The sequence below is a fragment of the Nocardia neocaledoniensis genome, from assembly GCF_029868625.1.
GTDB classification, from domain to species: Bacteria; Actinomycetota; Actinomycetes; order Mycobacteriales; family Mycobacteriaceae; genus Nocardia; species Nocardia neocaledoniensis_A.
The window spans coordinates 1-105,085 of the sequence record NZ_JARWOJ010000377.1 but is presented as its reverse complement, the minus strand read 5'-3'; the positions used below and the strand labels follow the sequence as shown (position 1 = coordinate 105,085).

Sequence of the window (105,085 nt, the reverse complement as noted above, 5' to 3'; positions counted from 1 at the left end):
CCCCCCGGGTGGGGGGGGGGCCCCGCGCCCCGGGGGGTGCCCCCGCCTGGGGGGGGGGGGCCCGGCCCGGCGGGGGGCCCGGCCCGGGCGGGGGGGCCGGCCGCCCCGCGGACGCGGCGCTGGATATCGCCTTCGCCACGGTGCCGCACACGGATTCGCCCGCACGTGTCGCGCGTCCGGCGCGGACCGATCGTGGTCCGCGGGGGACCGGGCCGAGGGGTGCGGCGCCGCGGTACGACCGGGTCTCCGGTGTGTGGCCCGCCCGCGGCGCGCATCCGGTGCGCCGGGTCGAACACGCGCAGATCGGATTCGCGACGCTGGCGGTGGTCGCGTTGGCGACCGCGCTGGTGGTGATGGCGTTCCTCGGTCTCGCGCACCTGCGTGCGGGGAGTTTCGGCGATCGGGTCGAGCCGGTGGGCCCCATGACCTCGCAGTCGGTGGACGCTCCGTCGACAGAACTGTCCGAGACAGTACGCTAGTCTCAAAATCCCTGTACAAGAGTGGTTTTCGTGATGATCTCGGTGGGTGTTCGACGATCGAACTGATCGAAAAGCGCCCGCAGAACTAGAACACGTTGCTACGGTGACGGGCATTCCGAGCCGGGGCAGTAGAGGGCCGCGGCCGAACTGGATGCGAGGTCACGGTGCGCCGCTGCTCGATCGCCCTGTTGCTCAGCCTGATCCTCGGCGCGCTGCTCGCGCCCGCCGCCCGCGCGGTGCCCGCGTACGCGGACTACCTCGACCTCCCGGCGGTCAACGCAGACGGTGAGTTCGGTGGCGGTCTGCACCCGGCGCTGCCGCTGAGCGCCCCGCCGCTGCGCGCGGCGCTGGAGCAGGCCAGGGCCGACGGGATCGCGCCGACCCGCTACGGCACACTGCTGCATCAGTATTGGCTCGTCGTCGCCACCGACAACGCGGGCATCGACCTGGCGGCCTGGGAGCCCTATCGCGGCGTCGCCGCCAACTCGGCGACCTTCCCGCAGGTGTATGTGAACTACTTCCGCATCGCCGCCGCGCGCCCCGACTTCTACTGGGCCGGGCTCGCCGGACTGGCCGGCGGCTCCTTCGCCTCGGGCTTCTTCGATCTCGGCGACATCGGCGGCGTGCTGTCGGTCGGCGGCATCCACGAGCTCGGGAGCGCGGTCGCCGACCTGCTGCGCGTCACCCCGCCCGAACTCGTCGCCGCGCTCCCGGCCGACATCGGTCGGCTGGCCACCCTCGGGCCACGGCTGAGTGCCGCCGACCTGGCCTGGTATCAGACGAGGCTGATGATCATGCAGAAGCACATCTTCATCGACCTGGTGCCGATGCACGAGGCCTACCTGGCCGACGGCATGGCCGGGATCGACGAGATGCTCGCGGCCGGGGTGATCGGTGACGGCATCCGGGCCGCCTGGGCGGGGATCGACAGCGGTACCGACGCGGGCCGCGCCGACGCGCTGGTCCGGATGGCCGACCGCGAACAGAACGAGATCATCGCCGACCAGTGGGACGTGACCGCCGCCGGGCGCGACGGCATGGGCCGGGTCATGACGTATGTGACCACGATCGGTGGCAAGGCCGCGGTTCCCGGCACCCGCGCCCCCGGTCAGTACGATCCGGTGACGGTGCGCGCCGGTGGTCTCGGCCTGCGCGTGCCGCTGCCCGGCTTCAACTGGGCCGACCGCGACACCCGCTGGGCCTACATCGTCGACGACCTGCTGCCCCGGCATCTCGAGCTCTGCCTCGACCGGGCGCGGGCACTGTCGGTGTTCCACGAACCGTTCCAGGCCAAGCTCGCCCGGGGGCGGATGTTCGCGCGGCTGCCGGAGTTGATCACCGATCTCACCACGCAGTGGCAGGTGGTGCAGCAATGACAGGTATTCTGTCAAGTGCCATGGAGTAGCGTCGCATCGACGAAGGAACCCTCGGATGCATTGCCCGTATTGCCGACACCCTGACTCGCGAGTGGTCGACTCGCGGGAAGTCGAGGAGGGCACGGCGATCCGCCGTCGGCGGTCGTGTCCGTCCTGCGGTCGCCGGTTCACCACCGTCGAGACCGCGATCCTGTCGGTGGTCAAGCGCAGCGGCGTCACCGAGCCGTTCAGCCGGGAGAAGGTGATCGTCGGTGTGCGGCGCGCCTGCCAGGGCCGCGAGGTCGACGACGACGCCCTGAACCTGCTCGCGCAGCAGGTCGAGGACGCGGTTCGCGCCAAGGGTTCCCCCGAGGTGCCCAGCCACGAGGTGGGCCTGGCCATCCTGGGCCCGCTGCGCGATCTCGACGAGGTGGCCTATCTGCGCTTCGCCTCGGTGTACCGATCCTTCACCAGCGCAGCCGATTTCGAACGCGAGATCACCGAGATGCGCAAGGCGCGGGCCGCGGCCGTCGCGGACTGACCTGGCGGCGCTCAGCGGCGGATCGCGCCGATCGCCTTCTCGATCCGCTTGGTGGAGACCGGGTACGGCGTGCCCAGCTTCTGCGCGAACAGGCTCACCCGCAATTCCTCGATCATCCACCAGATCTCGGTGACGTCGCGCGCGTGGCGGCGGCCCTCGGGCAGGCCGCGGACGAGCTTGTCGTAGGCGGCGAGCATACGGTCCACCTCGACCATGCCCTGCCGATCGCGGACCGCCGAACCGGGCAGGGATTCGAGGCGTTGCGCGGCGGCGAGCAGATAGCGGGGGAGCTCGCGCAGCCGGGCCCGGCCCCATTCGGCGACGAATCCGGGAAACAGCAGGTCGTCGAGCTGCTGACGGACGTCGTCGGCGATATCGGACTCGACGGTGTCGGCCAGGGCGGCGCGGGCCCGGTGCGCGGCCGCCAGCACCGGCACGACTGCCCGGATCAGGCCGGTGACGGCGCCCGTGAGTTGCGGCCGGACGGTGGCGACGAGCCGGTCGAACTCCTCGGGCGTGCGGACCGGGCCGCCCGCGGCGGCGATGAGCTCGTCGGCGGCCGCGACCCGGCAGTCCTCGACGAGCTTGTCCAGCGACCCGTCGGGATTCTGGCTCAGCGACAGCCGGTCGGCCGCGGGCAGCCCGGCGGTGACGGTTTTGGTGGAGGTCGGTACGGCGGTCAGCAGCAGGGTGCGTACCCCGGCGCGCATGGCGGCGGCCTGTTCGGCGGGCGAGCTGAGTACCCGCACGGCCACGCCCTCGCCCTCGGGCACCAGCGCCGGATAGCCGGTCACCGTCTGCCCGGCGACCTCACGACGCACCGTGGGGGCAACCGACCCCAGTGACTCCGAGGTCCACACGGTGGCGGGGGCGCGCTCCGCACCCGCGGTGGCCCGGGCGACAGAGGCTGAAACCTGGTCGGCCAGCCGCGTTTTGAGCTGCGCGAGATTCTTGCTCTTGGCGAGCACCGCGCCGCGCCGGTCGACGGCGGCGAAGGTCATGCGCAGATGGTCGGGCAGCGCCGTGGGGGCGAGATCCTCGGCGGTGATGGTGACCGCGCCCAGGCGCGAGAGCTCCCTGGCCAGGCCGGTGCGCAGCGGCTCGGCGCGCGGCGTCAGCTCGCGCAGGGCGGCCGCGGCGAAGTCGGGGGCGGGAACGACGCTGCGGCGCAGGGGCTTCGGCAGGGTCTTGATGAACGCGGCGGCCAGCTCCTCGCGCATGCCGGGCACCAGCCAGTCGAAACCGACGGCGCGCACGTGCGCGAGCTGTTCGACCGGAATCCGCACGGTCACACCGTCGTCGTCCTGGCCGGGTTCGAATTGGTAGGTCAGCGGAAAGCTGAGTTCGCCCTGGCGCCAGGCGTCGGGGAAATCGGTGGGATCCAGGGCCGCCGCACCGGCGTTGACCACGGTGTCGGTCGAGAAATCCAGCAGGGTGGCGTCGTCGCGTTCGGCCTTGCGCCACCAGCTGTCGAAATGCCGGACCGAGACGATGTCGGCGGGGAGGCGCCGATCGTAGAACTCGAACAGCACCTCGTCGTCGACGAGGATGTCGCGGCGCCGGGCCCGGTGCTCGAGATCGGCGACATCGTCGATCAGGGCGCGGTTGCGGGCGAAGAAGCCGTGCCGGGTCTGCCATTCGCCCTGGACCAGCGCGTGCCGGATGAACAACTCCCGGGACAGTTCGGGGTCGATGCGCCCGAAGTCGACCGGGCGGCCGGTCACCAGCGGCACACCGTAGAGCGTGGCCCGTTCGTAGGCGCGCGCCGCGCCCCGCTTGGCCGACCAATGCGGTTCGGAGTAGGTGCGTTTCACCAGATCTCCCGCGAGCCGCTCGGCCCACTCCGGCTCGACCTTCGCGGTGATGCGGCCCCACAGCCGGGAGGTCTCCACCAGTTCGGCGGCCATCACCCAGCGCGGGGGCTTCTTGGCCAGCGACGACCCGGGAAAGATCATGAATTTGGCATTGCGCGCGCCGAGGAACTCCCGCGACTCGGCCTCCCGCACGCCGATGTGCGACAGCATTCCGGCCAGCAGCGCCTGATGGATCTGCGCGCTCGGCCACGGCATCGCCGCCTCGGCGGTCTCGGCGGGCTGCCCGGCCCGGGTGCCGCTGTCCCGCCCGCGACGGGGCGGGTCCTCGCGCGGGAGGCCGCGACCCCGGCTGCCGCCGGTCCGGTCCTCGCGCCGGGATCGGTCGGCGTCCGCACGACCCGCGCTCCCCGCCGCGCCCTCCCGCCGGCCGCCGTGCGCACCGGATCGGCCATGACCGCCGGAACCTGCGGAACCCGGCGCGCCGGAGGTCCCGCCCGCGCGCGTCTCGTCCGCCACCTCGGTTGAGTCGGTCTGCGTCGAATCCGCCCGCACGCGTTGCGGTTTCGCATTGCCGCGACCGCGCCGGGACCGGCTCGGCCGCTGGTCGCCCTCGCTGTCGGCCCGGAGATCACCGGACTCGTTCCAGCCGAGGCCGCGGGTGATGGTGCGCAGCTGGCCGTGCAGGTCCTGCCACTCCCTGATGCGCAGGTAGTGCAGGAACTCCTCCCGGCACATCCGCCGGAACTGGTTGGACGACAGGGACTTGCGCTGTTCGGTCAGGTAGTCCCACAGGCGCAGGTAGGCCAGGAAATCCGAGCCGTCGACGGTGAACCGTGCGTGCTGGGCGTCGGCCGCCTGCTGGTGCTCGACGGGGCGTTCGCGCACGTCCTGGATCGACAGGGCCGCGACGATCACCAGTACCTCGTCCAGGCAGCCGTCACGCTGCGCCTCGACGAGCATGCGCGCCATACGGGGGTCCACCGGCAGCTGCGACATCTCCCGGCCGATGGCGGTGAGGGTGAGGTGCCCTCGCGAGTCCGCTTCGGCATCCACGGTTTTCGCACTGCCGTGGGCGAGGGCGCCGAGTTCCTCCAGCAGCGCGATACCGTCGCGGATGGCGCGCCGATCGGGAGCCTCGACGAACGGGAAGCTCTCGATGTCGCCCAGGCCGAGCGCGGTCATCTGCAGGATCACCGCGGCCAGGTTGGTACGCAGGATCTCGGGTTCGGTGAAGGCGGGCCTGGACTCGAAATCGTCCTCGGAGTACAGGCGGATGCAGATGCCGTCGGCCACGCGGCCGCAGCGGCCGGAGCGCTGTCGTGCCGAGGCCTGCGAGACCGGTTCGATCGGCAGCCGCTGCACCTTGGTGCGCATCGAATAGCGGGAGATCCTGGCGGTGCCGGGATCGATGACGTACCGGATCCCCGGCACGGTCAGCGAGGTCTCGGCGACGTTGGTGGCCAGCACCACCCGGCGCCCGGTGTGCGGCGCGAACACCTTGTGCTGCTCGGCGGCCGACAGCCGGGCGTAGAGCGGCACGATCTCGGTGCGCGCGAGTTTCAGGTCGCGCAGGGCGTCGGCGGTGTCGCGGATCTCGCGTTCGCCCGACAGGAACACCAGCACGTCGCCGTCGCCCTCGGCGAACAGCTCGGTGACCGCGTCGGCGATGGCGTCGGTGGGGTCGCGGTCGACGACGCGGGTCGCGTCCTCGTCGTCCTCGTCGGCGCCCGGCAGCTCCAACGACAGTGGGCGATACCGCAATTCGACCGGATACGACCGGCCCGACACCTCCACGATCGGGGCCGGAGTGCCCTGCGCGTCGGCGAAGTGGCGGGCGAACAGTTCGGGATCGATGGTGGCCGAGGTGATGATCACCTTGAGATCGGGGCGCCGGGGCAGCAGCTGTTTGAGGTAGCCCAGCAGGAAGTCGATGTTGAGGCTGCGCTCGTGGGCCTCGTCGATGATGATCGTGTCGTAGCGGCGCAGCAGCCGGTCGCGCTGGATCTCGGCGAGCAGGATGCCGTCGGTCATCAGCTTGACCAGGGTGCGGTCGGAGGCCTGATCGGTGAAGCGGACGGTATAGCCGACCACATCGCCCAATTCGGTGCCGAGTTCCTCGGCGATGCGCTCGGCGACGGTGCGCGCCGCCAGCCTGCGCGGCTGGGTGTGCCCGATGGTGCCGCGGATCCCGCGCCCGAGCTCCAGGCAGATCTTGGGGATCTGGGTGGTCTTGCCCGAGCCGGTCTCGCCGGCGACGATCACCACCTGATGCGCGGCGATGGCGGCCGCGATGTCGTCGCGGCGCGCGGAGACCGGCAACTGCTCCGGATAGCGGATGGCCGGAACCGCCGCGCGGCGATTCGCCACGCGGGTCTCGGCGGCGGCGATCTCGGCGTCCAGCGCGGGCAGGTCGTCGGGGCGCGCCCGGTCGAGCTTGCGCCGGAGCCGGTGTTCGTCGCGCAGCGAGACCTCCGCCAGGCGGGTGCGCAGCGCGCGGGTTCCGGTGCTAGCTGTCCTGGTCATTGCGTGTACCAGCGTAGCGAAGCCCGCCACCGGTTTTCCGTCGGCGCCGTCGCCGGGCCGGGCGGTGGAGACCGACGACACACCGGAGTGCGCGCCGCACACCTCGGGCGGGTCGGCGATCGGGACGCGACGCGAGGCCCGGATCGGCGTTTTCCGGGCATCGACGTGCGATGATCCGGCGATGAGCACAGTGACGGGGACGGCGTGGTGGATCAGGGTCCTGCGGGTCGGGTTCGGCGTGCTCGGCGCGGTGGCCCTGCTGTGGATTCCCGTGCGCAACATCGGCTCGGACACCTTCTCGCTGGCGAACTACCTGAGCTACTTCACCGTGGAGTCGAACGTCCTCGGCGTGATCGCGCTGCTGGTCGGCGGGCTGTTCGCCCCGCAGAGCCGCGGCTGGCAGCTGTTCCGGGGCGCGGCGACGCTGTACATGCTCATCACGATGGTGGTCTACGCGGTGCTGCTCGCGCATCTGGACGTGATGCTCAACGACAAGTGGATCAACGACACCATGCACCGCTACATCCCGCTGGTGCTGGTGCTGGACTGGGTGCTGGTCGCGATGCCCGAGCGGTTGCGGCCCAGTCCCGCGCTGATCGGGCAGTGGCTGCTGTTCCCGCTGGTCTACGGCGTCTACAGCCTGATCCGCGGACCCATCGTCGACTGGTATCCGTACCCGTTCCTGGATCCGCGCGAACAGGGTTATCTCTCGATGGCGATCGGGCTGGTGGTGTTGACCCTGGTGTTCGCGGTGCTGGCGGTAGCCATGGCGTCGCTGGCCGATCTGCCCGCGTGGTGGCGGGAACGCCGGTCCGCGGACTGAGACAGCGGCGGGTCCGGCGAGCGCGACCGGAGCGGTTCGGGTAAGTGTGGAGCCATGAATGCGCTCTGGCATGGATTCGCCGATATGGGTGCCGTCAACCGTGACGGCGCGTTCGTCGTCGCCCGTGGTGACGGTGCCTACGTCTACGACACCGCGGGCACGCGGTACCTCGACGCCACCGCCGGGCTCTGGTTCGCCAACGTCGGCCACGGCCGCGCGGAGATCGCCGACGCGGTCGCCGCGCAGTTGCGGACCATCGCCCACTACTCCAACTTCGGCGACCTCACCGAGCCGGCGACCCAGGAACTCGCCGAGAAGCTGTCGACGATCGCGCCGGTGCCGGGCAGCAAGATCTTCTTCACCTCCGGCGGCTCGGACTCGGTGGAGACCGCCGCCAAGCTGGCCCGCCGGTACTGGCACGAGCTGGGCCGCCCCACCAAGAAGATTCTCGTCGGCCGTCGCCTGGCCTATCACGGCATGCACTACGCCGGCACCTCGATCGGCGGGCTGGCCGGTAACCGGGAGGGTTACGGCGAGCTCGTCGCCGACACCCGCACGGTCGAATGGGACGACGCGAAATCGCTGCTCACCCTGATCGAGGAGATCGGCGCCGAGCAGATCGCGGCGTTCTTCTGCGAGCCGATCATCGGCGCGGGTGGGGTGTACCTGCCGCCGGAGGGTTACCTGGCCGAGGTCAGGCAGATCTGCCGGGACAACGACATCCTGTTCGTCGCCGACGAGGTCGTCACCGGGTTCGGCCGGATCGGCGGATCCTGGTTCGCTTCCACCCGGTTCGGCCTCGAACCCGACCTCGTCACCACCGCCAAGGGTCTGACCTCGGGTTACGTCCCGATGGGCGCGGTGTTCATCGCGCCGCACCTGGCCGAACCGTTCTTCGCGGGCGGGGTCTGGTGGCGGCACGGCTACACCTACGGCGGGCACGCGGGCGCGGCCGCGGCGGCACTGGCCAATCTCGCCATCGTGGAGCGCGAGGGCCTGCTGGAAGAGGCTGCGCGCCTGGAGAACACGCTGCACGTGGCGCTGGCTCCGCTGGCCGAGCACCCGCGGGTGGCCGAGGTCCGCAGCGGGCTCGGCGCGGTCGCCGCGGTGCAGCTGGCCGACCCGGCCGAGGGGCCTGCACTGGTGAAAACCCTCCGTGAGCACGGCATCTCGGGCCGCGCGGCCGGACAGGGCGCCATGCAGATCTCGCCGTCGTTCGTGATGACCGACGCGCAGGTCGCCGACCTGGTCGAGGGCTTCACCCGGGCGCTGGGCTGAACGGAGCCGGGGTCAGCCGCTGGGCAGGCCCCGGTCCAGGTGGGCGGCGCGCGCGTTGAGATAACGCTGTTCGGGCACGCTCGCGGTGAGTTGTGCCGCGCGCCGGTAGCTCTCGACGGCCCGCGCCTCGGCGGGGACCGCGGCGATCGCGGCCTGCGGCTGGTACCGGCCGACAGATCCGCGCGGCAGCACCCGCTCCAGGATCGTCACGCCCTCGGCGATCGCCGCCCGGTCCCAGCGGGCGCGATCCTGCTCGGCCAGGGGAACGAGTTCGCCGTCGCGCAGCCGCGTGGCCGACCTGGGCGTGGGTGAGCAGCATCAGCGCCAGCGCGCCCGCCACCTCGTCGTGTTCTGGAATCGCGGCGTGCAGATTCCTGGTCAGCCGGATCGCCTCGGCCGAGAGCTCCCGATCCACCAGCTCGTCACCCGCCGCGCGGGTGTGAGGCCACGGTGATCAGCCGGCACCGGGAATCGGCCGGAGTTCCGTCGCGGTCCCACTGCGCCAGCGCGGCGGCCGCGGCCTCCTGCGCGGCGTCCTCGCAGTCGCCGAGATCGCCGTGCCTGCGCGGCAGGGCGGCCAGGATGTAGTGGGCCTCGCGCCGCCACACGTCCGCGACCACCCGCGCCGTCACTGGTCGTCGTCGCCCGGCCACATCGTCGGGCGCAACTCCACCGTCTCGCCCGGACCGGCGAAGCGCGCCACGATCTCCTCGGCTCTGGCCCGGTTCTCCACGTCGATCAGGAAGAACCCGGCCAGGTGCTCCTCGGCCTCCGAGTACGGTCCGTCGCTGACCAGCGGCCCACCGTCGGCCTACCGGTAGAGCCGCGCCGACTCCGGCGCCGCCAGCGCCTTGCCGCCCACCAGTTCGCCCCGCTCCCGCAGTCCACCGAGCAGCTTCTCGAAGTCGGCGTCGACCCGGTCCCGTTCGGCCCGCGACATCGCCTGGTATTCGGGCAGGTAGTCGGAGCCGTGGCGGCCGTGTCGACATCGCCGGACGACTCAGGCCGGATCGAGTTCGCGGGTGAAGAACCGGCTGTACGGATCGAGGACGTAGTCCGCGAACGGACCGCACTCGGTGAACCCGTGCCGCAGATACAGCCGCCGTGCGGGCGCGAAGAAGTCCTCGGACCCGGTCTCGAGGCTCAGCCTGGTGTAGCCACGCTCGCGCGCCTCGGTGACGATCGCGGCCAGGACCGTGGCCGCGACCCCGCGCCCGGTGCAGCCCTCGGCGGTGCGCATGGATTTGACCTCGCCGTGGCGGGCGTCGAGTTCCTTCAGCGCCCCGCACCCGGCCAGGTCGTCGTCCAGCCAGGCGCTCCACACGGTGACCGCCGGATCGCGCAGGGCGGTCAGGTCGAGGGCGTGCATGCTGCACGCGGGGGAGTTCGCCGCCATCTCGGTGTGATGGCCGGTCAGCAGTTCGCGAATCGCGGCACCGGTGAGATCGTCGACGGTGACGCGCACCGCGGCGCGGGTGGGGGAATCGGGCATCGTTCCATGATCCGTCACGGTGGCCGCGACCGCGCGGCCGGGGGAATCACGCCCGCGGACGCGGTCGCGATGCGAGCATGGAGGGGCGTGGGTGGGCGAGTCGAAGGTGGTGGGGTGTGGCCGAATTCGTGCAGCAGTACGCACTCGTGCGCTGGCCGGTCGTCGCGGCGTTCCTGCTCGCGCTCGGCATCGTGGCCGTCCGGCTCGCGCGCGGGCACACCCACCACCGCGCCGACGCCGCGGCCGACAGCGCGCACCTGCTCATGTGCCTGGTGATGCTGGCGATGCTGGTCTTCCCGGCCGCCACGCATCCACACGCCGTGCGCGGCCTGCTGACCGCGCTCACCGTGGCGTTCGCGGTGCTGCTGGCCGAACGTGTCCTCGGCCTGCGCGCGGGGACCGTCACCGGAGACGGCGTCACCGCCCTCGGCTATCACACGCTGGCCGCGGCCGCGATGCTCTACGCGATGGCCGGGCACGACTCCGGTCACGCGGCCGGCGCGCCGAGCTGGCCCGCCGCCACGCTCGCCCTGCTGTTCACCCTGGACGCCCTGCTCGCCCTCGGCACCGCGCGGCACGGCGGACGCTGGCACCGCTTCGCGCACCCCGCGGGCGCCCACCCGCTGACCTCGGCGCTGGTGCCGCACGTGGTCATGGATATCGGCACCGCGTTCATGCTGATCGCCGCGATCGGCCGGTGAATACCGATCCACAACCGCCCGTGCTGCGAATTGCCGTTGTGCGGACAGGAATTCGACGATGAACCGGCACCGCCGTCCCGACCCGGTCTCGGGTGTCGGGCCGCCCGCCGCCGAGTCGACCTGCGGCGCCGAGGATCGCGACGCGGTGCGCGAGCTCTACCGCGCCACCGGCGCGGCCGCCTTCGGGCTGGCGCTGCGCGTACTGCATCGCCGCGGCTCCGCCGAAGACGTTGTCCGCGAGGCCTATCGGTGTCTGCGCGCGGCGCCGTGGCGCGGCGCGTCCAAGGACGACGCACCGGCACCGCCGTCCACCACGACCGGATCGGCGCCCGATCTCGGAACGCCGTGGGGTCGTTCGGCATTCGTGGCCGGTCTCGCGACGACCGCGCATCTGGGCGCGCAGGGCCGAGCGCCCGCCGACCCGCCGCGGGCAGGCACCGTGGTCGACAGCGAGCACTGCTGGCTGTTCGCGCAGGTCCACCGGCTCGCGGTGCGGCGACTGCGACTGGACCGGCACGACACCGACGACCTGCCCTGGCTCGCGGCCTCGGCGCGGCTGGGATTCGCCGATCCGCTCGACAGTCACTGCGAGGTGTTCGTGCTCGCCTACTACGGGGGACGCACCTACCGGGCGATCGGCCGCGAACTGGGTCTGCGGGTTCCGGTGGTCACCCGGCTGCTGGCCGACGGTATCGAACGCCTGGCCGAACAGCGCGCCACCGAGCTCGCGGTACCGCAACAGGCCGCCCCGCCCGGCTCGCTGCTCGCACTCGCCGACGCCTACGCCCTGGACGCGGTCGCCGAACTCGAACACCACCACATCGAGAACAAGCTCGCCGCGATTCCGCCGCACCGCCTCGACCGGTTCGCCGCCAGGGTCAACGGCGTGCACGAGGTCCTCGCCCGGCTGGCCGTCGACGACCAGCGGACGCCGCCACGGCACCTGGAGGCGCGGATACTCGCCGATCTCGGGACCGCCGAACCGGCCCGGCGTGGCCACTGGCCGAACCGGCCACCGTGGCTGCGCAGGCTCGGCGGCACGGGAGAGTGACCGTCAGAGCACCACGGTGTGATCCTCGGCGACCCGGCCACCGAGACGCACCCAGCCATCGGAATCCCACTCGGTGTAGAGCTGCGAGCCCTGGCCCTGGGTCACCACCAGCCCGCGGCGCAACAGCCCGGTGAGCGCGACCGCCGCCGCGCCGGTCGCCTCGTCCTCGGCGATACCCATGGCGGGGGCTAACATTCGCGACCGCAGGGCGCCGCGGGTCTCGTCGGTCCAGGTCCAGAAGTAGTGCTGCCCCTCGCTGACGTCGTCGGGGCGCAGCAGGGCCAGTTCCTCGGCCGTCTCCAGCTGATGGAAGGCGAAGTCCGGAGCCCACTCCGCGCGGGCGGTGATCCAGGTGATGCCGTCGGTCTGGTCGACCGCGACCGGTCCCGCGGGCACCTGCAACGTGTGCACCGGCGTGCGCTGTGCCGCGAGCCACCAGGCGGTGCCGACGCTCGGATGTCCGGCGAACGGCAGTTCCACGGCGGGGGTGTAGATGCGGACCCGGGCCACCCCGTCGACGGGGTCTTCGACGACGGTCGTCTCGCTGAACCCCAACCGCGCGGCCAGCTCCTGCTTGTCGAGCGCGACGACGTCACCCGCGCGGGCGATGCCGAGCGCGTTGCCGAGCTGACCGGCGGCATCGGTGAACACGCGAACGACCTCGACCTGCACGTCCGGGGCTTCTGGCGCATCGTGTGCGTTCATGATCACGAGCGTACCGGCCGGGTGAGTGCCCAGGCCGCAGCGTTTTCGCGCGGGTCGTGACCATGGGAAACGACCTCGGCCCCGACCGGTGGAACCGATCGGGGCCGAGCGAGCGGGGTGGATCAGACGGCGGCCGCGGCCAGGGCCTCGGTCGACTGCACCGCCTGGCCGACACCGGCCACGATCGCCGCGGCGCGCAGCGACTCGAAGATCACCTCGCGCGACACACCGGCCTCGCGCAGCGTCTTCTCGTGCGCCTCGAGGCAGTGGGCACAGCCGTTGATCGAGGACACCGCGAACGACCACAACTCGAAGTCGGCCTTGTCGACACCGGGGTTGCCGATGATGTTCATCCGCAGCCCGGCGCGCAGGTCGTCGTAGCGACCGTCCAGGAACGCCTTGCCCCGGTAGAACACATTGTTCATGCCCATGATCGAGGCCGCGCCCAGCGCCGCGTCGTACGCCTCGGCGGACAGCGTGTCGGCCGCCTCCTCGGCGATCTCGCGCAGCGTGGTGGCCGAGCGGGTGGCCGCGGCCGACGCGAGCAGGGTGCCCCACAGCTGCTGCTCGGTGAGCACCGTGGTGCGCGCGAGCGAGGACAGGTTGAGCTTGAGGTCCTTGGCGTACTCGGGCAGCGAGTTCTTCAGGTTCTCGATGCTCATGTGGGGACTACCTCCGTGATCTGAGATGTGATGGGGGAGAAGGGAACCTGATCAGACGCTGGCGGAGAGCAGTTCGCCGGCGTTGATGGTCGGGTCGCCCTTCTTCCAGTTGCAGGCGCACAGCTCGTCGGACTGCAGGGCGTCGAGCACGCGCAGCACCTCGTCGACGTTGCGGCCGACCGAACCCGCGGTCACCGAGACGAACTGCACCTCGTTGTTCGGGTCGACGATGAAGGTGGCGCGGTCGGCGACGCCGTCGGCGTTGAGAACGCCGGTGGCGGTGGCCAGTTCACGCTTGAGGTCCGACAGCATCGGGAAGGGCAGGGTCTTGAGATCCTCGTGCTGGGCCCGCCACTGGAAGTGCACGAACTCGTTGTCCACCGAGGCGCCGAGGACCTGGGTGTCGCGGTCGGCGAACTCGTCGTTCAGCTTGCCGAACGCCGCGATCTCGGTGGGGCAGACGAAGGTGAAGTCCTTGGGCCAGAAGAACACCACGCGCCACTTGCCCGCGTAGTCGTCGCTGGTGATCTGGGTGAAGTAATCGTCGGGCTGCTGCGCGTCGACCTTCGACAGGTCACCTCCGATGACGGCCTTGAGGTTGTATGCCGGGAACTGGTCGCCGATGGTCAGCAGAGCCATTACGCGTCTCCTCATTCGTGGTGTTGGCGCTCATCGTGTGAGCTCGTGGTGATCTTGCCGAAAGCGTACTGAAAGGTAAAGCCGATTGCTCGTCGTACACTGATAGGCGTGACTGATCAGACTTATCAGCCAACCCTCTCGCAGCTGCGTGCGTTCGTCGCCGTCGCCGAATACCGGCATTTCGGCACCGCCGCAGCGCGTTTGACTGTGAGCCAACCCACGTTATCGCAGGCCCTGGCATCACTGGAAAACGGACTCGGGCTGCAGCTGATCGAGCGCAGCACGCGGCGGGTGCTCGTCACCGCGGCGGGGATGCGGCTGCTGCCGCAGGCGATGGCGACCCTGGAAGCGGCCGACCGATTCGTCGCCTCGGCCACCGGTGACGGGCTCGGCGGCGTGCTGCGCCTCGGCATCATCCCGACCGTCGCGCCGTACGTGTTACCCGAGCTGTTGCCCGAGCTGCGCCGCAAACTGCCGAACCTGATGCCCCAGGTCGTCGAGGACCAGACCGCCCGGCTGCTCGACGGGCTGCGCACCGGCGTGCTCGACGTCGCCCTGCTCGCGCTGCCCACCGACGCACCCGGTCTGGTCGAGATCCCGCTCTACTCCGAGGAATTCGTGCTCGTCACCCCGCGCGGGCACGAATTGTCCGGCCGCACCGACCTGTCCGTCCCGGCCCTGGCCGACCTGCCCCTGCTGCTGCTCGACGAGGGCCACTGCCTGCGCGATCAGACGCTGGAGGTGTGCCGCGCCGCCGAGGTGCATCCCGGCGCGGTCGGCGACACCAGAGCAGCCTCGCTGACGACGGTGGTGCAGTGCGTCGCGGGTGGCCTCGGTGTCACCCTGGTGCCAGAGATGGCCGTGGCCGCCGAGACCGCGCGCGGCACCCTCGACACCGCGCGCTTCGCCGCACCCGCGCCGGGCCGCACGATCGGGCTGGCTTACCGCGCGTCCTCGGCGCGCGCCGAGGATTACGAATATCTGGCCGCGGTCATTCGCTCGAAACGGCCGTTCTAGATTTCATCTGTTCGCATGACGCCATTCCTGGCCCCGGGGTGCTTGGGTGAATACGGTGCGGATTCCGTCATGGGGTCGGCACGTCGAAAAAGTACAGTCTGTTAGGAATGGCCATGTACAAGTTTCGTTCAACCATCGCGGTGCTCGCCTGTGCGCCGTTGATCGCTCTCGGTGCCGGCGTAGCCGGCGCAGCACCCGCGGCGGATCCTGCCCCCGTCCCCGTCGCACCGGTGCCCGTGCAGGTCGAGCCCGCCGTGTTGTCGCCGTTCATCACCATCCCCGGCGCGCTGCTGACCTGTGTCCCGCTGCTGGTGACACTGCCCATCCTCTACCCGGTGTGCGTGGTCTGACACGCCGATGACAGAGACAAGGAGTAATCGAGGCACTCCCGCACTCCCGTGCGAGAGTGCCCCGAGGGCATGGGCTCGCGGGTGGCTCCTCGCGGCCGCGCTGATGCTGATATGGGCGACCGGCGGGACCGCGCACGCGGCCGCACCGGTGACGCTCGGTGGTGGTTCGGGCATCGTCTTCGACGGTGGCGCGACATGCACACTCACCACGATCGGCTACGACGGCGCAGGTCAGCTCGTCGGCTTCACCGCGGCGCACTGCGCGGAGGCGGGTACCGGAGTCGCGGCGGAGGCCGATCAGGAGGCCGGCAACGTCGGCACGGTCGCCTTCGTCAACAGCGATCTCGACTACGCCGTCATCGGGTTCGACGCGGGCCTGGTGAATCCCGTGAACCGGGTGGGTTCGACTTCGATCACCGGGATCGGACTGCCCGCGCAGTTCCCGGTCGTCGCCTGCAAGGAGGGGCGGACGACGGGACAGACGTGCGGCCTGGTCTACGGCGACGTCTTCGGCGGCGCCACCTGGACGCTGACGCAGATCTGCGTCGCGGTCGGTGACTCCGGCGGACCGGTCGTCGTCGGCTCGACGTTGGTCGCGATCGTCAACGGCTACCTCGCGGTGCCGTGCCTCGGCCCACACGTGGGTGCCAATTTCACCAGAATTATGGATGACGTGAATGCGCGCGGCGGGCCGGGGGTGGGTTTCCATCCCATTTGATCCGCCGATTTCAGGGCGCGGAAACAGCGGTGGTCAACAACAAACGGACCAATTCTGCCTGCCGATGCGTTTTCGTTTTCGCGAAGATATGTTGCAGATGCGTGCGGGCCGTGAATACCGAGACCGAGAGCTGATCGGCGACGGCCGGTAATCCGTCGCCGCGCAGCACGCCGAGCGCGACGAGCGTCTCCGCCTCGGTCAGGCCGTACAGGTCGTGCAACGCTTCCGGCTGCGGCTCCGGATCGTGCTCGGGGTCGACGATCAGCAGCAGCGCCGCGCGATGCCACGGGCTGTCGCCGGACAGCCCGTCCAGCGGCGATACCCGCACGGCCAGCGGCCGCCGACCGGACGGGCGCGCGAGCGCGACATTGCCGCCGTCCTCCTCCGCCGCGGCCTGTTCGATCAATCGGCGCAAGCGCTTGTGCACCGCGGCCGGGGTGGCCTGCAGGCGGCCCGCCGCGTCGACGGTCAGTCCGTTGCCGCTGTGGAGGAGTCGTTCGGCCAGGGAGTTGGCGAAGACCAGGGCCGCGTCGGCGGTGACGATCAGGACACCGTAGTGCGCCTTCTCCAGCGTCGCGAGGGCGAAGGCGCGCTCGCGGGACAACTCGACCAGCCGCGACTGGGTACGCAGCGCGCCGCGCAGGTGGGGGACCAGCGCGCGCAACAGCGTCAGCCCCGCGGGATGACCGGCGATGGCGGCGTGATCGGGCATGGTGAGGCAGATCCACGAGGACGGCTGTTCGTCGCCGAGCCGCGCCAGGAAACTGTTCGCCGGGCCGTTCGCCGCGGCGCCGAGCAAAACGTCGCTGGTGGTGGCAGTGCCAGGGGGGAGCCGGTGCAGATGCTCGGCGACCAGGTCCAGTGGCGCGGGCAGGTCGGCACCGCCGTTGCCCGCGGTCCTGACCGCCCAGCGCCGGGTATCGGGGTCGGCGATGACGAGGATGCCGTGCGCCGCGCCGAAGGTGTCGGTGATCTCCCGGATCACCGCGTCCCAGCGATCCGGGTCGCTGCCCGCGCCGTAGATCGCGGCGATCAAGTTCGAAAAACGTTGTAGCGCAATCGACATGATGGCCCTTCCGGCCACGGGTACTCGGCCCGTCGCCCGTGTGTGGCGACGGCCGGACGTGCGGAACCCAACACAGAATCCTAGTCGATCTTCCGGTACGGCGGAATGGCCGAGGGCTGCTCCGGCTGCGCCGGCGAGCGCCCCACCTGCTACTTTTGAACGTCGTTCAAGTGAGTGTGTAGAGGATGTCCGCCGTGTCCGAAGTCGAGAAGTCCCCGAAGCCCGCGGCCGGTTTCGCCGCGCGTGAGCTGGCGCAGGTCGCGGTGTTCGCGGCGCTGATCGCCGCACTGGGGCTGCCGGGCGCCATCACGGTCGGCTTCAGTGGCGTGCCCATCACCCTGCAGACCCTCGGCGTGATCCTCACCGGCGCGATCCTCGGCCCGCGTAAGGGTGCCGCCGCCGTCGCCGTCTTCATCGCGCTGACCATGATCGGCCTGCCCCTGCTCTCGGGTGGCCGTACCGGGCTGACCGCGCTGGCCTCGCCGACCGCGGGCTATCTGATCGGCTGGATCCCCGCGACGCTGGTCATCGGGTGGCTGACCACGCTGATCCTGCCGAAGTACCCGCTCGTCCCCGGCCTGCTGATCAACGCGCTCGGCGGGATCGTGGTCATCTATCTGTTCGGTACCGCCGGCCTGCTGGTGCGCACCGACCTGGGCGTGTGGGCGGCGATCTCGTCGAACTTCGCGTTCGTGCCCGGCGATCTCGCCAAGGTCGTCATCGCGACGGTCGTGGCCAAGGGGGTCCATCGCGCCTATCCCGGGCTGATCGCGCGGTGAGTGAGATCGTGCTCAGGGGCGTCGGTCATCGCTTCGGTGAGCGGGTCGTGCTGCGCGCGATCGATCTGCGGATCACCGAACGCCGCGTCGGCCTGATCGGCGCCAACGGGTCGGGGAAGTCGACGCTGGCGCGCATGCTCAACGGTCTGCTGAAGCCCACCGAGGGCACCGTCACCGTCGATGGTGTCGACGCCGCGCGCAAGGGCGCGCAGGTGCGCCGCAAGGTCGGCTTCGTCTTCACCGATCCCGACACCCAGATCGTGATGCCGACCGTCGCCGAGGACCTCGCGTTCTCGCTGCGTCGCAGCGGCTTGGACCGGGCCGCCGTCGCGGACCGGGTGGCGCGGATGCTGGCGCGGTTCGGGCTGACCGCGCACGCGGATCACCCGGCGCACCTGCTCTCGGGCGGGCAGAAGCAGCTGCTCGCGATCGGTTCCGCGCTGATCCGCGAGCCCGAGGTGATCGTGGCCGACGAGCCGACCACCCTGCTCGATCTGCGCAATGCCCGGCTGGTGTCGGAGGCTCTGAATTCACTGGACCAGCAGGTCATCGTGGTGACCCATCAGCTGGCGCTGCTCGACGGCTTCGATCGGGTCGTAGTGCTGGACGACGGTGCCGTCGCCTTCGACGGCACCCCGGCGGACGCGGTCGGCGCCTATCGGGCCCTGGTCGAATGATCGGGCTCTACCATCCCGGCGACTCGCTGCTGCACCGCGCGCCGGCCGGGGCGAAGCTGGCGCTGCTGGTCGTCTTGATCGTCGCGATGACGGTGTGGGTGCGCGGGCTGGTCGGCATCGCCTGCGTCGTGGTGGTCGTCGCGGGACTGTTCGCGCTGGCGCGAATTCCCTGGCGCGTGGCCGCGGCCCAGGTGCGTCCGGTGCTGTGGATGACGGCGATCATCGGTGTCTTCCAGCTGCTGACCACCACGCCGGTGCGGGCCGTGGTCGTGTGTGGCGTGCTGCTCGTCTCGGTCGCACTGGCCGCGCTGGTCACGGTGACGACCCGGGTCACCGATCTCCTCGACGCCCTGCTGCGCGCGCTGGCCCCGCTGCGCCACGTCGGGGTGAATCCGGAACGCGTCGGTCTGCTGCTGGCGCTGGCCATCCGGTGCGTGCCCCTGCTCGCCCAGATCGTGCACGACGTGGCGGAGGCGCGCCGGGCACGCGGGGTCTCGTGGTCGGCGACGGCCCTGGTCACGCCGGTGTTGGTGCGCGCCTTGCGGACCGCCGACGCGATGGGCGAGGCGCTGGCCGCGCGCGGTGTCGACGACGACTGACCCTTCGCCCTTGCCATTCCTAGACGACCGGTCGTATAGTTTCTCGCATGGCACGACCACGGCGTAGCGACGACACGCGAGCGCTGCTCATCGAGGAGGGCGCGGCCGGGCTGCTGGCCAACGGCTATCACGGCACCGGCATCAAGCAGGTCCTCGACAGGGTCGGGGTGCCCAAGGGCTCGTTCTACAACTACTTCGACAGCAAGGAGGGCTTCGCGCGCGCCGTGATCGAGCATCACTCGCTGTGCGTGCAGCGCTCGCTCGCCGAGGCGTTCACCGGAGCGCCGGACGCGCTCACCGGCCTGCGCCGCTTCTTCGCCGCGCTGACCGAGGATTTCGTCGCCGCCGAGTACACCGGCGGCTGCCTGATCGGCAATCTCGGCGGTGAACTGGAAGGCAGTGATCTGCTGCGGACCGCGCTGTCGAGCGCGTGGGCCCAGTGGCGTGACGGCGTCGCCGCGGCGCTGCGGACCGCGCAGGTCGAGGGCACCGTCCGTGCCGACATCGACCCGGTCGAGCTGGCCGACCTGCTGCTCGAATCCTGGGAGGGTGCGGTCATCCGGATGAAGATCGACCGCACCGTCGAGCCGCTGGAGAAGTGTCTGCGCCGCCTGCTCGACGACTATTTCCGTCCCTGACCGACCGCTCCCGCGTTCGGCACCTCCGTACTTTCGGTCGCCCATTCCAAGACGACCGGTCGTATTCATGCGAAAGGATCAGACGAATGTCCACTCCGAAGACGGTCATCGTGACCGGGGCATCCAGTGGGATCGGTCGTGATGTCGCCCGCGCCTTCGTCGCCCGCGGCGACGCGGTCGTGCTCGGCGGGCGGGACGCGGCCAAGCTCGCCGAGGTCGCCGCCGACCTGGCGGCCCCCGACCGGGTGGCCACGGTGGTCGGCGACATCGGTTCGCCCGCAACGGGTTCGGCGTACGTGGCGACCGCGCTCGACCGGTTCGGCCGGGTCGACGCGCTGATCAACAGCGCCGGCGTGTTCGGTGCGACCCCGTTCGTCGACGTCACCGAGGCCGAGCTCGACCGCTATCTGGGCGGCAACCTCAAGGGCACCTACTTCACCACCCAGGCGGTGGTGCGCCACCTGCTGGCCCAGGGCGAGGGCGGCAGCGTCGTCAACATCGGCACCGTCCTCATCGACCACGCGATGACCGGGCTGCCCGCCTCGGCCGCACTGATCAGCAAGGGCGGCGTGCACGCGCTGACCACCAGCCTGGCCGCCGAACTCGCGCCCGCGCGGATCCGGGTGAACGCGGTCGCCCCCGGCATCATCCGCACCCCGCTGTTCGGGGACGGCGACGAGCGCGCCGCCGCGAGCGCCGCGCTGCTCGGCCGGATCGGCGAGGTCGCCGACACCACCGCGGCCGTGCTGTATCTGACCGACGCCGAGTTCGTCACCGGCCACATCCTCCCCGTCGACGGCGGGTTCATCTCAGGTAGAGCGGCGTAGAAAGGACAACCACCATGCCGTATGTGAATATCAAGGTCACCGACGAAGGGGTCACCCCGGAGCAGAAGGGGCAGCTGATCAAGGGCGTCACCGATCTGCTGTTCGACGTGCTCGGCAAGGCCCCCGACAGCACCTACGTGGTGATCGACGAGGTGCCGCTGACGGATTGGGGCGTCGGCGGGATGAACGTCGCCGAGTACCGGGCACGGCGCAAGGCCGAGTGAGCGGGCCGAGCCGGGCGTGGGCACGGCCCGCGCCCGGCCCGGCACGGCGTCACGCCGGGCCGTCGAACGGCACGGAGGCGTCGAGGGCGAACCAGCCCATCGGGAGGCGCTTGCCCCCGGCGAGGAAGTAGCTCGGTCCCAGCCACAGATCCGGTTCGATCTCGCGCAGTTCGTCGTAGACACGACGAGCCGGTCGACGGGAACCGACACGCGGGTCGTTGTAGTCGAAGAGCACGGCGGGCCTGCCGTCGCGCACCGAATCACCCACCCTCGCCACGAAATTCAGAGCTCGTAACCCGCCGAGTAGCCGGAAGACGTTGTGGCCGACGGCTGTCCCGCGGTCCACGTGACGAAAGGACTTGGCGATCCAGAAGTACGCGGGTCGCGCCATCACGGGGGCGAGTACCCGCTCGGCTCCGCCGGGGAACGAGCGCATCGTCACATCACCGTCGAGCCGGGCGAAGTCGTCGGCAGTCGGCGCGGGCGCCTCGGCGAACCTCCGCCCGAATCCGGCCGTGCCCGCCGCGGACAACGCGTCCAGCCGGGGGCGGTGATCGACGGGACGGGCGATGGGCATCAGGCCGTTCGCGGACAGCGGTGTCGGCGTCATGGGCGGACTCGATTCTGTGGGAACTCGGTCCTCGCATGGTGCCAAGAGACGGCGCGCCCCGCTGCCTGTTTCGACGAGTCCGGAGACGACGGGGGGGGGGGGGCGGGGGGGTGGGTGGGGGTGGGGTTGTTTTTATTAAGGGGTGAGTGGGGGGGGGGGGGGGGCCGCCCCCCGCCCGCGCCCCCCCCCCCCCCCCCCCCCCCGCCGGTGTTGTGTCCGCTTACCCGCGCAGGGAGTAGGGCTCGATCGCGCCGCGCTCGAGCGCGCGGGCGTCGATGGTCTCGGCCCGGTAGGGGAGCAGTGCCAGGCGGTCGGTCATGCCGCGCACCGGGTTCTCGATCTTCTCGTTCAGGCCGAACAGGAAGGTCCACTCGTGCTCGTCGCTGCCGTAGGGCACCACGGTGGCGAACTGCTCCTTGAACCGGCCCCACGAACGCTTGAGCGTCTCGTTGCGCCACATCGTCGCGCAGCCGGCCTGAGCGGTCAGCACGCCGCCGGGCGCGAGCAGTGCCTTACATCGCGACAGGAACTCCGCCTCGTAGAGGCGGTTGTGCTGGGCGTCCTCGACGCGCTCGTCGGGCAGATCGATGACGATCACGTCGTAGCGGGTGCCCGCCTCCTGCGCCTTGGCCAGGAAGTCCCAGCCGTCGGCGTAGTGCACATGGATCGGCCCCTGGCCGGCGACGGCCGCGGCCAGCTCCTCGCTGGTGTAGCCGTAGGGCAGGTGCCGCGCGCACAGCTCGACCTCGCGCTGGTCGATGTCGACGTGGTCGACCAGGGTCGCCCCCGCCGCCACCGACATCTGCGAGGCCACACCCTCGCCGGAACCGATGATCAGCACCCGGTCCAGCTTCTCGGCCAGCACGAACGCCGGGACCATCATGGCCTCGTGGTAGGTGAGCTGGGAGAACTCGGTGGACTGGCGGTCGTCGTCGGAGAACAGGGAGATGCCCTGGTCGGTCCGCGCGATCACCATGTGCTGGAAGGGGGTGTGGGTGTCGACGATCACCTCGTGCAGATCCCAGATCCGGGTCAGGCCGTCGCCCACCGGTTCGTAGATCTTCTCGGCGCCGTGGCCGCGCTGGACGACCTGCATCCGAACATCCTTGGGAGACAACTTGTCTCGCAGGAGTTCCACCGCCTTCGTCGCGCCGGCGCCGATGGTGCCGCAGGTGAAGACGTCGACGAAGATGTCGCCGGACTCCGGATAGGTGTGAATCGAGGCGTGGGACTCCGACAACAGCGCGAGGACGGTCACCCCCTGCGGTTCGAACTTCTTGTGAACGACATCGCAGATGGTGACGCCCGCCGCGATCAGAGACTCACGCAACGCCGATTCGAGTCGTTCGAGATCGTCACACAGGTCTGTGTCGACACCACCGAACTCGGCCAGCACATGCCAGCCGGTGAATTCCGCCGTCATGGGCAAACTCACTCTCGCTCAGCGCCCGAGACATGAACGGTCAAGGGCGGAAAACCATTGAAGGACACCGACGAATAACTCGCGGTATAGGCGCCGGTGTCGAGGATCTGGATCTGATCACCGGCTCGCAACGTGGTCGGCAGAAGGACCTTCGTGCGTTGATACAGTACATCGTCGCCGTCACAGGTCGGACCCGCGACCACCGCCTCGGCCACCGGATCGCCGTCGCGATCGGTGACGAAACGGTAGGCGATGTACTCGTTCTCGGTCTCGGCCATACCGTTGTAGCGGCCGATGTCGAGATACACCCAGCGCCGGCCGTCGGGCGCGACACGCACCCCGACGACCTCGGCGTGAATCGTGCCCGCGTTGCCCACCAGCGCCCGGCCGGGCTCGACGACCAGGCCGGTGGACTCGGGCAGGAACTCCGCGGCGGCCGCGGTCATCGCGGCGGCGATCGCGTCGAGCTCGGGCGCCGCGTCGACGTAGGAGATCGGCAGACCGCCGCCCACGTTGACCGCCGCGACATGAATGTCCTTGTCCGCCAAGGCCGTCACGATCTCCCCCGCCTGCCGGATACCGATCCGCCATGCGGTGGGATCCAGCTGCTGGGAGCCGACGTGGAAGTACGGGCCGCCCACGGCCAGACCCAGATCGCGAGCGCGCACCAGCAGCCGCAGTGCCTCGTCCGGCGCGCAGCCGAACTTGGTGCCGAACGGGGTCCGTGACTCCGGCGCCGAGGACAGGAACCGGCACTCGACCTCGGCGCCGGGCGCGTGCTCGGCGATGCGCAGCAGATCGTCCTCGGAGTCGAAGGCGTAGCGGCGCACACCGAGGCCGAAGGCGCGCGCGATGTGGGCGCTCTTCTTGATCGGATTGCCGTAGCAGAGCTTCGCCGGGTCGACGCCGAGGCGCAGTGCCTGGTCGATCTCGCCGATGCTGGCCACGTCGAATTCCGCGCCCTCGGCGTCGAGCAGGGTGAGCAACTCGTCGACCGGTGCCGCCTTCACCGCGTACCTGATCCGGGTGCCCTGGCTGCGTCGTGCCGACACGGCGGCGGCGAGGGCTCGGTAGTTGGCACGTACCCGCTCGGGGTAGATGACAAGGTACGGGGATTCGGGCATAGTTGAACTTTCGGTCGGCGGCCGGGAGAGACTATCAGCGGCGCCTACCCAACAACGAATCCGTCAAACATTCGTCATAGTCACCCCGCCGTGACTGTGACCTCGTCGAACACCACCTCGCCCGCGGCATCGGACTCCTCGAGATCCACGATCGCCGTCAGCGCCCAGCCGTGGTCGCCCGCCGGGTCGTCGAGTACCTGCCGGACGTGCCAGAACCCCGGCCGCCTCTCGACCTGGAACAGCTGGGGACCGCGTGCGTCGGGGCCGGTGCCGATCGCGGTGTACTCCGCGAAGTAGGGCGCGAGATCCTCGGCCCAGTCGGGGCCGGTGCCGAGCTCGTCCAGCTCGTGCCAGCGCTGCCGGGCCGCCAGTTCGACCCGGCGGAACATGGCGTTGCGCACCATCACCTTGAAGGCGCGCTCGTTGGCCGAGATGGGGCGCACCGACTCCGCGCCGAAAGCGACCTGCTCGGCGTCGTTCTCCGCGCCGGGATTGGTCAGCTGCTCCCATTCGTCGAGCAGGCTCGAGTCCACCTGGCGGATCAGCTCGCCCAGCCACTCGGTGAGATCGTCGAGTTCCTCGGTGCGCGCCGCGTCGGGCACCGTGCGGCGCAGCGCCCGGTAGGCGTCGGCCAGGTACCGCAGCACCACGCCCTCCGAGCGGGCCAGCTCGTAGAAGGAGATCAGCTCGGCGAAGGTCATGGCGCGCTCGATCATGTCGCGCACCACCGACTTCGGCGACGGGGCGAACTCCGAGACCCACGGATGCCCGGCCCGGTAGGTCTCGAAGGCGGGTTCGATCAGTTCGGCCAGCGGCTTGGGCCAGGTGACCTCTTCCAGGAGCTCCATCCGCTCCTCGTATTCGATGCCGTCGGCCTTCATCTCGGCGACGGCGGCGCCGCGCGCCTTGTGCTGCTGGGCCATCAGCAGCTGGCGCGGATCCTCGAGCGTGGCCTCGATCAGTGAGACCACATCGAGTGTGTAAGTGGGGCTTTCGCGGTCGAGCAGGTCGAACGCGGCCAGCGCGAACGGGGACAGCGGCTGATCGAGCGCGAAATCGCGTTGCAGGTCGACGGTCAGCCGGGCCATCCGGCCCTTGGCGTCGGGTTCGGAGAGCTGTTGCACCACACCGGCATCGCGCAGCGCGCGGTAGAGCCGGATCGCGCGCAGGATGTGCTTGCGCTGGGCGGCGCGCGGCTCGTGATTGTCCTCGAGTAGGTGCCGCATCGCGTGGAAACAGTTGCCGGGACGCGCGATCACGTTGAGCAGCATCGCGTTGGTCACCGAGAACCGGGAGACCATCGGCTCGGGCCGGGCCGCCACGAGCCGGCCGAAGGTCTCCTCGCTCCAGGACACGAAGCCCTCGGGTGGCTTGCGGCGCTGCACCTTTCGCTGCTTCTTCGGATCGTCGCCCGCCTTCGCGAGCAGACGCGCGTTCTCCACCTCGTGTTCGGGGGCCTGGACCACGACGGTGCCCATGGTGTCGAATCCGGCGCGTCCGGCCCGGCCGGCGATCTGATGGAACTCGCGCGCCTTGAGCCTGCGGGTGCGCACCCCGTCGTACTTGGTGAGCCCGGTCAGCAGCACCGTGCGGATCGGCACGTTGATGCCGACGCCGAGGGTGTCGGTGCCGCACACGACCTTCAGCAGCCCGTCCTGGGCGAGCTTCTCCACGAGCCTGCGGTACTTGGGCAGCATGCCCGCGTGGTGCACGCCGATGCCGTGCCGGATCAGCCGGGAGAGCGTCTTGCCGAAGCCGGAGGCGAACCGGAACTCGCCGATCGCGGCGGCGATCGCGTCCTTCTCGGCGCGGCTGGCGAAGTTCACGCTGGTCAGTGCCTGCGCGCGTTCGAGCGCGGCGGCCTGGGTGAAGTGCACGACATAGACCGGCGCCTGGTGCGTGGTCACCAGTTCCTCGATGGTCTCGGTGATCGGGGTGCGCACGTACGAGAACGTCAGCGGGACGGGGCGCTCGCTGCCGGCGACGACCGCGGTGGGGCGGCCGGTGCGGCGCTCCAGGTCGGTGGCGAAGAAATCGACCTCGCCCAGCGTCGCCGACATCAGCAGGAACTGCGCGCGGGGCAGTTCGATGATCGGGACCTGCCAGGCCCATCCGCGATCGGGATCGGCGTAGAAATGGAACTCGTCCATCACCACCTGACCGACCTCGGCGTCCGCGCCCTCGCGCAGCGCCAGGTTCGCCAGGATCTCCGCGGTGGCGCAGATGATCGGGGCGTCGGCGTTGACCGCCGCGTCACCGGTGACCATCCCGACGTTCTCGGCACCGAACACCTCGCACAGTGCGAAGAACTTCTCGCTCACCAGCGCCTTGATCGGCGCGGTGTAGTAGCTGCGCTGCCCGTTGGTCATCGCGAACAGATGCGCGCCGACCGCGACGAGCGACTTGCCCGACCCGGTCGGCGTGGCCAGGATGACGTTGGACCCCGAGGCCAACTCCATCAGCGCCTCGTCCTGCGCCGGATACAGGGGAGTGCCCTGCTCGGCGGCCCACGCCGCGAACGACTCGTAGAGCGCGTCGGCGTCGGTCCCTGGTATCTCGAGCAGGTCGGTCAGATCCACTCCGACCACCCTAGTGGGTCGGTGGTTCAGTCCTCGCCGTCGGCGGAGGTGTCGCCGTAGCCGCCCTGTTCGGCCAGGAACCGCTCGAATTCCGCGCCGAGCTCCTCACCGCTGGGCAGCTCACCGTCGCCGGCGAGCAGGCTGGACTGGCGCTCCTGGGCGGTGACGAAGCTGTCGTACTGGCGTTCCAGCGCCGTGACGACCGTTTCCACCTCCTCGTTGCCCGCGATGTGCTCGGCCACCTGCTCGCGCACCCGCGCCGCCGCCTCACCCAGCGCCGCGAGCGGTAGCTCGAGGCCGGTGTTGTCGGCGACGTTCTCCAGCAGTGTCTGGGCCGCTTCGGGGTAGTCGGTCTGGGCCAGGTAGTGCGGCACGTGCACGGAGAACCCGAGCGACTCGTGCCCGTGCTGGGCCATCCGGAACTCGAGCAGGGAGGACGCGCTGCCCGGCACCTGCAATTCGCCCGGCCAGCGCTGGTGCTCGCCGATCAGCGATCGATCCGAGGAGTGCGCGGTGACACCGAGCGGGCGCGTGTGCGGGATGGCCATCGGAATCGCCGAGAGCCCGATCGTGCGGCGCACGCCGAGTTGCTCGGCCAGCAGCCGTACCGCGGTGGTGAACTTCTCCCAGCGCAGATCCGGTTCCAGGCCTGCCAGCAGCAGGAACGGGGTGCCCGCCGTGTCGCGCAGGGCCCACAGGTTCAGCTCGGGCTCGGCGTAGTCCGAGAAGTGATCGGTCTTGAACGTCATCAGCGGGCGGCGCGAGCGGTAGTCGAGCAGCTCGTCGACGTCGAAGGACGCGACGAGTTCGGATTCCAGGCTCTCGCGCAGGTGTGTGGTGGCCAGGCGCACGGCGTGCCCGGCGTCGGTGAAGCCCTCGAGCCCGTGCACCAGCACGGGACCTTCGCCGTCGTCCGCCGACAGCTGCGGTGCCGGGAACTCCAGCTCGTACATGTGCGACTGATCGTCCATCGCGTACTCCTTCCTGCGCGGTCCACCAACGCTCGCGGCGGGGGCAGCGGCCTTCATTGTCCCCCACGCGAGCAGACGCCACGCACACGGCCGGAGGACGGCTCGTCCTGTTGCACAACAGCTCCGCCTGCCTCGGCATTCCCGCTCGGCGTGGCGATCCCGCCCGCCCCCGCTCCGGTGCGGCACAGTGGGTGGGGTGAACGTGGCGGAATCGGCATCGGCGGGGGCGACGACCCGGGCGCTCGTCGGCGTGGTGGCGGTGTCGGTCATGGCGCTGACCGGCTGTGGGGAGCGGATCAGCGGCACACCCGTCGCGCAGAGCGCGGCCGCCGTGCGGCACGTCGACGGCGCGTTGGCCGATCTGCTGCCCACCCCGCAGCGGTTCCCGGCCCGGTACCCCGCCGTGGTGCTGCCCCCGCAGGCGGCGGCCGCCGCGGCGGGCGACCTGGACGGGGTGGGGGCGGGCGCCACCGTCGACCCGCCGCGCTGCACGCCGCCCGACGCCGATGCCGAGGGCGAACCGGCCTCGGTCGCCGTCGGCAACGACGACACGCACCGTGCCACGCTCACCGTCGAACTCGCCAGAACCACCGAGCAGCTCGCCCGGCTCCGCGACCGCCTCGCCGGCTGCGAGCGGATCCGGGTCGACCGCGCCGGTGCCTCCGCGACGGTCACCACCGCCGTCGAGTCCGCGGTCCCCGCCGGCGCCGACGACGCGATAGCGTTGCGGCGCACCGTGCTTCCCGACATCGGCGGTGCCGGGCTGACCCAGACGATGCAGACCTCGGTCGGCCAGATCGGGGACGTGCGGATCACGGTGACGTCGATGACCTTCGGTGCGGGCGAGCCCGACCGGGCCGCGGTCGACGAACTGTTCGCGACGGCGGTGCGCGGGGTTCGTGGCGGCTGAGGCGCCTACCACGCGGCGGTGACATCTCGGTCGCGGCCGCCGCGGCGCGACCGGGATCGCTCCACAGGTCACGCGCTGTCAACAGGGCGGCGAAAAGCCCAGGTCGCCGCGTCGGCGCGGGAGTCGCCGGCGGGCACGGTGGAGCCATGACGCCTTCGACGAACTCGCCCCGCCGCACCCACCGCACCGGACTGTTCCCCCGCGCGCTCGCCTGCGCCGAATCCACCCCCTCCTACCCGGCCGAGCGGCCGCGCAGGCCCCTGCGGGTGGACGATCCCGGCGAGCTCATCGCCGCCCTGCCCGCGATGCTGGGGTTCGTTCCCGAACGCTCGCTGGTGGTCGCCGTGCTGCACGAGCCGGGCCGCACCGGCGCGGCCGCGATCGAGGCGGTCGTGCGATTCGATCTGGACGGCGTCACCGAGCCGCGACGTGTCGAGCAGTTCACCGCGTGTGTCGGATCGATCTGTGTGCGTGAACAGGCGAACACGGTGCTCGCGATGTTCATCGACGAGCGCGCCGAGTCGGGGGCGATCCAGGCCGTGCGCGCCGCGACCCTGCTCGAGGCGTTCGGTGACGCGGGGATCGCGGTGCGCGGGGCATGGTCGGTGCCGGGGATCGTGGCCGGCGCGCGTTTCCACAGCCTGTTCGACCGGAGGGCGGGCGGTGTGGTGGGCGATCCGGCGGCCTCACCGGTCGCGTTGTCCCACGTGCTCGACGGCAGGCAGATCCGCCGGTCCCGCGGTGAGCTGACCGCGCTCGTCGTGCCCGACCCGGCGCTGTGCGCGCGGCTACGCCCCTGGCTTGGTCCGGCGGTGACACGGTATCGGCGCGGGCTGGCGGCCGCCGAACGGGCCGGACGCGGCCCGGTGTTCCAGCGGCGTGCGCTGGAATGGGTGCTGTGGCAGATCGCCGACACCGAATCCGGCGTGCCGCGCGCCGACCGCGAACTCGCGCGGCTGGCCGCGACCCTGCGCGACCGCCCGATCCGCGACGCCATGTACGGCCTGGCGCTGGGCGATCACGCCGAGGCCGCCGAACAGCTGTGGGCCCAGCTCGCCAGGGGGACGCAGGGCAGCGACCGTGCCGAGGCAGCGGCGCTGCTGGGGTTCAGCGCCTACGTGCGCGGTGACGGGCCGTTCGCCGGCATCGCGCTCGCGGCGGGGATCGAGGCCGACGCCGAGCATGCGATGGCGGTGCTGCTCGAGACCTCGCTCCAGAGCGGCCTGCGCCCGGAACGACTGCACACCCTGGCGATCTGCGGGCGGCAGGTGGCGGCCGATCTCGGCGTCGACCTGGGCCCGATCGACCTGTGACACAGCCGATCCGGGCCGCGGGTCAGCGGGCGCTGTGCGCCTTGTCGCCCAGGGAACGCAGGAAATCCCAGGCGTCGGTGACGATCTCGTCGAGGTCGTTGTGTTCGGGACGCCATCCCAGTTCGCCGACCGCGCGTTCGCTCGAGGCGATGAGCACAGCCGGATCGCCCGCGCGGCGGGGGGCGTCGATCGCTTCGATCGGCAGCCCGGTGACGCGCTCGCAGGCCGAGATGACCTCGCGCACCGAGAAACCCGTGCCCGACCCCAGATTCAGGATCCGGTGACTGCCCGGCTCCGCCGACGACAGCGCGAGCAGGTGGGCCTGCGCCAGATCGCGGATGTGGATGTAGTCGCGCACACACGTACCGTCCGGCGTCGGCCAGTCGGTGCCGTACACGGAGATGGCCTTGCGGTGGCCCAGCGCCACCTGCAACACGAGGGGGATCAGATGCGTTTCCACCACGCGGTTCTCGCCGAGACCGGCGTAGGCGCCCGCCACATTGAAATAGCGCAGGCTGGTCGCGGCCAGGCCGTGCGCCGCCGCGTAAGAGGTGATCGCGTGGTCGATGGCCAGCTTGCTCGCGCCGTAGGGATTGGTGGGGCGGGTGGGGGAGTCCTCGGTGATCGGCACCTGCTCGGGTTCGCCGTAGACGGCCGCGGTGGAGGAGAACACCAGCCGCGGAGTCCCGGTCTCCCGGATCGCCTCGAGCAGGGTGAGCGTCTTCACCACGTTGCCGTGCCAGTACTTCTCCGGCTGCTCGACCGACTCGCCGACCAGCGACTGCGCCGCGAAATGAAGGACACCGTCGAAGGATTCGGCCCGCAGCAGGGCCGGCGCCGCCTCGGCGATGTCGCCGTCGACGAAGCGCGCGCCCGCCGGAACGCCGTCGGCGTTACCGGTGGAGAGGTCGTCGACGACGACCACCTCGTGACCCTGTTCGAGCAGGACGGCGGCGCACACGCCACCCACGTACCCGGCGCCGCCGGTGACCAGAAGCTTCACGAATCAGACCAGCCTCACCTGGACGGCATGCGCCATCTCCTCGGACAGTTCGAAACCGCCTGCGTGCCCCGGCACCGTGATCAGCACGGCACCAGGCTTGGTCTCCACGCTGACGCGCGCGTCGGGCACCACACCGGCCTCACGCAGCCGGCCGATGACCTCCGGATCGGTCTGGATGTGCTCGGCCAGCCGGCGCACGACCACCGCGTGCAGCGTGCCGTTGGGCAGATCGGAGAGCCGGACGAGCTTCTCCTCGGCGGCGGGGATCTCGCCGAGACCGAGTTCGTCCAGACCGGGAATGGGATTGCCGTAGGGCGAGGTGGTGGGGTGGTTGAGCACCTCGATCAGGCGCCGCTCCACCTCCTCGCTCATCACGTGCTCCCAGCGACACGCCTCGGCGTGCACGTTCTGCCAGTCGAGGCCGATGATGTCGACCAGCAGGCGCTCGGCGAGCCGGTGCTTGCGCATGACCGCGACCGCCATGGCGCGGCCCTTGTCGGTCAGCTCGAGGTGCCGATCGCCCGCGACGAGGAGCAAGCCGTCGCGTTCCATCCGGGCGACCGTCTGGCTCACGGTCGGACCACTCTGCTCGAGCCGCTCGGCGATGCGCGCCCGCAGCGGCACCACGCCCTCTTCCTCGAGGTCGTAGATGGTACGGAGATACATCTCCGTGGTGTCGACCAGATCCTTCACCTGTCACCCCTTCGTCGGCATGATTCTACCCACGCGCGAACGCCGGCCCGCCCGTCGGACCAGCGGCCCTATTTCTACTGCATGTCAACGCCACACGGGGTCCGCTGCTTCCGGCTAGCGTGGCGATCATGGTCACGCCGCGCAGCAACGAGCCGGGCACCGTCGTGTGGACCGAGCGATTCCTCGGCTACACCTGGACTCCGGAGCACCCGATGAAACCGGCGCGCTTGAAGTTCACCATGTCGCTGGCCGAAAGTCTGGGCGTGCTCGACGGTGTCGAGCCGCTCTCGCCCGACAGCGCCACCGAGACCGACCTGCTGCGGGTGCACAGCGGGTCCTACATCGAGGCGGTGCGCCGTGCGGGCGACGGCCCACCGATGCCGGAGGACACCGGGTACGGCCTGGGTACGGCCGACAATCCGGTCTTCCCGCACATGCACGAGGCGGCCTCGGTCATCGTGGGGGGAACGCTGGCCGCCGCGCGCGAGATCGCCGCGGGCCGGACCAGGCGCGCGGTGAGCATCGGTGGAGGGATGCACCACGCCATGCCGGATTCGGCGGCGGGGTTCTGCGTCTACAACGATGCCGCGATCGCGATCTCCTGGCTGCTCGACCACGGCTTCGACCGCATCGCCTACCTCGACGTCGACGTCCACCACGGCGACGGCGTGCAGCGCGCCTTCTACGCCGATCCGCGGGTGCTCACCATCTCTCTGCACCAACATCCGGCGACCCTGTGGCCCAACACCGGCTGGCCGACCGAGACCGGGCACGGCGCGGCCGAGGGCACCTCGATCAACCTGCCGCTGCTCCCGGGGACTCGGGACGCGCAGTGGCTGCGGGCTTTTCACGCGGTGGTGCCGGGCGCGGTGGCGGCGTTCCGGCCGCAGATCATCGTCAGCCAGTGCGGGGTGGACACCCATCGCGAGGATCCGCTGGCCGATCTGGAACTCACCGTCGACGGTCAGCGCGCCGCCTTCCTGGCCATGCGCGACCTCGCCGACCGCCACGCCGAGGGCCGGTGGCTGGCCGTCGGGGGCGGCGGGTACGGCGTGGTGCGGGTGGTACCCCGCGCGTGGACCCACCTGCTCGCGGCCGCCCTCGACCGGCCGTTGCCGCCCGAGACCCCGATACCCGCCGACTGGATCGACCAGGTGCGCGCCGCGTCGCCGCGGGTGCAGCCGCCGACCACCATGAGCGACGGGGGTGACACCGCCTACCGGCCGTGGGACGGTCCCGGCGGCACCCCGGACCTCGGAGACGCCGGGCAGATCCGCGCCCAGCGGGCGGTCGACACCGCCATCACGGCCACCCGGCGGGCGAGTTTCGGCCTGCTCGGACTCGACCCGGAGGACCCTCGTGACTGAGCCGCTGCTGCCCGACACCCCCGACACCCCGGCGAATCCGCCCGCGCCGCCGCAGCATTGGAACGCCGATGTGCTCGCCGCCGACGGCGGTGTGGTCCGGGTGCGCCCGATCATGCCCACCGACGCCGCCGCACTGGCCACCTTCCACACCGGCCTCTCCGATCGCACGCGCTATCTGCGCTATTTCGGTCCGTACCCGCGGATCTCGGCCAAGGACATGTACCGCACGACCCATGTCGACTACCACGACCGGGTCGGGCTGGTCGCGCTGCTCGGTGACGCGATCATCGGCGTGGCCCGCTACGAGTTGCTCGATCGGCAGGGCCCGCGCGCGGCCGAGGTCGCTTTCGTCGTCGCCGATGAGCACCAGGGGCGCGGGTTGGGCTCGGTGCTGCTCGAACACCTGGCCGGGGCCGCGGCCGAGAACGAGGTGGTGGCGTTCGTCGCCGAGGTGCTGGCCGAGAACGAGGCGATGGTGACGGTGTTCCGGGAAGCGGGCTACCAGCTCCAGCGCAGCCGCGACGGCGCCGAGGTACACCTGGAGTTCGCCATCGACCCCACCGAAGCGCTGCGCACCGTGCGGGATTCGCGGGAAGCGGCCTCGGAGGCGCGCAGTGTCGGCAATCTGCTCGCGCCCGGCTCGGTGGCGGTGATCGGCGCGTCACCCGAGCGGACCAGGGTCGGTGGCGCCGTGCTGGCGAACCTGCTCGCCGGCGGCTTCAGCGGACCGGTCTTTCCGGTCAACCCGCATCGGCGCTCGGTGCGCGGGGTGCGCGCCTACGCGACCGTGCGCGAGATCCCCGACGAGGTGGATCTGGCGGTCGTGGCCGTGCCGCCCGCGGCGATCGGCTCGGTGCTCGACGACTGTATGGCCAAGGGCGTCAAAGGCCTGGTGGTGCTGACAGCGGGCTTCGGCGAGACCGGGCAGGAAGGTCTGGCCGCCGAGCACGACCTCGTCGTCGCCGCGCGGGGACACGGCATGCGCGTGGTCGGGCCGAGCGCGCTCGGCATCGCCAACACCGACCCGGCCGTCGGCCTGAACGCGACGCTCGCGCCCGTGCTGCCCGAGCGCGGCCGGATCGGCTTCTTCTGCCAGTCCGGGCCGCTCGGCGCGGCGATCCTCGGCGAAGCCGCGGCCCGCAACCTCGGCCTGTCGACCTTCGTCTCGGCGGGCAACCGCGCCGACGTCTCGGGCAACGATCTGCTGCAGTTCTGGGACACCGCCGCCGACACCGAGGTGATCCTGCTCTACCTGGAGAGCTTCGGTAATCCGCGCAAGTTCTCCCGGTTGGCGCGGCGGGTGGCGCGCGGCAAGCCGATCGTGGCGGTGAGCAGCGGCAGGCTCGCCGCGGGGACCGACATGGACCGCACCGTGGTGCGGGACCTGTTCACCCAGGCCGGGGTGATCCAGGTCGACTCCATCTCCGAGCTGTTCGACTGCGCCGCGCTGCTGGCCTGTCAGCCGCTGCCGCGTGGTCCCCGGGTGGCGGTGGTCGGCAACAGTGCCGCGCTGAATTGGCTCGCCATCGACGCCGCGCAGAGCGAGGGCCTGCTGGTGCACCGGCCCGTGACCGCCGTCGACCGTGGGCCCGGCGCCCGCCCCACCGAGCGCGGCCCGCTCAGCGCCACGGTGGGCGGGCCGGTGGATCTGGGACCGGAGGCCACCCCGGCCGACTACCGCGAGGCCGTACTGGCCGCGTTGCGCAGCGAGGAGGTCGACGCGGTGATCGTCGTCGTCGCGCCGCCGGTGCCGGTCCCGATGGGTGGTTTCGCCGACGCGCTGCGGGCGGCCTCGGCGGCCGCGCCCGATCGCGACAAGCCGGTGCTCACCACGTTCGTCGCCGAATCGGGCATCCCGAAGCTGCTGGCGGTGCGTACCACCGGCGGCGCGCCGGCGCGGGGGTCGATTCCGTCCTATCCGGATCCCGAACGCGCGGCCAGGGCGCTGGCGCGCGTCGAGCGATACGCGCGCTGGCGGGACCGACCGGTCTCGCCGGTGGTCCGCCCGCCCGGGATCGACACCGCGGCCGCCGCGACGCTGGTGCAGGGCTGGCTCGCCGAGTCGGGTGGCCGCTGGCTCACCGATGAGGAGGCGGTGCGGTTGCTCGGGTGCTACGGCATCGAGGTGGTCGAGTTCCGCGCCGTGCGCGACGCGGATCAGGCCGTGGCGGCCGCGGCCGAACTCGGCTATCCGGTCGCGGCGAAGGCGACGGGGGAACTGTGGCGGCGCCGCCCCGATCTGATCGGGGTGCGGCTGGACCTGTGGGGGCCCGACGCGGTCCGCCAGGCCTACACCGATCTGGTGGCGATCTGCGGTGATCCGCTGCTGCACGTGCAGAAGATGGCGACCAAGGGTGTCGGCTGTGTGCTGCGGGTGACCGACGATCCCTCGTTCGGCTCGGTGATCGAGTTCGGCCTGTCCGGCCTGATCATCGACCTGCTCGGCGACCGCGCCTACCGGGCGCTGCCGCTGACCGAGGCGGAGGCGACCGCCCTGATCGACGCACCACGCGCCGCGCCGCTGCTCTCGGGCGGACCGGCGGGCCCGGCCGTCGACAAGGCGGCGCTGGCCGAACTGGCCCAACGCATTTCGGCGCTGTTCGACGATCTGCCGGAGATGCGGGAACTGTCGTGTGATCCGGTGCTCGCGGCGCCGTCGTCCGCGGAGATCATCTACGCCCGCGTCCGGATCGGCCCGGAACCGAGCCGGTTCGACACCGGCCCCCGCCGGCTGGCGTGATCACGCCGGACCGGTCGAACGAACAACGCCGACCGGCTCGCGACCCCGGAGGGGAGGGGGCGCGGTCACCGGTCGGCGTCTCGGCAGACGACCCCCGTACAAGGGCCGTCGGGTCTGTGGGTCAGCTGGCGTAGGCGCGCAGCCGGTCGGCGCGCTCACCCTTGCGCAGCTTGGACATGACCTCGCGCTCGATCTGGCGGACCCGCTCGCGGGACAGGCCGAACAGCTTGCCGATCTGGTCGAGGGTGCGCGGCTGGCCGTCGTCGAGGCCGAAGCGCAGGCGGATGACCTGCTGCTCGCGCTCGTCGAGGGTGGCCAGCACGCTGCGCACGTCGTGGTGCAGCAGTCCGGCGATCACGGCGCTTTCGGCGGAGGTGGCCTCGGAGTCCTCGATGAAGTCGCCCAGCGGCGCTTCCTCGTCGTTGCCGACGGGCATGTCCAGGCTCACCGGGTCGCGGCTGTGATCGAGCAGATCGGCGATCTTCTCGACCGGAATGCCCGACTCGGCGGCCAGTTCGGCGTCGGTGGCCTCGCGGCCGAGCTGCTGGTGCAGTTCACGCTTGATCCGGGCGAGCTTGTTGACCTGCTCGACCAGGTGCACGGGCAGCCGGATGGTGCGGCTCTGATCGGCCATCCCGCGGGTGATGGCCTGGCGGATCCACCAGGTGGCGTAGGTGGAGAACTTGAAGCCCTTGGCGTAGTCGAACTTCTCCATCGCGCGGATGAGTCCGAGGTTGCCCTCCTGGATCAGATCGAGCAACGGCATGCCGCGGCCGGTGTAGCGCTTGGCCAGCGACACGACCAGGCGCAGGTTGGCCTCGAGTAGATGCGAGCGGGCGGACTGCCCCTCGCGGACCAGAATCGCCAGGTCACGCTTGCGGGTCGCGGATAACCGCTTGCCGGTTTCGAGCAGGTGCTGGGCATACAGGCCCGCCTCGATACGCTTGGCCAGTTCGACCTCGTCGGCCGCCGTGAGCAGTGCCGTGCGGCCGATTCCGTTCAGGTACACGCGTACCAGGTCGGCGGCCGGGCTCTGGGCGTCGATATCGGACTCGCTGGGGCGCACACGAGTAGTGGCGGGGCTTGTCATGACTTGCCTCCTGTCGGTGGTGTCTCACTCCGATCAACGGACCCGACTTAGAGAAAGTTCCCGATCCGGTCGGCGATAAACCGCTCTGAGCTGCGGGTTCCCACCTCGACGGCTGAGAAGTTCCTGAGAAGCTCGCGGTATCGGAACCGGCCACCACCGACGTCGCGGCTCAGACGGGTCGCACCAGTCCGTGGCGGACCAACCCGGCCACCACGCGCAGCGCCTCGGCGGCGAACTCGGGGGTGACCTGCTCCGCACCGTCGGCGAGGGCCAGCAGTTCGAGCAGTTCGTACAACGGCAGACCATCCGGTCGCATTCCCGCGACCAGGGCGGCGGTGGCGTCGTCGACCTCGTGCTGCCAGCGGGGTCCGTCGCCGCGATGCAGCCGCGTCACCTGTTCGTCCCAGCCGTTCTCGCCGGGCAGGTAGACCCGCTCCAGCGCCGTGGCCGGGCTCGGTGCGAACCGGGAACTCCAGGCGAGGTTCTCGTCGGCGGCGACGGCGCGCAGCCAGGCCGAGCGCGCGAAGTAGGGCGCCACCTCGCCGCCGAGCGGGTCGTCGAAGCCGTGCGTGAGGTCCTCGGCCATCAGCTCGGTGGGGCCGTCGATGGCGTGCAGGTAGACGAAGCCGAAGCCGATGCCCTCGACGTCGGCGGCGTCGAAGGCCGCCAGCCACTGGTCGGCGCGTTCCTGGGCCGCCGGGTCGCGCGGGTCCAGGCCCGCGTCGCGCAGCCAGGTGCCGACGTAGAGGGCGGGATCGGCGACATCGCGCTGCACCACCCAGGCGTCGACGCCGTGGGTGGGCAGCCAGGAGGAGACCCGCTGCCGCCAGTCCTGCCCGTCGACGTGCACCCACGCCGCGAGCATGGCGGCGGTGCCACCTGGCGCGAGCAGGTCCGTGGCCTGTCCGATGACCAGTTCGCTGGCGCCGTCGAGCGCGAGCCCGGAGTCGCGATAGGTGTGCTCGATCCGGGCCGGGCCGACCACGAACGGCGGATTGGCCACGATCTGGTCGAACCGGCGTCCCGCCACCGGTTCGAACCAGGAGCCCTCGAGCAGTTCGATGTCGAGTTCGTTGAGCGCGGCGGTGGCCTCGGCCAGCCACAGTGCCCGCGCGTTGACGTCGGTCGCGGTGACGCGTCCCGCGTAGCCCGCCGCGTGCACGGCCTGCACGCCGCAGCCGGTGCCGAGGTCGAGCACCGTGCCGACGGGTTCGGTCGGGGTGGCCCGCAGCAGGGACAGGGACGCGTGCCCGACGCCGAGCACGTGGTCCTCGGTGAGGGTGCGCCTGCGCATCGAGTCGTCGAGATCGGACAGGATCCAGCGGGTGCCCGTCCCGGTGTCGAGCGGGCGCAGATCCAGTGCGGCCCTGACCTCGTCGCCGTCGCGCACCAGCAGGCCCGCCGCGAGCGCGTCGTCGATCCGCACCGGCGCCAGCGCCGCCGCCACCGCGCGCTCGGGCAGTGCGTCGCCGAGCAGCAGCAGCCGGACCAGGGTGCCCAGCTCGCCCGCCGCGCGTGCCGCTCTGCGCACCGGCACCGGCTCCGACCGGCCCAGCGCGGCGTGCGCGTCGGCGCCGAGCGCGTCCAGCAGGGTGTCGGCGTCGTAGCCGACCCGGGTCAGCGCGGTGCGCAGATCGGGGCACAGTGCGGTGAGCAGGGAACCGGTGGCGGTGGGCTTCGTAGGCACCCGATCACTCTGCCAGGGCGGGTCCGGCCCGGAACGACCAGCTCGGGGCTGTGTGTCGCGGGCCCGTGGGTGCCGGCACGCAGGGAGTGGACGACCAGCGGTGTGTGCCGCCGCGGCCAGGTGGGCGACGGGTCGGCACGACCGGGCGTGTGCGGCGACACGGCCGGGGTGCGTCGCCGACACGATCCAGCCGCGTGACAGGCGGCCAGGGAGTCAGGGCTTCGGAGCGAGGAGCCCGGTGTGGGGATCGCGGGCGGTGACGCAGTAGAGGCTGTCGCCGGGGTCGCGCAGGACGATCCAGTGCTGTTCGGTGGTGACGCGGGTGGCGCCGAGGGATTCGTGCCAGGCGGCGGTGGCGGCGATGTCGGTGGAGGCCAGGTCGACGTGCGCGCTCGCGGGACGGGGCTCGTCGAGCCGTTGCAGCAGGAACTGGAGGGGTTCGCCGTCGCCGCGCAGGCGGGCGAACTCGGGGCGCCGGGTCTGCAGCGTCGTCCAGCCGGTGACGGCCCGCCAGAACGCCGTGTCGACACCCAGGTCCGCGGCGGACAGGTCGAGGCAGATCTGGTCCAGGCGGGTGCGGGTCCCGTCGGGCGCGGTGTGCACGGTGACCGGATCGCCGCTGTCGCGCCGGTACGGAGTGAAGCAGAAGGTCTGTCCGGCGGGCGTTTCCAGCACCGTGTAGTCCGGCGCCGTGGTACGGACACGGGCGCCGAGCGCGGTGGCGCCGATGACGGCGGCGGAGATGTCGTCGACATCGAGGTCGAGGTGGATGCCGCCGTGGTCCCCGACGGCCTGCATCTTCACCCAGGCCGGGCCGGAAGCGGGCTGCAGCGTGACGAATTCGCCGTGCTCGCCGCGCGGCGGCGACACCGTCGAGCCGGTCACGGTCGCCCAGAATCGCACGCTGTCGTCGAACAGGTCGGCGGGCCGATCCAGGAAAGCCCACATCCAGCGAATCATCTTGCCTCCCATCGGCGGGACGAGTCGGTTCTCGCCACGCGGCGCCGTCCTCGATCGAAGTGCGCACGCGCACAGCGTTTTCCGCGCTGCCCGGCGCCCGTCGGCGTCGTGCGCGAGGGCGCGCCCCAACGAACGCTAGGTCACGGTGCCCCGTGCTGTCGACCCGTTTCCGTGCCGACGCCGGTGGTGGTGCCGAGGTCGATCAGCGTCTCGATGCGCCGATCCGCCCGCTGGTCGCACCGCGTCGCGGCACCGAACGGTTCCGTTCGACGGGTCCACCGCCCCGCTCGTGCGCGCCGGGCGGACCGCCGGGGACACATCCGGCGTGACATCCGCGCAGATTGGCAGGATATCGATGAAAGATGGCATCACGGCCACTCGATCACCCGGTGGTGGATCCGGGACGCTACTCCGATGACCGACTTGCGCGCCCCTTCGAGCCTGCCCGGTGACGAGCCGGTCGATCCCGGGACCACGATTCCGGAGCCCACGGACGAGCCCGCGACCCCGGACCGGACCCGCCTGCACCCCGCCTGGATCGTCGCGGGCGTCGGCTTCGTCGCCCTGCTCGGTGCCGCGGCGTTCCGCTCGGTCCCCAGCGTGCTGATCGACCCGTTGCACGCGGAGTTCGGCTGGTCCCACGCCACCATCTCGACGGCCGTCTCGCTGAACATGCTCCTGTACGGCCTGATCTCGCCGTTCGCGGCGGCCCTGATGGATCGCTTCGGCATCCGCCGGGTGGTCTGCGCCGCGCTGGTGCTGATCGCCGCCGGCAGCGGGCTCACCGTGTTCATGACCCAGGCCTGGCAGCTGGTGGCGACCTGGGGGCTGCTGGTCGGGGTGGGCGTCGGGTCGATGTCGATGCCGTTCGTCGCCACCATCACCGGCCGCTGGTTCGTGCGCAGCCGCGGCCTGGTCACCGGCGTGCTCACCGCGGCGGGCGCGACCGGGCAGCTGATCTTCCTGCCGCTGGTGTCGATGCTGGCGCACGAGCACGGCTGGCGGGTGCCGTCGCTGATCGTGTCCGGTGTCGCGCTGGCGGTGGTGCCGCTGGTGTGGCTGTTCGTGCGCGACTACCCCAGCGACGCGGGTGTCGGTGCCTACGGCGCACCGCCCGGGTCCGAAGCGGGCCTGCGCGTGCCGAGCACCGGTGGCGCGGGCCGGGCGCTGCGGGTGCTGGCCGACGCGGCGCGCAGGCCGGGATTCTGGCTGCTGGCGGGCGGTTTCGCGGTGTGCGGCGCGTCGACCAACGGGCTGGTCGGCACCCATTTCGTAAGCGCGGCCCACGATCACGGCATGCCGCCGACCACCGCGGCGGGACTGCTGGCCCTGATCGGGGTCTTCGACGTGGCGGGCACGATCGCCTCCGGCTGGCTCTCGGACCGGGTCGATCCGCGTTACCTGCTGCTCGGCTACTACTCGCTGCGTGGACTGTCGCTGCTGATCCTGCCGTCGCTGCTCGCCCCGCACGCCGAGCCGAGCATGTGGGTGTTCATCGTCTTCTACGGGCTGGACTGGATCGCGACGGTGCCGCCCACGGTGCTGCTGTGCCGGGAACTGTTCGGCGCCGACGGCCCGATCGCGTTCGGCTGGGTCTTCGCGGCCCACCAGGTCGGCGCGGCGATCGCGGCCACCGGGGCGGGGCTCATCCGCGATCTGCAGGGCTCCTACGACCTGGCCTGGTACGTGGCGGGCGGGCTGTGCGGGATCGCGGCGGTGATGTCGGTGCTGGTGCGCAGGCCGGCCCGGTCAGCCGTCGATGGCCTTGTGCGGACGTGAGTCGAGGGCGGCCTGGTTGCGGCGCCCGTCCCAGCGGCTCGGTTCGTCCTTGGTGCGCGGGGGCCGGTCGTTGGCGATGAGCACCGCGATCCACGGCAGCGGCACCGAGGCCACGATGATCAGGATCGACAGCAGGGGATTCTCGAACATGCTGTAGGCGACCGCGGCCAGGATCAGGCAGGGGATGCGGAAGGCCATGATGAACGTGTAGCGGCGCACCCTGGCGCGGTGCTGCTCGTCGAGCGAGGGCGCGGCCTCGGTGATCAGCACGGGATGTTTGGCGTCGGCGCCGGGGAAATAGCCGCGCGAGGTGGGCGCGGCGGGCATCGTCACCTCCGGGTCCGGTGTCGGCTCGTCGGCGCCGGAGGGCTCGCCGTAGGACTGCATACCTCCGAGTCTTCCACTCGCCGTCGTCGAGCGCACACGCGGCTGGTCAGCGCCGCACCCGCCGGATGCGGCATCATGGATGGCGTGAGTACAGACACTCTGGTACGCCCGGACACCACGACCGACGAGACGACCGGCGACGACGTCCCCAAGTTCTTCCACTACGTGAAGAAGGACCGGATCGCCGAGAGTGCCGTGATGGGCACGATGGTCGTCGCGCTGTGCGGTGAGGTCTTCCCGGTGACGCGCTCGCCCAAGCCCGGCTCGCCCGTGTGCCCGGACTGCAAGAAGATCTACGACGGTTTGCGCAAGGGCGACTGAGCCGCCTCGGTGACCGGCGCCGCCCCGGCGGCGTCGGCGGTCCCCGCACGCTCCTCGTCGTCACCGCGGACCTGGCTGCTCAGCCACTCCTTCACCTGCTCCATCCGCGTCGCCCGCGCGGGCCAGAACTCCTGCACCGCGGCGTTGAACTCCGCGCCGAGAATCAGCGCGAAGCCGAGGAAATAGGTGAACAGCAGAAACGCGATCGGGGTGGCGAGCGCGCCGTAGCTGACGCCGGTCGCGGTGATCCAGGACAGGTACCGCCGCAGCAGGTCGCTGGCGCCCATGAAGAACACCCCGGCGACCAGCGCGCCGCCGAACAGCCGGTGCCACGGCAGCGACTTGTGCAGCGCCAGCTTGTACAGCGTGGTGAGGCCGACGATCAGCAGCAGGCCGACGATCGGGTAGTAGAAGGTGTCGATCAGGCGCAGCCCGGGCTCGCGCCAGGCGTCGGGGAGCACCCGCCCGATCCGGGTGGGACCCAGCGCGATCACCGGCAGGATCAGCACCGCCGCCACCAGGAACTGCACGTACAGCAGCAGCGCGAAGATCCGCTGCCAGACCGGGTGCCGGGCATCCTGCTGGTCGTGGGCCTCGGTGATCGCGTCGACGAAGGTCGCCATCGCCGAGGAACCCGCCCACAGCGACAGCACGAAACCGACCGACACCACCGCGCCGCGCCCGCGGCCGAGCACGTCGTCCACGGTCGGTTCGATCAGGTCGGTGACCACCGACGGACTGAAGAAATCGCGGCTGAAGGCGATGATCTTCGCCTCCACGATCTGTACGGTGTCCGGCCCGAACAGCCCGCCCACATAGCCGAGGCTGCCGAGCAGCCCGAGCAGCAGCGGCGCCAGCGACAGGGTCTGCCAGAATGCGGCCGCCGCCGACTTGGCGAAGATCGAGTCGTTCCAGGCCTTGACCGACACCCGGACCACGAGCCGCCACGCCGTCACCAGCCAGCGCACCCACCAGCGGTGTTCGCGGGGGCGTTGCCCGGCGACTCCGGAATCGTCGAGGGGCAGCGCCGTCGCACCGCCGGACTCGTGCGTCCGCGGTGGGTGCGCCGCATCGGCTGCCCGGACCTGGTCGTTGCTCATGTCGTGTCCAGCATCCCGCACGAATCCCGACGATGGGGGACGGGCCGGGCATCGTGTCGGCGGGTAACAGGTAAATGGCCGGTGACCTCGGACGCGGTTGTGATGCCGGTCGCGCACCCCGCGTCGGTTTGGCGACACGCCGTACCGGGCGGCTAGGGTCGTGTGCGTGACTGGGTCGGGTGGCGCCGCTGCGGCGAAGGATGCGGGTACACCGGGCGATTCGGCGGCGGGGGGTGTGTCGGGGGGAACCCTGCGCGCCTGGCAGCGCCGAGCCCTGACGAAATACCTGGCCACCAAGCCACGCGACTTCCTCGCCGTCGCGACGCCGGGTGCCGGCAAGACCACCTTCGCGCTGCGCGTTGCCGCGGAGTTGCTGGCCGACCGCACGGTCGATCAGATCACCGTGGTCGCGCCCACCGAGCACCTGAAGCACCAGTGGGCCGCCTCGGCCGCCCGCTCGGGCATCCAGCTCGATTCCCGTTTCTCCAATTCCACCGGTGGCACCTCGGGCGACTATCACGGCGTGGTGGTGACCTACGCGCAGGTCGCGGCCCACCCCACCCGGCATCGCGTGCGCACCGAGAATCGCCGCACCCTGGTGATCCTCGACGAGATCCACCACGCCGGTGACGCGAAGAGCTGGGGTGAGGCCACCGAGGAGGCCTTCGGTGACGCCACCCGCCGCCTCGCCCTCACCGGAACCCCGTTCCGCAGCGATGATTCGAAGATCCCGTTCGTCACCTACGAACCCGACGAAGCGGGCTTCCCGCGTTCGCGCGCCGATCACTCCTACGGCTATGCCGACGCCCTCGCCGACGGCGTCGTGCGCCCGGTGGTCTTCCTGGCCTACTCCGGTGACGCGCACTGGCGCGACAGCGCGGGCGAGGAACACACCGCCAGGCTCGGCGAACCACTCAACGCCGAACAGACCGCCCGCGCCTGGCGCACCGCGCTCGATCCGGCGGGTGACTGGATCTCCGCCGTGCTGCGCGCCGCCGACGTCCGGCTGCGGCAGCTGCGCGCCTCCGGCATTCCCGACGCGGGCGGCCTGGTGATCGCCACCGACCAGGAACGCGCCCGCGACTACGCCGAACTGCTGGAACACATCTCGGGGGAGAAGCCCGCCGTGGTGCTCTCCGACGATCCGCAGTCCTCGAGCCGGATCGGCGAGTTCGCCGAGGGCACCCAGCCGTGGATGGTCGCGGTGCGCATGGTGTCCGAGGGCGTGGACGTGCCGCGGCTCGCGGTCGGCGTCTACGCGACGAGTGCGTCGACGCCGCTGTACTTCGCCCAGGCCATCGGCCGTTTCGTGCGTGCGCGCAGGCCGGAGGAGACCGCGAGTGTGTTCCTGCCCTCGGTGCCGGTGCTGCTCGATCTGGCCGCTCAGCTGGAATTGCAGCGCGATCACGTCATCGGCAAGCCGCACCGCGAGAAGAACGCGCTCGACGACGAACTGCTGATCGACGCGAACAAGACCAAGGACGAGCCGGGTGAGGAGGAGAAGTCCTTCGTCGCGCTGGCCGCTGACGCCGAGCTCGACCAGGTGATCTATGACGGCTCCTCCTTCGGCACCGCCACATTCGCCGGGAGCGACGAGGAGGCCGACTACCTGGGCATCCCGGGTCTGCTCGACGCCGACCAGATGCGGGCGTTGCTGCGGGAACGCCAGACCCGTCAACTCGCCGACCGCAGCGCGCAGGAGACCGCGCCGGCTCCCGCCGCAGTCGCCGAACGTATCGCCACCTCGGACAAGCTCGGTGAGCTGCGCCGCGAACTCAACAGCCTGGTCGCCATGCACCACCACCGCACGGGCAAGCCGCACGGCGTGATCCACGGCGAGCTGCGCAGGGAATGCGGTGGCCCGCCCACCGCGCTGGCGACCGCCGACCAGCTGAGCGAGCGCATCGCGGCCCTGCGCCGCCAGTAGGGCGGGCTGTCCGGACAGCCGTCCGCGACGATCCTCGCCGCGCCCGTCCGATGGACGCGACCGGTTCGTCGTCAGTCGTGGGAGATGCGCGCGCTCGTGCCTGTCACCGACGGCGCGAGAATCTCCAGCGCGCTGTCGACGGCGGCGCGGAGTTCGGCGTGGCCGACGCCGTCCCTGGCCTGGATCGACAGGCCGAACAGGACGGTGCTGAACAGCGCGGCCAGCGCTGCCGTATCGGTGCCGGGTTTCAGGTCGCCCTCGCGCACGCCCCGGTCGAGCCGGGCCCGGATGTCGGCGGTGGTGTGGCGGCGGGCCTCCACGAGGAAGTCGCGGACCGAGGCCGTGCGGGTCGTGTAGGTCGCGCCCGCCAGCACGACCATGCAGCCGTGCGGGAGGTCGGGGTCGGTGTAGACGCCGATGTTGTCGCGCAGCATCGCCTCGATCGCGGCGTAGGCCGTGGGTTCCTCGCGTAGCGCCCGCGCCGTGTGGGAGCCCTCGGTGCGGCCGTAGAGCTCGATGGCGGCCCGGAACAGGGCCTCCTTGTCGCCGAACGCGGCGTAGAGGCTAGGGGTGTTGATGCCCATGGCGGTGGTGAGATCACTCATCGACGCGCCGTCGTAGCCGCGTTCCCAGAACACCTCCATCGCCCGCCGCAGGGCGAGGTCACGGTCGAAGCCGCGGGGGCGGCCGCGCTCTGCCATGGGGACCCTTTCTGTACCGATCGATGAATATACCCCGGTGAGATATTTCTGTATCGATCGGTAAGAAACTATTGACGCCGGGGCGGGCGGTGCGCTTGGCTCTTTGTATATCGATCACTACAGAATTGGAGCGAGCACTGATGACGAGCAACACCGTGGCCCTGGTAACCGGTGGCAGCAGGGGGATCGGCGCCGCCATCGTCCGCAAGCTGGCCGCCGCGGGCACCGACGTGGCGTTCACCTACCAGCGTGACGAGGTCGCGGCGAAGGCGGTGGCCGCCGAGGTCGAGGCGCTGGGCAGACGCGCGCTGCCGCTGCGGGCCGACAGTGCCGACGCAGGCGAGGTGGTCGCCGCCGTCGAGCGGACGGCGCGCGACCTCGGCCGCCTCGACGTGCTGGTGAACAACGCCGGCATCTTCCCGGCCAAGCCGTACGAGGAGTTCGGCGTCGAGGAGATCGACCGCGCGCTGAACATCCATGCCCGTGCCCCGTTCGTCGCGGGGCAGGCCGCGCTGGCGCATCTGGGCGAGGGCGGGCGGATCATCTCGATCGGCTCGAACCTGACCGACCGGGCGCTGTTCGGCGGGATCGCGCTGTACAACCTCAGCAAGTCGGCGCTCAACGGGTACACCAAGGCGCTGGCCAGGGAACTCGGGCCGCGCGGGATCACCGTCAACCTCGTGCAGCCCGGACCCACCGACACCGACATGAACCCCGCCGTCGGCGACCACGCGCCCACCCAGCGGGAATTCAACGCGCTCGGGCGATTCGGCGCGCCCGAGGACGTGGCCGATCTGGTCGCGTTCCTGGCCGGGCCGTCGGGGCGCAGTGTCACCGGCGCGATCATCACCGTCGACGGTGGTACGAACGCCTGAGCGCGAACGGCTCCCTCGGCAGCCGGCGGCCTCGGTCATCCGGGGACGGGTGCTGCCGAGGGCGCGGGTCGCTGGTCGACCGCGGCCTGCCGGTCAGGGCGTTCGCGCGAAGAACTGGCTCGGGTCCAGGCTGTTGATGCTGGTCCACCGCGGCACCTGCGTGGACACACTGTCCTCGGTGGTCGCGTCGAAGAAACCCTGCAATTCCAGTGCGAGCCGCGGATTCTCGTCGACCTGCCGGGCGATCGTGTACAGCACCGCGAGCACGTGCACGCAGCGCTCGGTCCGCGCCGAACAGGAGCAGTCGGTGCTCACCAGCGTCGGCGCGGGCGAGTGCCCGGCGTCGATCAGGGTGCGGTGCATCTCGTCCGTGAGCACCGACGGGTCGGGGATCGCCGCGGCGATCGCGGTGACCGCCGCCCGGCTCAGCGGCGCCACCTCGACGTGGGCGACCGAGGCCTGCCCGCCGCGGTGCAGGTGCGCGCGGACCGTGCGCGTCCCGATCTCGGTGCGCACGCCACCGTTGCGGGCGATGCTGCGGGCGCGGGGGAGCAGCGGTTCGGGGCGGGTCTGGCGCAGCGGTTCGGCCAGGCGCACCCAGTCCTTGCCCCAGGGCGTGTATCCGAATTCGTTGTCCGGCATCAGTTCTCTCGCTTCCGTCGCAGGATGTCGACGAGCGCGTCGTCGTCGAGCCTGGCCAGTTCGGCGATGCCCGCCGCGTCGGACAGATCGGTCAGCGCCGACTTGCGGGTGTGCATCGCCGCGATGTGTTCCTCGACGGTGGTCGCGCTGGTGAGCGTGGTGACGGTGACGGTGCGGGTCTGCCCGATCCGGTGCGCCCGATCGGAGGCCTGCGCCTCGACCGCGGGGTTCCACCAGCGGTCGAAGTGGATCACATCGGCGGCACGGGTAAGGGTGAGACCGGTGCCGGCGGCGCGCAGGCTCAGCACGAGAACCGGTGGGCCATCGGGTGCTTGGAACGCGCTGACGATGCCGGCGCGCTGATCGGCGTCGAGCCCGCCGTGGAAGAACGGCGCCTCGACCCCGAACTGTTCGGCGAGGTGGCGCACCAGCAGCTCACCGGTCTGCCGGTACTGGGTGAAGATCAGCGTCGGGTCGCCGGTCTCGAGATTGGTGCCGACGATGTCGGCACACAGGTCGAGTTTGCCGGAGCGGCCCGCGAGTTCACCCAGCTCACCGGAGACCAGCCCGGGGTGGTTGCACACCTGTTTGAGGTGGGTGAGCGCCGCGAGCACCCGGCCTTGCCGTTGCAGGCCGGAACCGAAGCCCTCGTCGAGCGCCTCGGCCAGCACCGCGTCGTACACGCGTTCCTGCTCGGCGGTCAGATCGCAGAGCAGATCGCTGTGGATCTTGGCGGGCAGCGCCGCCGCCACGTGGATCTTCTTGCGGCCGAGCACCGCCGGCTCCACCGCGTCGCGCAGCCGGGCGGCCGCGTCGGCCGATCCCTCCTCGATCGGTTTGACGAACCGCCGCCGGAACTGGGTGCGATGCGCGAACAGGCGCGGCACCGTGAGATTCAGCAGCGCGAACAGTTCGTCGAGATGGTTCTCCACCGGCGTGCCGGTGAGTGCCACCTTGGCCGCGGTGGGGAGGGCACGCGCGGCCTTCGACACCTGGGTGCGCGGGTTCTTCAGCGCTTGCGCTTCGTCGAACACCACGGTCGCCCATTGCTGTTCGATCAGAGCCGCGCCGTGGAGCCGCAGCGTCGGATATCCGGTCACGACAACTGTCCCCGCCGTGGCCGGCACCTCGCCGCCCCGCCAGGACACCGCGGTCAGGCCGGGGGCGAAGCGCGTGATCTCGTGCACCCAGTTGCCCACCAGCGACGTCGGGCACACCACCAGTTGCGCCCCGTCCGCCGCGCGCCCGGTGAGGAACCCGATGGTCTGCACGGTCTTGCCGAGTCCCATCTCGTCGGCCAGGACCGCGCCGCCGTACGCGTCGACCGTCTCGCGCAGCCAGCTGACGCCGCGCACCTGATAGGGCCGCAGCGTGGCATCGAGAACGTCGGCCAGCTCGGCGGCGACGGCCTCGGTCTCGCTCAGGACGCGCACGGCCCGCTCGGCCGAGACGATCGCGCTGCCGACGGCATCGGGCACGGCGTGCGCCGCGATCGGCAGCACCGTCGGGTCGGCAGCGGCCGACGCCGCGGCGGCCGCACGATCGATCCTGTTGGTGTCCGGCGCGGCGGCGCCGCGGTGGTCCGTGCGAGTCGCGGACGCGTCGGCCGATCGCCGCGCGGACTCGCCGCGAGGTTGCCCATGGGACCGGTCCGCGGCCGCGAGCAGGGCGCGCCAGGCGCGCGCCGAGGGCGCGAGGTCGGTGTCGGGCACCATGGCCAGCTCGGCCAGCTCGGCGGGGGTCGCCACCGTGGCCGGGATCTCGATCGGTTCGATCGCGCCGCGCTCGCCGACCGGCAGGGCCAGGGTCAGCAGTTCGGGGTCGCCGACGTCGTCGGGCGCGGGGCCTGCGCCGTGTCCGGTCCAGGTCCACAGCGCGAACAGGTGACGGTCGGGGAGGTAGGTGGCCTGAGTGGCGGGCAGGGCGTTCTCCTCTGAACGGGCAACACGAACAACCGAACAACGTACACTGTACTGAGTTTGTTCCCGAGCGCCAGAAAGGACGGAGCCGGTGCCCACCCACGGCGAGGAGAGCCCCACCGCCCAGGCCACCCGGATCGTCGAGCTGCTGTGGCGGCACGCACTACCCGCCAAGCCCGGCACGCGTGGCCCGAAACCCGCGCTCTCGGTCGACACCGTTGTCGCCGCGGGCATCGCCCTCGCCGACCGAGACGGCATCGAGAAGTTGACCATCCGCGCGGTCGCCGCCGAACTCGGCCTGCGCGCGATGAGCCTCTACACGTATGTGCCCAGCAAGGAGGCACTGATCGTGCTCATGGTCGACGCCGTCGCCGCCGACGACCCGCCGATCCCGGCTACCCTGCCGGTCCGGGATCGGATGATCGCGATCGCCACGCGGGTCCGCGCCGAGCTGCTCGCGCATCCGTGGTTGCTCGAGGTCTCGCCGTGGCGGCAGGTGCTCGGCCCGGCCAGGATGCGCCGCTTCGAGAACCAGCTGCGCGCCATCGAGGACACCGGGCTGTCCGACCTCGCCATGGACCGGGCCATCGCCGTGCTCACCGACTTCGCCACCGGCAACGCGCGTCTGGCCGTGGCGGCGGTCGGCGCGGCCACCCAGCTCAGCGATGCCGACTGGTGGCAGGTCCACGGACCGCTGCTGGCGCGGGTGATGCCCGCCGAGGACTTTCCGCTGGCCGGGCGGGTCGGTACCGCCGCCGGTGAGCACTATCAGGCACCGGCCGATCCCGACGGCGCCTTCGCCTACGGTGTGGCCACCCTCGTCGACGGCATCCTGGCCGACGCCCGCTGACCCCGGACACGCGAACAGCGGGCGCCGGAATCCGGTCGCCCGCTGTCGGGATGTTCTGTTGTCAGATGTTGTTGTTTCGGACGCGAGGAGTGGTCAGAGAGCGGGCGCTGATTCCGTGTCGATCACGGCTTCGAGCTCGCGCAAACGGTCCATGTGTTCATTCGCGTGGTGCTGGCAGAAGAGCAACTCGCCACCCGCGGGAAGAACGGCACGCACTCGGGCAGCCGCCCCGCAACGATCGCAACGATCGACCGCGGTCAGTGGGGTGCTGGTCAGGGTTCCTGGCATGACTCCTCCGTCCCGGCTCCCGGCGCTGCGTGGCCGTTCGCCTAGGTGTGGGCCCCGTGGTCACTCCACGTGGCTCGCGTCCGCTACTTCCCAGCAGTGGTACGACTACTTTGTCAGACGATCGGGGTTCAGGCTTTGTTCCCGGAAGTGAATCTTTGTGTTTTCGATAACACGACCTGCGGTTTCGCGGAAAGCGAACAGTCGCTGGTCACCGTCTCGAGCACTCGCCGATCACCCGTGGCGCCGTCTGTCCCACCTCCTAGTCGCTCCTGTCACTCATGGGAGTGATCGCTCGCTGCGGTGTTGCTCGTTACGCGCGATCTTGTGACAGGGTCTTCGTCGTCCGAACCTGTTGTCTACCGGGAGATTACCCGTGATATCCGACACCCACACGCTTGTTCATCTGTGTTCTTCCCAAGAATGGGAGCAGGCCCGCGCGGCCGGGGAACGCAGGCCGCCGTCGCTGACCGAGAGCGGTTTCGTCCACCTGTCGACTCCGGCCCAGGTCCACCTGCCTGCCAACCGGCTCTACGCCGGCCGTACCGACATGATGGTGCTGTGGCTCGACCCCGCCCGGTTCACCGGCGAGGTGAAATGGGAGCCGGGCGTGCCGAGCGATCCCGCGTCGATGCTGTTCCCGCATCTGTACGGTCCGCTCCCGGTCGCCGCGGTGCTCACGGCCGTGCCGTACCCGCCGGGACCCGACGGTGAGTTCACCACGCCTCGGCGTGGCGACGTGGCGTAGACCACAATCGGGCGACCCGGCGGGACTACCCTGGGCAGGGTGAACGTCGACGTCACAGCGCTACCGGGGATCGGAGTGCGCAAGGATTTCGAAGTCAGGTCGGGCCGCCGCGTCGGCGTGGTGGCCCACCGCGACGGCGATATCGACCTGATCGTGTCCAAATCCGACGACCCGGACGCGATCGCCGCCCAGATCCCGCTCTCGACCGACGAGGCGTCGGTGCTGGCGAACCTGCTCGGCGCGCCGCAACTGGTCGCCAAGCTCAACGACGACCATCGCGATCTGCCCGGGATCACCACCCGCCAGCTCGCCGTCCTCGACGATTCCCCCTACGCGGGCCGCACCCTGGGCGAGACCGCCATGCGCACCCGCACCAAGACCTCGATCGTCGCGGTGATGCGCGCCGGTCAGCTGCACCCGTCGCCCGGCCCGGACTTCACCTTCACCGAGGGTGATCTGCTCGTGGTCGTCGGCACCCCGGACGGCCTGGACGCGGCCGCGAAGATCCTCACGCACGGCTGACCGCCGTGACCTCGCAGGCGCTCGCTCTGCTCGAACTCGGCGTGATCTTGTTCGCGCTCGGGATCTGCGCGCGAGTGGCCGGCCGGTTCGGGATGTCGCCGATCCCGCTGTACCTGCTGGGCGGACTGGCGTTCGGGCGCGGCGGGTTCTTCGAACTCGAGGTGGCCACCGAGTTCGGGCACCTGGCCGGGGAGATCGGGGTCGTCCTGCTGCTGTTGCTGCTCGGACTCGAGTACACCGCGCCCGAGCTGATGACCGGCCTGCGGCGGTCGTGGGCGGCGGGCGTGCTCGACCTGGTCGCCAACGCGCTGCCCGGCGCCGCGGTGGCCCTGATCCTCGGCTGGGGTGCGGTCGGGGCCGTGGTGCTCGGCGGCGTCACCTACATCTCGTCGTCGGGGATCGTCGCGAAGGTGCTCGACGACCTGGGCCGCCTCGGTAACCGCGAGACCCCCGTGGTGCTGTCGATCCTGGTGTTCGAGGATCTGGCGATGGCGGTGTACCTGCCGATCCTGACGATGATGCTGGCCGGGCTGAGCCTGCTCAGCGGCCTGGTGTCGCTGGCGATCGCGCTGGCCACGATCTCGGCGGTGCTGATCGTGGCCTTGCGCTTCGGCAGGTTCGTCTCCGCGGTGGTCGACAGTGCCGACCGCGAGGTGTTCCTGCTGCAGTTGCTCGGCGCGGCTCTGCTGGTGGCCGGGGTCGCCTCGGCACTCAACGTCTCGGCCGCGGTCGGCGCGTTCCTGCTCGGGATCGCGATCTCCGGGTCCACCGCGCACGAGGCGGCCCGGCTGCTGGAACCGCTGCGCGATCTGTTCGCCGCGATCTTCTTCGTCGCCTTCGGCCTGTCCATCGATCCGGCCGCCGTGCCGCCGGTGTTCGGCTGGGCGGTGGCGCTGGCCGTGGTCACCACCGGCACCAAGATCGCCGTCGGCTGGTGGGCGGCGAGCAGGCAGGGGATCCGGCGGATGGGGCGGGCCAGGGCGGGCGCCGCGCTGGTGGCGCGTGGCGAATTCTCCATCGTCATCGCCGGTCTCGCGGTCGCCTACGGCAAGGCCGACGCGCGGCTGGCCGCCCTCGCCTCGGCCTATGTCCTGCTGATGGCGATTCTCGGGCCCATCGCGGCCAGGATCGTCGAGCCCGTCGTCGAGTTCGGCAGGGGCCGAACGGGTCTGGCGGCGAACTGATCAGTCGACGATGCGGCGCGGCCAGGCGCCGACACCCTCGTAGGCCAGCTGCTCGGTGCGGTACTCGACCCGCTCGCCCGGGAGCGGAACGGGCATCGGCGCTCCGTGCGCCGGTTGCTGAGCGGGCATCGGCGCAGGCATCGTCGGGGCCACCATCGGCGCGGCGGCCGGGGGCGCCGGCTGGGGCGACCGGGTGCGCGGCTTCGGCTGATGCCGGGAGGTGAGCCACATCCGCGGCAGCGCCTCCTCGTTCTCGATCTCGGTGAGGCTCACGCTGATCAGCACCAGCATGGTGACGATGCTGCTCACCCCGATCAGCGGCGCCAGCAGATCCATCGCGCCCGATCCCGAGGGCGGCGCGGCATGGTGGTTGGCGTGGGCGTGCATGGCGGCCATGCCGGTGTAGTGCATGCCGGTGACGGCGACACCCATGATGATCGCCGCGCCCACGGTCGCCAGAAAACCCTTGACGCGCAGGGTGAACCAGAGTGCCACGATCGAGGCCACGACCGCGATCACCATCGACAGCGTGACCAGGCCGGCGTCGTAGGTCACCGTCGCCGTCGACTTCATCGCGTACATGCCGGAGTAGTGCATGGTGCCGACGCCGAGGCCGGTGATCGTGCCGCCGCCCAGCAGCGAACGCAGCGTGGGCTGTGGCTTGTTGACCATGAACAGCCCGATCCCGACGACCACCATCGCGGTGATCGCGCTGAAGAGCGTGAGCGGGATGTCATAGCGGATCTCGCTGCCGCGGATGGTGAATCCGAGCATCGCGATGAAATGCATGACCCAGATGCCGGTTCCGCCGATCGCGATCGCGGCGCCGATCAGCCAGCCGACGCGGCCCTCGACCGCGTTGCGGCCGCGAGCGGCGCACTGCAGACCCAGCAGGCAGCCCGTGACGGACATGAAATAGGCGAGAACAGGGGTGATCCAGCCGTAGCTGAAGTGATAGATGTCGAGCACGCCGCGAAACCCTCAATGCCGAATACCGCAGCCGGGCGGCGGTAGAACGAAAAGCTTGGTGCCCGACGATACGGGCCGGATCGTGAATTCGGAGTGTTCGCAGTGCGATTCGCCGGTGTGGGTTTGATCACGAAACGGTTACCGCGTCCGGTTTATTGGGAATACCAACCGCTCGGCATTCTCATTCGGAAACAAAAAGAGGCCCGGTCCCATCCGAGGATGGAACCGGGCCTCGCGCGCTGGGCGCTAGTCGAGGTAGTCGCGCAGGACCTGCGAGCGGCTCGGGTGGCGCAGCTTGCTCATCGTCTTCGACTCGATCTGCCGGATGCGCTCACGCGTGACGCCGTAGACCTGGCCGATCTCGTCGAGGGTGCGCGGCTGACCGTCGGTCAGGCCGAAGCGCAGCCGGACCACGCCCGCCTCGCGCTCGGACAGGGTCTCCAGCACCGACTGCAGCTGATCCTGCAGCAGGGTGAAGCTCACCGCGTCGACCGCGACGACGGCCTCGGAGTCCTCGATGAAGTCACCGAGCTGGCTGTCGCCCTCGTCGCCGATGGTCTGGTCCAGCGAGATCGGCTCACGCGCGTACTGCTGGATCTCGAGGACCTTCTCCGGCGTGATGTCCATTTCCTTGGCCAGCTCCTCCGGCGTGGGCTCACGGCCCAGGTCCTGGAGCAGCTCGCGCTGGATGCGGCCGAGCTTGTTGATGACCTCGACCATGTGCACCGGGATGCGGATGGTGCGGGCCTGATCGGCCATGGCGCGGGTGATGGCCTGCCGGATCCACCACGTCGCGTAGGTCGAGAACTTGTAGCCCTTGGTGTAGTCGAACTTCTCGACCGCGCGGATCAGACCCAGGTTGCCCTCCTGGATCAGGTCCAGGAACGCCATGCCGCGGCCGGTGTAGCGCTTGGCCAGCGAGACGACAAGGCGCAGGTTGGCCTCGAGCAGATGGTTCTTGGCCCGGTTGCCGTCGCGCACGATCCAGTTGAAGTCGCGGCGGGTGGTGACCGAGAGCTTCTCGCCCGCCTCGGCGAACTCGCGCATCTTCTCCGCGGCGAACAGGCCGGCCTCGATCCGCTTGGCGAGTTCGACCTCCTCTTCCGCGTTGAGCAGCGCGACCTTGCCGATCTGCTTGAGGTAGGCGCGCACCGAGTCGGCGGAGGCGGTGAGCTCGGCGTCCTTGCGGGCCTGCCGCAGCGCCTCGGACTCCTCCTCGTCCCACACGAAATCGCCGGAGGCCTTGTCCTTCTCGGACGGTTCCTCGGTCTCGGCTTCCTCGGCGGTGTCCTCGGCGACCTCTTCGACGAGCGCGTCGCCGTCGGTGAGTTCGTCCTCGGAGACCTCGAGATCGCCGAGATCGTCGAGTTCGATCGACTCGTCGTCGAGCTGCTCGGCGCCACCCTCGGCCGCGGTCGCCTTCTTGGCGGCGGTCTTCTTGGCCGGAGCTTTCTTGGCGGCAGCCTTCTTCGCCGGAGCCTTCTTGGCAGCGGCCTTCTTCGCCGGGGCCTTCTTGGCGGCGGCCTTCTTGGCCGGAGCCTTCTTGGCCGGGGTGGTGGCGTCGGCGTCGGCGTCGGCCGAGTCGGCGGTCTGACGGGTATTCGTGGCTACCACGTACGCCCTTTCGTGACGGTCTCGTGCGGCGTCACGCCAGAGTGATTTTCCGGCGGAGCGGTCGGTCGGGTTGCACCGGCGGTGCGTCGGTCGGCGGGCGACCGGCTGCGGCCGGAAGGTTTCACCGGCTCACCGCCGGACGTGTTCCATTGTAACGATCCAACCAGGGTACTCATGGCACGATGCCACCGAGGCGTTGCGTCGCCCCGCGCGCCGGGCTACGGTGCGATGCCACCGTCGATGGCCATCGCCGCGCCGACGATACCCGCGGTGTTCTTCAGAACGGCCGGAATCACCGGAGTTCGGTTGGTGAGCAACGGAATCCACTGCTCGTGGTCCCGGCTGATACCGCCGCCCGCGACGATCACCTTCGGCCAGAACAGGTCCTCGAGGTGGCGCAGGACCGTGCTCACGCGCTGCGCCCACTGCGGGTAGCTCAGCTGTTCGCGGTCCTTCACCGAGGCGGCGGCCAGGTGCTCGGCCTCGGCGCCGTCGACCACCAGATGCCCCAGCTCGGAGTTCGGCACCAGGGTGCCGTTGTAGAGCAGCGCCGAGCCGATACCGGTGCCGAAGGTGAGCAGCAGGGTGAGGCCGTCGAGGTCGCGGGCGGCGCCGTAGGTGTCCTCGGCAAGGCCCGCGGCGTCGGCGTCGTTGAGCACCGTCACCTCGCGCCCGCCCAGCGCCTTGGCGAACAGGGCCCGCGCGTCGGTGCCGATCCAGCCCGGATCGATGTTGGCGGCGGTCCTGGCGTGGCCGTCGAGGACCACGCAGGGCATGGTCAGGCCGACCGGGCCGTCCCAGCCCGCCTGCGCGACCAGTTCGGCGACCGCGCCCGCGACGGCGTCCGGGGTCGACGGCTGCGGTGTGGCGATCTTGATCCGGTCGTGGGTCAGCAGGCCGGTGGCCAGATCCACCTGCGCGCCTTTGACGCCGCTACCGCCGATATCGATGCCGAAGGCGTGCCCTCGAGCAGACATGGTTCAACCCCTCGCTGGTCCGGTCGATGTGCCTGACAAAGAGTAGCGGGTGTCACGTTCCGGGCGAGCCGACCCGGCATGTGATGGCATGGAGTAGTGCCCGAACACACGAGCTCCGAGACCATCGCCCCCACCGTCGCCGCCGATCACGACGAATTGCGTTCGCTCGCCGTGGAACTCGCCGAAGCCGCGGCCGCGCACGTGCGTGCCCGCAGACCGGAGGTGTTCGCCGCGGACGGTCCCGCCGCGGGCGCCGTCGCGACCAAGGGGCACGTCACCGATCCGGTCACCGTCGTCGACACCGAGTCCGAACAGCTCATCCGCGCGCTGCTCGCCGAGCGCAGGCCCGCCGACCCGATCCTCGGAGAGGAGGGCGGTGGTGATGTCGGCGCGAGCGCGGCGGGGGCCGTCACGTGGGTCGTCGACCCGATCGACGGCACCGTCAACTTCCTCTACGGGCTGCCCGGCTACGCCGTGTCGGTGGCCGCGGTGCGCGACGGCAGGCCGGTGGCGGGCGCGGTCGTCGACGTGGCCGCCGCGACGACCTACAGCGCCGCGCTCGGCGGCGGCGCCCACGCCGTGCGCGCCGACGGCACCCGCACCAGGCTGCGCTGCGCGCGCGAGGATTCGCTCGCGGTGGCGCTGATCGCGACCGGGTTCGCCTACGGCCCCGCGCGCCGCGCGAAGCAGGCCGAACTGCTCGCGGCGATCCTGCCGGAGATCCGCGACATCCGTCGGCTCGGCGCGGCCGCGATGGACCTGTGCCACGTCGCGGCGGGCGAACTCGACGGCTATTACGAACACGGCCTCAATGCCTGGGACTGGGCGGCGGGCGCGCTGATCGCCGCCGAGGCGGGCGCGGTGGTGCGGGTCCCCGACGTCACCGTGGGTGGTGCCGCCGGGGAGCTGACGGTCGTGGCGGCGCCCGGTGTGGCCGCCGACCTGTCCGGGCTGCTGACGCGGGTCGGCGCGACCGCCGCGCTGCCCGACTGAGCCGGCGGGCCGTCAGCACTGGACGGTGCGGGCGGCCTCGAGCAGGTCGGGATCGATCGAGGACGAGCTCGCCCCCGGCGCGAGATTCTTCAGGGCCCGCAGCACGGCCTCCGCGTCGGCGCCGGGGCGCAGCGACTCGCCGAAGCCGAGGCCGAGGACCAGGTCGACGCTGTCGTCGGTGCGCGGATCTTCGATCAGCTCGGCGCACGGCGCGGCCAGCTGCACCGAGGCCGCGGCCGGCCTGCCGTTCACGCCGAAGCGGATCTGGCCGGTGCAGTTGAGGTCACCGTTGACGTAGACCGGATCGTTACCGACTTGTGTCCCCGGCGCGCTCGCGAAGCCGAGGTCGCCCAGCGCGGTGGCGATGTTGCCCGCCTGCCCGCTCTTGCCGTTGGCGTTGAACACGCGCACCTTGGACTCCGACAGGGCCGCCGGGTCGACGTCGTCGAGGCGGCTCGGACCCACCCGGGTGCCCAGCGGCGCGGGCTGGGCCGCGTTGGTGGCCGTCGGGGTGCTCGGCGCGTTGCAGGCCATCGGCTCGTTGCTGTCGTCATGCGTGCGAAACGCCGTGATCCAGACGAACAGGCTCACCAGAGCCAGCACGAGGACGAGCGCGAGCCAGAGCTCGGGCCGCCGCCGCGGATAGGGGTTGCCGTCGCGATCGGTCGCGCTGCCTTCGGTGATCAGTGAAACCACGCGCTCACTCTACGAGTTCGGCGGCCACGCGCCCGCGCCGGAGGTCTCGGCGAGTTTCCCGCCAGGTGAAGATTCGTCGTCGGTTTCGACTCGGCCGGGATTTGATTGCGACATTTGTCCGTAGGTCCGCTATTGTCTGGCCGCCCAGATCGAATAAACACCGGTGAAACGGTGCACGGTCGCGGGAACAACCAGGGCATGTCCTGCGTTAACCGAACGCTGTCGGAGTAGATCTTCGCCGATCGACCCTGATAGGCGAGTCGGTGTACGTGTGAGGTGCACCACCGGCGGGGCGGGACGAAGGCCGAATCCCTACGGGGATCTCGGTCGGCGAACCGATCCGGGATATACGGAGTAAGGACTGAGGGGAAGACGACATGGCAACCGACTATGACGCACCGCGGCGCACCGAATCCGACGAAGTGTCGGAGGATTCGCTCGAGGAGCTGAAGGCCCGCCGCAACGAGGCGCAGTCCGCCGTCGTGGACATCGACGAGTCCGATACGGCGGAATCGTTCGAGCTTCCCGGCGCGGACCTGTCCGAGGAAGTACTCAGCGTTCGGGTGATCCCGAAGCAGGCGGACGAGTTCACCTGTTCGAGCTGCTTCCTCGTGCACCATCGCAGCCGCCTGGCCAGCGAGAAGGGCGGCCAGCTGATCTGCATGGACTGCGCGGCATAACGAGAAGAGACGAGGGTCAGCCCGCGCTCGGGAGTCCGAGCGCGGCCAGGACCCGTTCGGGCCTGCGCGTACTGATCAACCAGTACGGCGTCGGGTCGTCCGGGTCGTCGAGCACCAGCAGCGCCATCGGCCCGATCCAGGCGCGATGCTGGACATACGCGGCGGGGTCGAGCTGACGCCCCAGCGCCGCGCTCTTGGCCGTCGGTGCGACGGCGGCCGCGCGCGCGACGAAGCTCACCGGCAGGTGGGCGCGGTCGACGCGCAGTTCCGCGGCACCGTCGGGCGTGACGGTGACCTCCAGCCGATGCCTGCTCATCCACAGCAGGATCCAGACCGGTACCGGCGCCAGCAGCACATAGGGCAGCCACGCGCGCAGGCCGGGCGCGCCCATGTGGATCTCGGCGGCCAGCAGGCCCGCGATGGCGAAGCCGATCGGCCACCACCACAGCGGCACCCACAGCCGCTCGCGGTAGGGCGAGGGGGCGTGTGTCACCGGCTCGTGGTGGTCGGTGTCGGTGGTGTCGGTGGTCGTCGAACGGGGCTGGTCGGGCACGTGTCCAGAGTAGGCCACCGAGCCGGGGCGGTGACCGCAAGGTCGGCCCCTCGAGCGCGTAGGCTCGACCGATGTGAACGCACTTGCACCGATTCCGCTGCGGCGGCTCGATCCCGGCATCCCTGTGCCGACGCGCGCCCATGAAGGCGACGCGGGCGTCGATCTCTGTACCACCGAGGACGTGATCATCGAACCGGGCGAGCGGGTGCTGGTCGGCACCGGGATCGCGATCGCGCTGCCCGTGGGGACCGTCGGATTGATCCATCCCCGGTCCGGGCTGGCCGCGAAGGCCGGTCTGTCGGTGGTGAACACCCCGGGCACGGTCGACGCGGGCTATCGCGGCGAGATCAAGGTGTGCCTGATCAACCACGACCCGCGCACGGCGATCGAACTGCGCCGTGGCGACCGGATCGCCCAGCTGCTGGTGCAGCGGGTGGAGCTGGTCGACTTCGCCGAGGTCGACGATCTCGACGACACCGCGCGCGGAACCGGTGGCTACGGGTCGAGCGGCGGGCACGCGAGCCTGGCCGGCGAGGAGGCGTAATGGGTCTGTTCGGCAAGAAGAAGCGGCGTCACGACGAGGAGGTCGTCGACTACGACGAGCCCCGCTACGACGACGCCGAGGGCTACGACGAGCTCGACGGCTACGACGAGGACGAGTACGACACCGACGAGTTCCCGCGCCCCGACTTCGCTCGCCTCGACTTCGACGACGCGCCCACCGACGAGCGGATCTACGGCAACTTCGATCATCAGCCCGACGCCGCCGCCGGTCCCTACGACATCAGCGAGGTCTCCGACGAGGTCATCGCGCAGCGGCTCGACCTCGGCTCCGTGGTCATCCCGCTGCCGCCGGGCGGTCAGCTCCAGGTGGAGATGAGCCCGGACGGCACCCCGCAGGCGGTGCACCTGGCCACCGAGCACGGCAGGCTCACCGTCTCCGCCTACGCCGCGCCGAAGTCGGCCGGGCAGTGGCGCACCGTGGCCGCCGATCTGGCCGAGTCGCTGCGCGCCGACGGCGCGAGCGTCGCGGTGGAGAAGGGGCCGTGGGGTCGCGAGGTCAAGGCCATCACCGAGGGTGCCGATCTGCGTTTCATCGGTGTCGACGGTCCGCGTTGGATGATCCGGCTCGTCGCGGCGGGCCCCTCGGGCGCCGTCGACGATCGGAGCCCGCTGATCACCGCGGCCCGCGCGGTCCTCGCCGACGCCGTGGTGCGCCGGGGCTCCGAGCCGCTGCCGGTGCGTGACCCGCTGCCGGTGGTGTTGCCCCAGGAACTGGCCGAGCAGCTCGCGGCCGCCCACCAGCAGCAGGTCCAGGCGCAGCAGCAGGCCATCGCCGCGCAGGCCGCGGCCGCGCAGGCGGCGCCCACCTCGGCGCTGCCGCCGAAACTGCCCGACGAGCCGCGTCGCGGCGCCGACGGCTCGGCCATGCAGCAGCTCGGCCTGAACTAGGGCCGCACGCGGCCGGTTCCGTCTACCAGGCGGCGCCGGCCGCGGCGAGTTCGGCGAACCCGGCCCGGCCCAGCACCGCCGGATCCGCGCCGAGTTCGGCCAGGGTCACCTTGTGCAAGCGCGCCTGCGGCAGCGTGGCCGCCCACTGCTCGGCCACCGCGATCGGGTGCACCGGGTCGTCACTCGCGCCGACGACCGCCACCGGCACCTCGACGCGCGCCAGCAGGTCGGTCGTCGGCCAGGCGTAGGCCGCCGCCTCCTCGAGCGCGTCGGGCAGGTGTGGCCACTGCCCGCGCCAGGACTGGGTGAGCGCGTCGGCCAGCCAGGGCGGGCTCGAGGCGCGCATGCGGGCGATCACCGCCTCCAGGCCGTCGGCGCGCAATTGCCCGGCGGTAACCGAGGCGCTCGACGCCGCTGGGCAGTCGGCGGTTTCGGCGCCGGTCCACGCGGGTAATGCTGTGATGACACCGACCACCGCGGTGCGGCTCTCGGCAGCCCAGTCGAGCGCGATCGCGGCACCGAGTGAAATGCCTGCGGCCAGGACCGGACCGCGTGCCGCCGCGGCGTCCAAAGCCGCGGTACAGCTCGCGATCACGGCCCGCGGATCCGGCTCGACGGCCTGGAACGACAGACCGGCGGCGGCCGCCGCGGGACCGAAAGCCCGTGCGGCGAAATCGGCATCGGAGCCGGTTCCGGGCAGGGCGACCACGGTGACCTGGGGTGGGGTGCACATCACGGACCGAGCGTAGCGGCCGAGGTGTTTGCCCAACTACAGTGGCGGTGTACGGCCAACTAGCGGGAGAAGCGTGCCATGTCGTCATCCACGGGCGGACGCAAGTCGGGATCGGGTCCGGACTCGGGATATTTTCGTCGACTCGGTCGCCGTCTGACCGCCGACATCGATCAGCTCGACGCCGAGGAACTGGCGGAGACCGCCGACGCCTCCGGCGCCCGGCGCGCCGCCGACTGTTGTCGCGGCGAGGAGGCCACCATCCTCGGCAGGCTCCGCAGTGTCGAGGCCTGTCCGAAGGCGGCCGGTGCCACGGTGCAGGCCGAGTTCTTCGACGGCACCGACGCCATCACGCTCGTCTGGATCGGGCGCAGGCGCATCCCCGGGATCGAACCGGGCCGGCGCATCATGGTCCGCGGACGCGTGGGTGACCGCGACGGCCGCAAGGTGATCTTCAACCCCTACTACGAATTGCGCGGGAACAGCTGACGTATGCCCACCAGCGACGAGTACCACCCCGCCGCGGACTCCGAACCCACGGTGGTGCTCCCCGTGGCGACCGGCATCCCGGCCGACCCGGTAGATCCCGCCGTCGACGGTGAGGTGGCCCGCACCGAGCAGACCCTGCTCGAGCAGATGGGCGGCTTCAGCGGCCTGATCTACTCCACCCTGCCCGTGCTGGTGTTCGTGCCCGTGAACACCGTCGCGGGGCTCACGGCGGCCATCTGGGCCGCTTTGGGGGTGGCCGCGGGCGTGCTCGTGTGGCGGCTGTACCGCCGCAGCCCCGTGCAGCCCGCGATCTCCGGCTTCCTCGGGGTCGGCGTCTGCGCGTTCATCGCCTACCGGATGGGGGAGGCCAAGGGGTTCTTCCTGTTCGGCATCTACACCAGCCTCGTGTACGCGGGCGTGTTCGCGTTGTCGATCCTGTTCCGGTGGCCGCTGGTGGGGGTGATCTGGGGCGCGCTCAACGGGCACGGTACGGGCTGGCGGGCCGACAAGCGCATCCGCAAGCTCTACGACCTGGCCACCATCGTGTGGGTGGTCGTGTTCGGCGCGCGCTACCTGGTCCAGTCCCAGCTCTACGACACCGACCACACCACCTGGCTGGCGGTGGCCAGGATCGGCATGGGCTGGCCGCTGACGGCGGTCGCCCTGGTGATCACCGTCTGGGCGGTGCGCCGCGCCGGTCACCTGCCCGTCGAGAAGAGTGATTCCGCCGCTGCCCGAACGGATTCGGCGCGCGCCTGAAGGGTGCGCGCGGGGGCGCCGGAGGTGGGGAAGTACCCACCCTGGGGTGTCTGGTAGCCAGGTCCGGATCGTCGCACGATCAATGCGTAGGAGAAATCGCAGTGATCGTGAGAGGACCGGCGACCATGATGGCTACCGAGCATCGCCCCCGCGGCGCATCGAAGAACACGACCGCCGCCGTGCTGTCGGAGAGCAAGCGCATCGGGGCCGAACTCGACGCCCTCATCGCGCCCGCCGCGGCCGGTGATCGCGAGGCCATCGCCGAGATCGTGCGCCTGGTGCACCCGCTGGTACGGCGGTACTGCTCGTCCAGGATGGGCGCCACCGGCCATCTGACCGTCACCGCCGACGATGTCACCCAGGAAGTGCTGATGGCCACGGTCAGCGCGATCCCGCGCTACCGCGACCAGGGGAAGTCGTTCCTGGCGTTCGTCTACGGCATCGCCGCCAACAAGGTCTCCGACGCGTTCCGCCGCGCCAAGCACACCGCCTACCCGGTGGCCGACGTGCCCGAGACCGCCTCCGGCGCCGCGGGACCGGAGGACTGGGCGCTGGCCATGGAACGGCGCGCGGCCACCCACGAGCTGATGTCCGGGCTGGCCCCGAACCATCGCGAAGTGCTGGTCATGCGGATCGTGCTCGGCTGGAGCGCGGCGCAGACCGCCGAGGCCATCGGCACCAGCCCCGGCGTCGTGCGGGTGATGCAGCACCGTGCGCTGAACAAGTTGCGCGCACAGCTGAAGGCCGCCTGAGCTACGGCTTGATCCCGTGCGTGGCCAGGGTCAGGCGCAGGTCTTCCTCGGCCTCCACCGAGGTGACGAACAGCAGCTCGTCCTCGCCCTCGAACGGGTCGTCGGGCTGCGGCACGATCACCCGGCCGCCGCGCAGGATCGTCACCAGGGCGGTATCGCGCGGCATCGACAGTGTGCGCACGGGTTTGCCCGCGAGCTGGGTGTCGGCGGGCAGGGTGATCTCCACCAGATTGGCCTGGCCCTGCCGCAGCGTCATCAGCCGCACCAGATCGCCCACCGACACGGCTTCCTCGACCAGGGAGGCCAGCAGCCGCGGCGTCGAGACCGCCACGTCGACGCCCCAGGACTCGTCGAAGAGCCATTCGTTGCGCGGATCGTTGACGCGCGCGACCACCCGGCGCACACCGAACTCGGTCTTGGCGAGCAGGCTGTGCACCAGATTGGCCTTGTCGTCGCCGGTGGCCGCGATGACCACCTCGTAGGTCTCGAGTTCGGCGTTCTCCAGCAGCGACAGCTCGCAGGCGTCGGCGTGCACCCAGACCGCGTCCGGGATGGCCGCGGGATCGATGTGATCGAGCTGACGCTCGAGCAGCATCACCCGATGCCCGCCCCGCAGCAGTTCCCTGGCGATCGAGCGCCCGACGGCGCCCGCTCCGGCGATGGCAACCTTCATCTCGATCAGTCCTCGCTAGCCGGGGGCTTGGCGGCCAGCGCGACCGTCTCACCGACACTGCCCGATGTCGCCGCGACGTACACCACGTCCTCGGCCTGCACGATGGTCTTGGCCTCGGGCAGCAGGCCCCGGCCGAAGCGCAGCACGAACGCCACCCGCACCCCGAGTTCGCGCTCCAGGTCCCGGACCGTGCGCCCGGACCAGTCCTCGTGCAGGGTGAGCTGGGTGATCGCCACCGCGCCCGTCGGATCGCGCCAGGTGGTGGTCGAGTTGTCGCCGATGAGGCTGCGCAGGAACCGGTCGGTGGTCCACGGCACGGTCGCGATGGTCGGGATGCCGAGCCGCTCGTACACCTCGGCGCGTTTGGCGTCGTAGATCCGGGCCACCACGCGCTCGACGCCGAACATCTCCCTGGCCACCCTGGCCGAGATGATGTTGGAGTTGTCCCCGGAGGACACCGCGGCGAAGGCGTCGGCGCGCTCGATTCCGGCGCGGGTCAACACATCCCGGTCGAATCCGACGCCGACCACTTCCTGCCCGGTGAAACCCTCACCCAACCGGCGGAACGCGCTGGGATCGCGGTCGATCACCGTGACCTCGTGGCCGACCCGGACCAGGGCGCGCGCCAGCGACGAGCCCACTCGTCCGCACCCCATGATCACTACGTACACCGTGCACCCTCGTTCCTGGCCGTGGCATCCCGGCATGGACCGTACCCGCCGGATGTCCCCTCGGCCATTTTCCCCTCGCCGGGGCCGCACAAACAATCACGACACCCGCGCCGGTGCGTCGAACGTGGGCGCGAACCGGCCGATGAACTGCTCTATGCTCAGCCCGGTGTCCAAGTTGACGACGGCAGCCAAGCGATTGCTGCTCGGCAGGCCGTTCCGCAGCGATTCGCTGGGTCATACCCTGCTGCCCAAGCGGATCGCGCTGCCGGTGTTCGCCTCCGACGCGATGTCCTCCGTGGCGTACGCGCCCGAGGAGATCTTCCTGGTTCTCTCCGCGGCGGGCATCTCCGCCTACCTGTACGCCCCGTGGGTCGGGCTGGCCGTGGCGTTCGTGATGGCGGTCGTGGTCGCCAGCTACCGGCAGAACGTGCACGCCTATCCGTCCGGCGGCGGTGACTACGAGGTCGCGACGAAGAACCTCGGTCCCAACGCGGGACTGACGGTGGGCAGCGCGCTCCTGGTCGACTACGTGCTCACGGTGGCGGTGTCGATCTCCTCGGCGGCCTCCAACATCGGCTCGGCGATCCCGTTCGTCGCCACCCACAAGGTGCTGTTCGCGGTGGTGGCCATCGCGGTGCTCACCGCCATCAACCTGCGCGGTGTGCGCGAGTCGGGGAAGGCCTTCGCCATTCCGACCTACGCCTTCATCTTCGGCATGGTCGTGATGCTCGGCTGGGGCCTGTTCCGCACGTATGTGCTCGGGGACGACATCCAGGCGGTCTCGGCCGGATTCGGGCTGGAGGCCGAGGACGAGCACCTCTACGGGCTGGCCTTCGCCTTCCTCATCGCCAGGGCCTTCTCCTCCGGCTGCGCGGCGCTGACCGGTGTCGAGGCGATCAGCAACGGGGTGCCCGCCTTCCGTAAACCGAAGTCCCGCAATGCCGCGACCACGCTGTTGCTGCTGGGCAGCATCGCGATCGTGCTGCTCATGGGCATCATCATCCTCGCGCAGAAGATCGGCGTGGTCTACGCCCACGACCCGTCGAATCTGGTCGGCGCGCCCGCGGACTATCACCAGAAGACGCTGATCGCGCAGATCGCCGAGACCGTCTTCCACGGTTTCCCGATCGGCTTCTTCTTCATCACCATCGTCACCGCGCTGATCCTGGTGCTGGCCGCCAACACCGCCTTCAACGGGTTCCCCGTCCTCGGCTCGATCCTCGCGCAGGATCGGTATCTGCCGCGTCAGCTGCACACCCGCGGCGACCGGCTGGCCTTCTCCAACGGCATCCTGTTCCTGTCCGGCGCGGCCATCGCGTTCGTGGTGCTGTTCGGCGCCGAGGTGACCAAGCTCATCCAGCTCTACATCGTCGGCGTGTTCGTCTCGTTCGTGCTGAGCCAGACCGGCATGCTGCGGCACTGGACGCGCCTGCTGCGCACCGAGACCGATCCGGCGCAGCGGTCGAAGATGAAGCGCTCGCGGGTGATCAACGCGATCGGTCTCACCGCCACCGGCGCCGTGCTCGTCATCGTGCTGGTCACCAAGTTCTTCGCGGGCGCCTACATCGCGATCATCACGATGGTGGCGATCTTCATCGTGATGAAGCTCATCCGCAGGCACTACGACTCGGTCTCGCGCGAGCTGGAGGAATCCGAGTGGGATGGTGTGCTGCCCAGCAGAACCCACTCCATCGTGCTGGTCTCCAAACTGCACCTGCCGACCCGCCGCGCCCTGGCCTACGCCCGCGCGACCCGGCCGGACACCCTCGAGGCGATCACCGTCAACGTCGACGACGCCGACACCCGCAAGCTGGTGCGCGAGTGGGAGAACAGCGAGATCAACGTGCCGCTGAAGGTGGTCGAGTCGCCGTACCGCGAGATCACCAAGCCGGTGCTCGAATACGTCAAGCGGGTGCGCAAGGACGCCCCGCGCGACGTCGTCACCGTGTTCATCCCCGAATACGTGGTCGGCCACTGGTGGGAGCAGGTCCTGCACAACCAGTCGGCGCTGCGGCTCAAGGGCAGGCTGCTGTTCGAGCCGGGTGTGATGGTGACCAGTGTGCCGTGGCAGCTGAGTTCTTCGACGCGGGCCAAGCAGGTGGCCGACGTGAACGCGCCCGGCTCGGTGCGGCGCGGGTTCGACCAACCGGGACGTCGGCGATGAGCGATTGGCGCGGACAGGAATTCGAGATCCGGCTCGGGCCGCCAGGGCACGGGGGCTTCTGTGTCGGCCGCCACGAGGGCCGGGTCGTGTTCGTGCGGCACGGACTGCCCGGCGAGCTGGTGCGCGCCCGGGTCACCGAGGACCGTGGCGGCTCGTTCTGCCGGGCCGACGCCGTCGAGGTCATCGAGGCGTCCGCGGATCGGGTGCCCGCGACCTGCCCGGTCTCCGGGCCGGGCGGTGCGGGCTGCTGTGACTTCGCCTTCGCCACGCCCGCCGCGCAGCGCGCCTTGAAGGCGACCGTGGTGGCCGAGCAGCTGCGCAGGCTGGCCGGGGTGGAGCGTGAGGTGTCGGTGGAACCGATCGGCGACGCCGCCGAGACCGGCGGCTGGCGCACGCGGGTGCGGCTGGTCGTCGACGGTGACGGACGCGCCGGGGTGCACCGGTTCCGCAGCACCGCCGTGATCCCTGACCTGCGCTGCCCGCAGCCCGTGGCCGGCGCGCTCGACGGTGTCGCCGATCGGCGCTGGACGCCCGGTTCCGACCTGGTCGTCGCGGTCGACGGTGACGGTGTTCGCCACATCGTGGAGCTGGCCGCCGTACCGGATACCGCGCAGGCCGGCGGCAGGCCGGGAACCCCGCGCGGCGCAGGCCGTGGCCGTGGCCATCGCCCGGCGGGGCGGCGCGGTCCGGTCGGCGACGACCGCGGCGCCGTCCGCGATCGGGCGGCCGCGCGCAAGTCGGCCACCAACGCGCCCCGTGAGGAATGGGTGCTCGCCGGTTCGGGGCGGGCGGTGGAGTACGTCGCCGGGCGCCGCTGGGAACTGGCCGCGACCGGCTTCTGGCAGGCGCATCGCGGTGCGGCGCAACGCTATTCGGACCTCGTCGCCGAGTGGTCCGGGCTGACGCCCGGTGGTCGCGGCTGGGATCTCTACAGCGGTGTCGGCGTGTTCGCCGCGCGCCTGGCCGAGCAGACCGGCCAGACCGGCGCGGTGGCGGCGGTCGAATCGGCTCGCTCGGCGGTCGCCGACGGCACGACCGCCCTGCGTGACCTGCCCTGGCTGGACCTGAGCGCCGACCGTGTCGAACGCTGGGTCCGCAAGGCCTCGGGCACCCCGGATGTCGTCGTCCTCGACCCGCCGCGCGCCGGCGCGGGCAAGGAGGTCGTCGCCGCCGTCACCGACGCCGACCCGCGTCGCATCGTCCACATCGGCTGCGACCCGGCCTCCTTCGCCCGCGACCTCGGCCTCTACCTCGACGCCGGCTACCACCTCGCCGACCTGCGCGCCTTCGACGCCTTCCCGGCCACCCATCACGTCGAATGCGTGGCCCTGCTCGACCGCTGAATCACTCCAGTGCCCAGGTGACCCGCACGATCGCGCCGATCTCGGTCTCGCCGGGCACGACGGGTACCGGCGAACTGGCCTTGGCCATGAGCATCGGGGCGCCCATCTCCGCGCTGATGTCGTAGCCGCGCGGCAGCGGCGTGGCGGTGTCCTCGGTGATCTGCACGACCGCGCCGAGGGCGACGCCCGCGCGGGTGGCGTACTGCTCGGCCTTGGCCTTCGCGTCGTCGAAAGCCGCGTCCCTGGCCTGCGTCAGCAGGGGTTCGGGATCGGCGATGCCGCGCGTCAGGCCGCCGAGGCGCACGTCGTCGCCGCCCGCGGCGACCGCGGCGGCGACCGTGTCGGCGGGGTCGGTGCCGGTGTCGTCGCGCAGCGACACGCTCAGCCCCGAGGAGGCGAGATAGCCGGTGATCTCGCTGCGGCCGTTGTCGGTGTACACGGTCTCGGTGCGCACGCTCAGCCCGCTGGTCGCCATGTCGGCGTCGCTCACCCCGGCGGCGCGCAGGGCGGTGACCACGGCGGCGACCCGATCACCGGCGCGTCCGTAGGCGGCGGCGACGGTGTCGGCGCGTGATTCCACCGACAGCGTGACCCGGATCAGGTCCGGGACGGCACGGACCGTGCCGTGCCCGATCATCGTGGTGCTCGCCTGCCAGGATTTCTTGCCCACCGCGGTACTCCTGTCGGTCGAAGGATGCTGTGCTGCCCAACGTCTCGGGGCGGCCCGAGGTTCCCACCCTCAGTAGTTGCCCGCGCTCCCGGAGATGGTGCGCACGGCCGCGTCCATCTGCGCGTAGGCCCCGGCGGCGAGTCGTTGCAGCAGCGCCAGTTTGAGCTGCGGGTGTCCCTGGGTGAGTTGGTCGAACACGTCCGGGCGCATCACCGCCACCCGCACCGGCGTCTCGGCGACGATCTCGTTGACGAACGGTTCGCCCAGCAGCATCGGGATCTCCCCGAAGGTCATCCCGGCCGACAGCGTCACCAGCCGGTGCACGCGCCCGTCGGTACCGGGGAAGGTGACCCGGACGCGGCCGTCGAGGATCAGGAACAGGCCGCAGCGCGGGTCGCCCCGGTCGGCGATCACCTCGCCCCGCGCGAACGTGCGGGTCTGGAAGTCGGGCGCCAGCCGGTCGCGATCGGCGGGGTCCAGCCCGTGCAGCAGCGGATGCTCGGCCAGGTCGATCGAGGTGCGCACGGTCGTCCCCGCCGGGCGATGCCGGGCCAGCACGATGTCCTCGCACCATTCGGTGGCGGTGTCACGGTCGATGAACACCCGCCCGCGCGGATCGTCGGGATCCAGGCTCGACACCTCGTGCCCGAGCTTGGCCTCGGGGTCGACCAGCGCCACCCGGCTTCCGCGCCGCACCAGTTCGGCCTGCAATGCGTCGAGCATCTCGCGGGCCACCGCGCTGACCTCGCCGACGCGGCGCAGATCGATCACCAGCGCGTCGAGCGCACCGACATTGCCCTCGATGGCGCGCACCGCCCGTTCGGCACCCGCGAACAGCAGGTCGCCGTGCAGTTCGTAGACCCGGGCCCGCTCGCCGTGCGTCGCCAGCACCTCGGCGTCGGCGGGGGACCGTCGCAGCCGCGACGGCACCTGCGCCACCGTGTACTCGGCACGGATGGCGGTGCGCGCCGACCGGGTCACGTGACAGAAATGCAGTTCCAGCCGGCGCGACAGTTCGCGGCAGGCCGCGACCCCGCGCACGCTGTTGCCGTGACTGTCCAGCCGCGGCGAGTACACCGAGATGCCCAGCTGGCCGGGCAGCACCGCGATGATCCCGCCGCCGACCCCGCTCTTGGCGGGCAGCCCGACCGTGGTCACCCAGTCACCGGCGGCGTTGTACATGCCGCAGGTCGTCATCACGCTGAGCACCCGCTCGGTGAGCGCGGCGGACAGGGCCCGCTCCCTGGTCCTCGGGTTCACCCCGTTGTCGGCCAGTGTCGCCGCCATCACGGCCAGGTCGGCGCAGGTGACCTCGATCGAGCACTGCCGGAAGTACCGGTCGACGGCGTCGTCGGGGTCCGCGTCGATGATCCCGACCGACCGCAGCATGTACCCGATGGCGCGGTTGCGGAACCCGGTGCGCGCCTCCGAGGTGTACACGGCCTCGTCCATCGTCAGCTCCCGGCCCGCGAAGCGGGAGTAGCAGCGGCGGACGCGTTCGAACTTGTCGGCGGCGTCGCGCCCGGCGATCAGCGAGGCCGCGGTGATCGCGCCGGAGTTGATCATCGGATTGCTGGGGCGCTGGGTGTCGGGCTCGAGGCTGATCTCGTTGAAGGGCTCGCCGGAGGGCTCGACGTCGATGTGCGCGGCCACGCCGTCGAGGCCGCGGTCGGCCAGCGCCAGCGCGTAGGTGAACGGCTTGGAGATGGACTGGATGGTGAATCCGGTCGTGGTGTCACCGACCTCGTAGACCAGGCCGTCCGCGGTGGCCAGGCACAGGCCGAACGAGTCGGGCGGCACCGCGGCGAGTTCGGGGATGTAGTCGGCGGGCGCGCCGGTGGTGTCCGCGCGCAGGGCCGCGTACACCTCGTCGAGCATGCTCGCCACGACACCGGGATCGACAGCATCGGGTTCGGCCACAGCGTCACTGTAGGGCGCGCGGTCGGCCCCTCGGCCGGGACGCGCGGGGAGATAGTCCTCACAGGGGTGGCGGCGCGACGCTGCGCCCGGATCGCCCAGTTCAGCGGGCATGCGCCGGGGTGCGCGCGCCGAGCGTGGCACACCGGTGCGCGGGGCGCTGGAGGGGCCGCGAGCCGGAGCCGCTCGCCCGGCCAAATACACTGGGCGGATCACACTGTAGTCCGGAGGGAGCGAGTTCAGGTGGGAGTGCTGTCGCGGGTGGATTCACCCGAAGATCTGCGCCGGCTGAGCGTGCCGCAACTGCGCGACCTGGCGGATGAGATCCGCGAGTTCCTGGTGCGCAAGGTCGCCGCCACCGGTGGTCATCTCGGCCCGAACCTGGGCGTGGTCGAACTGACCATCGCCCTGCACCGGATCTTCGATTCCCCGGCCGATCCGCTGATCTTCGACACCGGCCACCAGGCCTACGTGCACAAGATCCTCACCGGCCGCAAGGACCGGTTCGACTCGCTGCGCATGCGCGACGGCCTGTCGGGCTACCCGAGTCGCGCCGAGAGCGAACACGACTGGGTGGAGTCCTCGCACGCCTCGGCGGCGCTGTCCTACGCCGACGGCCTCGCCAAGGCGTTCGCGCTCACCGAGCAGGACCGCACCGTCGTCGCGGTCGTCGGCGACGGCGCGCTCACCGGCGGCATGTGCTGGGAGGCACTGAACAACATCGCGGGCGCGCCCGATCGTCCGGTGGTGGTCGTGGTCAACGACAACGGACGCTCCTACGCGCCGACCATCGGCGGGCTGGCCGACCGGCTCACCGCGCTGCGCACCCAGCCCGCCTACGAGCACGCGCTCGACGCGGGCAAGCGCATTCTCAAGAGCATTCCCGCCGTGGGGGATTCGGCCTACTCGATGGTGCACGCGCTCAAGGCGGGCATCAAGGACGCGGTGAGCCCGCAGGAACTGTTCGGCGATCTGGGCATGAAGTACGTCGGCCCGGTCGACGGCCACGACCTGGTCGCGCTCGAAGCGGCGATGCGGCGCGCCAAGGACTTCGGTGGTCCGGTGGTGGTGCACGTGGTGACCCGCAAGGGCAACGGCTACGAGCACGCCGAGAACCACGTCGCCGATCAGATGCACGCCTGCGATCCGATCGACCCGCTCACCGGCCGCCCGCTGGCGGGCAAGAAGGCCAAAGGCTGGACGGCGGTGTTCGCCGAGGAACTCGTCGAGCACGCGGCCCGGCGCGAGGACATCGTCGCCATCACCGCCGCCATGCCCGGTCCCACGGGGCTGGCCGCGTTCGGCGAGCGGTTCCCGGAGCGCATGTTCGATGTCGGCATCGCCGAACAGCACGCGATGGCCTCGGCCGCCGGACTGGCACTGGGCGGCCTGCACCCGGTGGTGGCGATCTACTCCACCTTCCTCAACCGCGCCTTCGATCAGCTGCTGATGGATGTGGCGCTGCTGAAGCAGCCGGTCACCGTCGTGCTCGACCGCGCGGGCATCACCGGTCCCGACGGCGCCAGCCACAACGGCATGTGGGACCTGTCGCTGCTCGGCATCATCCCCGGCATCCGCGTCGCCGCCCCGCGCGACGGCGCCACCCTGCGGGAGGAACTGGGCGAGGCGCTGGCCGTCACCGACGGTCCGACCGTGCTGCGCTTCCCGAAAGGCAGTGTCGCCGAGGACATCACGGCCGTCGAGCGGCTAGACGGCGTCGACGTGCTGCGCCTGGCGGTGCCCGGCGCGGGCTCGGCCCAGTCCCAGCACGGTGACGTGCTGATCGTGGCGGTGGGCTCGTTCGCCGAGACGTCGATGCGGGTCGCCGAACTGCTCGCGCCGCAAGGGATCTCGGTCACCGTGATCGATCCGCGGTGGGTCATCCCGGTGTCGGACACGCTGGTCAAGCTGGCCGAGAACTACCGGCTCGTGGTCACCGTCGAGGACGGTGGCCTGCACGGCGGCATCGGCGCGACGCTCTCGGCCCGCCTGCGCGAGGCCGGACTCGATGTGCCGACCCGCGATCTCGGTGTGCCCCAGCAGTTCCTGGACCACGCCTCGCGCGGTGAGATTCTCGAGGACCTCGGTCTCACGCCCGACGCCATCGCCCAGCGCATCGGCGGCTGGCTCCAGTCGCGCTGACGCCCCGACGGCTCGCCTGGTGACCGCACCGGGCGAGCCGTTCGCGCACCGCTACGGACGGCGGGCCACGACGGCGAAGTTGAGCGGGATCCGCGGTTTCCCCGCGGCCAGGGTCCAACCCTGCTCGCAGGCGACGAGGTCGGGAAACGCGGGCCAATCCATGTACGGCAGCTCGTGGAGCGCCTCGACGACGAGCCCGGCCGACAACAGCGCGCCGACGATCTCACCCAGGTCGTGCCGCCATTCGTGATTGGTCGTGTGCGCGATCGTCCCCTCGGAGTCCTCGGTGTAGGTCGCGCTGTCGGAATAGGTGCGCACCCCGCCGCCCGCGAGGTAGTCGTCGCTGATCTCCCACGGCTCGAAATCCATCGCGCCCAGGATCGGATGGTCGTCGCGGAGCACGAACAGGCCGCCGGGCGCGAGCAGGTCGCGGATCGAGCGCGCCCACGCGGTGAGTTCCGGCAGCCAGACGATCGTTCCCGCACTCGTCACGATGGTGTCGAAGCGGCGGTCGATCAGTGTCGAGGCGAAGCGCGCGTCGCCCTCGACCCAGGTGATGTCGCGGCCGTCGGCCGCGGCGATGCGCGTGGCGTGCCGCAACGAGTTCGGGGAGAGGTCGAGCCCGTGCACCTCGACGGCGCCGAGCCGCGCCCAGGACACCGTGTCGGTCCCGATGTGGCATTGCAGATGCAGCAGCGATCGGCCCACGATCCCGGTCTCGGGCAGGTGGGGCGCCAGCACCGCGAGGTCGTTGCGGACGACGGTCGAGACCGCGGCCGGGTCGGCCAGGAAGGCGTCGACGTCGTACATCCGCGAGCGCGCGTGCACCTCGGCGCGGTCGTCCCAGTTCGCACGGTTGGCGGCGATCTCGGCTTCGAGCACGGCGGTCCTCTCGACGGTGACGGGGCGTGCCGACGCTACCGTCGAGGAGGTGCCGTGGTCGACCGATTTTCGGGTCAGGCTCCCGGCCTGCGGAAGGCCGGCCACCGGGCCGGCCCGATCAGGGCGTGCCGCGGGCCGGCGAGTACTCCTGTTCGGGACGGCCGGTCGCGCCGTAGCGCAAGCGCATTCGCAGGTCGCCCGTGGTGCAGAGGGCGGCGAGATAGCGCTGGGCGGTCGCGCGGGAGATCCCGATGGCGGCGGCGATCTCGCCCGCCGACAGCGGCGCGGACGCCGCGTGGACCGCGCGGAGTACCAGCTCGCGGGTGGGGGAGGAGGACGCGGTGGTCGTCCGTTCGGCGGCGGGCGTGCTCGGCCGCAACGCCTCCCAGGCGGCGTCGACATCGCGGGCGCCGATCTCCGGCGCGGACAGGATGCGGCGGTAGCGCGCGTACCCGGCCAGCCGGGCGGCCAGCACGGTGTGATCGAACGGCTTCACCAGGTAGGCCAGGGCCCCCGCGGCCGCGGCGGCGCGAACCGTCGCCGACTCGGTGGCGGCGGTCAACATCATGGCGTCGCAGCGCAATTCGCGGACCAGCTCGATCCCCGACCCGTCCGGCAGGTACACATCAACCAGCGCCAGCTCGAATTCGTCCGCGGCGAGGGCCTGCCGCGCACCGGCGACCGTGTTCACCACGGCCCCGACCGTGAACCCCGGGAGCGCGCCGACGATACCGGCGTGCAGGTTCGCCACCCGGAAGTCGTCGTCGACGACGAGCACGCGGAACTCGCTCACGCGCAATCTCCTTCGCTCAGCACACCCGGGAGGCGCGCGATGAATTCCGCCCCGGTCAGTTCCCGGCCCGGCGCCCCGGCCGAGGCCAACCACACGTCCCCGCCGAGCGCCCGCGCGACCTGCCGCGCCAACGCGAGCCCGACCCCGCGCCCACCCGGCACCCCCACCCCCGGCTTGGTCGACACGCCCTCGGTGAACAAGGTCGCGGTCAGATCCGGCGACACCCCGGCCCCGTCGTCCGCCACGGTGATGTGCAAGGTCGAATCCTCCTGCACCAGTTCTACTTCCACGACTCCGCGCGCGGTGTGCTCCGCGCCGACACCGTGCCGGCCATCAGCGGACCCGACGTCGCCGCCGGATGCCGCAGGCAGACCAGCGGCCGAAGCTGCGCCGCTCGCGGAGGATCCCGCCGGGAGTTCGGGCGCTGCCGAGGGTGTGCTGTTTGCCGGTGATGTCGTCGGGAGTTCGGGGACGGCTGAGAGTGTCCCGCTCGCCAGGGATGTCGTCGCGGCGGTGCCGGCTGCCGGGCGCGGATCGCGCGCCGCGTCGATCGCGTTGTCGAGCAGGTTGCCCAGCACGGTCGTGACGTCCACCGGGGCGAGCAGATTCGCGTCGACCCAGGTGTTCGGGCCGAGTCGCAGCGCGACGCCGCGCTCCCTGGCGTGGGCGGCCTTCGCGGCGAGGAAGGCCTGCAGGTACGGGTCGCGGACGGCATCGATGCCCGGCATGGCGGCGCCGAGGGGGCCGGAGCCGAGCAGTTCGTCGACGTAGCGCGCGGCCTCGTCGGGCCGGTCGCCGTGCAGCAGGCCGCTGAGCAGGTGCAGCCGGTTGGCGAACTCGTGGCGCTGGGCGCGCAGCACGGTGCTCATCGAACGGACCGCGTCGAGCTGGCGGGTCAGCGATTCCACGTCGGTGCGGTCGCGCACGTCGAGCACCGCGCCCAGCGCGCGCCCGTCCCGGCTGACGGTGCGCGCGGTGACCACCACGATCCGGTCACCGACCGCCGCCTGCACCGGCTGACCGTCGGCGGCGCGGAACACCTCGAGCACGCGCGGGGTCAAGCCGATCGCCTCGACGGGCACCCCCGACTCGCCGCCGATGCCGAGCAGGGCCCTGGCCTCGTCGTTGATCACCGTCGTCCGCCGGCGCGCGTCCACCGCGACCACGCCGATCCCGATGCCGTGCAGCACCACATCCTGCTCGCGGACCAGTTCGGCCAGTTCCGCCGGTTGCAGACCGAGGGTGAGTTCGTGCCAGCGCCTGGCCAGCAGCACCGAGCCCGCGATCCCGGCGAGCAGCGCGCCGAGCACCAGCAGCCCGGCCCGGCTCAGGTCCCGGGTCAACTGCTCGCCCACGGCCTCGGTCGAGATGCCGACGCTCACCTCCCCGACGACGCGATCCGAACCCGGTTCGCGCACGGGCACTTTCGCGCGCACCGAATCCCCGAGTGTGCCCTGCTCTCTGATCACCACCTCGGCCCCGCCCAGCGCCTGGGACGGATCGGTGCTGACCTTCTCGCCCAGCCGGGCCGGATCGGGGTGGGCCAGCCGCAACCCCGCGTCGTCGGTGATCACCACGAACAACGCGGCGGTGCGCTGCCGCGCCGCCTCCGCGGTCCGCTCGAGCTCGCCCGCCGCGAGTTCGGTACGCAGGGCGGGTCCGCCCGCGAGCGGCAGCGCCGCGTACCGGGTGACCTCCGCGCGCACCACCGGGTCGCTGGCGACGGTCCGCGCGATCGCCAGCGCCCGCTGCCCGTACTCGGCCGTGAGCCGCTGATCGCTGAGGTAGGCGAACACCCCGAAGGCGAGCCCCAGGATCAGCGCGACCAGCGCGACCTGCAGCAACACGATCTGCGTCCGCAGCCGGACGCCCCGGGGGAACAGCCTCACCGGCTCAGTGTAGGCACCCGTCGTGGCGCTGAGCACAATGCGCACAACCCGCGAATCGCCGCTTGCGCTGGTTGTGCGCACAAGCGCGCGGCCTGTGATCCAGCCCACTTATCTTTCGGTAGCGGCCGCACATCACACCTCGAGCGGCGACGGACACAGGAGCAACAATGAGCAATCCACTCATCGAACTCCGGGGCGCGACCAAACGCTTCCCCGGGACCGACGGTGGCATCCACACCGCGGTGAAGGACATCGACTTCACCGTGGCCGCGGGCGAATTCGTCGCCGTGGTCGGCCCGACCGGATGCGGCAAGTCCACCACCCTGTCGCTGGTGTCGGGGCTGGAACCCACCTCGGCGGGCCGGACCCTGGTGCGCGGCAAGGATGTCGACGGCATCCCCGACGGCATCGGCTACATGTTCCAGCAGGACGCGGTGCTGCCCTGGCGCAGCGTCCTCGACAATGTCGCGCTCGGGCCCCGCTTCCGGGGCGAGTCGAAGGCCGCCGCCAAGGCGAAGGCCGCCGAATGGGTGCGCATCGTCGGCCTCGCCGGATTCGAGGACTACTACCCGCATCAGCTGTCCGGCGGCATGCGCAAGCGCGTCGCGCTGGCTCAGACGCTGGTGAACGAGCCCGAGATCCTGCTCATGGATGAGCCGTTCAGCGCGCTCGACGTGCAGACCCGCCAGCTCATGCAGGACGAACTGCTGCGGGTGTGGGCGGGCACCGACGCGGCGGTGATCTTCGTGACCCACGATCTGGAGGAGGCGATCGCCCTCGCCGACCGCGTCGTGGTGATGACCGCGGGCCCCGCGACGGTGTGCGGCGACTTCCGCGTCACCCTCGAACGGCCGCGCGATGTCGAAGAGGTGCGCCTCACCGAGGAATTCCGCGACCTCTACCGGGAAATCTGGGAAACGCTGCGCGATCAGGTCGAGGCGGCTCGCACGAAGGGAGCGACCCGTGTCGCTTGAGACGATGGACAAGATCGCCGTCACCGCGCCGGAGGTCGAAGCGGAGTCCGAGGATCAGATCCTGGCCAGGGTCAAAGCGAAGCAGCGCAGGTCCAAGCTGCGGGTGTGGGGGCTGCGGGCCGCCCTGGTGGCGCTGTGGCTCGGCTCGTGGGAGCTGGTCGCCAGCGTGTGGATCGACCCCTTCTTCTACTCCAAGCCTTCGCTCATCTTCGACCGGCTGGTCGAATGGTTCACCGAGGGCACCCAATTCGGGTCGATTTGGCTGCAGATCTTCACCACGGTGCAGGAGGCCGTGCTCGGCTTCGTGATCGGCACCGTCGCCGGCATCGTGCTCGGCACGCTGCTGGGCCGCAGCCGCTACTGGGCCGATGTGCTCGCCCCGTTCATCAAGGCGCTCAACGCGGTTCCGCGCATCGTGCTCGCCTCGCTGTTCATCATCTGGTTCGGCCTCGGGCTGTCGTCCAAGGTCGCGACCGTGGTGGTGCTGGTGTTCTTCGCGGTGTTCTTCAACGCATTCACCGGTGCCAGGGAAGTCGACGGCAATGTCATCAACAATGCCCGCATCCTCGGCGCGAGCAGGCGGCAGATCCTCGGCTCGATCGTCTTGCCCAGTGCCACCACCTGGATCCTGTCGAGCCTGCACACCGCGTTCGGGTTCGCGCTGATCGGCGCGGTCGTCGGTGAATACGCCGGGGCCAGCAAGGGTTTGGGTCTGCTGATCTCCAACGCGCAGGGCACCTTCGACGCGGCGGGCATCTACGCGGGCATGATCATCATCACCGTGGTCGCGTTGATGGCCGAATGGCTGATCGGCTTCGCCGAGAACCGCCTGCTGAAATGGCGTCCCTCGCAGGCACAGTCGGGACACGGGGTGTAGACGATGAGATACCGCAAGCCCTTCGCCGTGGCCCTGCTCGCCATCAGCTCGCTGCTGCTGGCCACCGGCTGTCGCGACTCGCGCTCGATCCCGATGGCCGACGGCAGGCCGCAGATCACCATCATGGTCGGCGGCTTGGAGAAGGTGATCTACCTGCCCGCCATGCTCGCCCAGCAACTCGGCGCCTTCGAGGCCAACGACATCGACGTGAAGCTGCTCGGTGAACAGTCCGGCGCCAGCGCCGAGACCGCGCTGCTCACCGGAGATGTGCAGGCGGTGGTCGGCTTCTACGATCACACCATCGACCTGCAGGCCAAGGATCAGTGCCTCCAGACGGTCGTCCAGTTCGCCGACGTGCCGGGGGAGGTCGAGCTGGTCTCGACGGCCGACGCCGCCGATATCCGCTCACCCGCCGACTTCCGCGGCCGCAAACTGGGCGTCACCTCGCTCGGCTCGTCGACCGACTTCCTCACCCAGGCGCTGGCCGGGCAGGCGGGTCTGAGCACCTCGGACTACACCCGCGTCAAGGTCGGCGCCGGTCAGACCTTCATCGCGGGCATGAACCACGACGGGATCGACGCGGGCATGACGACCGATCCCACGGTGGCGAAGATGGTCGAGTCCGGTGACGCGCGCATCCTCACCGACATGCGCAACGAGGAAGGGACGCGGGCCGCGCTCGGCGGCCTGTATCCCGCCTCCTCGCTGTACATGAAGTGCGACACCGTCGCGGCGCATCCGGAGATCGTGCGGAAACTGGCCGCCGCCTTCGTCCAGACCCTGCGCTGGATCGACACGCACAGCCCCGAGGAGATCGCCGCGACGATGCCCTCGCAGTACGCGGGCAGCGATCCGGCGCTCTACGTGCGGTCGATCCGCGACTCGATCGGGATGTTCAACGGAGACGGGCTGATGAAACCCGAAGGTGCCCAGAACGTCCTGCGCATCCTCGGCCAGTACTCCCGCAACGTGGCACCGGTGCGCGAGCGCATCGATCTCGCGGCCACCTACACCAACCGGTTCGTGGAACAGGCACACCAGGCTCCCGCCCCATAGTTCCGCCCCGCGCCCCGCGCCTCGACCCTGCCCCGGCCTCCCGGCGGCGGGGTCGAGCCGTGCGGTCAGCTGTTGGCGGGCGTGAGCGCTTTGGTCAGCGCGGGCACCGCGAGACGGCGCTGCCAGGATCGCGCACCACCGGCGCGCAGGAACGCCTCGATGGTGGCCGAGAGCTGGTCGGGCTCGCCGACGTCGGCGTAGTCCGGCAGCCCGTCCCAGCACAGGCGGCGGACGAGATCGGGGGAGAGCAGGTTCTCCACCGGGATGGCGTACTCGGTGGACAGTTCCCCCATGGCCGCGCGGGCGGTCGACAGCCGCGCCGCGGCCGCCGGATCGCGGCGTTCCCAGCGGTTGGCCGGGGGTGGGCCGTCGAAGGGCAGCGTGAGCGGCGGGAGTTCCTTGTCCGGCAGGGTGCGGCCCCGCTCGACCGCGGCGAGCCAGTCGCGTGAGTAGCGGCGCTGGCGTGGCCCGCCGAAGACCGGCAGGGTGCGCAGCTGGGCGATGCTGCGGGGCTCGCCGGTCGCCGCGGCGACGATGGCGGAGTCGGGCAGGATGCGCGCGGGCGCCACATCGCGGGCGCGGGCGAGCTCGTCGCGGGCCGTCCACAGCTCCCGCACGATGGCCAGCTGACGCGGGCGGCGCAGGGTGTGGATGCCGGAGGTGCGCCGCCACCGGTCGGCCTTCGGCGTGGGCGGGTCCATGGTGCGGACGTGCTCGAATTCCTCGGCGGCCCAGTCGATCTTGCCCTGCTCGGTGAGGTCGGCGGCGACGGTGTCGCGCAGCTCGAGCAGCAGTTCCACATCGAGCGCGGCGTAGTTGAGCCACTCGTCGGGCAGCGGGCGGGTCGACCAGTCGGCGGCGCCGTGGCCCTTGCGCAGCGAGCGCCCGAGCAGGTTCTCCACCATGGCGGCCAACCCGACGCGCTCGTAGCCGGCCAGGCGGCCGCCGAGTTCGGTGTCGAACAGGCGGGCCGGGCGCAGGCCGAGCTCGGCCAGCCCGGGCAGGTCCTGATCGGCGGAGTGCAGGACCCACTCCAGGTCGTTGATCACCTCGGCCAGCGGGGTGAGCGCGTCGGTGACCGGGATAGGGTCGATGAGGAAGGACCCGGCGCCCGCGCGCCGCAGCTGGATCAGGTAGGCGCGGGCCGAGTAGCGGAAGCCGGACGCGCGTTCGGCATCGACGGCCAGCGGGCCGGTGCCCGCGGCGATCGCGGTGGCGGCCGCGGCGACCTCGTCGGCGGTCGCCAGCACAGGTGGAACCCCCTCGGCGGGGGCGAGCAGGGGCTCTGCTGCGGTTGGTTCCTCGGCGACCGGCATAACCGTGAACTCTACGTGGCGGTCAGGGGCGATCGGTGCGGGTATACGACTCCGGTCGCAAATGAGTGATCCCGGCGGGCGGCAATCCGGCGGCGAAGGCCAGCACCTCACAGAACGCTTCCACATGGCGGCGCATCTCGGTGTTCATGGCCGTCCACGACGCGCGCAGCTCCAGCTGATGGGCGCGCGGCGGGCCCGCGATGTCGCCGTAGCGGACCGAACTGGTGGCGGTGACCGTGCCGCCGAGCGCGGTGAACGGTTCGCCGCGCGATTCCAGCGAGTCGACCAGCCAACTCCACGCCACCTCGGGCAGCAGCGGGTCGGCGGCGAGCGCGGCGTCGATGTCGGCCTGGATGTAGGCCACGAGCCGGAACACGCCGTGCCAGGCCTCGTCGCCGTCGGGGTCGTGCAACAGGATCAGCCTGCCGAAGGCGTCGCCTTCGGAGTCGATCGGTACCACGGCGCTGTCGGGGTGCGTGACCTCCGCTCCGAGCGCATAGGAGAACGGCGCCAACCGTTGCGGGGGACGGATAGGCGCCAGCTCGATTCGAGGGTGCACTGTTGCGGTGCCCATCGCATCGACCGCCGCCCGGAAAGAAGCAGGCTCGCGGGGCGTTCCCCCGGTCGGTGCGGCGCCGTCGCGGATGTCGAGCGGTGTCACGAGGAGCAACGGTAGACCGTCGCCCTGCGGCGCGGGCGGAGGCGCGCCGCCAACCGCGTTTGCGTGCGGGCTGCGTTGCGCAGAGCGCATTCTCGGCGTCGACGCGATGCACCCTGTGCGATGGCAGGAGACGTCTCGGACATCCGGGACTATTCGGGAGGCGTCGACGCCCGTGGGTGTGGTGGTCGCGTGTTCCGGCGGGTGGCGAGGTGCGTGCCGGAGGTCGTGTCGGTGTCCGCTTAGGATGAACGATGATGAGCACATACACCCGCCGCCGGTTGACCGATGCCCCCTTCCTGGCCGCCGCCACCGGCGCGACGCCGAGCAGGCGACCGGTCTGGTTCATGCGTCAGGCCGGGCGCTCGCTGCCGGAATACCGGGAGCTGCGCAAGGGCATCGGCATGCTCGAATCGTGCTTCGACCCGGAGCTGGTGTGTGAGATCACCATGCAGCCGATCCGCCGCCACGGCGTCGACGCGGCGATCCTGTTCTCCGACATCGTCGTTCCGCTCAAGGCGGCGGGGATCGACCTCGACATCGTGCCCGGTGTCGGTCCCGTGGTCGCCTCGCCGGTACGGACCGAAGCCGACGTGCGCGCCCTGCCACGGTTGCGGCCGGAGGAGGTCGGCGCGGTCACCGAGGGCGTGCGTCTGCTCACCGCCGCGCTCGGCGACACCCCGCTCATCGGTTTCGCCGGCGCCCCCTTCACCCTGGCCTCCTATCTCGTGGAGGGCGGGCCGAGCAAGCATCACGAGCGCACCAAGGCGATGATGCACGCCGACCCGAAGACCTGGCACGCCCTGCTCGGCGCGCTCACCGACATCACCATCGCCTTCCTCCAGGCCCAGCTGGCCGCCGGGGTCGACGCGGTGCAGCTGTTCGACTCGTGGGCGGGGGCGCTGTCGCTGGCCGACTACCGCGAATACGTGCTGCCGCATTCGGAGCGCGTCTTCGCCGAGGTGGCCGCGGCCGGTGTGCCGCGCATCCACTTCGGCGTCGGCACCGGCGAGTTGCTCGGCGCGATGGGGGAGGCGGGCGCCGACGTGGTCGGCGTGGACTGGCGGGTGCCGCTCACCGAGGCGGTGCGCCGGGTCGGCGCGGGAAAGGGTTTGCAGGGCAACCTCGATCCCGCGATCCTGTTCGCCGGATTCGACGCGGTCGAGGCGGAGACGCGCCGCATCGTGCGCGAAGCCGACGAGGCGATCACCCTCGGCGCGAGCGGCCACATCTTCAACCTCGGTCACGGCGTGCTGCCCGACACCGATCCGGGCGTCCTGACCGCCCTCGTCGACCTGGTGCATTCGCTGTAGTTCGACACGCCCGCCCGCGACGGGCTCACGCACTGCGGCGCGTTCGATGCGGCCGGGACACTGTCGTGGCCGCGATGCCGGAGGTTGATCGACGCACACCGAGGTGGCGCGCCGCACGCCGCGGACGGGTCGCGCGGTGGGGCGCCTGCGGTGGCCTGCGCCGCCGGCCGGGGGACGGCAGCTGTTCCCCGAACGACGCGTATGGCGCGAGTGGTGATCCGGGCGACATCCCCCAGGTGCGCGCTTCGGCCCCGAGCTCTGCGCGACTACGGTCGAGGCATGCGGATCGCGGTCATCGGTGGTGGTATCAGCGGGCTCGTCGCGGCGTATCGGGTGCGGCAGCGTCTCGGCGCCGAGGTCGACATCGTGGTGCTGGAGCAGGGCGCGCGCGTCGGCGGGGTGCTGCACACGGGTGAATTGGCCGGGGAGCCGGTGGATCTCGGGGCCGAGGCCTTCGTCGGGCGCAGGCCCGAGGTGATCGAGCTGATGGCCGAACTCGGCCTGGCCGATCAGCTGGTGCGGCCCGCGGGCAAGCGGCCACTGGTCTGGGCCCAGGGTGCGGCGCACCCGCTGCCGGGGCGCACCCTGATGGGTATCCCGTCCGATGCCGAATCGCTGCGCGGGCTCGTCGACGAGGCGACCCTCGCGCAGGTCGCCGCCGAACCGGAACGGCCGCTGCGCTGGGAACCGGGCGCCGACGTCGACGTGCAGAGCCTGGTCGCCGACCGCTTCGGGCAACAGGTCGTCGAGCGCAGTGTCGACCCGCTGCTGGGCGGGGTGTACGCCGGGACCAGCGCGTCGATCGGCGTCAGGGCCGCGTTGCCCACCCTCGCCGCGGCCCTGGATCGCGGCGCGGCGAGCCTCACCGAGGCCGTGCGCGCGGCCATGCCCGCGCCGAGCACCGAGCCGGTCTTCGGCGGCCTGCGCGACGGCTACGGCGCCCTGCTCGCCGCCCTGACCGTGGCGGCCGCGCCCCGCGTGATCACCACACTGGCAGGTACCCGGGTCGCGCGCGCACCGCGCGGCTGGGTGGTCGATCCGCTCGGGCTCGTCGACGCCGTCGTCGTCGCCACCCCCGCGCCGGTGACCGCCCGCCTCCTGCACCACGTGGCCCCGTCCGCCGCCGAAGCCGCCGCGGGCATCGCCCTGTCGTCCTCGGCGCTCGTCGCCATGGCGCTGCCGTGCGACACCGCGCTGCCCGACAACTCCGGCATCCTCGTCGCCACCGGAGAACCCTTGCGCGCCAAGGCTTTCACGCTCTCCAGCCGCAAGTGGCCACACCTCGCCGCCCGCGACGTGGCGCTGGTGCGCGCCTCCTTCGGCCGCTTCGGTGACGACTCGCCACTGACCTGGTCAGACGACGACCTCATCGCTGCCGCCGTCGCCGACCTGTCCACGGTGACCGGCGTCCCGATCAACCCTGTCCAGTCGACCGTCCAGCGCTGGCCGGGTGGCCTGCCCCAATACGCCCCCGGCCACGCCGACCGCGTCGCGACCATCGAGTCGGCCGTCGAGGCACTGGACGGCCTCGCCGTGGCGGGCGCCTACCTGCACGGTGTCGGCGTCCCCGCCTGCGTCGCCACCGGCACCGCGGCGGCCGAGCGCGTCGCCACCGCGCTGAGCGCCCGCGTCGACTGATCACCGAGAGCAGCCTGCGCCGCGCCAGGGCGCCGCGCGCGGCCGGAGCCTCCGGGTCTGCGCAGTGGAAATCTTCTGTCCTCGGGCCGACCCGCCCGGTTGCGGAAGGTTCGCGGTGACCGAAAACATGCACGCGCGGACGTAATTGATCGCACCGTGCCACGGCATCGGAAACCCGCGTTCGCGCCGATAGTGTCGACGTCATGCAGCTCTCGCCCTCGACCGACATCGCGTTGCGGGCCGTCATGCGGCTGGCCGCCGGTGACGACACGGGCGGCCGGATCACGACCGGGATCATCGCCCGTCAGGTCGGCGCCTCGCCACGGCACACGTCCAAAGCCATCGCCCGCCTGGTGGCGATGGGGCTGGTCGAGGCCCAGCGTGGCCGGATGGGTGGCCTGACGCTCACCGCGGCGGGCCGTGAGATCGGCCTCGGCACGCTGGTGCGCGACCTCGAGGGCGACCGCGAGATCGTCGAGTGCACCGGCGAACACCCGTGCCCCCTCATCGCGGCGTGCCGGTTGCGCAAGCTTCTCGCCGAGGCGAAGGCGGCGTTCTACGCCGAACTCGATCGCTACGTCGTCGCCGACCTGGTCGCCGGTCCCGCCGGGCGTTTGCTGCAGCTGCTCGCGCACCCGCGCGCGGGCACCGGGAATCCCCAGGAGTGAATGATGACCACACCCGTTCGTCGCGGCGCCCCCGAACTCACCCCGGCCGAGGCCGAGACCGTACGCGCGACCCTCCCGCTGATCGGCGCGAACATCGACCGGATCACCAGCACGTTCTACGCGACGCTCTTCGACAACCACCCGGCGCTGCGCCGTGACCTGTTCAACCGCGGCAACCAGGCCCAGGGGAGCCAGCAGCGCGCGCTCGCGGCGTCGATCGCCACCTTCGCCGGCTACCTGGTCGACCCGGCGCTGCCACATCCCACCGAGCTGCTGGCGCGCATCGGCCACAAGCACGCCTCCCTCGGCATCACCCCCGACCAGTACCAGGTGGTGCACGACAACCTGTTCGCCGCGATCGTGGCGGTGCTCGGCGCCGACGTGGTCACCGCGCCGGTCGCCGCGGCCTGGGACACGGTGTACTGGATGATGGCCGACGCGCTCATCGACCTGGAGAAACAGCTCTACGTCGGCGCGGGCGTCGAACCCGGCGACGTCTTCCGGCGGGTCACCGTGACCGAGCGCGCCGACGATGCCGCGGGCACGGCCGTCTTCACGGTCGCCGCGCCGGACGGGGACGCTGCGCTGCCGGATTTCCTGCCGGGGCAATACATCTCGGTCGGTGTACGGCTGCCCGACGGCGCACGCCAGCTGCGGCAGTACAGCCTCGTCAACGCGCCGGGCGGGGGAGTGCTCGAATTCGCCGTCAAGCGCGTGCGGCCCGCGGCGGGCTGCCCGGCCGGTGAGGTGTCCAACCACCTGCACGACACCGTCCACGCCGGCGACGACCTCGAGATCACCCTGCCCTTCGGCGATCTCACCGTCGACACCGACGCCGCCACCCCGCTCGTGCTCATCTCGGCGGGCATCGGCAGCACCCCGATGGTCGGCGTCCTGGAACATCTCGCGGCCCGGAATCCGGACCGCCCGGTACAGGTCCTGCACGCCGATCAGGCGCCGCGCACACATCCGCTGCGTGAGCGCACGCGGGCACTGATCGGCCGGCTGGGCGCCGCGAGCCTCGACCTCTGGTACGCCGAACCCACGCCGGGCGCGCACCTGGGTCGGCTGGATCCGACCCAGGTCACGCTCGCGCCCGGCGCCGAGTTCTATCTCTGCGGCGCAACGGGTTTCCTCGACGCTGTGCGTGCCCAGCTGACCGCCGTGGGTATCCCGGCGCGACGTATTCACCTCGAACAGTTCACGCCCACCGACTGGCAGGCACTGAGCTGCCCGGTGTGAGCCCGGCGTGTCCGGAGGTCGTGGTGATAGCGATCGGGCATGATCGCTCGCTGTGACCTCCGCCGACGCGCCCTCGGACCGCATCCTCTACCTCGACCCCGACCTCGGTCCGGTCGAATTCCATGCCGATCGGGTCAGCGCTGTCGTCTCGATCTTCGGCACCGACGAACACCGGCCGTGGCGCACGGACCGGCCCACCACGAGCTGACCGGCACGACAGTGGCACGATAGGAACCATGGCGCGACTCGACTATCAGGCCCTCAACTCCACCATCCGCTACCTGATGTTCTCGGTGTTCCAGGTGCAGCCGGGCGTGCTCGGCGACGACCGGGCAGCGGCGATCAAGGAGGCGCAGGCCTTCTTCGACGGTCTCGCCGACAAGGGCATCGTGCTGCGCGGCATCTACGACGTGGCCGGGCTGCGCGCCGACGCCGACTTCATGCTGTGGACCCACGCCGAGCGCGTCGAGGACCTGCAGGCCGCCTACGCCGACTTCCGCCGCACCACCGAGCTCGGCCGGGCCAGCGCGCCGGTGTGGAGCAATGTCGCGGTGCACCGCCCCGCCGAGTTCAACAAGAGCCACATCCCGGCGTTCCTCGCCGGGGAGGACCCGGGCGACTACATCTGCGTGTACCCGTTCGTGCGCTCCTACGAGTGGTACCTGCTGCCCGACGAGGAGCGTCGCAAGATGCTGGCCGACCACGGCAAGGCCGCGCGCGGCTACCCGGACGTGCGCGCCAACACCGTCAGCTCGATGGCGCTGGGCGACTACGAGTGGATCCTCGCCTTCGAGGCGCCCGAACTGCACCGCATCGTCGACCTCATGCGTGACCTGCGCGCCACCGAGGCCCGGCTGCACGTGCGCGAGGAGATCCCGTTCTTCACCGGCCCGCGGGTGGAGATCGAGAAACTGATCACCGCACTGCCGTGAGAACACGAAGGCCCGGTCACCGACCGGGCCCTTCGCTCATTCCGCGGTCGGTTGCAGGCGCAGCGCGATCGAGTTGATGCAGTACCGCTGGTCGGTGGGGGTGGGGTAGCCCTCGCCCTCGAAGACGTGGCCGAGGTGGCTGTGGCAGTTGGCGCAGAGCACCTCCACCCGGCGCATGCCGAGGGAGTCGTCGGCGCGCAGGATCACCGCGTCGGAATCGGCGGGGTCGAAGAACGACGGCCACCCGCAGTGCGAGTCGAATTTCTCGGTGCTGCGGAACAATTCGGCGTCGCAGGCGCGGCAGGTGTACACGCCTTCGGTCTTGGTGTCGGTGTACTCGCCGACGAACGGCCGCTCGGTGGCGGCCTCGCGGAGTACGGCGTATTCCTGCGGATCCAGTTTCGCCCGCCACTGCTGCGGCGTCAGCTGGATGCGCGGCGTGGGCAACGAAGTATCGGAACTCATCACTCCACGCTAATGGTTTCGGCCGGTGCGCGCCGCGAGCGTCGCGTCACGGCACCGGCCGTCGCCTATTTCAGCGCGGGTTCGCGGTCGCCGGCGGGCTCCTCCGGCGTCACCGGGTCCTCGTCGGAGTCCGGCGCGGGCGCGGTCCCGGCGACCGGCTTCGGCTCGTCGGCGCCGTCGCGGGAGTCGGGCGCGGAGGCCATCCACGCCGGGTCGATCCCGAACCGCAGCCTGCCCTCGCGGCGCGCGGCCAGGTATCGGTCACCCAGCACGCAGAACACGACGACCAGCAGCAGGCCCCAGCCGAAGGTCACCCGCAGGTACTCGAGTGAACGGCCGATGCTCTGCCAGCGATCCGAGAGCCACTTGTCGTAGGTCATGAACCCGAAGATCGCCAGCCAGGCGGGCCAGTTGCGCAGCACCGAATTGCGCAGCACCACCGACATCAGGAACGGGAACAGCATCATCGAGTAGTACATCTGCCCCAGCGAGAGCAGCAGGAACGACGCCGTGAGCAGCACACCGGAGGACGTGGTGACGAAAAACAGCTCGTCGTCGCGGTAGTAGCGCCACAGCAGCCACAGCGTCACCAGCACGAGCACGGCCATCACGGCCTGGACCACCAGGATCAGCCAGTGCGGCAGGCCGTAGTAGGCGCCGTTGCCGCCGATGGAGCTGTTGAAGTAGTCGCGCGTCTCGGCCAGGTAGGGCACGACCCGGGTGAAGAACTTCTCCGGATCCGCCGACAGCGGCCAGGCGATCGCGGTGAGCGTCAGCGGCACACCGAACGCGGTGATGAAGACCTTCCACTGGCCGCGCGCCGCGGCCACGAGCAGCAGCGGCGCCAGCGTCGGTTTCACCGCGATGCTCAGCCCGAGGGCGACACCGGCCCACAGATCCCGCCGCCGCAGCAGCAGGTGGATGAACGCCATCTCCGCCAGCAGCAGGCAACCGTTGACATTGGTGAACACCAGCGTGTTGGTCACCGTCTCGGAGGCGAACATCGCCAGCAGCAGGGCGGGCGCGGCGATCGACCCGAGCCCGAATTTGAACAGGCGAAGCAGCAGGTACCAGGCGATGAGGATCGCGACGGCGTTGAGGCCGATGAACAGCCAGCGCGACAGTTCGTACTCGATGACCGCGACCGGCGCGATCAGCAGCGTTCCGCTCGGGTAGTAGAGGTAGTGCGGGTCGACCGACGAGAAATCGGCCGTGTACAGCGGCCTGCCGTTCAGGAACTCGAACGAGGCGTTGTAGACCGGTCGGTAGTCGTCGGTGACGAAGCCGTTGATCGCCTTGATGAACACGCGGTTCAGCACCGTCATGACCGCGAACGGCCAGAGCGCGAACTTGATCACCTCGGCGGAGGTGCGAGCGGTACGGGGCTCGAGCTGTCGGAACAACACTGGGGCACGGTACACCGGATCGGGTAGCGATGGTGTCGCCGGACCCGTCCGACGCGCCGGAACGCGGGCTCCCCGCGCGCCCGATCAGGCCGGGCAGGCGCCGCCGTCGGCGGGCAATTTCGCCTCGGCCAGGTAGTCGGTGACGGCCTTCTGCGCGCACCCGGAGTGCGCGATCACCGGATGGCCCCAGCCCTGCCAGGTCATCGTGGCGTGCCGGGCTCCCGCCGAGCCGAGCGCGCCGGTCACCGACCCGGCGGCACTGCCGACGACCGGATCGGCCGCGCCGGCGAACACCAGGACCGGCAGGTCGAGTTCGGACGGCAGCGGCGGCGCGGTCGACACCGGCCAGGCCGAGCAGACCATCAGGTCGATGGCGGCGGTCCGGCCGAAAACCGGATATTTGCCGGCCCACGTCTCGGCGAGCTCGCGAGCCTTGTCCGGGGTGGGCGGCTGCTGGCTGTCGGTGCACCGGTTCACGAACTCGCCGTCGGAGGCGATCGCCGCGGATTCGCGGGCGACCAGCGCGGCCAGCGGCGCGCGGTCGCCGCGGTCGGCGGCGGCGAGGACGTCGGCCAGCGCGGTCACCCGGGTGGCCTGGTCGCCGCGCGGGCTGGACAGGAAGCCGGTGAGGGCCGTCGAGAGGTCGGCGGCGGAGATGTCGCCCAGCTCGCCCGCGCCCGCCTTGGTCATCAGGCCGGTCACCGTCGCGCGCGGATCCGTGCCGAGCGCGCAGTTGGCGGCCCGGCAGCGCTGCGCGAAGGCGGTCAGGGCGGCCTCGGCGCCGGTGACGGCGGCCTCGGCCATCGTCGTCGCGTCCGCGCCGACCGGTTCGGGGGAGTCGAGCACCAGCCGGGCGACGTGGTCGCCGTAGCGGCGGGCGTAGCTCAGCGCCACCTTGCCGCCGTTGCCGGTGCCGACCAGGTTGATCTTGTCGACCTGCCACTGCTTGCGCAGCTGCTCGATGTCGTCGGCGGCGTGGGGTGCGTCGAAGGTGCCCTCGTAGGGCTGCAGGAAGTCGCGGCAGGCGATGGTGGCGTCCTGGCTGTAGCCGGCGACCGCGCCGACCTGGTCCTTGCTGCCGACGCCGAACTGGCCGAGATCGGTCATCACGGCCCGCAGCTGGGCGGGAATGCAGTCGATCGGCTGGGAGGCGCCGATCCCGCGCCGGTCGACGGCCACGATCGGCTGCGCCGCCAGCAGCGCGGTGTTGGGACCGACGGCGAGCCCGGCCAGGGTGGCGGTCGAGGACCGGTCGGCACCGGAGGTGAGCACCAGCGGCGCGGCGTCGGCGGGGGTCTGCGGCAGGCGAGCACGCAGCGCGCCGGCCCGGAAGGTGCCGAGGACGGTGCCCGCCGTGTCGATCGGAGTCGCGAAGTCGGCGCATTCGAGCACCAGGCCCGCCGGGCCGGGGCCCAGGTCCAGCGAACCCAGGGTGGACGCGGTGCAGTCCTTCCAGGCCAGCTCGGTCTTCGGCACCTCGGCCTTGGCGAGTTCGGGTGCCGCGGGCGCCTCGGTCTGCGCGCCACCGGCGCCGGGACGCTCGACGGCGACGACGGGCCGATCCGACGGTCCCGCCCCACAACCCGCGAGCATGATCGACAGTGTCGCGGCCGTCACCGCGGCCCGAGTCCAGCGCATGGGTTACACACTGCCAGGTTCGGCGCCAGGTTTCATCGACGGGCCCATCGGGCCAGGACCGTCCCGTCCTCGGCCAGCACCAGCTGCTTGCGGCTCATCGGGGTGTCGAAACCGCTCGCCGACAGTGAGATTCGCCCACCCGCGCCGCCGACCAGCCGGGGGGAGGTTGTCAGGCACAACTCGTCGACCAGGTCCGCCTCGGCCAGCTGCCCGAACAGATGCGGGCCGCCCTCGCACAGCACCCGCTGCAGGCCACGCTCGGCGAGCACGCGCGGGATCGCGGCCGGCATGATCGCGGCCTCCCCGGCGACCACCACCTCGGCCCCGGCCCGCGCCAGCGCGGCGACCGACTCGGCGTCGGCGTGGGCGGTGGTGATGATCAGCGGCGCCACCTCGGCATCGGTGAACAGCTTCGCCGCCGGATCGAGCCGGGCCGAGGCGGTGACCACCGCGATCGGCGGCGGCGTGCCCTCGGCCGAGCCGCCGATGCCGTGCTGGAAGTGCGCGCGGCGCCGCGCCGGATCAGGGTGCGCGCCACCGTAGTTCTCCGCGCGCACCGTGCCCGCGCCGACGACGATGACCTCCGCCAGCTCGCGCAGCAGCGTGAACACCCGGTGATCGGCGTCGGTGCCGAGCCCGGCCGACACCCCGTCCACCGTGAACGCCCCGTCGACACTGTTCACGAAGTTGGCCCGCACCCAGGGCCGATCCAGCTGCCGCGGATAGGCGTAGCACCTGGCCAGTGCGTCGTCGTCGAGGTCTGCGAGCTGGGTCACATTGTGGATACGCTGCATAGGGACTGATGCAACCACGTCCGTACGATTCGTTCATGCAAGAACGCCTCGTCGATCGCCATCCGGAGGTCCCGGCCGACCAGCTCGTCGCGCAGATGGTGCCACCGCCCATGTTCGACGAGGTCAGCTTCGCCTCCTACATTCCCGACCCGAAGGAACCGAGTCAGGCGGCGGCGGTCCGCAAGGCCGAGGAATTCGCCGGTCAGGTCGCCAAGATCCACAAGGCCGGATCGAAGAAGAGCCTGTTCGGCAAGAAGAAGGCCGTCACCGGCGCCGGGCTCTACCTCGACGGCGGCTTCGGTGTGGGCAAGACCCATCTGCTGGCCTCGATCTTCCACAGCGCGCCCGCGCCCAAGTCGTTCGGCACCTTCGGCGAGCTGACCAACCTGGTCGGCGCGCTGGGCTTCGTCAACGCCGTGGAGCGTCTCTCCGACAACAGCCTGCTGTGCATCGACGAGTTCGAGCTCGACGATCCGGGCGACACCACGATGGTCTCGCGGCTGCTCACCGAGCTCTCCGCCGCGGGCGTCTCCATCGCCGCCACCTCGAACACCCTGCCCAGCCAGCTCGGCGAGGGCCGCTTCGCCGCCCAGGACTTCCTGCGCGAGATCAAGAAGCTGGGCTCGATCTTCGAGCCGGTGCGCGTCGACGGTCCCGACTACCGCCACCGCGACCTGCCGCCCGCCCCGGAGCCGACCTCGCCCGAGGTGCTGGCCGAACGAGCCGCCGCCACACCGGGTTCCACCCTCGACGACTACGACGCGTTGCTGAAGCACCTGAGCACGCTGCATCCGTCGAAGTACGGCGCGCTCATCCACGGGGTGAGCTCGGTGTTCATCTCCGGTGTGCATCCGGTGACCGATCAGGCTGTCGCGCTGCGCATCGTGGTGCTGGCCGACCGGCTCTACGACGCCAGCATCCCGGTGACGGTCTCCGGCGCCAAGCTCGACGAGATCTTCTCCCAGGAGATGCTCGACGGCGGCTACCGCAAGAAGTACCTGCGCGCCATCTCGCGTCTGCTGGCGCTGTCGCGGTTCGAGGCCGCCGCCGCCTGAGCGGTGCGTACGGGGTACTTTCTGAGCTGACCGTGTTCCGGTGCCGTCGAAGGAGTTCCCCGTGACCCGCAGCCGTCGTACCGCGCGGGCGGGCCTGGCCGCCGCGACCGCAGTGTCGGTATTGCTCGGTCCGGTCGTCGGTCAGGCCGTCGCCGCGCCGTCGAGCACCGAGACAGCGACCGCCGACCGGCTGCTCGGCCTGTCGGGTGTGCAGAACGCTCGCGACGCGGGCGGCTACCCCACCACCGACGGCCACCGGGTCCGCACCGGTCTGGTGTTCCGCACCGGCGCGCTCGACAAGGCCACCCCCGAGGACCTGGCCCGCCTCAGCGCGCTCGGCGTGCGCGTCGTCGACGATCTGCGCACCGGGTACGAACGCGCCCTCGCCGCCGACAAGCTGCCCGCGGGCGCGGTCGGCCACTCCTACGACGTGATCGGCCAGGCGCCGCCGCTGATCCTGGCCGGCGCCCTGGTCGGCGGGGAGGGCATGTACCGCGCCTTCATCACCGCGCCCGGCGCGAACGAGGCCTTCGCCGCGGTGCTGCGCGACATCATCGCCGCCGACGGCGCCGGTGTGCTGTTCCACTGCAGCGCGGGCAAGGACCGCACCGGCTGGGCCTCGGCGGTGCTGCTCACCCTGCTCGGCGTCGACCGGGCCACGGTCACCGCCGACTACCTGGCGTCCAACACCTACCGAAACGCCGCGCCCGACGATCCGCTCAACGGCGTGCAGCAGAGCTGGCTCGACGGCGCCTTCGACCAGGTGAACCAGTCCTACGGCAGCTTCGACGATTACGTGCGCGACGGCCTCGGCCTGACCGACGACGAGGTCGCCGCGCTGCGCTCGGCACTGCTCAGCTGAGCGCGCGCTCGAATACGAAGTCGCTGTGCACCTGGTTGCCGACGGTGAACGTCTTGGTGCCCACCCGCGCGAAACCGTGCTTGCCGTAGAACTTCTGGGCGCGCTCGTTGCTCTGGTTCACCCCGAGCCAGACCGCCACCGCGCCCGCCTCCCGCGCGGTGGCGACCGCGGCCTCCATCAGCGCGGCGGCCACACCGCTGCCGTGATGGCCGGGCAGCACGTACATCTTGCTCAGCTCCACCACCGCGCCCGGGCGCACCTGCGCCGCGACCTCGGGGTCCTCGGGCCTGCCCGCGATGAGCATGGCGTAGCCGACGATCTCGTCGCCCTCGACAGCCTTGAGCACGGTGCGTCGCGGATCGGACAGGTACTCGCCGAAGCGTTCCCCGGACAGCATCTGCTCGAGGAAGATCTCGATGTCGCCCTGGGTGGCCTCGGGCGGGCAGGCCAGCGGGAAGGTCGCGGCGGCGACATCGCTGAGCTCCTCGGCATCCCAGAGCCCGGCCCGATCGACGACGACGGAACTGTTGGTCATAGTTCCAGTACAGCACGGGTCGCGCCCGCGGCGGTGGCACCGTGACCGCCGTCCCGAGTACTCTCCTCGCCATGACGAGCGGTAGCCGCATCGGGATCGTCGGTGCGGGAGTTGCGGGTTTGGCCTGCGCGAAAGTGTTGAGTCGGGCGGGGTTCCCGGTCGAGGTGTTCGACCGTGCCCCTGACGTCGGGGGTGTGTGGAGCGCCACCCGTCGGTATCCCGGCCTGCGCGCGCAGAACAGCAAGTTCACGTACCACTTCAGCGATCACCCCATGCCGGAGGACTATCCGCGGTGGCCCGACGGCCAGCAGATGCAGGCCTACCTCGCCGGCTACGTCCAGCACTTCGGCCTCGCCGGGCAGCTGCGTCTCGGCACGGAGGTGGTCGCGGCCGATCCGGTCGACAGCGGCTGGCTGCTCGAGGTCCGCGACGCCGACGGCGTGCACCGGGCCTCCTGCGATCACCTGATCGTGGCCAACGGCGTCTTCAGCGATCCGGTGCTGCCCGACCTGCCCGGCGCCGACGCGTTCCGGGCCGCGGGCGGGCGCATTTGCCACGTCTCGGATTTCCACGACGCCGAATGGGCGCGGGATCGGTCGGTGGTCGTCATCGGCTACGGCAAGTCGGCCACCGATGTGGCCGAGGCCGTCAGCCACCTCGCCGACGAGACCAGCGTCATCGCCCGCAGGCTCACCTGGAAGATGCCGCGCAAGCTGGGCGGCGGCCTCGACTACGAACGGCTGCTGCTCACCCGTTTCGGCGAGGCGCACTTCGCCTCCAGGGAACCCCGTCGCGCCGAACGCCTGCTCGACTCCCTGAGCCTGCGCGAGGCGAACATGGACCTGCTGCAGGAGCGGGTGACTCGCAGACTGAAGCTGCGCGAACTCGGACTGCTGCCCGAGGGCCGGTTCGAGCAGATCGCCACCAGCAGTGCCGCGCTGGCGACCGAGGGTTTCGCCGAGCAGGTCGAAGCGGGCCGGATCGCGGTGCATCGCGACGCCGAGGTCACCGATCTCATCGGCGGTCAGCACGGTCCCGCGGTGCGCCTGTCCGACGGCACCCTGAAACTGGCCGAGATCGTCATCTGCGCCACCGGATACCGGCAGGAGGTGCCGTTCCTCACCCCGTACGTGCGGCGCGCGCTCACCGACGACGTGGGCGCCTTCCGGCTCTACCGCAACATCCTGCCCGTCGACGTCCCGAACCTGACCTTCGCGGGCTACAACAGCTCGCAGGTGAGCGCCCTGGGCGCCGAGGTCGGGGCGCACTGGATCGCCGGGCTGCTCACCGGGAAGTTCGTGCCGCCCATGGCCGAACAGATGAACTCCGAGATCGACGAGCGGCTGGCCTGGTCGCACGAGCGCACCGAGGGCAGGCACGCCCAGGGCGCCTCGGTGAGCCCGTTCTCGCTGGCCAATATCGACGAGATGCTCGACGATCTGCGCACTCCGCTGCCGCTGAGCAGTCGGCTGGCGCAGTGGGTGCGCCCGGTCCGGCCCGCGACCTATCGCCGGGTCCTGCGCGAGCGCCCGGTCGCGGTGCCCGCGGCCCCCGCACCGGCGCCGATAGCCGAGCGGTAGCCGACACGCCGGATCGCCGCCGCCGCGACACTTGGTGGCGATCGCCGTGTTGGTGATAATCCTCGCGTGGACGCGCTGGATCTGAACCTGCTGCTCGCTCTCGACGCACTGCTCGACACCAACAGCGTGACCGAGGCGGCCCGGCGTCTGCACACCTCGACCTCGGCGATGAGCCGCACCCTCACCCGGTTGCGCGCGGTCCTCGGCGATCCGCTGCTGGTGCGGTCGGGGCGTCAGCTGGTGCCGACACCGCGGGCGCTGGAGCTGCGCCAGGATGTGGCGGGCCTGGTCGAGCGGGCGCGGTTGCTGTTGACCGCCCGCGACGGCGAGGAGCCCGGCCGCACCAGGGATTTCGTGGTCCGCGTCGCCGATCCGGTGGCCGTGCGGCTGGCCGGTCCGCTGCTGGCGGCGGTCCGCGCCGAACTGCCGGGGGTGACGGTGCGCCTGCTCGCCGCCGATCCCGCCGACGCCGCCGTCGCCCTACGGGACGGGCGGGTCGACGTCGAGGTCGGCATGATCGGCCGGACCGATCCCGAGACCGTCGTCAAACGCCTGTTCGCGGACCGCTGGGTGGGCATCGCCGCCGCCGGCCATCCGTTCGGCGCCGAGCGCCCCACGGTCGCCGCCTACGCCTCGGCGCCGCACCTCGAAGTGTCACCCACCGGCCGCACGCACAGCCCCATCGACGACCGGCTGGCCCTGCACGGCCGCACCCGCCGCGTGGTCGCCACCGTCCCGGATCTGTCCACCGCGCTCCTCACGGTCGGCGCGACCGAACTCGTCTGTCCCGCACCGGAACTGCTCTCCCGTCCCGCCCGCGCGAGCCTGGGCCTGTCCATGTTCGAGATCCCCCTCCCGCTCCCCGCCCCGGTGATCGCCATGGCCTGGCACCCGCGCAACACCGCCGACGCGGGCCATCGCGCGCTGCGCGACCTCATCGGTGCCGTCCTGCGCGAGTCGACGGCGCCGGAGTTGGTCGCGGTGGAGGCGGTGTGAGCCGCCGGTCAGTTGAACGACGAGCTTCACCATGTCAGAACGAACAGCACGATGCGGGCCACGAGGAGGAGTGTCGTCACCAGCGCGGCGCCCGCGACGAACTGCGCGGCGTACGCCCACCGACGGCCTCGCGTGGCGTCGAGGCGAGTCGTTGCCACGGTGCCGAGCAGCAGCGCGGTCCCGCCCGGAATCGCGGGCAGGAGGGTATAGATCAGCGGCCCGGTGAGGGTGGTTTCGAGCGGATCCCACGGGCAGGGGACCCGGCCGGTGACAAAAGCCGTCGTCACAGCGACAGCCGCGAGCCCGAACGCGACGTAGGCCACCCATGCGGACCGCGGTGACGCGCGCGGTGCCCGACGGGACGGCGGCGCAGCGCTGTTCATCCCTTGCTCGTGCTCGTGATCGTGGTCGCCGTCGACAGGAGTAGTTCCAGCGCGTACCGCACGGATTGCTCGAGGACTTCGGCCGGGTCGCCGTCGAACTGCCGGTGGCTCGTTCGCATGCCCGCCCGTGAACACACACAGAACCACACCGAGCCCTCGGGTTCACCGTCCTGTGGGCCCGGGCCGCCGACGCCGGTGGTGGCCACGGCGAGGTCGGCGTCCAGCAGGGTTCGCACGCCCTCGGCCATGGCCTTCGCCGCGACCTCCGAGACCACCGGAACATCGGGGACGTCGAGGACGCGTCGCTTGACCTCGGTGGAGTAGGCGATGACGGCGCCGCGGAACCACACGGCGGAATCGGGTGCGGCGCCCAGGGCCGCGGCCACGTTGCCCGCTGTCAGCGATTCGGCGACGGCCACCGTCAGATCGTGGCGTTCGGCCAGCTCGGCGAGCTGCTCGGCGATCGCGTTCATGGTCTCCTTCGGCGGTCGGGGACCCGTTTGGAACGGGAACACGCGGGTATGTTCGCCGTGGATCCAATCACAGACTGCCACCGGGGACGGGATGTCCGGCCTCCCGACCGGCGGGCGGGCGGTTGCCGGGTCCAGTGCGCCGGTGGCGCTGCGTGTCGACGACGGACCGGCAACCGCCATCCATACCTCGGATCCCCCGCGTGCCCGTCCGGTCAGCCGGGTTCCGTGGTCGGTGGACCGAAGACGTCGCGCCGCCCCGGCGGCAGCCCCGCTGAGCGCTTCAACTCGTCGAGCATCGCCTGCAACTTGTCGACGTGCGCCTTCTCGATATCGAAGGCCCGGTACGTCCCGGTCACCGTGATTCCCGCCGCGTCGGTCGCCGTCGGCGGTGCCGGGTCGGCCGGGACGCGATCGAACGGGCTCGTCTGCGCGGCGCCACCACTCGGGATCGGCGCTCCGAAGTCGGCGGGTCCAGGCCGAGCCGCCGAACCCGGGTCGTTCGTGAACATGTCAGCGGGCCCGCGGCCGTTGCCCGACGGCGTGTACCCGGTGTATTCGTCCGCCGCGGCGGGGTACGCGGATCGCGTCTCGGTCGATGCGGGGTATTCCGGGGTGACCGACCGCGCGGCGCTGCCCGCCGCGGTGGTGAGCCCACCCGACGCCCGTCCCACGTCGGCGGAGCCAGTGGGCTGGTCCACCGCCACTTCGCCCGAAGGGATCCGGTCCGGCGTCGTGTGGTCGGCCGAGAGCGGGATACCCGTCGGCGACATCTCGCCGACCGACCCGCGCTGCGCGGGCATGCCGCCGGTGTGCCCGGCGGCATCGGAACTCGCTGTCATCGCCGTGTGCCCGGTACCGACCTGTCCGGTACCTCCGGTGCCCGGCGCGGCGTCGTGGCCGCGATCGACCGAGGAGGGGGTCGTCAACTCAGTGGAGCGGGCTGTCCCGGAGGTCGACGTGCTCACGGGGGTCGCGCTGGTGGCGGGAACCGGCTCGGGTGCGTGCGAGGCCGGTCCGGGGTTCGCGGTGCGATCGGTCTCCGCCGCGGGGGAACCGGTCGTGGACGGCGTCAGCTCCACGGTGGCCGAGAAGCCGGACAGCGCGGTGTTCGTGGTGCTGTTCTGGCCGTTGACGAACGCATCCGCCGCAGGGTGACGGTCCGCGGCACGGGTGTAGGACTGCGCGTCGGGGTTCGCGAGGTCAGGGAACCCCGGCACTCGCTCCGGCGAACCGCCGACCGGAATCGTGATTTTCGTGGGAGCGGTGGCTGAGTGCGTGGCGGTGGTCGACTGTGGGGCGGAGGTCGAGTGCGTGGTGGTGGCCGACTGTGGGGCGGTGGCCGAGTGTGGGGCGGTAGCGGAGTGCGTGGCGGTGGCCGAGTGTGGGGCGGTGGCGGAGTGCGTGGCGGTGGTCGAGTGTGGGGCGGTGGTCGACTGTGGGGCGGCGGCCGAGTGCGCGGCGGAGGACGTGTGCGCGGCAGGAGCTGTGGTCTCGGCGGCGGGAGCGGGGCGGGTCTTCGGAGCGGAGAGTCGCGCAGGTGGTGCCGCGGGTGTGCCGGGGGAGGAGGCCTGGGGTAGCTGGTCGCGTGGGTCACCGCCGGTGAAACCGTTGCGGTCGTGGCCGTTTCGGACCGAGGGTGTGGAGGTCAGGGTGTCGTCGTCGGCGAAGGTCCAGTGGATGCCATTGGCGGTGCCGCCCGACCCGAGCTCTGTCGTCCGCGGATCGGATCCGTGGGCATACCCATTCGTTCCCCCCGTCGCGACCGGTGTGGCATCGCCGACTTCCTGCGCCGGGGCCGCCGCCGACAGCGTCGCCCGCGGCGATGTACCGGCCGCCTGCGCGGACGCGCTCGTCTGCTGGGCGGAGGTTCCCGCAGTGAGCCCGTCAGCCCTGGGATCGATCGACCGGCGGTCGGCGTCACCCGGCCCGTCACCGACCCGCACCGATCCGGTCGAGCCCACCTCGGCCGCGGCGTCCGTGCCGATCCCGCCGACCTCGCGCGGGGCGTCCGTATCCACCCTGCCCACCGGCCGAGCACGCTCGACCGCGACCTCCTCCGACCGATGGCCACCGGCGCGGCCGTTCGACGAGGACTCCGCTACACCGGGTGTCCCGAGTGCAGTCCCGCCCGCGATCCCGCGACCGGCCCCGCCGTCGGACGACAACTCCGGCACCGTCGCCTCGGCGGCCTCCCGCTCGGCGGCACGGCTTTCCTGACGGCGACCGGCGCTCACCTGTCCGTCGCCAACGCCGCGAGTGCCGTGGGTGGCCGCGGTGTCGCGCGGTTCCGCGACGTCGGGCGCGAGGACGGAGTCCCCGGGAATCCCGCTCTCGACCACGGCGCCGTTCGCTCTCGCGCCGTTCAGCGCCCGGGTGGAGTCGATCGCCACGCTTCCCCCCGGGAAGGCACCGTTCCGGCGTTCTTGCGGCGCGCCGTGCGCTCCGGCGCCGTTGCGCCGCGCGGCGCCGTTGCGTCGCTCGGCGGAGGCGGCATCGCGGGCCGCGCCCATGTCATGGGCGAGGGTCGTCGACACCCCGCTGTGATCGGCGCGCGATTCGCTGTCGGGCGCCGAGAACGGCGACCAGGAACCAGCTTCCGCGCCCGAGGACTCCCCGGTGGCCCGCGGAATCGGGGCGACGGTGAGCGGCCAGGTCGGGTCACCGAGGTGGTCGGTGCGCGAGAGGCGCCGTTCCAGCGGTGGCCGCACACCCTCGTCGGTGTTCTCCGCCTCGGCGGCCGCGCGTTCGGCGGCCTCCCTGACCTCGCGGCGGCTCGGGGTGCTGCGCCCCGTGCGGGGCGGCGTGTCACCGCCGTCGAGGGCGTCGAGCCGGGAGCTCAACCGCGAAATGTCCTGTGACGCATGGAATGCCCAGGATTCGAGCCGGTGGATCCTGGTCTTCTCGGGAAGATCGTCGTCGGCGGGAAAGGTCGGCACCTCGTGCTGCACCCGGGCGGCGACGATATCGAGTTTGTCACTGACCTCACGCAGTGCCGCGGCGATACTCGCCAGCATCGACCCGATGGACTCGTCGTGCTCAGCGTGGTTCATGCACACCCTACTTCCCGTGCTCGGCGAGCGTGCCCGCCCCGGCCGCAGCGATCATATCCACCGTCGGCCCGCTCCGTCCGGGCGCGATGGCCGCCGGACGGTTTCGGCGACGCGCCGAACCGATTCGTAATCCGGACGAAAAGGACCAGCAACAGGCCGGGTATGTGTATCGAAATGATCAAGATCTCGGCGTCGTTCTGCGACGTTGGCACAATGAAATGGCTTGATATACAAGCGGAGTCGCGTGTGTGATCTCGATCACCGATCGGTGACGCACCCGAGCGCGGGTCAAGGGGGCTGGCGGCCTGTCGGCTGCTGCGGGAACCTGGACACACGACATGGGTGCTGGCCCACGTCGGGGTCCCGGGTGAGGGAGTGATGGTGTGAGGACGAAGCGGCGGAGCGAGACCAAGGTCGCGTGTGGACGACGGGCGCTGCTGGACGAACTCGGCATCTCCGAGGGCACCCGCCGCGCGGCCCCGGAGCGGACCGGATACGGCTGCGGGTGTCCCGAATGTGTGGCCAGACAGTGGAACACGCAGCGCCTCGAGCACTGGATCTGTGGCCGTCTCACGGCGGCGGGCGCCGACGAGGCGCAGGTGGACGCCCGGATCGACGACATCCCCGTCGATGTCTACTGGCGTCGCGGCGATCGCCGCTGTGTGGTGGAGGTGCGCACCGGCCCGCTCGACATCACCGCCGCCCGCGCCCACCGGGAGCGGCTGCGTGCCGCCGGTATCGACGACGTGCTGTGGGTCTGCCCGCGCGGCTACTGGGTGCCGCTGGTGCCCGCGGTCGGTATCGCCGACTTCGCGCCGGCGTCCGCCGACTACCGCATCGACCAGGGCATGCTGACGGCGGGGGAGTCGGGGTTCGCGACGGCGTCGCGGGCGAGCTGGGAACTGCGCGATGTCCTCGCGGGCTGGGTGAACGGTGAGATCCACTGGGGACACGTGGATCTGATGACAGGAGGGTGGGCCGAGGTGGGCACCTGGGAACGGCATACCGGGGCGCAGGCCGCCCTGATCGAACAGCAGCGTAAGCAGTTGCGCGACCAGCGGGTCGAGCTCGCGGTGTCGCGGCAGACCGTGCGGGACAAGCAGAAGCTGGTCTCCCGCCTGCATCACCGGATCGATCGGGCGGGCGTGAACGCCGACGCCGAGGCCATCACGCTGGCCGGGGTGCGCAGCGAGCTGGTCGCCCAGCAGCGGATCGCGGCCGGCCTGCGGGCGACGATCGCGCGGATGGATCGCACGATCAACCAGTGGCAGTGGCTCACCTGCTGCGCGATGCTGCTGTGCGTGACGCTGATGGCGGGCGCGATGGTGATGCGCTGAGCCGCATCGGCGTTCGCTCCCATCGCCAGTCGTGCCGCAGCACCAGCCCGGCCAGGTCGAGCAGCTCGAGGCCCGTCTCGGCGCGGACCGCGTCGAGTGCGCGGCGGTCGTACGGGCCGCGCGCCAGGTCGGCGGTGAGGCGCGCGTCGACGGCGGGGTCGATCGGGCGGGTGCGCAGCGCGGCCTCGTCGAGGGCGCTACCGGTCCAGGCGTGCCAGCCCCAGCCGTTGGCGTGGGCGTGCGCGCGGCCGAGGTCGCACTGGACCCTGGTGTGGTGGAAGGCGATCCGGCCCAGCGGGACGACGTCGATCAGCGCGATCCGCCCGTCGGTGAGCTGCGCGGCGACCGCCGGATAGTGCACTTGGTCCTGCTCGCCGAACCGATAGGTGAGCGCGGCCGGTTCCTCCTGGAAGGCCGTCACCCTCGGGTCGGCGTCGAGGCTGCGCAGCAGGCGTGCGGTGAGCGCGGAGTCGTAGGCCACGTCGCGGCCGACGGAGGCGAGATAGAAGCGGCCGCGGCCGTCGTCGTCGCCGTCGGCGACCCGGGCGGAGGCGGTCGGCAGCGGTGCGGGCGTGCCGCCGCCCCAGTCGATGTCGCCGAACAGCGCGTCGAGGTCGTCGGTCTCGTCGAGCGGTCGCAGCTTGGCCAGGATGCTGGCGGTCTTCTTCTGCCACCCCAGGATTCGCTGCATCACGTATCCGGCGACGCGCTTGGCGTCGGTCTGGTCGTGCCCGGCCAGGCGCAGCTTGAGATAGGACCACTCCATCGCCACCAGATCGGTGTCGGTGGCGTAGGTCTCGGCGAGCAACATCCGGACCAGGCGCAGGTCGCCGTGATCGCGGGGGTATCGGCGGGCGAACACCGTCGTGCTGCGATGCCCGGACCGGGTGGCTTCGCGCAGGAGCTGACCGATGGCCTTGGCGTAGAGCTGGCGGACCCGGTCGCGGGCCAGGTCGTAGCGGGCGCCGATGCGGGTGAGCGTTTCCGGACGCCGGCCGCCGATGCCCAGCCGCAGGGCCACGATCCTGGCATCCCTGGCGGCGCGTTCGGCGTGCTCGACCAGCAGCTCGGCGACCAGCTCGTCGAGCTCCTCCAGCTCGAAGGACACCTCGGCGGCGATGTCGTGGTCGAGGTCGCGCCCGCTCCCGGCTCTCACTGGCCCTCCTCCCGCTCGGCTCGCTGTGTCGGGTCAGCGTAGCCGGGCCCACCGACAGCGCCCGCTCATATCGCGGTGATGTATTCGCCGTAGAACAGGCACAACCCGATCGCCGACGCGATGCCGGCGAGCACCCAGAACCGGATGATCACCGCCGTCTCCGGCCAGTTGTTCAGCTCGAAGTGATGGTGGAACGGCGCCATCCGGAACAGTCGCGTGTGGGTGGTGCGGAACACCACGATCTGCAGCAGCACCGACAGGATCTCCGCGACGAACAGCGCGCCGAGCACCACCGCGAGCAGTTCGGTGCGGCTGGTGATCGACAGGCCCGCCACCAGCCCGCCGAGCCCGAGCGACCCCGTGTCGCCCATGAAGATCTTGGCCGGCGCCGCGTTCCACCAGAGGAAACCGATGCACGCGCCCGCCGCCGCGGCACTGACCACCGCCAGGTCCAGCGGGTCACGCACGTTGTAGCACCCGCGTCCCGGGTCGAGTTCGCACGAGTTCTCGAACTGCCACAGGCTGATCACCACGTACGCGCCGAGGGTCAGGCTCATCGAGCCGGCGGCGAGGCCGTCGAGGCCATCGGTGATGTTGACCGCGTTCGACCACGCCACCACCAGCAGGCAGATGAACGCGACGAAGATCAGCGAACTGAAGGCGATGGTGTTGATGTCACGGACATAGGACAGGTTGTTGCTCGCCGGGGTGAGCCCGGTGGCGCCGGGGAAGCGCACTATCAGCACCGCGAAGACGACGGCCGCACCGATCTGCCCCAGGTACTTGCCCGCCGCCGTCAGCCCGAGATTGCGGTGTTTGCGCAGCTTGATGGAGTCGTCGAGGAATCCGACCATGCCCAGCGCCGAGGCCAGCAGCAGCACGAGGATGCCGGAGGCGCTGGGTCCGGGCGCGTCCCAGAGCAGCCCGATCAGATGCGAGCCGAGGAACCCCGCCCACACACCCGCGCCGATCGCGAGCCCGCCCATCGTCGGGGTACCGCGTTTGGTCTGGTGGCTGGCCGGTCCGTCGATCCGGATCTCCTGGCCGAACCCGCGCCGGGCGAATACCCGGATCAGCACCGGGGTGAGCGTGATGGTGACGAACAGGGCGATCCCCGCCGACAACAGGATCTGCCTCAACTGCTCGCCTCTCCTGCCGCCGTCCGCCGCGCCACCACCGGCCGGGCGACGCCGAGTGCCGATCCTAGGGGAGTGCGGTCCCCGTCCGGGAAAGGAGTGACCTGGGTTACACCGGGTGTGCGATCATGGAACAGCAAGAAGGCCCCGGTCGAAACCGGGGCCTTCTTGTGGTGCGCGATACTGGGATTGAACCAGTGACCTCTTCCGTGTCAGGGAAGCGCTCTCCCGCTGAGCTAATCGCGCGAGGTGGAGACGGGAATCGAACCCGTGTGCACGGCTTTGCAGGCCGTTGCCTCACCACTCGGCCACTCCACCGCGCAAAGGAGGATGGCATAATGCCTAACCTACCTCTCGAGCGGATGACGGGATTCGAACCCGCGACCCTCACCTTGGCAAGGTGATGCGCTACCAGCTGCGCTACATCCGCATTCACACGTTAGGGGAGAAGCTCGGCTCGGCGGCCTCGCTGCTCTCCGTGGTGCGAGAGAAACATTAGCCGACGGTCGGCGCAGACTACAAATCGCCTGGTAGACCGGCTCAAATGTGAATTACAGGCATGTTGTTCGCGGTGTTCTGGGCGCCGAAGGTGTCGCGCGAGTGAACGGTCCCGCCGCGCCTTCACCCACCCTGCCCTCTCGGTTGGAACCATGATCTGACGTAGATATGCGCATTGAACAATTCGTGTGAGCGGTAACCCGGCAGGGGGTCCGCCCTGCCGGGTGGCCCAAGAACGGCTCGGAACACGGAACCCCTCGTTCACAAGGCGATTTGGTGTCACCAGGGTGCCCCGTGCTAATGTTCCATCTCGTTCGAGAGGCACTCCCGGTGTCCCTCGGTACACTTCCGGTCCCATAGCTCAGCGGGAGAGCGTCCGCCTCACACGCGGAAGGTCGCTGGTTCGAAACCAGCTGGGACCACCCTGAAAGTTGGGGGGCCCGCCCGAAAATTGGGGGGGGGGGGGGTTTTTTTGGGGGGCGCCCGGGGGGGGGGCGGGGGGGGGGGGGGGGGGTGTTGGGGGGGAGGGGGGGGGGGGGGGGGGGGGGGGGGGGGGGGCGGGGGGCGGGGG

The 105,085-nt window shown here is 71.0% G+C and carries 102 protein-coding genes, 4 tRNA genes and 3 pseudogenes; 54 read left to right on the top strand and 55 right to left on the bottom strand.

All coding sequences use genetic code 11. The features are described 5' to 3' along the window. From QH270_RS29805 to nrdR, 3 genes and pseudogenes are all read left to right on the top strand, one after another. Positions 1 to 479: pseudogene (locus QH270_RS29805) on the top strand (hypothetical protein); the annotation flags it as partial. Positions 480 to 643: 164 nt separating this feature from the next. Next, complete coding sequence (locus QH270_RS29800; RefSeq protein WP_280347554.1) at positions 644 to 1,855, top strand: hypothetical protein; 1,212 nt, start codon at positions 644 to 646, stop codon at positions 1,853 to 1,855. Between the two features lie 55 nt (positions 1,856 to 1,910). Beyond that, a complete protein-coding gene (gene nrdR, locus QH270_RS29795; protein ID WP_280216578.1) occupies positions 1,911 to 2,375 on the top strand; it encodes a transcriptional regulator NrdR in 465 nt (154 codons plus the stop codon). A gap of 11 nt (positions 2,376 to 2,386) precedes the next feature. On the opposite strand, the gene hrpA is transcribed toward nrdR, so the two are convergent. Then, positions 2,387 to 6,712: an ATP-dependent RNA helicase HrpA gene (gene hrpA, locus QH270_RS29790; protein ID WP_280347552.1), complete on the bottom strand. Its 4,326-nt coding sequence runs from the start codon at positions 6,710 to 6,712 to the stop codon at positions 2,387 to 2,389. A 181-nt stretch (positions 6,713 to 6,893) separates the two neighbouring features. On the opposite strand from hrpA, the gene QH270_RS29785 reads away from it, so the two are divergent. Beyond that, positions 6,894 to 7,535 carry a Pr6Pr family membrane protein gene (locus QH270_RS29785; protein ID WP_280347550.1) on the top strand — a complete coding sequence of 214 codons (642 nt, stop codon included), beginning with the start codon at positions 6,894 to 6,896 and terminating at the stop codon, positions 7,533 to 7,535. Positions 7,536 to 7,589: 54 nt separating this feature from the next. After that, a complete protein-coding gene (locus QH270_RS29780) occupies positions 7,590 to 8,813 on the top strand; it encodes an aspartate aminotransferase family protein (protein ID WP_280347549.1) in 1,224 nt (407 codons plus the stop codon). A gap of 12 nt (positions 8,814 to 8,825) precedes the next feature. Here the strand turns inward: QH270_RS29780 and QH270_RS34750 are convergent, their stop codons facing one another. From QH270_RS34750 to QH270_RS29755, 6 genes and pseudogenes are all read right to left on the bottom strand, one after another. Further along, entirely contained in the window at positions 8,826 to 9,023 is a 198-nt protein-coding gene (locus tag QH270_RS34750; RefSeq protein ID WP_432420451.1) for a hypothetical protein, read from the bottom strand. Positions 9,024 to 9,174: 151 nt separating this feature from the next. Beyond that, positions 9,175 to 9,228: pseudogene (locus QH270_RS34745) on the bottom strand (hypothetical protein); the annotation flags it as partial. Between the two features lie 7 nt (positions 9,229 to 9,235). Continuing rightward, the gene (locus QH270_RS29770; protein ID WP_280347547.1) at positions 9,236 to 9,445 is read right to left on the bottom strand and encodes a hypothetical protein; all 210 of its coding nucleotides are present in this window, start codon (positions 9,443 to 9,445) and stop codon (positions 9,236 to 9,238) included. Further along, positions 9,442 to 9,609, bottom strand: coding sequence for a YciI family protein (locus QH270_RS29765; protein ID WP_280347570.1), 168 nt, complete (start codon positions 9,607 to 9,609; stop codon positions 9,442 to 9,444). The genes QH270_RS29770 and QH270_RS29765 overlap by 4 nt, the downstream gene beginning before the upstream one ends. Before the next feature lie 15 nt (positions 9,610 to 9,624). Continuing rightward, entirely contained in the window at positions 9,625 to 9,753 is a 129-nt protein-coding gene (locus tag QH270_RS29760; RefSeq protein ID WP_280347545.1) for a hypothetical protein, read from the bottom strand. 60 nt (positions 9,754 to 9,813) lie between these two features. Next, complete coding sequence (locus QH270_RS29755; protein ID WP_280347543.1) at positions 9,814 to 10,305, bottom strand: GNAT family N-acetyltransferase; 492 nt, start codon at positions 10,303 to 10,305, stop codon at positions 9,814 to 9,816. Positions 10,306 to 10,421: 116 nt separating this feature from the next. Here QH270_RS29755 and QH270_RS29750 point away from each other — a divergent pair, with 116 nt between their 5' ends. Both QH270_RS29750 and QH270_RS29745 read left to right on the top strand, forming a co-directional pair. Further along, positions 10,422 to 11,006, top strand: coding sequence for a DUF5134 domain-containing protein (locus tag QH270_RS29750; RefSeq protein ID WP_280347541.1), 585 nt, complete (start codon positions 10,422 to 10,424; stop codon positions 11,004 to 11,006). 58 nt (positions 11,007 to 11,064) lie between these two features. Continuing rightward, positions 11,065 to 12,057 (top strand): RNA polymerase sigma factor, encoded by a 993-nt coding sequence (locus QH270_RS29745; RefSeq protein WP_280347539.1) that lies wholly within the window; start codon positions 11,065 to 11,067, stop codon positions 12,055 to 12,057. A 3-nt stretch (positions 12,058 to 12,060) separates the two neighbouring features. Here the strand turns inward: QH270_RS29745 and QH270_RS29740 are convergent, their stop codons facing one another. From QH270_RS29740 to QH270_RS29730, 3 genes are all read right to left on the bottom strand, one after another. Continuing rightward, entirely contained in the window at positions 12,061 to 12,762 is a 702-nt protein-coding gene (locus QH270_RS29740) for a PhzF family phenazine biosynthesis protein (protein WP_280347537.1), read from the bottom strand. A gap of 122 nt (positions 12,763 to 12,884) precedes the next feature. After that, positions 12,885 to 13,424: a carboxymuconolactone decarboxylase family protein gene (locus QH270_RS29735; protein WP_280347536.1), complete on the bottom strand. Its 540-nt coding sequence runs from the start codon at positions 13,422 to 13,424 to the stop codon at positions 12,885 to 12,887. A 51-nt stretch (positions 13,425 to 13,475) separates the two neighbouring features. Then, positions 13,476 to 14,063: a peroxiredoxin gene (locus QH270_RS29730; protein WP_189024058.1), complete on the bottom strand. Its 588-nt coding sequence runs from the start codon at positions 14,061 to 14,063 to the stop codon at positions 13,476 to 13,478. 108 nt (positions 14,064 to 14,171) lie between these two features. On the opposite strand from QH270_RS29730, the gene QH270_RS29725 reads away from it, so the two are divergent. The 4 genes and pseudogenes from QH270_RS29725 (at position 14,172) to QH270_RS29715 (ending at position 16,148) form a co-directional block, all read left to right on the top strand. Continuing rightward, positions 14,172 to 15,080 carry a hydrogen peroxide-inducible genes activator gene (locus tag QH270_RS29725; RefSeq protein ID WP_280347532.1) on the top strand — a complete coding sequence of 303 codons (909 nt, stop codon included), beginning with the start codon at positions 14,172 to 14,174 and terminating at the stop codon, positions 15,078 to 15,080. 46 nt (positions 15,081 to 15,126) lie between these two features. Next, a pseudogene (locus QH270_RS34740) lies at positions 15,127 to 15,180 on the top strand (hypothetical protein); the annotation flags it as partial. 13 nt (positions 15,181 to 15,193) lie between these two features. Beyond that, entirely contained in the window at positions 15,194 to 15,430 is a 237-nt protein-coding gene (locus QH270_RS29720; protein WP_146229181.1) for a hypothetical protein, read from the top strand. 103 nt (positions 15,431 to 15,533) lie between these two features. Next, a complete protein-coding gene (locus QH270_RS29715; RefSeq protein WP_280347530.1) occupies positions 15,534 to 16,148 on the top strand; it encodes a serine protease in 615 nt (204 codons plus the stop codon). A 10-nt stretch (positions 16,149 to 16,158) separates the two neighbouring features. On the opposite strand, the gene QH270_RS29710 is transcribed toward QH270_RS29715, so the two are convergent. After that, positions 16,159 to 17,184, bottom strand: a complete 1,026-nt coding sequence (locus tag QH270_RS29710; RefSeq protein WP_280347528.1) for a helix-turn-helix transcriptional regulator — start codon at positions 17,182 to 17,184, stop codon at positions 16,159 to 16,161. 215 nt (positions 17,185 to 17,399) lie between these two features. On the opposite strand from QH270_RS29710, the gene QH270_RS29705 reads away from it, so the two are divergent. The 6 genes from QH270_RS29705 (at position 17,400) to QH270_RS29680 (ending at position 20,958) form a co-directional block, all read left to right on the top strand. Then, on the top strand, positions 17,400 to 17,993 hold the full coding sequence (locus QH270_RS29705) for a biotin transporter BioY (protein ID WP_280347526.1): 594 nt from the start codon (positions 17,400 to 17,402) through the stop codon (positions 17,991 to 17,993). After that, entirely contained in the window at positions 17,990 to 18,670 is a 681-nt protein-coding gene (locus QH270_RS29700) for an energy-coupling factor ABC transporter ATP-binding protein (RefSeq protein WP_280347524.1), read from the top strand. The genes QH270_RS29705 and QH270_RS29700 overlap by 4 nt, the downstream gene beginning before the upstream one ends. Further along, positions 18,667 to 19,269, top strand: a complete 603-nt coding sequence (locus QH270_RS29695) for an energy-coupling factor transporter transmembrane component T family protein (protein ID WP_280347522.1) — start codon at positions 18,667 to 18,669, stop codon at positions 19,267 to 19,269. Before QH270_RS29700 ends, QH270_RS29695 begins: the two co-directional genes overlap by 4 nt. A 47-nt stretch (positions 19,270 to 19,316) precedes the next feature. Next, positions 19,317 to 19,907, top strand: a complete 591-nt coding sequence (locus QH270_RS29690; protein ID WP_280347520.1) for a TetR/AcrR family transcriptional regulator — start codon at positions 19,317 to 19,319, stop codon at positions 19,905 to 19,907. An 86-nt stretch (positions 19,908 to 19,993) separates the two neighbouring features. Then, complete coding sequence (locus tag QH270_RS29685; RefSeq protein ID WP_280347519.1) at positions 19,994 to 20,734, top strand: SDR family NAD(P)-dependent oxidoreductase; 741 nt, start codon at positions 19,994 to 19,996, stop codon at positions 20,732 to 20,734. Between the two features lie 14 nt (positions 20,735 to 20,748). Further along, positions 20,749 to 20,958, top strand: a complete 210-nt coding sequence (locus QH270_RS29680; protein ID WP_280221609.1) for a tautomerase family protein — start codon at positions 20,749 to 20,751, stop codon at positions 20,956 to 20,958. A gap of 49 nt (positions 20,959 to 21,007) precedes the next feature. Here the strand turns inward: QH270_RS29680 and QH270_RS29675 are convergent, their stop codons facing one another. The 5 genes from QH270_RS29675 to QH270_RS29655 all read right to left on the bottom strand — a co-directional run bounded on the left by QH270_RS29675 (position 21,008) and on the right by QH270_RS29655 (position 27,665). Then, the gene (locus tag QH270_RS29675; protein WP_280347518.1) at positions 21,008 to 21,568 is read right to left on the bottom strand and encodes a hypothetical protein; all 561 of its coding nucleotides are present in this window, start codon (positions 21,566 to 21,568) and stop codon (positions 21,008 to 21,010) included. A gap of 220 nt (positions 21,569 to 21,788) precedes the next feature. Continuing rightward, positions 21,789 to 22,991: an adenosylmethionine decarboxylase gene (gene speD, locus QH270_RS29670; protein ID WP_280347517.1), complete on the bottom strand. Its 1,203-nt coding sequence runs from the start codon at positions 22,989 to 22,991 to the stop codon at positions 21,789 to 21,791. A gap of 8 nt (positions 22,992 to 22,999) precedes the next feature. Further along, the gene (locus QH270_RS29665; protein ID WP_280347516.1) at positions 23,000 to 24,115 is read right to left on the bottom strand and encodes a type III PLP-dependent enzyme; all 1,116 of its coding nucleotides are present in this window, start codon (positions 24,113 to 24,115) and stop codon (positions 23,000 to 23,002) included. Between the two features lie 80 nt (positions 24,116 to 24,195). Continuing rightward, entirely contained in the window at positions 24,196 to 26,694 is a 2,499-nt protein-coding gene (locus QH270_RS29660; RefSeq protein ID WP_280347515.1) for a DEAD/DEAH box helicase, read from the bottom strand. 26 nt (positions 26,695 to 26,720) lie between these two features. Continuing rightward, positions 26,721 to 27,665 carry a proteasome assembly chaperone family protein gene (locus QH270_RS29655; protein ID WP_280347514.1) on the bottom strand — a complete coding sequence of 315 codons (945 nt, stop codon included), beginning with the start codon at positions 27,663 to 27,665 and terminating at the stop codon, positions 26,721 to 26,723. A 196-nt stretch (positions 27,666 to 27,861) separates the two neighbouring features. Between QH270_RS29655 and QH270_RS29650 the strand changes: the two genes are divergently transcribed. Together QH270_RS29650 and QH270_RS29645 are read left to right on the top strand one after the other, a co-directional pair. Continuing rightward, positions 27,862 to 28,575, top strand: coding sequence for a sensor domain-containing protein (locus QH270_RS29650; protein ID WP_280347513.1), 714 nt, complete (start codon positions 27,862 to 27,864; stop codon positions 28,573 to 28,575). 146 nt (positions 28,576 to 28,721) lie between these two features. Next, positions 28,722 to 29,888 carry a DUF4192 domain-containing protein gene (locus QH270_RS29645; RefSeq protein ID WP_280347512.1) on the top strand — a complete coding sequence of 389 codons (1,167 nt, stop codon included), beginning with the start codon at positions 28,722 to 28,724 and terminating at the stop codon, positions 29,886 to 29,888. Between the two features lie 22 nt (positions 29,889 to 29,910). Here QH270_RS29645 and galE read toward each other — a convergent pair whose 3' ends face one another. After that, positions 29,911 to 30,891 (bottom strand): UDP-glucose 4-epimerase GalE, encoded by a 981-nt coding sequence (galE, locus tag QH270_RS29640; RefSeq protein ID WP_280347510.1) that lies wholly within the window; start codon positions 30,889 to 30,891, stop codon positions 29,911 to 29,913. A 3-nt stretch (positions 30,892 to 30,894) separates the two neighbouring features. Next, positions 30,895 to 31,584 (bottom strand): metal-dependent transcriptional regulator, encoded by a 690-nt coding sequence (locus QH270_RS29635; RefSeq protein WP_232999749.1) that lies wholly within the window; start codon positions 31,582 to 31,584, stop codon positions 30,895 to 30,897. A gap of 128 nt (positions 31,585 to 31,712) precedes the next feature. On the opposite strand from QH270_RS29635, the gene QH270_RS29630 reads away from it, so the two are divergent. Together QH270_RS29630 and QH270_RS29625 are read left to right on the top strand one after the other, a co-directional pair. Continuing rightward, on the top strand, positions 31,713 to 32,951 hold the full coding sequence (locus QH270_RS29630) for an acetoin utilization protein AcuC (RefSeq protein ID WP_280347508.1): 1,239 nt from the start codon (positions 31,713 to 31,715) through the stop codon (positions 32,949 to 32,951). After that, entirely contained in the window at positions 32,944 to 35,691 is a 2,748-nt protein-coding gene (locus QH270_RS29625; protein WP_280347506.1) for a bifunctional GNAT family N-acetyltransferase/acetate--CoA ligase family protein, read from the top strand. Before QH270_RS29630 ends, QH270_RS29625 begins: the two co-directional genes overlap by 8 nt. Before the next feature lie 121 nt (positions 35,692 to 35,812). Here QH270_RS29625 and QH270_RS29620 read toward each other — a convergent pair whose 3' ends face one another. The 3 genes from QH270_RS29620 to QH270_RS29610 form a co-directional block, all read right to left on the bottom strand. Then, positions 35,813 to 36,781 carry a sigma-70 family RNA polymerase sigma factor gene (locus QH270_RS29620; protein WP_110035709.1) on the bottom strand — a complete coding sequence of 323 codons (969 nt, stop codon included), beginning with the start codon at positions 36,779 to 36,781 and terminating at the stop codon, positions 35,813 to 35,815. A 169-nt stretch (positions 36,782 to 36,950) separates the two neighbouring features. Then, positions 36,951 to 38,468, bottom strand: coding sequence for a DUF7059 domain-containing protein (locus tag QH270_RS29615; RefSeq protein WP_280347504.1), 1,518 nt, complete (start codon positions 38,466 to 38,468; stop codon positions 36,951 to 36,953). Positions 38,469 to 38,681: 213 nt separating this feature from the next. Further along, positions 38,682 to 39,428, bottom strand: a complete 747-nt coding sequence (locus tag QH270_RS29610) for a VOC family protein (RefSeq protein ID WP_280347502.1) — start codon at positions 39,426 to 39,428, stop codon at positions 38,682 to 38,684. A 414-nt stretch (positions 39,429 to 39,842) separates the two neighbouring features. Between QH270_RS29610 and QH270_RS29605 the strand changes: the two genes are divergently transcribed. Further along, complete coding sequence (locus QH270_RS29605) at positions 39,843 to 41,207, top strand: MFS transporter (RefSeq protein ID WP_280347500.1); 1,365 nt, start codon at positions 39,843 to 39,845, stop codon at positions 41,205 to 41,207. Here the strand turns inward: QH270_RS29605 and QH270_RS29600 are convergent. Beyond that, a complete protein-coding gene (locus tag QH270_RS29600; protein ID WP_280347568.1) occupies positions 41,178 to 41,534 on the bottom strand; it encodes a DUF3099 domain-containing protein in 357 nt (118 codons plus the stop codon). The genes QH270_RS29605 and QH270_RS29600 overlap by 30 nt on opposite strands. 144 nt (positions 41,535 to 41,678) lie before the next feature. Here QH270_RS29600 and QH270_RS29595 point away from each other — a divergent pair, with 144 nt between their 5' ends. After that, positions 41,679 to 41,915 (top strand): DUF3039 domain-containing protein, encoded by a 237-nt coding sequence (locus QH270_RS29595; protein WP_110036099.1) that lies wholly within the window; start codon positions 41,679 to 41,681, stop codon positions 41,913 to 41,915. Here the strand turns inward: QH270_RS29595 and QH270_RS29590 are convergent. Beyond that, positions 41,888 to 43,015, bottom strand: coding sequence for a YihY/virulence factor BrkB family protein (locus QH270_RS29590; protein ID WP_280347498.1), 1,128 nt, complete (start codon positions 43,013 to 43,015; stop codon positions 41,888 to 41,890). The genes QH270_RS29595 and QH270_RS29590 overlap by 28 nt on opposite strands. Before the next feature lie 235 nt (positions 43,016 to 43,250). Between QH270_RS29590 and QH270_RS29585 the strand changes: the two genes are divergently transcribed. Continuing rightward, positions 43,251 to 44,942 carry a DEAD/DEAH box helicase gene (locus QH270_RS29585; protein ID WP_280347566.1) on the top strand — a complete coding sequence of 564 codons (1,692 nt, stop codon included), beginning with the start codon at positions 43,251 to 43,253 and terminating at the stop codon, positions 44,940 to 44,942. Between the two features lie 71 nt (positions 44,943 to 45,013). On the opposite strand, the gene QH270_RS29580 is transcribed toward QH270_RS29585, so the two are convergent. Then, positions 45,014 to 45,643, bottom strand: a complete 630-nt coding sequence (locus tag QH270_RS29580) for a TetR/AcrR family transcriptional regulator (protein WP_280347496.1) — start codon at positions 45,641 to 45,643, stop codon at positions 45,014 to 45,016. Positions 45,644 to 45,783: 140 nt separating this feature from the next. Here QH270_RS29580 and QH270_RS29575 point away from each other — a divergent pair, with 140 nt between their 5' ends. Then, complete coding sequence (locus QH270_RS29575) at positions 45,784 to 46,518, top strand: SDR family NAD(P)-dependent oxidoreductase (protein WP_280347495.1); 735 nt, start codon at positions 45,784 to 45,786, stop codon at positions 46,516 to 46,518. 93 nt (positions 46,519 to 46,611) lie between these two features. Here the strand turns inward: QH270_RS29575 and QH270_RS29570 are convergent, their stop codons facing one another. Next, on the bottom strand, positions 46,612 to 47,160 hold the full coding sequence (locus QH270_RS29570) for a hypothetical protein (protein WP_280347494.1): 549 nt from the start codon (positions 47,158 to 47,160) through the stop codon (positions 46,612 to 46,614). Next, the gene (locus QH270_RS29565) at positions 47,160 to 49,043 is read right to left on the bottom strand and encodes a DEAD/DEAH box helicase (protein ID WP_432420450.1); all 1,884 of its coding nucleotides are present in this window, start codon (positions 49,041 to 49,043) and stop codon (positions 47,160 to 47,162) included. Before QH270_RS29565 ends, QH270_RS29570 begins: the two co-directional genes overlap by 1 nt. Before the next feature lie 127 nt (positions 49,044 to 49,170). Between QH270_RS29565 and QH270_RS29560 the strand changes: the two genes are divergently transcribed. Continuing rightward, on the top strand, positions 49,171 to 49,929 hold the full coding sequence (locus QH270_RS29560) for a TetR/AcrR family transcriptional regulator (protein WP_280347491.1): 759 nt from the start codon (positions 49,171 to 49,173) through the stop codon (positions 49,927 to 49,929). A 93-nt stretch (positions 49,930 to 50,022) separates the two neighbouring features. On the opposite strand, the gene QH270_RS29555 is transcribed toward QH270_RS29560, so the two are convergent. Continuing rightward, positions 50,023 to 50,217: a DUF7455 domain-containing protein gene (locus tag QH270_RS29555; protein WP_029903635.1), complete on the bottom strand. Its 195-nt coding sequence runs from the start codon at positions 50,215 to 50,217 to the stop codon at positions 50,023 to 50,025. A gap of 373 nt (positions 50,218 to 50,590) precedes the next feature. Between QH270_RS29555 and QH270_RS29550 the strand changes: the two genes are divergently transcribed. Genes QH270_RS29550 through QH270_RS29540 form a run of 3 tightly spaced genes read left to right on the top strand, consistent with a single transcriptional unit; the run spans position 50,591 to position 52,668 of the window. Next, positions 50,591 to 50,962 carry a DUF952 domain-containing protein gene (locus tag QH270_RS29550; RefSeq protein ID WP_280347489.1) on the top strand — a complete coding sequence of 124 codons (372 nt, stop codon included), beginning with the start codon at positions 50,591 to 50,593 and terminating at the stop codon, positions 50,960 to 50,962. Between the two features lie 39 nt (positions 50,963 to 51,001). Further along, positions 51,002 to 51,484: a cation:proton antiporter regulatory subunit gene (locus tag QH270_RS29545; protein WP_110035701.1), complete on the top strand. Its 483-nt coding sequence runs from the start codon at positions 51,002 to 51,004 to the stop codon at positions 51,482 to 51,484. 5 nt (positions 51,485 to 51,489) lie between these two features. Next, positions 51,490 to 52,668 (top strand): cation:proton antiporter, encoded by a 1,179-nt coding sequence (locus QH270_RS29540; RefSeq protein WP_280347487.1) that lies wholly within the window; start codon positions 51,490 to 51,492, stop codon positions 52,666 to 52,668. Here QH270_RS29540 and QH270_RS29535 read toward each other — a convergent pair whose 3' ends face one another. From QH270_RS29535 to ppgK, 3 genes are all read right to left on the bottom strand, one after another. Next, entirely contained in the window at positions 52,669 to 53,637 is a 969-nt protein-coding gene (locus QH270_RS29535) for an MHYT domain-containing protein (RefSeq protein ID WP_280347486.1), read from the bottom strand. Positions 53,638 to 53,883: 246 nt separating this feature from the next. Next, positions 53,884 to 55,251, bottom strand: coding sequence for an RNA polymerase sigma factor (locus QH270_RS29530; RefSeq protein WP_110035698.1), 1,368 nt, complete (start codon positions 55,249 to 55,251; stop codon positions 53,884 to 53,886). A gap of 218 nt (positions 55,252 to 55,469) precedes the next feature. Next, entirely contained in the window at positions 55,470 to 56,228 is a 759-nt protein-coding gene (gene ppgK, locus QH270_RS29525; protein ID WP_280347485.1) for a polyphosphate--glucose phosphotransferase, read from the bottom strand. Between the two features lie 96 nt (positions 56,229 to 56,324). Here ppgK and QH270_RS29520 point away from each other — a divergent pair, with 96 nt between their 5' ends. Further along, positions 56,325 to 57,221: an inositol monophosphatase family protein gene (locus tag QH270_RS29520; RefSeq protein WP_280347484.1), complete on the top strand. Its 897-nt coding sequence runs from the start codon at positions 56,325 to 56,327 to the stop codon at positions 57,219 to 57,221. Positions 57,222 to 57,233: 12 nt separating this feature from the next. Here the strand turns inward: QH270_RS29520 and cei are convergent, their stop codons facing one another. Continuing rightward, a complete protein-coding gene (gene cei / locus QH270_RS29515; RefSeq protein ID WP_280347483.1) occupies positions 57,234 to 57,917 on the bottom strand; it encodes an envelope integrity protein Cei in 684 nt (227 codons plus the stop codon). A 377-nt stretch (positions 57,918 to 58,294) separates the two neighbouring features. On the opposite strand from cei, the gene QH270_RS29510 reads away from it, so the two are divergent. Beyond that, positions 58,295 to 58,597, top strand: coding sequence for a DUF4193 domain-containing protein (locus QH270_RS29510; protein WP_110035695.1), 303 nt, complete (start codon positions 58,295 to 58,297; stop codon positions 58,595 to 58,597). Positions 58,598 to 58,613: 16 nt separating this feature from the next. Here the strand turns inward: QH270_RS29510 and QH270_RS29505 are convergent, their stop codons facing one another. Beyond that, complete coding sequence (locus tag QH270_RS29505) at positions 58,614 to 59,090, bottom strand: DUF3093 domain-containing protein (protein ID WP_280347564.1); 477 nt, start codon at positions 59,088 to 59,090, stop codon at positions 58,614 to 58,616. 133 nt (positions 59,091 to 59,223) lie between these two features. Between QH270_RS29505 and dut the strand changes: the two genes are divergently transcribed. Beyond that, complete coding sequence (dut, locus tag QH270_RS29500; protein WP_280347481.1) at positions 59,224 to 59,694, top strand: dUTP diphosphatase; 471 nt, start codon at positions 59,224 to 59,226, stop codon at positions 59,692 to 59,694. 5 nt (positions 59,695 to 59,699) lie between these two features. Then, on the top strand, positions 59,700 to 60,602 hold the full coding sequence (locus QH270_RS29495; protein ID WP_432420449.1) for a DUF3710 domain-containing protein: 903 nt from the start codon (positions 59,700 to 59,702) through the stop codon (positions 60,600 to 60,602). Between the two features lie 22 nt (positions 60,603 to 60,624). On the opposite strand, the gene QH270_RS29490 is transcribed toward QH270_RS29495, so the two are convergent. After that, positions 60,625 to 61,335 carry an alpha/beta fold hydrolase gene (locus QH270_RS29490; protein WP_280347477.1) on the bottom strand — a complete coding sequence of 237 codons (711 nt, stop codon included), beginning with the start codon at positions 61,333 to 61,335 and terminating at the stop codon, positions 60,625 to 60,627. A gap of 78 nt (positions 61,336 to 61,413) precedes the next feature. On the opposite strand from QH270_RS29490, the gene QH270_RS29485 reads away from it, so the two are divergent. From QH270_RS29485 to shbA, 3 genes are all read left to right on the top strand, one after another. Continuing rightward, positions 61,414 to 61,821 carry an OB-fold nucleic acid binding domain-containing protein gene (locus QH270_RS29485; protein ID WP_280347475.1) on the top strand — a complete coding sequence of 136 codons (408 nt, stop codon included), beginning with the start codon at positions 61,414 to 61,416 and terminating at the stop codon, positions 61,819 to 61,821. A gap of 3 nt (positions 61,822 to 61,824) precedes the next feature. Beyond that, positions 61,825 to 62,580: a DUF3159 domain-containing protein gene (locus QH270_RS29480; RefSeq protein ID WP_432420448.1), complete on the top strand. Its 756-nt coding sequence runs from the start codon at positions 61,825 to 61,827 to the stop codon at positions 62,578 to 62,580. A 128-nt stretch (positions 62,581 to 62,708) separates the two neighbouring features. After that, positions 62,709 to 63,332, top strand: coding sequence for an RNA polymerase sigma factor ShbA (shbA, locus tag QH270_RS29475; protein ID WP_280347560.1), 624 nt, complete (start codon positions 62,709 to 62,711; stop codon positions 63,330 to 63,332). A gap of 1 nt (position 63,333) precedes the next feature. Here shbA and QH270_RS29470 read toward each other — a convergent pair whose 3' ends face one another. Beyond that, positions 63,334 to 64,005, bottom strand: coding sequence for a potassium channel family protein (locus QH270_RS29470; RefSeq protein WP_280347473.1), 672 nt, complete (start codon positions 64,003 to 64,005; stop codon positions 63,334 to 63,336). A gap of 5 nt (positions 64,006 to 64,010) precedes the next feature. After that, positions 64,011 to 64,676, bottom strand: a complete 666-nt coding sequence (locus QH270_RS29465; protein WP_280347471.1) for a potassium channel family protein — start codon at positions 64,674 to 64,676, stop codon at positions 64,011 to 64,013. A 166-nt stretch (positions 64,677 to 64,842) separates the two neighbouring features. Here QH270_RS29465 and QH270_RS29460 point away from each other — a divergent pair, with 166 nt between their 5' ends. Together QH270_RS29460 and QH270_RS29455 are read left to right on the top strand one after the other, a co-directional pair. Next, positions 64,843 to 66,840: an APC family permease gene (locus QH270_RS29460; protein ID WP_280347470.1), complete on the top strand. Its 1,998-nt coding sequence runs from the start codon at positions 64,843 to 64,845 to the stop codon at positions 66,838 to 66,840. Then, a complete protein-coding gene (locus QH270_RS29455; RefSeq protein WP_280347469.1) occupies positions 66,837 to 68,183 on the top strand; it encodes a class I SAM-dependent RNA methyltransferase in 1,347 nt (448 codons plus the stop codon). Before QH270_RS29460 ends, QH270_RS29455 begins: the two co-directional genes overlap by 4 nt. 1 nt (position 68,184) lies before the next feature. Here the strand turns inward: QH270_RS29455 and QH270_RS29450 are convergent, their stop codons facing one another. Both QH270_RS29450 and glsA read right to left on the bottom strand, forming a co-directional pair. After that, entirely contained in the window at positions 68,185 to 68,853 is a 669-nt protein-coding gene (locus QH270_RS29450) for an SIMPL domain-containing protein (RefSeq protein ID WP_280347468.1), read from the bottom strand. Positions 68,854 to 68,922: 69 nt separating this feature from the next. Beyond that, on the bottom strand, positions 68,923 to 70,731 hold the full coding sequence (glsA, locus tag QH270_RS29445) for a glutaminase A (protein ID WP_280347558.1): 1,809 nt from the start codon (positions 70,729 to 70,731) through the stop codon (positions 68,923 to 68,925). A gap of 282 nt (positions 70,732 to 71,013) precedes the next feature. Between glsA and dxs the strand changes: the two genes are divergently transcribed. Next, positions 71,014 to 72,912 (top strand): 1-deoxy-D-xylulose-5-phosphate synthase, encoded by a 1,899-nt coding sequence (dxs, locus tag QH270_RS29440; RefSeq protein ID WP_280347467.1) that lies wholly within the window; start codon positions 71,014 to 71,016, stop codon positions 72,910 to 72,912. Between the two features lie 51 nt (positions 72,913 to 72,963). On the opposite strand, the gene QH270_RS29435 is transcribed toward dxs, so the two are convergent. The 3 genes from QH270_RS29435 to QH270_RS29425 all read right to left on the bottom strand — a co-directional run bounded on the left by QH270_RS29435 (position 72,964) and on the right by QH270_RS29425 (position 76,476). Then, complete coding sequence (locus QH270_RS29435) at positions 72,964 to 73,794, bottom strand: class I SAM-dependent methyltransferase (protein WP_280347556.1); 831 nt, start codon at positions 73,792 to 73,794, stop codon at positions 72,964 to 72,966. 118 nt (positions 73,795 to 73,912) lie between these two features. Continuing rightward, a complete protein-coding gene (locus tag QH270_RS29430; protein WP_280347466.1) occupies positions 73,913 to 74,593 on the bottom strand; it encodes a response regulator in 681 nt (226 codons plus the stop codon). Next, on the bottom strand, positions 74,584 to 76,476 hold the full coding sequence (locus tag QH270_RS29425) for an ATP-binding protein (protein ID WP_280347464.1): 1,893 nt from the start codon (positions 76,474 to 76,476) through the stop codon (positions 74,584 to 74,586). Before QH270_RS29425 ends, QH270_RS29430 begins: the two co-directional genes overlap by 10 nt. 167 nt (positions 76,477 to 76,643) lie before the next feature. Here QH270_RS29425 and QH270_RS29420 point away from each other — a divergent pair, with 167 nt between their 5' ends. From QH270_RS29420 to QH270_RS29410, 3 genes are read left to right on the top strand one after another with little or no spacing between them, the layout of a single operon-like run. Then, on the top strand, positions 76,644 to 77,450 hold the full coding sequence (locus tag QH270_RS29420; RefSeq protein ID WP_280347462.1) for an ABC transporter ATP-binding protein: 807 nt from the start codon (positions 76,644 to 76,646) through the stop codon (positions 77,448 to 77,450). Then, the gene (locus tag QH270_RS29415; RefSeq protein ID WP_280347460.1) at positions 77,440 to 78,327 is read left to right on the top strand and encodes an ABC transporter permease; all 888 of its coding nucleotides are present in this window, start codon (positions 77,440 to 77,442) and stop codon (positions 78,325 to 78,327) included. The genes QH270_RS29420 and QH270_RS29415 overlap by 11 nt, the downstream gene beginning before the upstream one ends. Before the next feature lie 3 nt (positions 78,328 to 78,330). Beyond that, positions 78,331 to 79,383: an ABC transporter substrate-binding protein gene (locus tag QH270_RS29410; protein ID WP_280347459.1), complete on the top strand. Its 1,053-nt coding sequence runs from the start codon at positions 78,331 to 78,333 to the stop codon at positions 79,381 to 79,383. A 65-nt stretch (positions 79,384 to 79,448) separates the two neighbouring features. On the opposite strand, the gene QH270_RS29405 is transcribed toward QH270_RS29410, so the two are convergent. Together QH270_RS29405 and QH270_RS29400 are read right to left on the bottom strand one after the other, a co-directional pair. Next, on the bottom strand, positions 79,449 to 80,699 hold the full coding sequence (locus QH270_RS29405) for a ribonuclease D (RefSeq protein WP_280347457.1): 1,251 nt from the start codon (positions 80,697 to 80,699) through the stop codon (positions 79,449 to 79,451). 22 nt (positions 80,700 to 80,721) lie between these two features. After that, entirely contained in the window at positions 80,722 to 81,273 is a 552-nt protein-coding gene (locus tag QH270_RS29400; RefSeq protein WP_233001424.1) for a DUF3000 domain-containing protein, read from the bottom strand. A 341-nt stretch (positions 81,274 to 81,614) separates the two neighbouring features. Between QH270_RS29400 and hemE the strand changes: the two genes are divergently transcribed. The 6 genes from hemE (at position 81,615) to hemQ (ending at position 87,150) form a co-directional block, all read left to right on the top strand. Further along, positions 81,615 to 82,670 carry a uroporphyrinogen decarboxylase gene (hemE, locus tag QH270_RS29395; RefSeq protein ID WP_280347455.1) on the top strand — a complete coding sequence of 352 codons (1,056 nt, stop codon included), beginning with the start codon at positions 81,615 to 81,617 and terminating at the stop codon, positions 82,668 to 82,670. A 279-nt stretch (positions 82,671 to 82,949) separates the two neighbouring features. Next, positions 82,950 to 84,308 (top strand): protoporphyrinogen oxidase, encoded by a 1,359-nt coding sequence (locus QH270_RS29390; protein WP_280347453.1) that lies wholly within the window; start codon positions 82,950 to 82,952, stop codon positions 84,306 to 84,308. Between the two features lie 203 nt (positions 84,309 to 84,511). Next, on the top strand, positions 84,512 to 84,976 hold the full coding sequence (locus QH270_RS29385; RefSeq protein ID WP_280347451.1) for an RrF2 family transcriptional regulator: 465 nt from the start codon (positions 84,512 to 84,514) through the stop codon (positions 84,974 to 84,976). A gap of 3 nt (positions 84,977 to 84,979) precedes the next feature. After that, on the top strand, positions 84,980 to 86,218 hold the full coding sequence (locus QH270_RS29380; RefSeq protein WP_280347450.1) for a globin domain-containing protein: 1,239 nt from the start codon (positions 84,980 to 84,982) through the stop codon (positions 86,216 to 86,218). Between the two features lie 52 nt (positions 86,219 to 86,270). After that, on the top strand, positions 86,271 to 86,426 hold the full coding sequence (locus tag QH270_RS29375; protein WP_280347448.1) for a hypothetical protein: 156 nt from the start codon (positions 86,271 to 86,273) through the stop codon (positions 86,424 to 86,426). Positions 86,427 to 86,454: 28 nt separating this feature from the next. Next, positions 86,455 to 87,150, top strand: coding sequence for a hydrogen peroxide-dependent heme synthase (gene hemQ, locus QH270_RS29370; protein ID WP_280347446.1), 696 nt, complete (start codon positions 86,455 to 86,457; stop codon positions 87,148 to 87,150). Between the two features lie 36 nt (positions 87,151 to 87,186). On the opposite strand, the gene msrB is transcribed toward hemQ, so the two are convergent. The 4 genes from msrB to QH270_RS29350 form a co-directional block, all read right to left on the bottom strand. After that, entirely contained in the window at positions 87,187 to 87,615 is a 429-nt protein-coding gene (gene msrB, locus QH270_RS29365) for a peptide-methionine (R)-S-oxide reductase MsrB (RefSeq protein WP_280347444.1), read from the bottom strand. 65 nt (positions 87,616 to 87,680) lie between these two features. Continuing rightward, on the bottom strand, positions 87,681 to 89,021 hold the full coding sequence (locus QH270_RS29360) for a glycosyltransferase family 87 protein (protein ID WP_280347442.1): 1,341 nt from the start codon (positions 89,019 to 89,021) through the stop codon (positions 87,681 to 87,683). Positions 89,022 to 89,105: 84 nt separating this feature from the next. Then, positions 89,106 to 90,659 (bottom strand): alpha/beta hydrolase, encoded by a 1,554-nt coding sequence (locus QH270_RS29355; RefSeq protein WP_280347441.1) that lies wholly within the window; start codon positions 90,657 to 90,659, stop codon positions 89,106 to 89,108. 32 nt (positions 90,660 to 90,691) lie between these two features. Then, entirely contained in the window at positions 90,692 to 91,453 is a 762-nt protein-coding gene (locus QH270_RS29350; protein WP_280347439.1) for a pyrimidine reductase family protein, read from the bottom strand. A gap of 35 nt (positions 91,454 to 91,488) precedes the next feature. Here QH270_RS29350 and zapE point away from each other — a divergent pair, with 35 nt between their 5' ends. Both zapE and QH270_RS29340 read left to right on the top strand, forming a co-directional pair. Continuing rightward, on the top strand, positions 91,489 to 92,508 hold the full coding sequence (gene zapE, locus QH270_RS29345) for a cell division protein ZapE (RefSeq protein WP_280347437.1): 1,020 nt from the start codon (positions 91,489 to 91,491) through the stop codon (positions 92,506 to 92,508). Between the two features lie 61 nt (positions 92,509 to 92,569). Next, complete coding sequence (locus QH270_RS29340; RefSeq protein WP_280347435.1) at positions 92,570 to 93,370, top strand: tyrosine-protein phosphatase; 801 nt, start codon at positions 92,570 to 92,572, stop codon at positions 93,368 to 93,370. Here QH270_RS29340 and QH270_RS29335 read toward each other — a convergent pair. Continuing rightward, positions 93,363 to 93,905: a GNAT family N-acetyltransferase gene (locus QH270_RS29335; protein WP_280347433.1), complete on the bottom strand. Its 543-nt coding sequence runs from the start codon at positions 93,903 to 93,905 to the stop codon at positions 93,363 to 93,365. The two genes, QH270_RS29340 and QH270_RS29335, sit on opposite strands and share 8 nt — an antisense overlap. 71 nt (positions 93,906 to 93,976) lie before the next feature. Here QH270_RS29335 and QH270_RS29330 point away from each other — a divergent pair, with 71 nt between their 5' ends. Both QH270_RS29330 and QH270_RS29325 read left to right on the top strand, forming a co-directional pair. Then, positions 93,977 to 95,485, top strand: coding sequence for a flavin-containing monooxygenase (locus QH270_RS29330; protein ID WP_280347431.1), 1,509 nt, complete (start codon positions 93,977 to 93,979; stop codon positions 95,483 to 95,485). A gap of 66 nt (positions 95,486 to 95,551) precedes the next feature. Then, positions 95,552 to 96,481, top strand: coding sequence for a LysR family transcriptional regulator (locus tag QH270_RS29325; protein ID WP_280347429.1), 930 nt, complete (start codon positions 95,552 to 95,554; stop codon positions 96,479 to 96,481). A 26-nt stretch (positions 96,482 to 96,507) separates the two neighbouring features. On the opposite strand, the gene QH270_RS29320 is transcribed toward QH270_RS29325, so the two are convergent. From QH270_RS29320 to QH270_RS29310, 3 genes are all read right to left on the bottom strand, one after another. Then, complete coding sequence (locus tag QH270_RS29320) at positions 96,508 to 96,804, bottom strand: hypothetical protein (RefSeq protein WP_280347426.1); 297 nt, start codon at positions 96,802 to 96,804, stop codon at positions 96,508 to 96,510. A gap of 56 nt (positions 96,805 to 96,860) precedes the next feature. Beyond that, positions 96,861 to 97,337 carry a CinA family protein gene (locus QH270_RS29315; RefSeq protein ID WP_280347424.1) on the bottom strand — a complete coding sequence of 159 codons (477 nt, stop codon included), beginning with the start codon at positions 97,335 to 97,337 and terminating at the stop codon, positions 96,861 to 96,863. 212 nt (positions 97,338 to 97,549) lie between these two features. Then, a complete protein-coding gene (locus QH270_RS29310; RefSeq protein WP_280347422.1) occupies positions 97,550 to 100,387 on the bottom strand; it encodes a hypothetical protein in 2,838 nt (945 codons plus the stop codon). Positions 100,388 to 100,770: 383 nt separating this feature from the next. Between QH270_RS29310 and QH270_RS29305 the strand changes: the two genes are divergently transcribed. Next, the gene (locus QH270_RS29305; protein ID WP_280347420.1) at positions 100,771 to 101,724 is read left to right on the top strand and encodes a hypothetical protein; all 954 of its coding nucleotides are present in this window, start codon (positions 100,771 to 100,773) and stop codon (positions 101,722 to 101,724) included. Here the strand turns inward: QH270_RS29305 and QH270_RS29300 are convergent. The 5 genes from QH270_RS29300 to QH270_RS29280 form a co-directional block, all read right to left on the bottom strand. Further along, positions 101,663 to 102,880, bottom strand: coding sequence for a hypothetical protein (locus tag QH270_RS29300; protein WP_280347419.1), 1,218 nt, complete (start codon positions 102,878 to 102,880; stop codon positions 101,663 to 101,665). The genes QH270_RS29305 and QH270_RS29300 overlap by 62 nt on opposite strands. Positions 102,881 to 102,945: 65 nt before the next feature. After that, the gene (gene mraY, locus QH270_RS29295; RefSeq protein WP_280347417.1) at positions 102,946 to 104,019 is read right to left on the bottom strand and encodes a phospho-N-acetylmuramoyl-pentapeptide-transferase; all 1,074 of its coding nucleotides are present in this window, start codon (positions 104,017 to 104,019) and stop codon (positions 102,946 to 102,948) included. 168 nt (positions 104,020 to 104,187) lie between these two features. Then, positions 104,188 to 104,262, bottom strand: a tRNA-Val gene (locus tag QH270_RS29290). A gap of 1 nt (position 104,263) precedes the next feature. Continuing rightward, positions 104,264 to 104,334, bottom strand: a tRNA-Cys gene (locus QH270_RS29285). Between the two features lie 39 nt (positions 104,335 to 104,373). Beyond that, positions 104,374 to 104,446: transfer RNA gene (locus QH270_RS29280), tRNA-Gly, on the bottom strand. A 418-nt stretch (positions 104,447 to 104,864) separates the two neighbouring features. Here QH270_RS29280 and QH270_RS29275 point away from each other — a divergent pair. Continuing rightward, positions 104,865 to 104,936, top strand: a tRNA-Val gene (locus QH270_RS29275). The last annotated feature ends 149 nt before the right edge of the window (positions 104,937 to 105,085 follow it).

Bases quoted from the DNA above. Each gene is read 5' to 3' on its own strand.
- QH270_RS29645 (WP_280347512.1), top strand. From the start codon at position 28,722: ATGACGCCTTCGACGAACTCGCCCCGCCGCACCCACCGCACCGGACTG.
- QH270_RS29350 (WP_280347439.1), bottom strand. From the start codon at position 91,453: ATGCAGCGTATCCACAATGTGACCCAGCTCGCAGACCTCGACGACGAC.
- QH270_RS29405 (WP_280347457.1), bottom strand. From the start codon at position 80,699: ATGCCGGTCGCCGAGGAACCAACCGCAGCAGAGCCCCTGCTCGCCCCC.
- QH270_RS29610 (WP_280347502.1), bottom strand. From the start codon at position 39,428: ATGATTCGCTGGATGTGGGCTTTCCTGGATCGGCCCGCCGACCTGTTC.
- hemE (WP_280347455.1), top strand. From the start codon at position 81,615: ATGAGCACATACACCCGCCGCCGGTTGACCGATGCCCCCTTCCTGGCC.
- QH270_RS29665 (WP_280347516.1), bottom strand. From the start codon at position 24,115: ATGCCCGAATCCCCGTACCTTGTCATCTACCCCGAGCGGGTACGTGCC.
- QH270_RS29685 (WP_280347519.1), top strand. From the start codon at position 19,994: ATGTCCACTCCGAAGACGGTCATCGTGACCGGGGCATCCAGTGGGATC.
- QH270_RS29335 (WP_280347433.1), bottom strand. From the start codon at position 93,905: ATGACCAACAGTTCCGTCGTCGTCGATCGGGCCGGGCTCTGGGATGCC.
- QH270_RS29680 (WP_280221609.1), top strand. From the start codon at position 20,749: ATGCCGTATGTGAATATCAAGGTCACCGACGAAGGGGTCACCCCGGAG.
- QH270_RS29410 (WP_280347459.1), top strand. From the start codon at position 78,331: ATGAGATACCGCAAGCCCTTCGCCGTGGCCCTGCTCGCCATCAGCTCG.
- QH270_RS29745 (WP_280347539.1), top strand. From the start codon at position 11,065: ATGAACCGGCACCGCCGTCCCGACCCGGTCTCGGGTGTCGGGCCGCCC.
- QH270_RS29555 (WP_029903635.1), bottom strand. From the start codon at position 50,217: ATGCCAGGAACCCTGACCAGCACCCCACTGACCGCGGTCGATCGTTGC.
- shbA (WP_280347560.1), top strand. From the start codon at position 62,709: ATGGCTACCGAGCATCGCCCCCGCGGCGCATCGAAGAACACGACCGCC.
- nrdR (WP_280216578.1), top strand. From the start codon at position 1,911: ATGCATTGCCCGTATTGCCGACACCCTGACTCGCGAGTGGTCGACTCG.
- QH270_RS29390 (WP_280347453.1), top strand. From the start codon at position 82,950: ATGCGGATCGCGGTCATCGGTGGTGGTATCAGCGGGCTCGTCGCGGCG.
- QH270_RS29570 (WP_280347494.1), bottom strand. From the start codon at position 47,160: ATGCCGGACAACGAATTCGGATACACGCCCTGGGGCAAGGACTGGGTG.
- QH270_RS29330 (WP_280347431.1), top strand. From the start codon at position 93,977: ATGACGAGCGGTAGCCGCATCGGGATCGTCGGTGCGGGAGTTGCGGGT.
- QH270_RS29730 (WP_189024058.1), bottom strand. From the start codon at position 14,063: ATGGCTCTGCTGACCATCGGCGACCAGTTCCCGGCATACAACCTCAAG.
- QH270_RS29470 (WP_280347473.1), bottom strand. From the start codon at position 64,005: ATGAAGGTTGCCATCGCCGGAGCGGGCGCCGTCGGGCGCTCGATCGCC.
- QH270_RS29740 (WP_280347537.1), bottom strand. From the start codon at position 12,762: ATGAACGCACACGATGCGCCAGAAGCCCCGGACGTGCAGGTCGAGGTC.
- QH270_RS29480 (WP_432420448.1), top strand. From the start codon at position 61,825: ATGCCCACCAGCGACGAGTACCACCCCGCCGCGGACTCCGAACCCACG.
- QH270_RS29675 (WP_280347518.1), bottom strand. From the start codon at position 21,568: ATGACGCCGACACCGCTGTCCGCGAACGGCCTGATGCCCATCGCCCGT.
- QH270_RS29760 (WP_280347545.1), bottom strand. From the start codon at position 9,753: ATGTCGCGGGCCGAACGGGACCGGGTCGACGCCGACTTCGAGAAGCTG.
- msrB (WP_280347444.1), bottom strand. From the start codon at position 87,615: ATGAGTTCCGATACTTCGTTGCCCACGCCGCGCATCCAGCTGACGCCG.
- QH270_RS29620 (WP_110035709.1), bottom strand. From the start codon at position 36,781: ATGACAAGCCCCGCCACTACTCGTGTGCGCCCCAGCGAGTCCGATATC.
- QH270_RS29315 (WP_280347424.1), bottom strand. From the start codon at position 97,337: ATGAACGCGATCGCCGAGCAGCTCGCCGAGCTGGCCGAACGCCACGAT.
- QH270_RS29630 (WP_280347508.1), top strand. From the start codon at position 31,713: ATGGTCACGCCGCGCAGCAACGAGCCGGGCACCGTCGTGTGGACCGAG.
- QH270_RS29715 (WP_280347530.1), top strand. From the start codon at position 15,534: ATGCTGATATGGGCGACCGGCGGGACCGCGCACGCGGCCGCACCGGTG.
- QH270_RS29755 (WP_280347543.1), bottom strand. From the start codon at position 10,305: ATGCCCGATTCCCCCACCCGCGCCGCGGTGCGCGTCACCGTCGACGAT.
- zapE (WP_280347437.1), top strand. From the start codon at position 91,489: ATGCAAGAACGCCTCGTCGATCGCCATCCGGAGGTCCCGGCCGACCAG.
- QH270_RS29455 (WP_280347469.1), top strand. From the start codon at position 66,837: ATGAGCGATTGGCGCGGACAGGAATTCGAGATCCGGCTCGGGCCGCCA.
- QH270_RS29735 (WP_280347536.1), bottom strand. From the start codon at position 13,424: ATGAGCATCGAGAACCTGAAGAACTCGCTGCCCGAGTACGCCAAGGAC.
- QH270_RS29655 (WP_280347514.1), bottom strand. From the start codon at position 27,665: ATGGACGATCAGTCGCACATGTACGAGCTGGAGTTCCCGGCACCGCAG.
- QH270_RS29580 (WP_280347496.1), bottom strand. From the start codon at position 45,643: ATGGCAGAGCGCGGCCGCCCCCGCGGCTTCGACCGTGACCTCGCCCTG.
- QH270_RS29605 (WP_280347500.1), top strand. From the start codon at position 39,843: ATGACCGACTTGCGCGCCCCTTCGAGCCTGCCCGGTGACGAGCCGGTC.
- QH270_RS29600 (WP_280347568.1), bottom strand. From the start codon at position 41,534: ATGCCCGCCGCGCCCACCTCGCGCGGCTATTTCCCCGGCGCCGACGCC.
- QH270_RS29510 (WP_110035695.1), top strand. From the start codon at position 58,295: ATGGCAACCGACTATGACGCACCGCGGCGCACCGAATCCGACGAAGTG.
- QH270_RS29355 (WP_280347441.1), bottom strand. From the start codon at position 90,659: ATGCGCTGGACTCGGGCCGCGGTGACGGCCGCGACACTGTCGATCATG.
- QH270_RS29385 (WP_280347451.1), top strand. From the start codon at position 84,512: ATGCAGCTCTCGCCCTCGACCGACATCGCGTTGCGGGCCGTCATGCGG.
- glsA (WP_280347558.1), bottom strand. From the start codon at position 70,731: ATGCTCGACGAGGTGTACGCGGCCCTGCGCGCGGACACCACCGGCGCG.
- QH270_RS29400 (WP_233001424.1), bottom strand. From the start codon at position 81,273: ATGGGCACCGCAACAGTGCACCCTCGAATCGAGCTGGCGCCTATCCGT.
- QH270_RS29310 (WP_280347422.1), bottom strand. From the start codon at position 100,387: ATGAACCACGCTGAGCACGACGAGTCCATCGGGTCGATGCTGGCGAGT.
- QH270_RS29490 (WP_280347477.1), bottom strand. From the start codon at position 61,335: ATGTGCACCCCACCCCAGGTCACCGTGGTCGCCCTGCCCGGAACCGGC.
- ppgK (WP_280347485.1), bottom strand. From the start codon at position 56,228: ATGTCTGCTCGAGGGCACGCCTTCGGCATCGATATCGGCGGTAGCGGC.
- QH270_RS29575 (WP_280347495.1), top strand. From the start codon at position 45,784: ATGACGAGCAACACCGTGGCCCTGGTAACCGGTGGCAGCAGGGGGATC.
- QH270_RS29485 (WP_280347475.1), top strand. From the start codon at position 61,414: ATGTCGTCATCCACGGGCGGACGCAAGTCGGGATCGGGTCCGGACTCG.
- hemQ (WP_280347446.1), top strand. From the start codon at position 86,455: ATGGCGCGACTCGACTATCAGGCCCTCAACTCCACCATCCGCTACCTG.
- QH270_RS29705 (WP_280347526.1), top strand. From the start codon at position 17,400: ATGTCCGCCGTGTCCGAAGTCGAGAAGTCCCCGAAGCCCGCGGCCGGT.
- hrpA (WP_280347552.1), bottom strand. From the start codon at position 6,712: ATGACCAGGACAGCTAGCACCGGAACCCGCGCGCTGCGCACCCGCCTG.
- QH270_RS29695 (WP_280347522.1), top strand. From the start codon at position 18,667: ATGATCGGGCTCTACCATCCCGGCGACTCGCTGCTGCACCGCGCGCCG.
- QH270_RS29590 (WP_280347498.1), bottom strand. From the start codon at position 43,015: ATGAGCAACGACCAGGTCCGGGCAGCCGATGCGGCGCACCCACCGCGG.
- QH270_RS29785 (WP_280347550.1), top strand. From the start codon at position 6,894: ATGAGCACAGTGACGGGGACGGCGTGGTGGATCAGGGTCCTGCGGGTC.
- speD (WP_280347517.1), bottom strand. From the start codon at position 22,991: ATGACGGCGGAATTCACCGGCTGGCATGTGCTGGCCGAGTTCGGTGGT.
- QH270_RS29780 (WP_280347549.1), top strand. From the start codon at position 7,590: ATGAATGCGCTCTGGCATGGATTCGCCGATATGGGTGCCGTCAACCGT.
- QH270_RS29720 (WP_146229181.1), top strand. From the start codon at position 15,194: ATGTACAAGTTTCGTTCAACCATCGCGGTGCTCGCCTGTGCGCCGTTG.
- QH270_RS29690 (WP_280347520.1), top strand. From the start codon at position 19,317: ATGGCACGACCACGGCGTAGCGACGACACGCGAGCGCTGCTCATCGAG.
- QH270_RS29420 (WP_280347462.1), top strand. From the start codon at position 76,644: ATGAGCAATCCACTCATCGAACTCCGGGGCGCGACCAAACGCTTCCCC.
- QH270_RS29380 (WP_280347450.1), top strand. From the start codon at position 84,980: ATGACCACACCCGTTCGTCGCGGCGCCCCCGAACTCACCCCGGCCGAG.